The sequence below is a fragment of the Paenibacillus sp. USHLN196 genome (genome assembly GCF_037144955.1).
Taxonomy (GTDB): domain Bacteria; phylum Bacillota; class Bacilli; order Paenibacillales; family Paenibacillaceae; genus Paenibacillus; species Paenibacillus xylanexedens_C.
The window spans coordinates 57,672-173,014 of record NZ_JBBCYH010000015.1 but is presented as its reverse complement, the minus strand read 5'-3'; the positions used below and the strand labels follow the sequence as shown (position 1 = coordinate 173,014).

Annotated in this window: 94 protein-coding genes, 1 pseudogene and 2 riboswitches (1 of these 97 only partly in view); of the genes and pseudogenes, 78 read left to right on the top strand and 17 right to left on the bottom strand. The window is 47.2% G+C overall.

What is annotated here, in order from left to right; genetic code table 11:
- The 4 genes from WFI24_RS28325 to yajC form a co-directional block, all read left to right on the top strand.
- Window positions 1-1,839, top strand: the 3' portion of a protein-coding gene (locus tag WFI24_RS28325) for a SpoIID/LytB domain-containing protein (RefSeq protein ID WP_442956273.1). 264 nt of this gene lie to the left of the window's left edge; 1,839 of the gene's 2,103 nt are visible here — the last part of the coding sequence; its start codon lies beyond the left edge, outside the window; the stop codon is at window positions 1,837-1,839.
- Window positions 1,840-1,846: 7 nt separating this feature from the next.
- On the top strand, window positions 1,847-2,875 hold the full coding sequence (gene queA, locus WFI24_RS28320; protein ID WP_145324039.1) for a tRNA preQ1(34) S-adenosylmethionine ribosyltransferase-isomerase QueA: 1,029 nt from the start codon (window positions 1,847-1,849) through the stop codon (window positions 2,873-2,875).
- Between the two features lie 35 nt (window positions 2,876-2,910).
- Entirely contained in the window at window positions 2,911-4,047 is a 1,137-nt protein-coding gene (gene tgt, locus WFI24_RS28315) for a tRNA guanosine(34) transglycosylase Tgt (protein WP_336765274.1), read from the top strand.
- 67 nt (window positions 4,048-4,114) lie between these two features.
- A complete protein-coding gene (gene yajC, locus WFI24_RS28310) occupies window positions 4,115-4,429 on the top strand; it encodes a preprotein translocase subunit YajC (RefSeq protein WP_336765272.1) in 315 nt (104 codons plus the stop codon).
- 123 nt (window positions 4,430-4,552) lie between these two features.
- Here the strand turns inward: yajC and WFI24_RS28305 are convergent, their stop codons facing one another.
- Window positions 4,553-4,945 (bottom strand): TIGR04086 family membrane protein, encoded by a 393-nt coding sequence (locus WFI24_RS28305; RefSeq protein ID WP_017686772.1) that lies wholly within the window; start codon window positions 4,943-4,945, stop codon window positions 4,553-4,555.
- Between the two features lie 226 nt (window positions 4,946-5,171).
- On the opposite strand from WFI24_RS28305, the gene WFI24_RS28300 reads away from it, so the two are divergent.
- The gene (locus WFI24_RS28300; protein ID WP_442956275.1) at window positions 5,172-5,885 is read left to right on the top strand and encodes a YetF domain-containing protein; all 714 of its coding nucleotides are present in this window, start codon (window positions 5,172-5,174) and stop codon (window positions 5,883-5,885) included.
- A gap of 3 nt (window positions 5,886-5,888) precedes the next feature.
- Here WFI24_RS28300 and spoVB read toward each other — a convergent pair whose 3' ends face one another.
- Window positions 5,889-7,511 (bottom strand): stage V sporulation protein B, encoded by a 1,623-nt coding sequence (gene spoVB, locus WFI24_RS28295; RefSeq protein ID WP_336765268.1) that lies wholly within the window; start codon window positions 7,509-7,511, stop codon window positions 5,889-5,891.
- 227 nt (window positions 7,512-7,738) lie between these two features.
- Between spoVB and WFI24_RS28290 the strand changes: the two genes are divergently transcribed.
- The 6 genes from WFI24_RS28290 to WFI24_RS28265 all read left to right on the top strand — a co-directional run bounded on the left by WFI24_RS28290 (window position 7,739) and on the right by WFI24_RS28265 (window position 14,250).
- Complete coding sequence (locus WFI24_RS28290; protein ID WP_036617497.1) at window positions 7,739-7,978, top strand: post-transcriptional regulator; 240 nt, start codon at window positions 7,739-7,741, stop codon at window positions 7,976-7,978.
- Window positions 7,979-8,069: 91 nt separating this feature from the next.
- On the top strand, window positions 8,070-9,320 hold the full coding sequence (gene secD, locus WFI24_RS28285; RefSeq protein ID WP_336765266.1) for a protein translocase subunit SecD: 1,251 nt from the start codon (window positions 8,070-8,072) through the stop codon (window positions 9,318-9,320).
- Window positions 9,310-10,218, top strand: coding sequence for a protein translocase subunit SecF (gene secF / locus WFI24_RS28280; RefSeq protein ID WP_336765264.1), 909 nt, complete (start codon window positions 9,310-9,312; stop codon window positions 10,216-10,218). The genes secD and secF overlap by 11 nt, the downstream gene beginning before the upstream one ends.
- Before the next feature lie 73 nt (window positions 10,219-10,291).
- Window positions 10,292-11,251 carry a cation diffusion facilitator family transporter gene (locus tag WFI24_RS28275; RefSeq protein WP_336765262.1) on the top strand — a complete coding sequence of 320 codons (960 nt, stop codon included), beginning with the start codon at window positions 10,292-10,294 and terminating at the stop codon, window positions 11,249-11,251.
- A 40-nt stretch (window positions 11,252-11,291) separates the two neighbouring features.
- A complete protein-coding gene (gene recJ, locus WFI24_RS28270) occupies window positions 11,292-13,700 on the top strand; it encodes a single-stranded-DNA-specific exonuclease RecJ (RefSeq protein WP_336765260.1) in 2,409 nt (802 codons plus the stop codon).
- A 37-nt stretch (window positions 13,701-13,737) separates the two neighbouring features.
- Window positions 13,738-14,250 (top strand): adenine phosphoribosyltransferase, encoded by a 513-nt coding sequence (locus WFI24_RS28265; RefSeq protein ID WP_145324024.1) that lies wholly within the window; start codon window positions 13,738-13,740, stop codon window positions 14,248-14,250.
- A gap of 153 nt (window positions 14,251-14,403) precedes the next feature.
- On the opposite strand, the gene uraA is transcribed toward WFI24_RS28265, so the two are convergent.
- Complete coding sequence (gene uraA / locus WFI24_RS28260; RefSeq protein WP_336765258.1) at window positions 14,404-15,720, bottom strand: uracil permease; 1,317 nt, start codon at window positions 15,718-15,720, stop codon at window positions 14,404-14,406.
- A gap of 373 nt (window positions 15,721-16,093) precedes the next feature.
- On the opposite strand from uraA, the gene WFI24_RS28255 reads away from it, so the two are divergent.
- The 16 genes from WFI24_RS28255 to WFI24_RS28180 all read left to right on the top strand — a co-directional run bounded on the left by WFI24_RS28255 (window position 16,094) and on the right by WFI24_RS28180 (window position 34,433).
- The gene (locus WFI24_RS28255; RefSeq protein WP_336765257.1) at window positions 16,094-18,271 is read left to right on the top strand and encodes a RelA/SpoT family protein; all 2,178 of its coding nucleotides are present in this window, start codon (window positions 16,094-16,096) and stop codon (window positions 18,269-18,271) included.
- 12 nt (window positions 18,272-18,283) lie between these two features.
- On the top strand, window positions 18,284-18,745 hold the full coding sequence (gene dtd, locus WFI24_RS28250) for a D-aminoacyl-tRNA deacylase (RefSeq protein ID WP_336765255.1): 462 nt from the start codon (window positions 18,284-18,286) through the stop codon (window positions 18,743-18,745).
- Window positions 18,746-18,820: 75 nt separating this feature from the next.
- Complete coding sequence (locus WFI24_RS28245) at window positions 18,821-18,988, top strand: hypothetical protein (protein WP_336765253.1); 168 nt, start codon at window positions 18,821-18,823, stop codon at window positions 18,986-18,988.
- A gap of 231 nt (window positions 18,989-19,219) precedes the next feature.
- Window positions 19,220-19,726, top strand: coding sequence for a type 1 glutamine amidotransferase domain-containing protein (locus tag WFI24_RS28240; RefSeq protein ID WP_145324016.1), 507 nt, complete (start codon window positions 19,220-19,222; stop codon window positions 19,724-19,726).
- Between the two features lie 103 nt (window positions 19,727-19,829).
- Window positions 19,830-20,276, top strand: coding sequence for a hypothetical protein (locus tag WFI24_RS28235; protein WP_145324014.1), 447 nt, complete (start codon window positions 19,830-19,832; stop codon window positions 20,274-20,276).
- Window positions 20,277-20,750: 474 nt separating this feature from the next.
- Complete coding sequence (locus WFI24_RS28230; RefSeq protein ID WP_336765251.1) at window positions 20,751-22,019, top strand: SEC-C metal-binding domain-containing protein; 1,269 nt, start codon at window positions 20,751-20,753, stop codon at window positions 22,017-22,019.
- Between the two features lie 287 nt (window positions 22,020-22,306).
- Window positions 22,307-22,471: a hypothetical protein gene (locus WFI24_RS28225; RefSeq protein WP_336765250.1), complete on the top strand. Its 165-nt coding sequence runs from the start codon at window positions 22,307-22,309 to the stop codon at window positions 22,469-22,471.
- Between the two features lie 354 nt (window positions 22,472-22,825).
- A complete protein-coding gene (gene hisS, locus WFI24_RS28220; RefSeq protein WP_336765248.1) occupies window positions 22,826-24,079 on the top strand; it encodes a histidine--tRNA ligase in 1,254 nt (417 codons plus the stop codon).
- Window positions 24,080-24,291: 212 nt separating this feature from the next.
- Window positions 24,292-26,070, top strand: coding sequence for an aspartate--tRNA ligase (gene aspS / locus WFI24_RS28215; RefSeq protein ID WP_336765247.1), 1,779 nt, complete (start codon window positions 24,292-24,294; stop codon window positions 26,068-26,070).
- 17 nt (window positions 26,071-26,087) lie between these two features.
- Entirely contained in the window at window positions 26,088-26,846 is a 759-nt protein-coding gene (locus WFI24_RS28210) for a tRNA threonylcarbamoyladenosine dehydratase (protein WP_336765245.1), read from the top strand.
- A 248-nt stretch (window positions 26,847-27,094) separates the two neighbouring features.
- Entirely contained in the window at window positions 27,095-28,393 is a 1,299-nt protein-coding gene (locus tag WFI24_RS28205) for an NCS2 family permease (protein ID WP_336765244.1), read from the top strand.
- Between the two features lie 75 nt (window positions 28,394-28,468).
- A complete protein-coding gene (locus tag WFI24_RS28200) occupies window positions 28,469-30,268 on the top strand; it encodes an ABC transporter ATP-binding protein (protein WP_336765243.1) in 1,800 nt (599 codons plus the stop codon).
- Window positions 30,269-30,416: 148 nt separating this feature from the next.
- Complete coding sequence (locus WFI24_RS28195; RefSeq protein ID WP_336765242.1) at window positions 30,417-31,082, top strand: TetR/AcrR family transcriptional regulator; 666 nt, start codon at window positions 30,417-30,419, stop codon at window positions 31,080-31,082.
- 21 nt (window positions 31,083-31,103) lie between these two features.
- A complete protein-coding gene (locus WFI24_RS28190; protein ID WP_336765290.1) occupies window positions 31,104-31,931 on the top strand; it encodes a DUF4097 family beta strand repeat-containing protein in 828 nt (275 codons plus the stop codon).
- A gap of 20 nt (window positions 31,932-31,951) precedes the next feature.
- Window positions 31,952-32,122: a hypothetical protein gene (locus WFI24_RS28185; RefSeq protein ID WP_336765241.1), complete on the top strand. Its 171-nt coding sequence runs from the start codon at window positions 31,952-31,954 to the stop codon at window positions 32,120-32,122.
- Between the two features lie 130 nt (window positions 32,123-32,252).
- On the top strand, window positions 32,253-34,433 hold the full coding sequence (locus tag WFI24_RS28180; RefSeq protein WP_336765240.1) for a HelD family protein: 2,181 nt from the start codon (window positions 32,253-32,255) through the stop codon (window positions 34,431-34,433).
- A gap of 127 nt (window positions 34,434-34,560) precedes the next feature.
- Here WFI24_RS28180 and WFI24_RS28175 read toward each other — a convergent pair whose 3' ends face one another.
- Both WFI24_RS28175 and WFI24_RS28170 read right to left on the bottom strand, forming a co-directional pair.
- The gene (locus WFI24_RS28175) at window positions 34,561-35,421 is read right to left on the bottom strand and encodes a DMT family transporter (RefSeq protein ID WP_336765239.1); all 861 of its coding nucleotides are present in this window, start codon (window positions 35,419-35,421) and stop codon (window positions 34,561-34,563) included.
- Window positions 35,422-35,459: 38 nt separating this feature from the next.
- Entirely contained in the window at window positions 35,460-36,203 is a 744-nt protein-coding gene (locus WFI24_RS28170) for an SDR family NAD(P)-dependent oxidoreductase (protein WP_336765238.1), read from the bottom strand.
- 136 nt (window positions 36,204-36,339) lie between these two features.
- On the opposite strand from WFI24_RS28170, the gene WFI24_RS28165 reads away from it, so the two are divergent.
- Genes WFI24_RS28165 through crcB (WFI24_RS28150) form a run of 4 tightly spaced genes read left to right on the top strand, consistent with a single transcriptional unit; the run spans window position 36,340 to window position 39,368 of the window.
- Entirely contained in the window at window positions 36,340-37,227 is an 888-nt protein-coding gene (locus tag WFI24_RS28165; RefSeq protein WP_336765237.1) for a LysR family transcriptional regulator, read from the top strand.
- Between the two features lie 42 nt (window positions 37,228-37,269).
- Window positions 37,270-38,577 (top strand): replication-associated recombination protein A, encoded by a 1,308-nt coding sequence (locus tag WFI24_RS28160; protein ID WP_145323989.1) that lies wholly within the window; start codon window positions 37,270-37,272, stop codon window positions 38,575-38,577.
- Between the two features lie 33 nt (window positions 38,578-38,610).
- Entirely contained in the window at window positions 38,611-39,012 is a 402-nt protein-coding gene (gene crcB, locus WFI24_RS28155; protein WP_336765235.1) for a fluoride efflux transporter CrcB, read from the top strand.
- Window positions 39,009-39,368 (top strand): fluoride efflux transporter CrcB, encoded by a 360-nt coding sequence (gene crcB, locus WFI24_RS28150; protein WP_336765234.1) that lies wholly within the window; start codon window positions 39,009-39,011, stop codon window positions 39,366-39,368. Before crcB (WFI24_RS28155) ends, crcB (WFI24_RS28150) begins: the two co-directional genes overlap by 4 nt.
- Before the next feature lie 131 nt (window positions 39,369-39,499).
- Here crcB (WFI24_RS28150) and mnmA read toward each other — a convergent pair whose 3' ends face one another.
- Window positions 39,500-40,624, bottom strand: coding sequence for a tRNA 2-thiouridine(34) synthase MnmA (mnmA, locus tag WFI24_RS28145; RefSeq protein WP_145323983.1), 1,125 nt, complete (start codon window positions 40,622-40,624; stop codon window positions 39,500-39,502).
- Between the two features lie 321 nt (window positions 40,625-40,945).
- Between mnmA and cymR the strand changes: the two genes are divergently transcribed.
- On the top strand, window positions 40,946-41,365 hold the full coding sequence (cymR, locus tag WFI24_RS28140; RefSeq protein WP_076212458.1) for a cysteine metabolism transcriptional regulator CymR: 420 nt from the start codon (window positions 40,946-40,948) through the stop codon (window positions 41,363-41,365).
- 177 nt (window positions 41,366-41,542) lie between these two features.
- On the opposite strand, the gene WFI24_RS28135 is transcribed toward cymR, so the two are convergent.
- Window positions 41,543-41,917, bottom strand: a complete 375-nt coding sequence (locus WFI24_RS28135) for a hypothetical protein (protein WP_336765232.1) — start codon at window positions 41,915-41,917, stop codon at window positions 41,543-41,545.
- Window positions 41,918-42,049: 132 nt separating this feature from the next.
- On the opposite strand from WFI24_RS28135, the gene WFI24_RS28130 reads away from it, so the two are divergent.
- The 14 genes from WFI24_RS28130 to WFI24_RS28065 all read left to right on the top strand — a co-directional run bounded on the left by WFI24_RS28130 (window position 42,050) and on the right by WFI24_RS28065 (window position 57,946).
- Entirely contained in the window at window positions 42,050-43,201 is a 1,152-nt protein-coding gene (locus WFI24_RS28130; RefSeq protein WP_336765231.1) for a cysteine desulfurase family protein, read from the top strand.
- 164 nt (window positions 43,202-43,365) lie between these two features.
- On the top strand, window positions 43,366-43,887 hold the full coding sequence (locus tag WFI24_RS28125; protein ID WP_145323979.1) for a PRC-barrel domain-containing protein: 522 nt from the start codon (window positions 43,366-43,368) through the stop codon (window positions 43,885-43,887).
- A gap of 10 nt (window positions 43,888-43,897) precedes the next feature.
- Entirely contained in the window at window positions 43,898-44,107 is a 210-nt protein-coding gene (locus tag WFI24_RS28120) for a hypothetical protein (protein WP_017686815.1), read from the top strand.
- A 295-nt stretch (window positions 44,108-44,402) separates the two neighbouring features.
- Window positions 44,403-45,470 (top strand): AI-2E family transporter, encoded by a 1,068-nt coding sequence (locus WFI24_RS28115; protein WP_145323978.1) that lies wholly within the window; start codon window positions 44,403-44,405, stop codon window positions 45,468-45,470.
- Window positions 45,471-45,904: 434 nt separating this feature from the next.
- A complete protein-coding gene (gene alaS / locus WFI24_RS28110; RefSeq protein ID WP_336765289.1) occupies window positions 45,905-48,526 on the top strand; it encodes an alanine--tRNA ligase in 2,622 nt (873 codons plus the stop codon).
- A 129-nt stretch (window positions 48,527-48,655) separates the two neighbouring features.
- Complete coding sequence (locus tag WFI24_RS28105; protein WP_017686818.1) at window positions 48,656-48,916, top strand: IreB family regulatory phosphoprotein; 261 nt, start codon at window positions 48,656-48,658, stop codon at window positions 48,914-48,916.
- Window positions 48,917-49,040: 124 nt separating this feature from the next.
- Window positions 49,041-49,457, top strand: coding sequence for a Holliday junction resolvase RuvX (gene ruvX / locus WFI24_RS28100; protein WP_336765288.1), 417 nt, complete (start codon window positions 49,041-49,043; stop codon window positions 49,455-49,457).
- Between the two features lie 12 nt (window positions 49,458-49,469).
- A complete protein-coding gene (locus WFI24_RS28095; RefSeq protein ID WP_017686820.1) occupies window positions 49,470-49,769 on the top strand; it encodes a DUF1292 domain-containing protein in 300 nt (99 codons plus the stop codon).
- Window positions 49,770-50,084, top strand: coding sequence for a DUF1292 domain-containing protein (locus tag WFI24_RS28090; RefSeq protein ID WP_047844066.1), 315 nt, complete (start codon window positions 49,770-49,772; stop codon window positions 50,082-50,084).
- Window positions 50,085-50,159: 75 nt separating this feature from the next.
- Window positions 50,160-51,200: an endolytic transglycosylase MltG gene (gene mltG, locus WFI24_RS28085; protein ID WP_336765228.1), complete on the top strand. Its 1,041-nt coding sequence runs from the start codon at window positions 50,160-50,162 to the stop codon at window positions 51,198-51,200.
- A 14-nt stretch (window positions 51,201-51,214) separates the two neighbouring features.
- Complete coding sequence (locus WFI24_RS28080) at window positions 51,215-52,144, top strand: peptidase U32 family protein (RefSeq protein ID WP_336765227.1); 930 nt, start codon at window positions 51,215-51,217, stop codon at window positions 52,142-52,144.
- Window positions 52,145-52,161: 17 nt separating this feature from the next.
- A complete protein-coding gene (locus WFI24_RS28075; RefSeq protein ID WP_076252944.1) occupies window positions 52,162-53,490 on the top strand; it encodes a peptidase U32 family protein in 1,329 nt (442 codons plus the stop codon).
- A gap of 233 nt (window positions 53,491-53,723) precedes the next feature.
- Window positions 53,724-56,012, top strand: coding sequence for a methyl-accepting chemotaxis protein (locus tag WFI24_RS28070; RefSeq protein ID WP_442956272.1), 2,289 nt, complete (start codon window positions 53,724-53,726; stop codon window positions 56,010-56,012).
- A 194-nt stretch (window positions 56,013-56,206) separates the two neighbouring features.
- Window positions 56,207-57,946 carry a peptidoglycan D,D-transpeptidase FtsI family protein gene (locus WFI24_RS28065; protein ID WP_336765225.1) on the top strand — a complete coding sequence of 580 codons (1,740 nt, stop codon included), beginning with the start codon at window positions 56,207-56,209 and terminating at the stop codon, window positions 57,944-57,946.
- Here WFI24_RS28065 and WFI24_RS28060 read toward each other — a convergent pair.
- The gene (locus WFI24_RS28060; protein WP_336765224.1) at window positions 57,925-59,121 is read right to left on the bottom strand and encodes an AI-2E family transporter; all 1,197 of its coding nucleotides are present in this window, start codon (window positions 59,119-59,121) and stop codon (window positions 57,925-57,927) included. The two genes, WFI24_RS28065 and WFI24_RS28060, sit on opposite strands and share 22 nt — an antisense overlap.
- 174 nt (window positions 59,122-59,295) lie before the next feature.
- Here WFI24_RS28060 and WFI24_RS28055 point away from each other — a divergent pair, with 174 nt between their 5' ends.
- Entirely contained in the window at window positions 59,296-60,699 is a 1,404-nt protein-coding gene (locus WFI24_RS28055; protein ID WP_336765223.1) for a polysaccharide deacetylase family protein, read from the top strand.
- Between the two features lie 63 nt (window positions 60,700-60,762).
- Here WFI24_RS28055 and ilvD read toward each other — a convergent pair whose 3' ends face one another.
- The 3 genes and pseudogenes from ilvD to WFI24_RS28040 form a co-directional block, all read right to left on the bottom strand.
- Window positions 60,763-62,448 carry a dihydroxy-acid dehydratase gene (gene ilvD, locus WFI24_RS28050; RefSeq protein WP_074096200.1) on the bottom strand — a complete coding sequence of 562 codons (1,686 nt, stop codon included), beginning with the start codon at window positions 62,446-62,448 and terminating at the stop codon, window positions 60,763-60,765.
- Window positions 62,449-62,765: 317 nt separating this feature from the next.
- Window positions 62,766-63,008 (bottom strand): annotated as a pseudogene (locus tag WFI24_RS28045) (KGG domain-containing protein); the annotation flags it as partial.
- A gap of 122 nt (window positions 63,009-63,130) precedes the next feature.
- A complete protein-coding gene (locus tag WFI24_RS28040; protein WP_336765222.1) occupies window positions 63,131-64,171 on the bottom strand; it encodes an acyltransferase family protein in 1,041 nt (346 codons plus the stop codon).
- A 223-nt stretch (window positions 64,172-64,394) separates the two neighbouring features.
- On the opposite strand from WFI24_RS28040, the gene WFI24_RS28035 reads away from it, so the two are divergent.
- From WFI24_RS28035 to mgrA, 6 genes are all read left to right on the top strand, one after another.
- A complete protein-coding gene (locus WFI24_RS28035; RefSeq protein WP_336765221.1) occupies window positions 64,395-65,360 on the top strand; it encodes a sugar kinase in 966 nt (321 codons plus the stop codon).
- A gap of 88 nt (window positions 65,361-65,448) precedes the next feature.
- A complete protein-coding gene (locus tag WFI24_RS28030; RefSeq protein ID WP_105407210.1) occupies window positions 65,449-66,114 on the top strand; it encodes a bifunctional 2-keto-4-hydroxyglutarate aldolase/2-keto-3-deoxy-6-phosphogluconate aldolase in 666 nt (221 codons plus the stop codon).
- Between the two features lie 94 nt (window positions 66,115-66,208).
- The gene (locus tag WFI24_RS28025; protein ID WP_336765220.1) at window positions 66,209-66,973 is read left to right on the top strand and encodes an alpha/beta fold hydrolase; all 765 of its coding nucleotides are present in this window, start codon (window positions 66,209-66,211) and stop codon (window positions 66,971-66,973) included.
- Between the two features lie 63 nt (window positions 66,974-67,036).
- Complete coding sequence (locus tag WFI24_RS28020; protein WP_336765219.1) at window positions 67,037-67,804, top strand: HAD family hydrolase; 768 nt, start codon at window positions 67,037-67,039, stop codon at window positions 67,802-67,804.
- 46 nt (window positions 67,805-67,850) lie between these two features.
- Window positions 67,851-68,591, top strand: a complete 741-nt coding sequence (locus tag WFI24_RS28015) for an NAD-dependent protein deacylase (protein ID WP_336765218.1) — start codon at window positions 67,851-67,853, stop codon at window positions 68,589-68,591.
- Window positions 68,592-68,669: 78 nt separating this feature from the next.
- Window positions 68,670-69,677, top strand: a complete 1,008-nt coding sequence (mgrA, locus tag WFI24_RS28010; RefSeq protein ID WP_336765217.1) for an L-glyceraldehyde 3-phosphate reductase — start codon at window positions 68,670-68,672, stop codon at window positions 69,675-69,677.
- A gap of 85 nt (window positions 69,678-69,762) precedes the next feature.
- Here the strand turns inward: mgrA and WFI24_RS28005 are convergent, their stop codons facing one another.
- Window positions 69,763-70,737, bottom strand: coding sequence for an AraC family transcriptional regulator (locus WFI24_RS28005; protein ID WP_336765216.1), 975 nt, complete (start codon window positions 70,735-70,737; stop codon window positions 69,763-69,765).
- Window positions 70,738-70,890: 153 nt separating this feature from the next.
- On the opposite strand from WFI24_RS28005, the gene WFI24_RS28000 reads away from it, so the two are divergent.
- The 11 genes from WFI24_RS28000 (at window position 70,891) to ptsP (ending at window position 84,525) form a co-directional block, all read left to right on the top strand.
- Window positions 70,891-72,072 carry a galactokinase gene (locus WFI24_RS28000; RefSeq protein WP_336765215.1) on the top strand — a complete coding sequence of 394 codons (1,182 nt, stop codon included), beginning with the start codon at window positions 70,891-70,893 and terminating at the stop codon, window positions 72,070-72,072.
- A 1-nt stretch (window position 72,073) separates the two neighbouring features.
- Complete coding sequence (gene galE, locus WFI24_RS27995; protein ID WP_017686840.1) at window positions 72,074-73,063, top strand: UDP-glucose 4-epimerase GalE; 990 nt, start codon at window positions 72,074-72,076, stop codon at window positions 73,061-73,063.
- Between the two features lie 14 nt (window positions 73,064-73,077).
- Window positions 73,078-74,676: a UDP-glucose--hexose-1-phosphate uridylyltransferase gene (locus tag WFI24_RS27990; protein WP_336765214.1), complete on the top strand. Its 1,599-nt coding sequence runs from the start codon at window positions 73,078-73,080 to the stop codon at window positions 74,674-74,676.
- Between the two features lie 150 nt (window positions 74,677-74,826).
- Entirely contained in the window at window positions 74,827-75,414 is a 588-nt protein-coding gene (locus WFI24_RS27985; RefSeq protein WP_336765213.1) for an MSMEG_1061 family FMN-dependent PPOX-type flavoprotein, read from the top strand.
- Window positions 75,415-75,507: 93 nt separating this feature from the next.
- Window positions 75,508-76,671, top strand: coding sequence for an iron-containing alcohol dehydrogenase (locus WFI24_RS27980; RefSeq protein WP_047844049.1), 1,164 nt, complete (start codon window positions 75,508-75,510; stop codon window positions 76,669-76,671).
- A 280-nt stretch (window positions 76,672-76,951) separates the two neighbouring features.
- Entirely contained in the window at window positions 76,952-77,488 is a 537-nt protein-coding gene (locus WFI24_RS27975) for a protease (protein ID WP_336765212.1), read from the top strand.
- A 63-nt stretch (window positions 77,489-77,551) separates the two neighbouring features.
- Complete coding sequence (locus tag WFI24_RS27970) at window positions 77,552-79,108, top strand: flotillin family protein (RefSeq protein WP_336765211.1); 1,557 nt, start codon at window positions 77,552-77,554, stop codon at window positions 79,106-79,108.
- Between the two features lie 165 nt (window positions 79,109-79,273).
- Window positions 79,274-80,128, top strand: a complete 855-nt coding sequence (gene glcT, locus WFI24_RS27965) for a glucose PTS transporter transcription antiterminator GlcT (RefSeq protein ID WP_145323941.1) — start codon at window positions 79,274-79,276, stop codon at window positions 80,126-80,128.
- 287 nt (window positions 80,129-80,415) lie between these two features.
- Window positions 80,416-82,467, top strand: coding sequence for a glucose-specific PTS transporter subunit IIBC (gene ptsG / locus WFI24_RS27960; protein WP_336765210.1), 2,052 nt, complete (start codon window positions 80,416-80,418; stop codon window positions 82,465-82,467).
- A 77-nt stretch (window positions 82,468-82,544) separates the two neighbouring features.
- The gene (locus WFI24_RS27955) at window positions 82,545-82,820 is read left to right on the top strand and encodes an HPr family phosphocarrier protein (protein WP_036617010.1); all 276 of its coding nucleotides are present in this window, start codon (window positions 82,545-82,547) and stop codon (window positions 82,818-82,820) included.
- Window positions 82,813-84,525 (top strand): phosphoenolpyruvate--protein phosphotransferase, encoded by a 1,713-nt coding sequence (gene ptsP / locus WFI24_RS27950; protein WP_145323937.1) that lies wholly within the window; start codon window positions 82,813-82,815, stop codon window positions 84,523-84,525. Before WFI24_RS27955 ends, ptsP begins: the two co-directional genes overlap by 8 nt.
- A gap of 235 nt (window positions 84,526-84,760) precedes the next feature.
- On the opposite strand, the gene gcvPB is transcribed toward ptsP, so the two are convergent.
- From gcvPB to gcvT, 3 genes are all read right to left on the bottom strand, one after another.
- Entirely contained in the window at window positions 84,761-86,251 is a 1,491-nt protein-coding gene (gcvPB, locus tag WFI24_RS27945; protein ID WP_336765287.1) for an aminomethyl-transferring glycine dehydrogenase subunit GcvPB, read from the bottom strand.
- A 74-nt stretch (window positions 86,252-86,325) separates the two neighbouring features.
- The gene (gcvPA, locus tag WFI24_RS27940) at window positions 86,326-87,681 is read right to left on the bottom strand and encodes an aminomethyl-transferring glycine dehydrogenase subunit GcvPA (protein WP_336765206.1); all 1,356 of its coding nucleotides are present in this window, start codon (window positions 87,679-87,681) and stop codon (window positions 86,326-86,328) included.
- Window positions 87,678-88,814, bottom strand: coding sequence for a glycine cleavage system aminomethyltransferase GcvT (gene gcvT, locus WFI24_RS27935; protein WP_336765205.1), 1,137 nt, complete (start codon window positions 88,812-88,814; stop codon window positions 87,678-87,680). The genes gcvPA and gcvT overlap by 4 nt, the downstream gene beginning before the upstream one ends.
- A 215-nt stretch (window positions 88,815-89,029) precedes the next feature.
- A riboswitch (glycine riboswitch) is annotated at window positions 89,030-89,131 on the bottom strand.
- A 3-nt stretch (window positions 89,132-89,134) separates the two neighbouring features.
- A riboswitch (glycine riboswitch) is annotated at window positions 89,135-89,257 on the bottom strand.
- A gap of 344 nt (window positions 89,258-89,601) precedes the next feature.
- Here gcvT and gcvH point away from each other — a divergent pair.
- From gcvH to WFI24_RS27910, 5 genes are all read left to right on the top strand, one after another.
- Window positions 89,602-89,994: a glycine cleavage system protein GcvH gene (gene gcvH, locus WFI24_RS27930; RefSeq protein WP_336765203.1), complete on the top strand. Its 393-nt coding sequence runs from the start codon at window positions 89,602-89,604 to the stop codon at window positions 89,992-89,994.
- 419 nt (window positions 89,995-90,413) lie between these two features.
- Window positions 90,414-91,868, top strand: coding sequence for a PTS mannitol transporter subunit IICB (locus WFI24_RS27925; protein WP_336765202.1), 1,455 nt, complete (start codon window positions 90,414-90,416; stop codon window positions 91,866-91,868).
- A gap of 38 nt (window positions 91,869-91,906) precedes the next feature.
- Complete coding sequence (locus WFI24_RS27920; protein ID WP_336765201.1) at window positions 91,907-94,009, top strand: BglG family transcription antiterminator; 2,103 nt, start codon at window positions 91,907-91,909, stop codon at window positions 94,007-94,009.
- Entirely contained in the window at window positions 94,009-94,443 is a 435-nt protein-coding gene (locus WFI24_RS27915) for a PTS sugar transporter subunit IIA (protein WP_336765286.1), read from the top strand. Before WFI24_RS27920 ends, WFI24_RS27915 begins: the two co-directional genes overlap by 1 nt.
- Window positions 94,440-95,585, top strand: a complete 1,146-nt coding sequence (locus WFI24_RS27910; RefSeq protein ID WP_336765200.1) for a mannitol-1-phosphate 5-dehydrogenase — start codon at window positions 94,440-94,442, stop codon at window positions 95,583-95,585. The genes WFI24_RS27915 and WFI24_RS27910 overlap by 4 nt, the downstream gene beginning before the upstream one ends.
- Before the next feature lie 62 nt (window positions 95,586-95,647).
- On the opposite strand, the gene WFI24_RS27905 is transcribed toward WFI24_RS27910, so the two are convergent.
- Together WFI24_RS27905 and WFI24_RS27900 are read right to left on the bottom strand one after the other, a co-directional pair.
- On the bottom strand, window positions 95,648-95,899 hold the full coding sequence (locus WFI24_RS27905; protein ID WP_145323921.1) for a cysteine-rich CWC family protein: 252 nt from the start codon (window positions 95,897-95,899) through the stop codon (window positions 95,648-95,650).
- A gap of 148 nt (window positions 95,900-96,047) precedes the next feature.
- Window positions 96,048-98,051, bottom strand: a complete 2,004-nt coding sequence (locus WFI24_RS27900; RefSeq protein WP_336765199.1) for an endonuclease MutS2 — start codon at window positions 98,049-98,051, stop codon at window positions 96,048-96,050.
- Between the two features lie 513 nt (window positions 98,052-98,564).
- Between WFI24_RS27900 and WFI24_RS27895 the strand changes: the two genes are divergently transcribed.
- From WFI24_RS27895 to pulA, 9 genes are all read left to right on the top strand, one after another.
- Window positions 98,565-100,901: an AraC family transcriptional regulator gene (locus WFI24_RS27895; RefSeq protein WP_336765198.1), complete on the top strand. Its 2,337-nt coding sequence runs from the start codon at window positions 98,565-98,567 to the stop codon at window positions 100,899-100,901.
- A 282-nt stretch (window positions 100,902-101,183) separates the two neighbouring features.
- The gene (locus tag WFI24_RS27890) at window positions 101,184-102,137 is read left to right on the top strand and encodes an ABC transporter permease (RefSeq protein WP_145323915.1); all 954 of its coding nucleotides are present in this window, start codon (window positions 101,184-101,186) and stop codon (window positions 102,135-102,137) included.
- Between the two features lie 43 nt (window positions 102,138-102,180).
- Window positions 102,181-103,053, top strand: coding sequence for a carbohydrate ABC transporter permease (locus WFI24_RS27885; RefSeq protein ID WP_076212380.1), 873 nt, complete (start codon window positions 102,181-102,183; stop codon window positions 103,051-103,053).
- Between the two features lie 62 nt (window positions 103,054-103,115).
- The gene (locus tag WFI24_RS27880) at window positions 103,116-104,615 is read left to right on the top strand and encodes an extracellular solute-binding protein (protein ID WP_336765197.1); all 1,500 of its coding nucleotides are present in this window, start codon (window positions 103,116-103,118) and stop codon (window positions 104,613-104,615) included.
- 24 nt (window positions 104,616-104,639) lie between these two features.
- On the top strand, window positions 104,640-105,752 hold the full coding sequence (locus WFI24_RS27875) for a glycoside hydrolase family 88/105 protein (protein ID WP_336765196.1): 1,113 nt from the start codon (window positions 104,640-104,642) through the stop codon (window positions 105,750-105,752).
- A gap of 160 nt (window positions 105,753-105,912) precedes the next feature.
- A complete protein-coding gene (locus tag WFI24_RS27870; protein WP_336765195.1) occupies window positions 105,913-107,424 on the top strand; it encodes an extracellular solute-binding protein in 1,512 nt (503 codons plus the stop codon).
- Window positions 107,425-107,771: 347 nt separating this feature from the next.
- Window positions 107,772-109,031: an S-layer homology domain-containing protein gene (locus WFI24_RS27865; RefSeq protein ID WP_336765194.1), complete on the top strand. Its 1,260-nt coding sequence runs from the start codon at window positions 107,772-107,774 to the stop codon at window positions 109,029-109,031.
- 231 nt (window positions 109,032-109,262) lie between these two features.
- A complete protein-coding gene (locus WFI24_RS27860) occupies window positions 109,263-112,730 on the top strand; it encodes a DUF5704 domain-containing protein (protein ID WP_336765193.1) in 3,468 nt (1,155 codons plus the stop codon).
- 170 nt (window positions 112,731-112,900) lie between these two features.
- Window positions 112,901-114,958 carry a type I pullulanase gene (gene pulA, locus WFI24_RS27855; RefSeq protein ID WP_336765192.1) on the top strand — a complete coding sequence of 686 codons (2,058 nt, stop codon included), beginning with the start codon at window positions 112,901-112,903 and terminating at the stop codon, window positions 114,956-114,958.
- Window positions 114,959-115,343 lie beyond the last annotated feature (385 nt).

The window sequence follows — 115,343 nt, the reverse complement described above, 5'->3', positions numbered from 1 at the left end:
GGGCAGGTACGTTTCAGTGCTGATGGATTCCGAGTGAAGGTGTTGGAAACATCGGACTTTAAGGCAGCATCTGCAGCAGCAAAGTTGTTGCAGGCAACCGCGGATAAACCGTTGCTGTTCACAACTACTCTGAATGGTAATACCATCTACCAGCTCTACACGGGTAACTACGCAACAGAGGCACTGGCTGGACAAGCTGTTACACGGGTACAGAAGGTAGCAGCAGCTCAACTGGCTGGTCAAAAGCCAGCTGTAACAGGAAGTAAACGCCTGTCTGCTGGAACCTATGGTTCGATTCAGGAAGCCGAGGCAGCACAAGCCAACCTTTTAGCAACAGGAGTTAGTGCTTATCCAGTCCTTCAATTGAATGGGGGAAGTCAAGCCTATGCGGTATGGGTTGGTGAAGCTTCAACGGATGCGGAATTATCTGTGTTGAAGAACAGTGTGGAAACCAAAGCTCCGGGGGTAAGCCTTACACCTGTCAACAATAGTGCAGGGCTAATTATCCGTCAGGATGCAGGATTAAGTATGGATACACTCAAAACAGCTCCGCATTACACGATTGCAGGTAGTGAATCCAAAGCATTGGTACAAGGAAACGGCAATGGGATCAAAGTAGTGGAACGTTCCCAGCGAACGTATCGTGGAGATATGGAAATCAGCATCGTGAGTGGTGACCTGGCGTTGGTCAATGTTGTACCACTGGAGCAGTACCTTTACTCTGTCGTAGGGGCAGAGGTGTATTCTTCTTGGCCTGCTGAGGCTTTGAAAGTTCAAGCCGTAGCTGCTCGATCTTACGCGCTTCAACAGGGGGAACGCTTTAAAATTGCCAATGTCGTGGATACGACACTTAGCCAAGCCTATAACGGGATTGGTTCGGAGAATGATAAAGTAACCAGCGCAGTGGATGCAACGGCTGGAGAAGTGGTCAAGAGCGGTGGTAAAATCGTCGAAGCGGTGTTCTCCTCCAATGCGGGCGGCCAGACAGCTCATCCTTCTGAGGTATGGAACGGCGGAGCAGGTGTGTTCACTAATGTGGTTAGCTCGGGAGATACTTCTGCCCAGACAGGATTACATACATGGTACCATGTGCTGCTCAATTCAGGCGTTAGCGGGTACATCCGTGAGGATAACATCAAAGAATTAACGACCAAGACCGATGCGGGACTGGCGAAAGTGACGGTAACGGCTCAGAATACCAATGTGCGTCCCATTCCGTTAATTCAATCCACTGTGGAACCTGTAGCCAAAATGAATCCAGGCAACGAAGCTGTTGTACTGGCAAAAGTGGCTCAATCCAACGATTATGCTTGGGTGAGAGGACCTTTCACGTCTGCCCAGTTGGTTAAATCCCTTCAGGGTAAAACGACAGCGTCTGTTCCTGCTTCAATCTCAACCTTGGAAGTAACCAAGCGTGGACCTTCCGGAAGAGCACTTGAAGTCACTGCCAACGGACAGGCTATGACGGTGAAATATGCCGATACATACCGCTCTGCGCTCGGTGGATTACCGAGCACATTATTTGATATTGCAGGGACCGGAAGTTATACTGTATTAGGCGCTGACGGCAAAACAGCCAGTAAAACCGGCTCAAAGGGTGCCTCTGTACTTTCTTCCTCAGGCACAGGAACATCATCCGGTAATGCACTTGTGGTTATGAGTGGTGATGGTCAAGCGAGAGCGGTAACGCAGGGTCAGACCTTCATGTTTATCGGTCAGGGCAATGGTCACGGATTGGGTTTGTCCCAATGGGGAGCCAAAGGCATGGCAGATGAAGGGTATGATTACCAGGCAATATTGAAACACTATTATCAAAATGCGACTATTGTTAAGGAATGAAACTAAAATGAATGTGAACTTATATGATTTTGAATTACCAGAGCAATTGATTGCACAGACGCCGTTGCTTGATCGCACGGCATCCCGGTTGCTTACCTTGAACAAAGATAGTGGTGAGATTAATCATCAAACGTTTCCTGATATAATCGACTTTCTGGAGTCTGGCGATACACTGATTCTGAATGATACACGTGTTCTCCCAGCCCGTCTGTTCGGTACAAAAGAAGATACCGGAGCCAAAGCTGAAGTGTTATTGCTTAAGAATGTCGAAGGCGACACATGGGAAGCTCTGGTTAAGCCGGGTAAAAAGCTGAAAGCTGGTTCCGTTATCGTATTCGGTGATGAACTAAAGGCAACCATAGATGAAGAGGGCGAGATGGGGGCCCGTAAACTTACGTTTACGTATAATGGAATCTTCCAGGAGATTCTGGACCGTCTGGGCGAGATGCCCTTGCCACCTTATATCAAAGAGACATTGGATGACCGCGAGCGGTATCAGACTGTATATGCCAAGCATGAAGGATCGGCGGCTGCACCTACAGCGGGATTGCACTTTACGGATGAATTGTTGGATCAGATTCGTGCCAAAGGTGTTAATGTGGCCTTCATTACGCTTCACGTAGGACTGGGAACGTTCAGACCGATGTCGGTCGACGTTGTAGAAGATCATGTCATGCATGAGGAGTATTACTCCTTGTCACAAGAAACAGCAGACCTGATTAACCAGACCAAAGAGAATGGACACCGCGTTTTTGCGGTTGGCACAACGAGTTGCCGTACTTTGGAAACGGTAGGGAGCAAATTTGAAGATGGAGTACTGCAAGCAAGCAGCGGATGGACGAGTATTTTCATCTATCCAGGCTACTCCTTTAAAGTAATCGATGGGATGCTTACGAATTTTCATCTTCCGAAATCCACGTTGGTTATGTTGGTTAGTGCACTTGCAGGCAGAGAACATATTATGCAGGCATATGAGGAAGCTATCCAAGAGCAATACCGTTTCTTCAGCTTCGGCGATGCCATGTTGATATATTAATATAACGATTAACTTTTAGAGGATGATTAAAACCAATGGCAGCAATTACGTATGAACATATCAAAACTTGTAAACAATCCGGTGCACGTCTAGGGCGTGTGCATACACCTCACGGTATTATTGAGACACCAACCTTTATGCCTGTAGGTACACAGGCAACCGTCAAAACAATGAGCCCTGAAGAGTTGAAAGAAATGGATGCTCAAATTATTTTGAGTAATACCTATCATTTGTTTCTGAGACCAGGACATGAAATCATTCGTGAAGCTGGCGGATTGCACAAATTCATGAACTGGGATCGTCCAATTCTGACGGACAGCGGCGGATTCCAAGTGTTTTCTCTTAGCGAGATGCGCAAAATTACGGAAGAAGGCGTTCACTTCCGTTCCCATCTGAATGGAGACAAGAAGTTCCTTTCTCCTGAAGTGGCGATGGAAATTCAGAATGCACTTGGCTCCGATATTATGATGGCTTTCGATGAATGCCCACCGTATCCGGCTGAATATGAATATGTAAAAAAATCACTCGAGAGAACGAGCCGTTGGGCAGAACGTTGTCTCGAAAGTCATGCTCGTCCGCATGACCAAGGTCTGTTTGCCATCGTACAGGGAGGCATGCATGAAGATCTTCGCCGTCAGAGCGCCGCAGATTTGACTTCCATGGATTTCCCGGGGTATGCTATTGGTGGACTGAGTGTTGGAGAACCGAAACATTTGATGTATGGTGTATTGGATTACACATTACCTTTGTTGCCGTCCAATAAACCACGTTATTTGATGGGGGTAGGTTCGCCTGATGCGTTGATTGAGGGATCAATTCGTGGAGTGGACATGTTCGATTGTGTTCTGCCTACTCGGATTGCCCGTAACGGAACAACGATGACCAGCCAGGGACGACTGGTAGTTCGCAATGCCAAGTTTGCAACTGATTTTGGGCCACTTGACCCTGAATGTAATTGCTATACTTGTCGCAACTATTCCAGAGCTTACCTGCGTCATCTGATCAAAGCAGATGAAACATTTGGCCTGCGTTTGACGACGATCCATAATCTTCATTTCTTGCAGAATTTGATGCGTAATGTACGTAAAGCCATTATGGAAGATCGTTTGCTTGATTTCCGGGATGAATTTTTCGATCAATATGGTCTTCATGACAATGACAAAGGTTTCTAATTGAGGTTTTAAGGGAACTGGCGTAACAAGCAATATCTGTATGCATAGTCGATAAGGGGGAGTTTGAATGTTTCAGGGAATGCCTTTAACAGGAACACCAGCAGGTGGCGGAATTGTATCTTTGATCGTACCTTTGGTACTCATGGTTGCAATTTTCTACTTCTTGATGATTCGTCCACAGAACAAAAAGCAAAAGCAACGGAATTCCATGCTGAGCCAATTGAAAAAAGGCGATAAAATTGTAACGATTGGTGGCCTTCACGGTACGATCGCTGAGATTACGGATGATGTGGTTGTATTGCGTGTAAACGATGTAACTAAGCTTACGTTTGACCGTAATGCAATCAGCACGGCTGTAGCTCGTGACACGGCTGTTGAATAGTTACTGTAACATAGAATAACGAGGGTGCGTTTGTGGCGTATTCCCTAGTAGAGAACCGGTCTCCCTGGAGATCGGTTCTCTTTTTGTTTTGATAAGGGAAGGTCGATGTACTTCACCAGTGAATTAGGAACGATGCGTGTTAACGCCGAACATGCCACCGAGAGCTGAAATGAAGAAGGCACTGAGTAGTTGTAAACTATCTTTCCAATTAAACGAAGCATCCAGCGCGAGAAATCCGATCAACAGCACAAGGAGTCCATATACGATTCCGGTAATGCCTCCGTAGTACCATCCTTTTTCACCAGAGCGTTTCCCTGCGACAAAACCACCAACCAATAACGACAAGCCATGAACAACATAGGTATAGAGCGAGAGGTCCTGTTCCCGCATTCCGCTCATCCAGAGAAACAAGGAGAGAATTAATGCCCCGATAAACATCCATACAAAAGCCTGACAGAGGCCTGACAGAATCGGATTGGACACTCGAAACGAAACCAAGCGGCGGATCAATTGCATGAAGCAACCCCCTTGTACAAGTTATAAGTTAATACAGTGTATGGTCAAGCCTTTGGACTTATGAACTGAATTTCCATTAAATGAACGGATTATTTCTGCATGAGCATGTAAGGTTCAGGCCAAAATAGGGATTGCACTACAGCTAACTGTATAAACTCAGTTTCGAAGGAGGACCCCTGTTGTGAACTTCCCAGATGTCGGATCACATATCTTTCGAACCATTCTCATGTACTTCCTTGTGTATTGTGCTATACGGGTTATGGGCAAACGCGAGATCGGTAAGCTATCCATGTTTGATCTGGTCGTGTCGATTATGCTCGCTGAGATGGCTGCCTTTGTCATTGAAGATATAGATAAACCTTTGTCTCATGGCATTGTACCTATGCTGACGGTTATCATTGTGCAAATCGGAATGGCCTTTGTCGGTTTGAAGAGCCGGAGACTCCGCTTGATGATTGATGGCAAACCTACCGTATTGATCTCCAAAGGCGTTCTTCATCGGGATGAGATGCGCAAACAGCGATATAACCTGGATGATCTGTTATTACAGCTCCGAGAACAAAATGTAGATAGTATTGGTGAGGTTGATTTCGCAATATTGGAGACCACAGGGAAGCTGACCGTTTTTCCAAAAGATCAGAATGCTTCTAATGACAGTAGCTCTTCGGACTCTGACTCACAAGGGTCTTCTTCCAGTAAATCCAAAGCAGGGAAAAATAAAATCGACGGACTTCCAAATATCAAATATGAAGGTCTGCCATTGCCTCTGATTATGGACGGTAAAGTCCAGGATCAGAATCTGGAACTCATCCAGAAAACGAGATTTTGGCTAAAAAATCAGATCCAGCATAATGGAATTCTGGATTTCAAGGATGTATTTATATGCTCCATCGACCACAATGGCAAAGTGTATGTAAGTCCAAAAGATGATAAAAAATGAATATCATTTGCCTGACCGACGTTTGAACCATGAACCTATAAAAGGAGCACGGGTCAAATCATGAAAGTCAATCATTTTGGTCCAGCCCATAACGATAAAATAAACGATAAGCCCGACGAAAGGCGCGAGAAGCATTCGGACCCAAAAAGGCAATATCATGACCGTCTCTTCGTATACCAGCAGGGTCGCTGCTCCCATGATAAACATTCCGGCCCCCGTTTTGACCCAATCCATGATCTTGAAGCGGAACTGTAGCAGTTTACGTACGCTTTGGGCATGTAATAGGGTAACCACAGTAGAATTCACACAGATAGCGATAATCGCACCGAAGATGCCATACTCGGGCTGGGAAGCGAGCGTTAAAATCAAGGTGATTTTGATAACAGCACCGATAAATGTATTCAGCAGTGCTTTACCTGGACGGTCAAGGGCTTGCAACGCAGCTTGAAGAGGAGCTTGAATATAAATGAACAAAGCAAAAGGAGCCATTAGCTTCAGCATGCTTCCGATCGATGCATCATTATACAGAACAAGACACATCGGTTCGGCAAGCACATACATAAACACAGAAAACGGAGCACCTGTCACGAGTGCCAAGCGTAACGCCTGATGCATTCTTTTGTGTATCAGTGCGCGATCACCCTGAGCAGAAGCTTCGGACAGTGAAGGTACAAGTGATGTCGCAAGGGATGAGGTTAATGCGCCTGGCAGCAGTAGCAAAGGGATAATCATACCTTGTAGTGCACCATACTGTGCTGTGGCAAGTCCTTTGGATATGCCTGCCAGAGCAAGACTCTGGGCAGTAACAATGGTTTCAGCCAGGTAGGAGAGGGAGCCGACCAATCGACCTGCCGTAACGGGAACAGAAATCGCAAGTAAACGCCGAATTAATCCGGTCTGCGTAGTATCTGTATTTTTCATAACTGGGTTTCCTGCGGTTATAGGCTTGCTTGAAAGATTGGACATGTTCTGATGTTTGGCTAGCGGTAACTCTTTCTTCTGTCTGCTGTACTTCCACAATAAGACAAGCATACCGCCGAATTCTCCGACGAGTGCGCCCAGCATGGCACCAGCAGCAGCCTGGGCAATACCGTGGGGGAGGAGAAGCCAGGCAAACCAGATGACACAGATGATGCGAATGATGGTTTCAACAATGGATGAAATGGCAGTAGGCATCATGTTTTGCTTGCCTTGGAAGTAGCCTCTGTACACGGCAGATACGGCGATAATGGCAATCATGGGGCTCATACTAACGAACGTATGGTACACCCGCTCATCGGTGAGCACGTACTTGGTTACCCATGGGGCAAATATAATGCACAAAAACATGAATACTACGCCAAGCGTCAGGGTGAAGCTTAAGCTTATTTGCAGGATGCGCTGGGGGGAATAACGATTGGCACCGGTGTCAGCTTCAGCTACGAGCTTGGCTACGGCGAGCGGAATACCACCCGTAATTAATGTCACCAGTACGATAAAAAAGGGATAGCTCAATTGGTAGATGCCAACACCCTCTGCACCGATGATTCGTGGCAGCGCAATGCGCGGGATGAAACCAAGTATTCGATTAATTATGCCTGCCGCGAGCAGGATCATGGCCCCCTGGATAAATGTCTGTTTCTTCAAGACTACCCCTCTTTCCCGGTTGAAAGTACAGGTTATCATCATAAACGGGACAAAGCCGTTGTTCTTCATCCTATGCCAGTCCTTTATCTTCTCATGACAACTTGGACACGATTAACAAAAAGAACCATAACCAGCAAGAAGGAATATGATCGGGCGAAGTCGAATGATGTAATATTGATGCCGCATTAAGGCTTTGATGTACGAAGGGAGGCTCCCCGTTGGAAGAAATGAATGATGTGGAGTTGGAACAGTCAATAGAGATGCTCTGCCGTAGCAAGGCAGAGGAATTAAGGCTTGTCGGTTACGAATATGTCACCAGCAAAGATGTCTGGAATTGCGTCAGTCATAAATATGAAAAACAGGGCATTCCACCGCTTCACCAGCTGGTGAACGACATTTTGTCACTGAAAGCAACAAGCTTTATGAACTTTATGACCGTGTCTGCATACCGGGGGTCCTCTTTCTAGACGAAAGGGATCTTTTTTGTTGAAAATTGACTGCTTTTTACGGCATCGCTATAATAGGAATATTGAGAACGAAAGGGGATCTAGGAACGGCATGAAAAGAATTATCAGTTTCATTCTGGTCGTGCTTGTCACCACAGGGGTAATGGTGGGAACAAGCCCGGAGCTGCTCAAAAATATACGCTTGGGCCTTGATTTAAAGGGAGGCTACGAGATCTTATATGAAGCAGAGCCGCTCGATGAGGGACAACAAGTCACCAAAGCATCACTGGTGCAAACAGCCAAGAGTCTTGAAAGCCGCGCCAATGCGCTCGGAACAAGCGAACCGGAGGTAACCACTGAAGGAAGCAACCGGATTCGTTTGAAGTTGGCAGGGGTTACGGACGAGGCTGAAGTTAGAGCCAAAATGAAAGAACCAGCCGTTTTGACCTTCCGTAGTAAAGCTGAGAATGACAAGGAAGGCGAATACACGAAAATTGAGCTTCGCGGAAATGAATTTGTTGAGAATGCAGCCAAAGTTGTGTTCACTCAATTGAATGAGCCTATGATTGACATTCAAGTGAAAGACAAAGCCAAATTTTCCGAGATTACCAAACGTTTGATCGGACAACCTCTCGCTATTTATTTGGACGATGAGTTGCTCTCTGCTCCAACCGTTAGACAACAGTTGACAGATGGTTCCGCTCAGATTTCGGGTGCCTACACACGTGATGAGGCAAACCAGCTTCGTGACACCATTAACCTGGGTGCATTGCCACTGAAACTTACAGAGAAGTATTCACAAAGTGTTGGTGCAACACTCGGTAAGCTTTCTCTGGATCAGACTATTAAAGCGGGATTAATTGGTTCCGTTATTATTCTAGTGTTCATGATTGGGCTTTATCGTATTCCTGGTATTATTGCGAGTTTCGCCTTGATCGCACATACATGGCTAGTACTTGCGATCTTCTATATGGGAGAGTTCGTACTTACCCTTCCAGGGATTGCAGCATTTATCTTGGGTATAGGAATGGCCGTAGATGCCAATATCATCACCTACGAACGAATTAAGGAAGAGATGCGTAGCGGCAAGTCGATCTTGTCTTCGGTTAAAGCGGGTGGTAAACATTCCTTCCGTACGATCATTGATTCTAATGTCACTACCATTATTGCTGCTTCGGTTATGTTCTTCTTGGGAACAGGTGCGGTTAAAGGGTTTGCACTTGTGCTGATCTTTGACATTGTCACCAGTATTATCACGAATATTTTCTTCTCCCGCTTCCTGTTGACCCTGCTTGTACGGGGTAACGTGTTGAAGAAGCCTAAGTACTTCGGAGTGAAGGAGAGTGAAATTCGTGCGCTTTAATTGGAATTTTGATTATGTTAAAGGCAGTAAGATTGCCTATACGTTTTCCATCATCTTGACAATTGCGGGTATTATTAGTCTCTTGTCTCTGGGATTGAATTATGCGGTTGATTTCCGCGCAGGCTCCAATGTAGATATCAGTGTATCCAAGTCGATTACTGCTGAGCAGATTAATCCGATTGTCAAGGATATCGGTGTGAACGAGGGTGACGTTACGATTACTCCGGGTTCAGACAGAGTGAATGTCCGCTTTTCCAAAGAACTGGATGAGAATCAAGAAAGTAAGTTCAAGCAAGAGTTCACCAAATTGGATGCAACGGCTTCATATGAAGTAAATACCGTTGATCCGGAGATGGCCAAAGAATTGGAACGCAACGCCATTTACGCGGTACTTATTGCGAGTATCGGGATCATGATCTATGTAGCGATTCGATTTGAATGGCGCTTCGCTTTAGCCGCGGTCGTTTCCATATTCCATGATGCTTTTGTCGTCATAAGTGTATTCTCTCTCTTCCGTCTCGAAGTGAATTTGACCTTTATTACTGCTGTACTTACTATTGTCGGATTCTCCATCAATGATACGATTGTTATCTTTGACCGGATTCGTGAGAATTTGCGATTCGCCAAAAAGACATCCAAAGCTGACTTGCGTGAGGTAGTCAATCGTAGTTTGTCACAAACAATGACCCGTTCACTGAATACAACGTTTACGGTGTTTGCTGCATCACTTTGTTTGTTTATTTTTGGTGGAGAGTCCATTCGCATGTTCTCGCTTGCGATGGTCATCGGGACATTTTTCGGCGCATATTCTTCCATCTTTATTGCAGCACCATTATGGTTCACGCTCAAAGGTAAACAAGTTAACAAGCCAAAAACAGTGGCTAAAGAATCTAACTAAACATCGTAATGTGAAGCCGCGTCTGCCAGGCGCGGTTTTGCAACTTTATGTACAGAATTAAGGGGGAATATTCATGACCAGAGAACATATCCCATCTGCTCAAGCTGCCACATGGAGCGGTATTGCTGGTAATATGGGACTTGCGGTGATCAAGGCTGGGGTCGGTTATATGGCAAACAGCAAATCGTTGCTCGCAGACGGCTTGTATTCTGCTTCTGAAGCTGGTTCTGCCCTGGCTGGTCTCTTTCCCTCCAAGTCTGTACGCCATAAGAGCAAGGCACGCAGGGAACGCTTTAAAGAACACTCCCGTGTTGCCAGACCGGGAATTTCGGTATTGTTATCTGTACTGATCCTTATGGGCGGCTTGCAGCTTGCCATCTCCGCATTGGGGAGTCTGTCCGGAAGTGAACCTGAAGCCCCCGGGAAGTCGGTGCTTTTGGTGGCTGTAGCAGCTCTCGCTGTGAAGGAAGCAATTTTTCAATTTCAGTACAGATATTTCCGTAAACGAAACCAGTCTCAGGCGCTGGCATATGCACAGCAACATCGTCGTGCACTCTATTGCTCGCTCACCGTATTAATCGGTATTATCGGTTCGATGACGGGTGAAGAGACAGGTCTGAGCATGCTGCTCTACCTTGACCCCACGGCTGCGTTGATTGCTTCCTGTTTTGTGCTTCACAAGGGTTACAGAATGATTGTGGACACAGTCTATGGTTCACTCGTTCAGGAACTGGAGCAGGAAGAAGCGTTAGATTTCAAAGAGACCGTACAGCGGGTATATGGCATCATTACCATTGAGCACTTGGTTGCAAGGGAACAGGAACATGATGTTACGATTGAGCTGGTCATTAGTGTGAATCCGAGGATTTCAATACTGGAAGCACAGGAGATTGCTAATCGGGCGAAGACACTACTGCTAACCCGTTTTAGTCATGTGAAAGAAGTACAGATTCAAGCGATACCTTATGATCCAGGCTATCCTTATAAATCCAATCATGAACTGCCCGATCACGAAGCGACATTAATTCAGTAGTGAAGCGCGGGTCCAGTAGATCAGGAAAGGAGCGTTATCATTGCTTTATTCGCAATACCGGTGGAATACACCGAATATCGATTTGGAGGCGGCTGCGGGACTCTCGCAGGCGCTTTCCGTTTCACCTCTTGTTGGACGTTTGCTTGTGAGTCGAGGAGTGCACAATGAGAAGGAGGCCGAACGTTTTTTGCATCCTGATCTGAATCAGATGCATGATCCTTATCTGCTACTCGGCATGAATGAAGCTGTCCCTCGAATCAAGCTGGCTTTGGAGCGGGAAGAACATATTTTAATCTATGGGGACTATGACGCCGATGGCGTATCCAGTACATCGCTGATGATCCACCTGATGCGTCATCTTGGGGCCTCGTATGATATATATATCCCTCATCGCTCGAATGAAGGGTATGGTTTGCACAACCATGCGTTGGATTGGGCCCATCAGCAAGGCGTTTCATTGATTATTACCGTGGATACCGGAATCAGTGCTGTTGAACAGATTGCCTATGCGGCAACGCTGGGCATCGAGGTCATTGTGACAGACCACCACGAACCACCTGAAATTTTGCCCGAAGCCTTTACACTTATTAATCCGAAACTTCCAGGCTGTCCGTATCCTTTTAAAGGTTTGGCAGGAGCTGGAGTAGCCTTGAAGCTCGCTCAGGCATTAATCGGGGAAGTGCCTGGTGAATGGATGGAGATTGCCGCCATCGGTACCGTTGCCGATCTGATGCCTTTGGAAGGTGAAAATCGGGTTATCGTCAGTTATGGAATAGAATCCATGCGCGGCTCACGTCTTCCCGGTGTAAGTGCATTGCTTGAAATTAGTGGTGTAGATCAGAGCCAGGTGACTTCGATTAATATTGCCTTCGCCATGGCACCACGTATTAATGCCAGTGGACGTTTGGACCATGCGGGGCGAGCGGTGTCGCTGCTCACAACCGAGAATCTGGATGAAGCTCATACGCTAGCCGGTCAGCTTGATCTATTGAATCGGGAACGGCAACAAGTCGTAGAGGGCATATTACAAGAAGCAACGGCACAGTTGGAACAAAAGATACAGCTTCGTTCAGGATCAGTTCCAGATGTAATCGTATTGGCCGGTGAGGGCTGGAATGTCGGAGTGGTTGGTATTGTGGCTTCCAAATTACTGGACCGCTATTACAGACCTACACTTATTCTTGGGATTGATCCAGAGAGTGGTGTCTGCAAAGGCTCTGCGCGCTCCATTGAGGGCTTGGATATCTATGAGGCACTCACAGTCAACAAACACACCATGGATCATTACGGGGGACATCCGGCTGCTGCAGGGATGACCCTGCATCGGGATCAACTGGAAGAACTTGAGGCGGGCTTGAATGAGTTTGCTGCAACCGTGTTGACCGAAGAGGACTTTGTACCTCAGCGTCTTGCGGATGATGAATGCAGAATTAGTGATGTTCCGCTGAAAGTGATCCAGGAGATCGACCGATTGCAACCTTTTGGGATGAGCAATCCTTCGCCACGGTTTGTGTTGAGAAGCGTGACTGTGAAGGAAACCAGAACGATGGGACGAGAGAAGCGCCACCTGAAACTGGTGCTTGAACAAGATGGTCAGCAATTGGAAACTGTCGCATTTGGCAAGGGAGCATTAGCAGAGTTTCTTCTCCCAGGTACCGTAATTGATGTGATGGGAGAACTGTCCGTCAATGAGTGGAATGGGATGAGAAAACCTCAATTGATGCTTCAGGACATCCATGTTCCTCAGGTCCAGGTGTTTGATTTGCGCGGTAATACCGAGCCATTGAATGCGATGAAGCAATTCTTGAGCTCACTTGAGGTGCATCTGCGATACAAATCAGGTTCTATAGGTGCTATTGTTCGGAAAGAAACCGATGTTTCCGAGGGAAATTCATTGTATGAACCTTGCCTTTGGGTATATGATAGAAAGGTCGGGTTATTTCCGTGTAATGCTGCTGCGCAGCATTATGGACAGGAACAAGTCCGGACGTTATTTGTGTTTGATACGCCGGAAACCCCGGAACAACTTGATGCCATGCTGGCTTTGTTCAGTGGAGCAGAGAATATCATCCTTCTGCACGGATCAGGCAACCGCCGAGATCGCCTTCAGATGCCTTCCAGAGAACTCTTCAAGCGTATTTATATGCAGGTGTTGAAATGGAAAGCTGAACCCGTGGAGGAACAAGAGATTACTCCTGTGCTCAGTCGTCAGTGTGGTTGTTCGCCGCGCATGATAACAATGATGTTGGATGTATTTGAAGAGCTATCCTTCATTACCCGTGATAACGGCAAAATTGCGTTTGTGGATAACCCGCCTAAACGTGAACTAACCGCTTCACGTCATTATCAGGCGCTCGAAAGCATGGCCGAGACAGAACAGGTGATGCTGGATGCATCCACGCCGCAACTGACACAATGGATGATATCCCGGATGAAGGGCGTATCTTAGATGGAAGTTTGTGTATTTATTTTAGGAGGAGATTATTTTGGATTTTAAAGATTATATTCGTGTCATCCCTGACTTTCCACAACCGGGAATCAGCTTTAAGGACATTACGACATTGTTGAAAGATGGAGAAATGTACCGCAATGCGATCAATGAACTGAAAGTGATGGTTTCTGATCTCAAAATTGATGTCATTGCTGGACCTGAAGCACGTGGTTTCGTTGTGGGCGCCCCTCTGGCGTACGCTCTTGGTGTCGGCTTTGCTCCGATTCGCAAAAGTGGAAAACTGCCTGGAGAGACGATTGAAGTCGGTTATGATCTCGAGTATGGCAAGGATACACTCGCTATGCACACAGATGCGATTGAGAAAGGTCAAAATGTCCTGATCGCAGATGATTTGCTCGCAACGGGTGGGACGATTGCTACTTCCATCAATTTGATTGAACAATTGGGCGGAAAAGTTGTTGGTGCTGCCTTCCTGATCGAGCTGTCTGATCTGAACGGTCGTTCTAAATTGCCTGAAATCGATGTATTCACATTGATGAACTATTAAGCTTAAATCTCCATATGCACTGCTGTGATGAAACATGAATTGCTTTCCCCGTTTCCCGGGAAATAATATACAGCATTAATGATTATCAAAAAGCCTGTTCTTCCAACCGTAAAGGTGTGGGAGAACAGGCTTTTTGATGTGTCTGCTATTGAATTAATCAGGTGTTTTTTCAGTGATAGGCTGTTTTCTGGAGTCTTCATTCAACCAACCCAGCACTTCAAACAACTTGAACAACAAGCTCATCAGAATTCCGACAATGGTTGCCAGAGCCATTCCTTTCAGATGAACGCCGTAGAAGATAACTTCTGTACCACTCAGTCCGATGACCAGTACAAGTGTAGTGAGAATCAGATTGGTTGGTTTGGCAAAGTCGACTTTCTGTTCAACCAGAATACGCAGACCGGATGCCGCAATTACCCCGAACAGAAGCAGGGATACGCCACCCATAACGGGTACAGGAATGTTGGCTACAAGCGCCGAGAATGTTCCTGAGAAGGAGAGTACAATTGCAATAACCGCTGCGCCTCCAATAACATATGTGGAGTATACCCGAGTCAGAGCCATAACACCGATGTTCTCACCATAGGTTGTATTCGGGGTTGATCCTACAAACCCGGACAATATGGTAGATACGCCGTTACCAAGCAGGGAACGATGGAGGCCAGGGTCTTTGGATAGATCTTTGCCTACAATGCTGCTTGTTACGAGTAAATGTCCAATATGTTCTACGATAACCACAAGTGCTACAGGCAAAATGGTGAAGACAACAGACCAGTCAAATGTAGGTGTAGTCACGGTTGGTAGTGAGAGGAAATCAGCGTTTCCAATAGCCTGTTTATCAACCAGACCCATAGAATAACCAAGGATATAACCCACTACAATACCAATTAGAATATGAATGATTTTGGGGAATCCACGGAATGTTACGGCACCAATGACAGTGATCCCGAGCGTGGCCATAGAGAGTATAATAGGTTTCGCCTGAGGAACCCAGTTGGGATTAGCTACCGAATCGGAATTAATCAATCCGGCCATACCAGCTGCAACAGGTACAAGCTCCAGACCGATCAAAGCAACGATGGCACCCATAACTGCTGGTGGGAATACCACGTTAATCCAGCCTGTTCCGACATATTTCACAATGAGAGCTACTAGACAGAAAACAATACCTGTTATGATAAAGGCGCCAAGAGCCATCGAGTAACCGTTCTCTGGATGTTCTTTTAATACCATCGTGACAGGAGCAATAAAAGCAAAGCTGGAACCCAAATAGGCGGGGATTTTTCCTTTACACATCAGTATGTACAACAGGGTTCCAATTCCGTTCATCAGCAATATCATACTAGGGTCGACACCGAACAGGTTCGGTACAAGCACCGTACTGCCAAACATGGCGAACAAATGCTGAAGGCTAAGCAGTGAACCTGAGCCGAGTGGCATCTTTTGATTAACCTGAATTTCGCGTTGCAATGAATTTCATCTCCTTTTCCGAAACACAAACTTTCAATAGATTACAGAGTTTCTCTTAATTAAGCAATAACATTTTTGACGTAGCAGCGCGATAAAATTTATATTTTCATGAAATTTCCTTCTATTTCAGCAAATAACGGCAATAATACATAAGAATGAAGAAACAAATTCAATCACTTGTCGTTCGTACGGGAACCGCTTAGAAGTAATACGGATCATCAATATAAAAATTGGATAAGTACTCTTATTCGTCAGTAGTTGACGGGAAACGGGCGAAGCGTCATAATTATAGGAAATTACTTTTACGGGGAACCTGTGTTGAGTCATTGTCACGGGTTCCATTTGGTATAGAAAGGACACGGAACAGATCAGAATGGGCATAGAGCAATTACTCGAGAAGGCCGGGGCATATATCAAAGAACCCGATCTGGTGCGCATACGAGAAGCTTACGAATTTGCTGATCAGGCCCACCATGGACAGACGCGAAAATCGGGAGAACCGTATATTCTGCATCCGCTTGCGGTTGCCGACATTGTTGTGAACATGCAGATGGACACCATCTCTATAATAGCAGCGCTTCTTCATGATGTAGTAGAGGATACTACGGTTTCACTTGAAGAGATCCGCAATCATTTCGGCAATACGTGTGCCATGCTTGTTGACGGCTTGACGAAGCTGGAACGTATTCAGTTTCGCTCCAAGGAAGAACAGCAGAACGAGAACTACCGCAAAATGTTCATCGCCATGGCGCAGGACATCCGTGTCATCGTGATTAAATTGGCCGACCGTCTGCACAATATGCGGACACTCAAGTTTCAGTCGGAAGAAAGCCAGCGCCGTATCTCTTATGAGACGCTGGAGATTTTCTGTCCGATTGCGAACCGGTTGGGTATCTCTGCAATCAAATGGGAAATGGAGGACATCGCCCTCCGTTATTTGAATCCGCAGCAGTATTACCGAATTGCAAACCTGATGCACAAAAAACGTGCGGAACGTGAGCAATATATTGATACGGTTATGGATGGAATTACGAACAAGCTCGATGAGATGGGAATTCAGGCAGACCTTTCGGGCCGCCCGAAACATATCTACAGCGTGTTCAAGAAAATGACCACCAAAAACAAGCAGTTTAACGAAATTTATGATCTGCTTGCCATCCGTATTATTGTGGATAATATCAAGGATTGTTATGCTACCCTGGGAATTATACACACGCTATGGAAACCGATGCCTGGACGCTTTAAAGACTACATTGCGATGCCGAAGGCGAATATGTATCAATCGCTGCATACAACGGTAGTTGGTCCCAATGGCGAACCAACGGAAGTACAGATCCGGACATGGGATATGCACCGGACTGCTGAATTTGGTATTGCTGCCCACTGGGCCTACAAAGAAGGCGCTGCGAACGGAAATCATTTTGAAGATAAGATTACGTTCTTCCGTGAAATTCTTGAACTTCAAAACGAAGCACAGGATGCATCAGAATTCGTAGAGTCACTCAAAATGGATTTCTTCTCGGATCTGGTATTTGTATTTACGCCAAAAGGAGAAGTCATCGAATTGCCAATCGGCTCTGTTCCTTTGGATTTTGCTTATCGAATCCATACAGAGGTTGGTAATCGGACCATTGGTGCCAAAGTAAACGGTCGGATTGTTCCGCTCGATTATCATCTGAAGACAGGTGATATCATCGAAATTTTGACGTCCAAACATTCTTACGGACCGAGCCAGGACTGGATGAAAATTGCGAAATCTTCTCATGCACGAGCGAAGATCAAGCAATGGTTCAAGAAGGAACGCCGTGAAGAAAACGTTGAAAAAGGTCGGGAGAGCTGTGAGCGTGAACTGAAACGTATGGGACTTGATCCTTCTGCGTGGATGACGGATGACAAGTTGATGGAAGCTGCCAAAAAATATGCGTTTAACGATATTGATGACATGCTTGCGGCTGTTGGATTCGGTGGAATTACCGCTGCACAGATCGTGACCAAAGCAACCGAGAAATTGCGCAAAGAGCAGGAAGAGTCCAGTTTGCTGGAATTAAATTCCGAGATGCGCGAGCTTAAACCTGCCCCTGAACGCAAAAATCGTCCAACCAATGGCATACGTGTCAAAGGCATTGATAACTTGCTTGTTCGTTTTGCACGGTGCTGTAATCCTGTACCTGGGGATGATATCATCGGTTATGTTACACGGGGACGTGGCGTTTCAGTTCACCGGAGTGACTGTCCGAATATCCCATCAAGTGCAGATGGAGAAGAAGCAGCTCGTGTTATCGAGGTCGAGTGGGAAGAGAATATTGAAGCCAACTACAGTGTTGATATTGAGATTACAGGTCATGATCGCAATGGGCTGCTCAATGAGGTGCTTCAGGCTGTTTCTGAAAGTAAAACAAATATTTCTGCCGTCACGGGACGGACAGATAAAAATAAATTAGCATTGGTGCACGTGACCATTCTGATTCGTAATACGGATCATCTGCAATCCGTAGTAGAACGGATTAAACGGGTGAAAGATGTCTATTCGGTGCATCGGATTATGCAGTAAGGAGCCTGTAACATGAGGGTGCTTGTACAACGCTGTAAAGAGGCTAAGGTTACCGTGGGAGACGAGCTGACGGGCAAGATTGAATCGGGATTAATGTTGCTCGTGGGCATTACCCACGAGGACACCGAGAAGGATGCTCAGTATCTGGCTGACAAAATTAGTGGGTTACGGATTTTTGAGGATGAGCAGGAGAAAATGAACCTCAGTCTGCTTGATGTAGGCGGTGCTGTACTGTCTGTTTCCCAGTTCACCCTGTACGGCGATTGTCGTAAAGGGAAACGTCCGAGCTTTGCGGCTGCGGCCCGACCCGAAGCGGCAGAACTGTTGTATGAAACGTTTAATCAACTGTTGCGTGAGAAAGGTATTCGGGTTGAAACCGGCCGTTTCGGAGCGATGATGGATGTAACGTTTACCAACTGGGGACCAGTGACTTTGATGCTTGAAAGTCCGGTTCGTCAGGAACCGCGTGCATAATATCATGGAGTTCAGGCCATAATAAGGATAATTCGTTGATGACTACTTATTAATCAAAGGAGTATCCACCCTATTATGCGCCAATCTGCGAAAGAAACACGTACGCGTACGGAACCTTTGGTATACCCTGGAAGCCTGCATGAATCATTACACCTTGCCCGTGCGGCTGCTGAATGTGTTGCAACGATCTGGGCACTTCAGGATTCGGACAAAGGGAAGCAAAATCATCTTCCGCGATCTTGAATGTTTACACAGATATAAAAAAGTCCTGGTTCATTATCGAATCAGGGCTTTTTGTTGTGTACTAATTGTTTTCTAGCCTTAACTTTTGCAATTAGTAACAATGAATACAAATGGAGTTGTTATAAATTGCTCTGGTGAGGGTAATAACAAAATGAGGCACAACGAAGTGCCAATGTACTGCAAGACCCGTTTCCTAAAGAAAGTTCGAACACGGAAAGGAGAACATACGTTATGAGTAAAGTTGCTTTTTTATTGGCGAATGACTTTGAAGATTCGGAGATGCAAGTTCCGTATGACGAAGTGAAGAAAGCTGGTCACGAAGTGGAGATTATCGGATTAAAAGCCGGTGAGACCCTTAAAGGTAAGGGAGGAAAGGCCTCCTATACTACAGATAAGGCGATCGCTGATGTATCCTCTTCAGATTATGATGCAGTCGTGATTCCTGGTGGATCTTCTCCTGAGAATTTGCGGAGTGATGCAAACATTCTGAAGTTCGTTACCGAGATCAACAGTGCGAAGAAACCAATCGCAGCGATCTGTCACGGTCCTCAGATTCTGGCGAGTGCCGATCTGTTGAAAGGACGAACCATTACTTCCTATCCGCCACTTAAAGATGACATGGTGAACGCTGGAGCAGAGTTCAAAGATCATGAGGCTGTAGTGGATGGAAATTATATTACATCCCGAACGCCTGAAGATGAGCCTGCGTTTGTGCGTGAACTGTTAAAAGTTATTTAACTTAACCAAGTTTAACTCACATACATGGATGTATCTTACTACGTTACATCGTGAAGCTCACAGAGTTCGCGTTGCATTTTATTCCGAAAAAGGAGGGTTTGACATGACAAAACATATTCAGGCGTATTTTCGAACCGAAGACGAGGCAGAAGGTGCAAGAACATCTCTTCAGACGTTCCGTACAGAGCATTTGGAAGTAGGTCAACTCGACAGTGCCGTAGGTAGAGACACGCGTGTGATGGTACCATTGGTGCCATATAATACAGCAGGTGGTGTAGGCACCAACGGGGCAATGGGTGTGGGTGCGGCCCCAGGTGTTCCTGCCAGCGAAAATGTGATCCCAGTGGTAGCCAATGTGGACCGTGATGCAGAACGGGATTCTCGTGACAGGGTGAATGAGGATGGTGACATGCTGGATGCTGCGGACGTGTCCTCGGCCGATTATGATGATCTGCATTATGTTCTGTCTGCCAAAGTAAGGGATGAGGACTATGACGAGATTGTTCATAAGCTTCGTTCCAACCATGCCTATGTGGAAGAGTTGAATTAACGTGTAGATACTTCTTGGCCCTTGCACTGCTTGACTAGAGTCGAGCGATGTGCAAGGGCTTTTTAATCATGAGGTATATTAAAAAAACATAATTATAAAGCGCTATCATTTTTGTAATATTACTGTAATATTAGTTACACAAGCCTTTAACATAGTGGGCTTATAATAACACACATGACCCCCTTTTTTTATATATCCTTTGAGCCTGCACACCGTGTGCAGGCTATTTTTTTTGGGATGAGAATGTATATGTTTTGGGGGAAATGAAGTGAAGTTTACCCCTTTATATAAATTTTTGCTAGAATAGAGAAATGGATTTTGAATAATTTAAGCCGATTTTATTCATAAACATCAGTAGGTTCAAGAACAATTGTAAGTTATATAGAATGCCTCGTTTGAGAAATGACACCTTCATACTATAGCAACAGTGTCCTCATTCGAATGGCTGGTGACAGATTTAAGGGGGAATTAGTTTTGAGTAAGGTTGGAAGAAATGATCTATGCCCATGCGGAAGTGGGAAAAAATATAAGAAATGTTGTCTGAACAAGGAGCCCTCTGCGGTAGAATCCATACTGGGGCTGATATCGACGGAACAACCGGTCCGGGAAGCCTCCATTCAGCCTGAGAGCAAGCTGACCTTGACCAAGCTGAACAAGATGGTGGCGAGCGAACTGAAATGGGAGCATCCGACTCACGAACAGCTGGCCCTGCAGCTTATTGAGAACATGAAGGGCCAATACGAGCCGGAGCTGATTTTGGAAGCTCTGATGTTATGGAACGGCTATTCCCGTCAGACCAGCCCAACTGTGAAGAAGACAGGCTCGTTCTGTGCGGCAATTGAGTATTTGCTGTCCGAGGAATACGGATTCAATGTCTCAAAGCCTGAGCTGGCTGATAAATATGAGGTAACGACTGGCACAATCTCCCGGAAGGTTAAGGAGATGTTCAATTACATCGAAGACTACGGCATGGGCAGCGAAACGGACGAGTTATTGATACTGAACAGTCCAGCCACATCAAAGGACAAAGCACAGGCTCTGCTAGATAAGGCGAGGGAAGCCAGTTCTTCCAAACGGAGAGTACAGTTGGCGGAAACAGCGCTGGAGATGTATCCTGACAGTTCTGATGCGTATCTCATTTTGGCTGAGGAATCGGACAATGAGAATGATGCACGATCTTACCTCAAGGAAGGAATCGCTGCTGGCAAACGTGAACTGGGCGAACTGTTCTTTGAGGAGAACAAAGGGGACTTCTGGGGGCTTCATGAGACGCGTCCCTATATCCGGATATGCAAAAGCTACGCCGACTCCTGCTGGTTTGGCGGAGATGCCAAAGAAGCGGCACAAACCCTGGAGCATATTCTAGAGCTTAATAAGGAAGACAATACCGGAGCACGTTACCTGCTCGGTGCTGTATATTTGTACAGTAACCAATTGGATCAGGCAGAGCAATTGCTGGAGGAGTATGGAAGAGGTGACGCCGCAACGGCCTTTGCCTATGACAAGATCATTCTGGAGTATAAGAAAAACGGAATCACCTCCCAGCTCAACATGCTGTACCGTGCGGCTCGGGATGTGAACAAACATGTGCCTGATTACCTGCTGGGTCTGAAGAGGCTCCCGCATAATCTCCCTGATTTTGTCGGAATGGGCGATTCCAACGAAGCGATTGAATATGTCATTATGCACTCCCGTCTATGGGCAAGCGCGCCGGATTTGCTGAAGTGGATGCTGAAACAATAGAGTTATGAAGCTATGGAGGTTGGGATTCATTGGAGAAATCCAACTTCTATTAGCAGTGATTTCTGTAGACTATTCATTCCGTAAAGCGTTATGGGTAATTTTTTTGTGCTGTCTTTTCGTGTTAACCCTTGACTTTAGTACTGCGGTTCATTACAATCAGAAAATAATACGTTGACTATAGTCAATTAAAGTCGTTTCTTGAACTATATTATTGATTTGATGACGGGACCAAGTACTCCGTGCCCACATGACCAGAGAGGAATCCCCAGGCTGTAAGGATTCTCTTGATGAGCGGACGAATGACTTCCCCGAGAACAGACAGCGAACACAGCAGACTTGATCTGTTGACAGTAGCTGGCCTGCGCAGGACGTGCGTTACACGTAGAGCGGAATATCTGCTTGATCCAGGGGAGTTTGGCAATCCTGATCATCAGAAGAACCTGAACGGCTAAAGTGTCAGGGTTCCGGAATGTGGGTGGTACCACGGGTGAATGTATATTACACAATCTCTCGTCCCTTTGTTTGCTGTATACAGCGACAGGGCGAGGGATTTTTTTGTTATATAAGTTGATTTAAAAGAAATATACGAAAACGGAGAGGGCAGAAAAAACCTGTAAAAGCGAAGCATTCGCCTAAAAGCTTTCTGAAAGAAAGCTACTTCGGAAGCATATGCTATCACCGGATTTCCACATTGTAAAATTAATTTAAAAAATCTGGGGATAACAGCGATTGTATGTTCTGCCCGCGCAGTGATCACGTGTAGAATTTTTAACTTTTAGAGAAAAATCAATGCTGGAGGGATCAAGATGGCTTTTCAAAAACCGACTGGAACGCAGGACTTACTGCCTGGAGTTGTCGAGAAATGGCAGTACGTAGAAGAAAAAGCACGAGATCTGTGTCGACGGTTTAATTACCGTGAGATTCGTACACCGATCTTCGAACAGACTTCTTTATTTGTACGCGGTGTAGGAGAGACTACCGATATCGTTGAGAAAGAAATGTATACCTTTGACGACAAAGGCAATCGCAGCATGACTCTTCGTCCGGAGGGAACAGCAGGTGTTGTCCGTGCGTATGTAGAGAACAAAATCTACGGCGAACCGGATGTGAGCAAGCTCTATTACATCGGTCCGATGTTCCGGTATGAGCGTCCGCAGGCAGGTCGTCAGCGTCAGTTCCACCAGTTTGGTGTAGAAGCCATCGGTGCGCTGGACCCGGCGATTGATGCGGAAGTGATCGCACTGGGCTACCAGTTGTGCGTAGAGCTCGGCTTGAAGGATGTCAAAGTGGAGATCAACTCTGTTGGTAACTCGACTAGCCGTGCAGAATATCGCGAGACGTTACTTGGATTCCTTAGACCGATGAAAGACAGCCTGTGCAAGGACTGCCAGTCCCGCATGGAGCGCAATCCACTGCGTGTACTCGACTGCAAAGTCGATCAGGACAAATTCGTAGGGGCACCGTCCATACTGGATAGCCTGGATGAAGAGTCTTTGAATCACTTTGCCAAACTACAGGCATACCTGGATGATTTCGGTGTGGATTATGCTGTGAACAATCGTCTGGTGCGGGGCTTGGATTACTACACACTGACTGCGTTTGAATTAAAAGCCCAAGGTATTGGAGCAATCGATACGGTTGGCGGCGGCGGTCGGTACAATGGTCTGGTTGGAGATATCGGCGGACCTGATCAGCCTGGCATCGGCTTCGGTATTGGTCTGGAGCGCATTCAACTGATTCTGGAGCACCAAAACATTGAGGTTACTACGCTGGCTCCACTGGATGTGTATTTTGTTGCTCTGGGAGAGGCAGCTGATCGTGAAGTGAACCGTCTGTTGTTCAAACTTCGTCAGTCTGGACTGTCTGGGGAACGTGATTATCTGGGCCGCAAGATGAAAGCACAGATGAAATCAGCTGACCGTTTCAAATCCCGCTATACTGCCATCCTTGGTGATGACGAGCTGGAGCGTGGTGAGATTGCCCTCAAGTCGATGGATACAGGTGAACAACAAACCGTGAAGCTGGATGATCTGGTAGCGGCTATACGCGAAAGTAAATAAGCACGAAGTGATACATTAAGTCTTAAACATTCAAGTAAAGCAATTGATCCGGCAACATTACTGAGGTTCCGACGCTTTCGACTAATCGGGAGCTGATGGGCCAGAGGTAACTTGCCTTTTCGAATACATGGTCTACACGTAACCGGACTGTTGAGGGGCAGGCAACTAACTGTCCACACAGAACGGAAATTCACATAATGAGGAGTTTGGTTATGAAAAGAAGTCATCATTGCGGCGCATTAACACCCGCACACATCGGTGAAACAGTAACATTGAACGGTTGGGTTCAGACCCGCCGTGACTTGGGGGGCGTACTCTTCATCGACCTGCGTGATCGCAGCGGGATTGTACAAGTTGTCTTTAACCCGGCTTATTCCGGTGAAGCTCTGCAAATCGCAGATCGCGTACGTAGCGAGTATGTTATCGCTGTAACGGGTAAAGTTGTTAAACGTGATGCAGAAACAGTTAACAAAAACCTGCCTACAGGCGAAATTGAAGTTCAAATTACAGAAATCGAAGTGCTGAACGCGGCAAAAACACCTCCATTCTTTATTGAAGATGGTGTTGAAGTCGACGAATCCCTTCGTTTGAAATATCGTTACCTGGACCTGCGTCGTCCGGAGATGTTCGAAACACTGAAACTGCGTTCCAAAGCGTCCAAAGTGTTCCGTGACTACCTGGATGGAGAAGAATTCGTTGAAGTGGAAACACCAATTCTGACCAAGAGCTCCCCGGAAGGTGCACGTGATTATCTCGTACCGAGCCGTGTGCATGAAGGTGAATTCTTCGCCTTGCCACAATCCCCGCAAATCTACAAACAATTGCTGATGGTGGGTGGCGTTGAGCGTTATTATCAGATCGCTCGTTGTTTCCGGGATGAGGATCTGCGTGCAGACCGTCAACCAGAATTCACTCAAGTCGACATCGAGACTTCTTTCTTGCAACAGGATGATCTGCTGCCAATGATGGAAGAGCTGATGGCCAAATTGCTGCGTGAAACCAAAGGCGTTGAGCTGGAACTGCCTTTCCAACGGATTACGTATGCAGATGCAATGGGTAAATACGGTTCAGACAAACCAGATCTGCGCTTTGGTATGGAACTGGTTGAAATGAACGATATCGTAGCCAACAGTGGTGTGAAAGTATTTGCTTCTGTCATCGAAAAGGGTGGAGAAGTGAAAGTGCTGAACGCCAAAGGCTGTGGCACATGGAGCCGTAAAGAGATCGATGATCTCGGACCATTTGCTGCACGTTACGGTGCGAAAGGTCTGGCTTGGATTCAAGTGAAAGACGGCGAATTCAAAGGGCCAATCGTGAAGTTCTTCACGCCTGAAGAGATCGAAGCTGTGAAAGAACGTACTGGTGCTGAAGATGGCGACTTGTTGCTCTTCTCCGCAGACACCAAAAAAGTGGTTGCTGACGTTCTGGGCGCATTGCGTCTGAAAATCGGCCGTCAACTCGGATTGATTGATGACAGCAAATTCAAATTTGCTTGGGTTGTGGACTTCCCACTCCTCGGATATGATGAAGATGCCAAGCGTTATGTGGCAGAACACCATCCGTTCACACGTCCAAAAGACGAAGATGTACATCTGTTCGACACAGATCCGGGTGCAATCCGCGCTCAAGCCTATGACCTTGTTCTGAATGGTTATGAAGTAGGTGGCGGTTCGATGCGTATCTACAAACGTGATGTTCAAGAGAAAATGTTTGCTGCCCTTGGACTCTCACCAGAAGTAGCGAATGAGAAATTCGGTTATCTGCTGGAAGCATTCGAATATGGAACTCCACCGCATGGTGGTATTGCCTTTGGTCTGGACCGTCTTGTGATGTTGCTGGCGGGTCGCACGAATCTGCGTGAAACGATTGCCTTCCCGAAAACGGCAAGTGCAACGGATCTGCTCATGAATGCACCTTCTGAAGTAGATGATTCTCAATTGGAACAACTTCACATCCGTGTAGCCCGTAAACCGGTAGCGGAAAAGAAATAAGGAGGCATCGATTCTCAATGCTCCATCAATTTTCAAGAACAGAACTTGCGATCGGACCTGAAGGTCTGAACACATTGAAGAATAGTACAGTAGCCGTGCTCGGTATTGGCGGTGTAGGTGGTATTGCTGTAGAAGCCCTTGCCCGTAGCGGTGTAGGTCGCATCATCCTGATTGATAAAGACGTAGTGGACATCACCAACATTAACCGCCAGATTCATGCTCTGACCACGACTGTAGGGCAGAAAAAAGCGGATCTGATGGTGGAACGTGTGAAACTGATCAATCCGGAATGTGATGCGATTGCCCTGAATATGTTTTACACGGAAGAAACGTATGAGGAATTGTTCAAATATGAACTGGATTATGTGCTGGATGCATCCGACACGATTATCTACAAAATCCATCTCATTAAAGAGTGCCTGAAACGTAAAATTCCGATGATTTCCAGTATGGGTGCGGCGAATAAAATGGACCCGACGAAATTCCAGGTTGCAGATATTTCGAAAACGACCATGGACCCGATTGCCCGTGTTGTGCGTACCACACTTCGTAAAGACGGCATCAAAAAAGGCGTGAAAGTGGTTTTCTCGACTGAAAAGCCGATGAAACCGCGTGCTGATGTTACAGAGAAAATCGTTCCCGAGAATGCACCGGAAATTCGCAAGGCTAAACAGCCACCTGCGAGTAACGCATTCGTACCTCCGGTAGCCGGACTGATTATGGTCAGTGTTGCCGTTAAGGATTTGTTAGAAATTGCAGAGAACAAGCAGCAGTAACTTGCTGCCAACTGAAGAAGCGTGGATGCTGATAAGGCATCTGCGCTTTTTTGTGTATCATACTTCGCAAGAGAAGAGAAGAGCGGATGGGACGTCAATCGTCTATGATAGCTGAACTGCACCTCTAGATAAATGTCAGAGTTACGTCATGTACTTCAAAGTCAAAACCGTGTATGATATTCACTGCTGCGCGAAATGATGATACATACATAAAGAATTTGCAGCTTGAGAGAGGGGAATAGAACGAAATGAAACACGGATGGATGACCAAACGTCTTGGCATGGAGCCAGGAGACCAGTGGAAAAAGGAGGTTGTGGCGGGAGCCATTTCCTATTTTGCCGTGGTCTATATCGTTATGGTCAATGCTACAATTCTTTCCGATGCCGGAATGCCCTTGCAGGCGGCCATGGTTGGAACCCTGCTGACGTCCATTGCAGGTTGTTTGCTCATGGCATTTGGCGGGAAATCACCGATTATTGTTGTGCCTGGAATGGGGATTAATGCATTTTTCACTTATACACTTGTACACTCGATGAAATTAAGCTGGCAAGAAGCGCTGGCCGTGGTAACCGTTACAGGTATACTGTTTGCCATTGTTGCGTTTACGTCACTATACAAAATGATCAGCGAAGCGATTCCAAAAAATCTGCAGCACGGGATTACGGTGGGGATTGGATTGTTCCTCACATTCATTGGTTTGCAAAAAAGTGGAATTGTCATCGCACATCAGACTACGTTTGTCGCGATTGGGCACTTCAATGATCCGAATGTCATTACAGCCTGCGTTACGCTGGTGCTTGCCTTGATTTTATTTATACGGAATGTACAGGGTGGACTTCTCATCAGTATTCTGGTCGGGACAGGCCTTGCCTATGTACTTGGAGCAGTGAACCCGGGTGAATCCGTATCAGCGATGGATGCGCTGCGTCAATACGGTGGGTTGTTTGGCGAATTATCTTTGATGAAGCTGGCTGATGTCGCGTTTTGGATTGCGGTATTCCTGCTACTGCTGATTGTGGTGTTCGAAAATATCGGATTAATTACCGCTCAGACACAGATGATTGGTCGTCCGGAGCGGTTCAAAGGAAGTCTGCGTGCCCTATCGATTAGTACCGTGCTGGCAGGTATATTCGGAAGTAGTCCTCCAGTTGCTGCAGCCGAGACTACAGCCGGAATTGCCGCAGGCGGTCGCACAGGTTTGACTCCGCTTGTTACAGCCGTGTTATTCGGGGCTACTTTTTTCTTCATCCCGCTGCTCGGTTACATTCCGGACAGTGCAATTGCTCCCATTTTGATCATTATTGGTGGCCTGATGGTGCAAGGTGTGAAAGATATGGATTTTGGTGACTTTACAGAGGCGTTCCCGGCATTTCTGATCATGGTCATGATTCCATTTACATATAGCATCGTGGACGGTATGGCGTTTGGATTTATTGCCTATCCATTAGCGAAGCTGGCAGCAGGTCAAGGTAAACAGGTGCCTGTGGTCATGTATGGCATTTCCATCCTCTTTTTAGCCAATTTTGTGTTGCATGGCGTTTTGTAATAAGAAAAGGCAACGTCATGTAAATTCATACGTATGATCTCTGGTGAGCAGATGTGGAGAACGGGAGGAACGGGAATGGAAGAGCAGCAACAAGCAGGGCAGAATGAACCGAAGGTAGGAAAAAAGGGGTTTAAGGATTTCGTCAAGCTTATCGCTTCCACGAACCCGCCAAAACTGATCCTGATTCTGGCCCTCATCTTAACTTTAATTCAAACAACAGCCGGACTGATCGTGCCATTGATGACCAAAGGTCTGATTGATGGGCTTACCACTTCGGCATTGAACAAATCTGTGATTTTATTGTTGCTTGGGGCATTTGTGATTCAGGCGATTGCCTCGGGCATTAGCATTTATATGTTAAATTACGCTGGACAACGCGTGGTCGCAACGCTACGCACCAAGCTGTGGAACAAGGTATTGTCGCTGCGAATGCCATATTTCGATCGCAATCGCACTGGCGATACCATGAGCCGAATTACGAATGATACAAGCCAGATCATGACATTGATCGCAGACTATCTGGTTTCCTTTGTGTCCAACATCGTTGCCGTTGTGGGTGGTGTGGCGTTACTGTTCTATTTGGATTGGGTGATGTCGCTCATTATTCTGAGTCTGGTGCCACTTACGCTGTTGATTCTGTTGCCGGTGGGTAAGAAAATGTACAAGATCTCCAAGAAACAACAGGATGAGATGGCGGGTCTTACGTCAGTGCTCAGTCAGGTTATTGGCGAAATCCGATTAGTCAAAGCCTACGGTACGGAGAAACAGGAAGTGGAAGCGGGAGATTCCCGGATTCGTAAAATGTTTGCTTTTGGCTTGCAGGAGGCACGTATCCTCGCGCTGATTGGTCCCTTGTTTACATTTGTCATGACTGCCGTACTGGTCGTTATTCTGGGTGTGGGGGGAATGCGTGTAGCGTCTGGACTGCTGTCGCCTGGTGAACTGGTTGCGTTCATTTTGCTGTTGTTCCAGGTCATTATGCCAATGGGACAATTCACGACTCTATACTCCCGTTTACAGAAAGTAGTTGGTGCTACGGAGCGCATACAAGCTATTCTTGCCGATGAGGAAGAACCTCATGATAGCACCAAGGTAGCTCCAAAAGGAAATGAGACGATTGCATTCCATGATGTACACTTTTCCTATGTCACAGGAGAAGAAGTGTTGCACGGTATCAATCTGACGGTTCCCACACGCAAAGTGACTGCGATTGTAGGTCCAAGCGGTAGCGGGAAATCAACATTGTTCTCCTTGATGGAGCAGTTCTATATGCCGGATTCAGGCCACATTTCGTATGGTGGACAAGCGATAACGGATTATTCTTTGGCCTCCTGGCGCAGCAAGATCGGGTATGTCTCTCAGGAAAGTCCGCTTATGGCGGGTACGATCAAAGACAACATCACATATGGATTGAACCGTGAGGTCACGATGGATGAGATCCAGCGAGCTGCTGAGATGGCCTATTCTGCCGACTTCATCGACAAACTGCCACAGGGTTATGACACGGAAGTGGGCGAGAGAGGGATCAAGTTATCCGGGGGCCAACGTCAGCGGATTGCTATTGCTCGTGCCTTATTGCGCAGTCCGGATATTCTCATGTTGGATGAAGCGACATCCAGTCTGGATAGCACCTCGGAGTATGAAGTACAACAGGCTTTGTCCAATCTGATGGAGGGCAGAACAACGATTGTCATTGCACATCGATTGTCCACTGTGGTGGATTCCGATCAGATTGTTGTACTGGAGCATGGACACGTTACCGGAACGGGAACACATGCGGAATTAATTAGTAATCATCCGGTATACCGTGAATTAGCACAGAAGCAGTTTGTGGCACAGGAAGGCAATGCAGCTAGAGTGCAAAACGAAGAGTAATTCCCATTAATGCAGGGTCTCCGTTATACCCATGAGGTATTTCAACGGAGATCCTTTTTCTCGTTCTGTTAAATTCATAATATTTACAATAAGACCAACATACTCTATATTATAGATACCGACCGTTGGTATGTATAAGGAGGATTTTATGGCTAGAAATAAATACCCCGAGCAGACACTGGACCTGATTCTGGCAGTCTCAACTCAAATGTTTACCGAAAAAGGATATGAAAAGACGAGTATTCAGGACATTATAGATGAATTAGGTATGTCCAAAGGTGCGATATATCATCATTTCAAGTCCAAGGAGGATATTCTTAGTGCAGTGATGGAGAAGGAGCTTGGGCGGGCTGAGGATATGTTCATGGAACTCATCCAGAACACGCATGCTCCGAATGCCAGACAGAAGCTCATCAGCATTTTGGAAAATATCATTGTTGATCCTGGAATCCAGTCCAATTCGATTGATCAGGTTCTTAGCACACAGATCAAGAATCCGCAGTTTGTTCTTGGCGGGATCAGAAAAGGTGTTCTGAAGGATGCACGAATTATTGCCAGTATCATGGAACAGGGTATGAAAGATGGATCTATTTCGGTCGAATTTCCTTTGGAATGTGCAGAAATATTCATGTTGCTCGTCAACATTTGGATTAACCCCCTTCTTTTTGGCCGAGATCAGGAACAGACATTGGAGAGACTCAAGTTTCTACAGCACATGATGAAGCTCTTGGGCGCGGATATCGTAAGTGAACAGCTCATTCAACGGATTACGAATCGGCATGCCAGCACGGGAGGGTATGCGGAGGCCGAATAAAAATACACATGTTTGTTTGAAATGGAGAGGAAAAAGATGTTGAAAAGTAGCGAGCTTGCCATATGCAAGAGCATAGACATTGATCAATCCATTTGTGATATACAGCTAAATTGGTTGTCAGGAGATATCAGAGTTCTTCCGAGTGTAGATGAACTGATCCACGTCATGCAATATACGGATGCGTGGTTTTCCAAGCGAAGACTGATGCAAGTTAACATACGAGGGGATACCTTAAGCATTGTGGACGGAAGAAAAAGGGGAGGACTCATCGGGTTAAACGTAGGTCAAACAGCATTGAAGATTCATCTACCAGCTCGGGTTTTTGATACTATTTTTTTAAACTCTACGGGAGGACAACTCCAGTTGAATCCGTTTCAGGCCAATCGCTGTCGATGCAATATCACCTCAGGTCATGTAGATCTAGCAGGAAGGATGGAGGAGCTTGAACTGCACGCAGTAGCATCCGTAGTAAAAGGACAACATCTTAGTGCAGATAGACTCATTCTCCAGTCCACTTCAGCCAAGATCGATATTACGGGGGAATTCCGTCACTTGCAATATACAACTACAGGCAGAGGATTGAACCTGGATTGTCTCAAGATGCCGGAGAGCCTGCATTCCGTTTCCACAGGAGCAAAAGTAGTGGTTTCTATTCCGGATAACGAAGGTTTCGAAATTTTGCTTAAAAAAAGATCGGGAATATTAAAAAGTGATTTTGATTTGACTCCCCTTCATGGAGACAGCAACTATTTAATACACAAAATCGGAAAAAGTGAATTCAAAATAGATATTAGAGGGGGAGCTTTTCTTCTAAAAGCCAGGAAAAGTGAGACTAATCGTGTTTACTGAAAACAAAGGGGGCAGATATAATGGCTGGTTGGATCGTAGGAATTAGTTTTTCCACCATCGTACTGCTAATCGGGATTTACGGCGCATTGAACAGCAGGCGCAGACAGGCCAGAAACAAGTGGGCCTGGTGGTTTATTTTGTTCGGTTGTTGTGCGCTTGCCAGTGCCATCATTAATTATCAATTCAGATAAGCTTCATGCCTTACAAAAGTAAGCCTACAAAACGGATGTGGCTTTCAATTGCCCTATGTGATATAGTAAGTATCCTTTTGTATTGCCAGGGCGATGCAGAGCAAACATATTCTTAGGAGGTAACTGAAACATGTCAGACAGCTTTCAAAGTGCCTATCAAGAAGAAGAGTACAGGTTAGAGCGAACGATGGAGGAAGTGGACAGTCAGCTGGAACGGCTGCAGAACATTCCGGTGTATACCGGCCACGACTTCACAGAACAAGTGCTGGAAGCTGGACGCGAAGAGCGCCGCACCGCCTTGTCCAAGAGCGCGCAGCAACCCTATTTCGGACGCTTGGATTTCGAAGAACAGGGCAGTGGTGCACGGAAACCGCTGTATATTGGCAAAATCGGTGTAGACCGCGAAGAGGTGGGAGAGCATCCGCTCGTCATCGATTGGCGTGCTCCTGTCGCAAGCCTGTTTTACTCATTTACGGGAGGCGAAGCCTCCGCTACGTATGAAGCCCCAGAAGGGCTTATTGAAGGTCTCGTATATCTGAAACGAAACGTTGTCATTCGGCAGCGGATATTGGAACGTGTGGCGGATACATATAACCGTGACAGCGACCAGCCAGCGGTATCCGATGAATTTCTCGTCTATCGTCTGGGAGAGAACAAGGACAACAAACTCCGTGACATCGTATCTACCATTCAGGCGGAGCAGGATCTGATCATTCGTGCGGCGCGAAACACCGCATTGATCATTCAGGGTGTGGCCGGATCCGGGAAAACAACGGTTGCCCTGCATCGGCTTGCCTTTTTGCTGTATCAGTATAAGGAGCAGGTATCTGCGGAGAAAATGGTTATTTTTGCACCCAACCACATGTTTCTGGATTACATCTCGGATGTGCTCCCGGAACTCGGAGTAGGGGACATTCAGCAGCGGACATTCCCGGATTGGGCAATGAACCTGCTGGGACTGGAGATGCCACTCGCGGATACGTCGGAGACATTGAATACCTGGTTTGAAACACCTGATGCACGACCTGAATTGAATGATGATGTACCTGGACGTTACAAAGGATCCATCCGCTTCATGGAGCTTATTCGAGAGTGGCTGTCGGGGATGGAAGCAGATTCCGTACCGGATATGGACTTCAGTCCATGGGATGGTAAGGTGCTCAGCAAGACGGAGATCGAGAACTGGTTCGGTCAGGAATATAAGCATTATCCACTAGCCAAACGCAAAGAACGGGTCATGGCGCGGGTTCACCGCTGGATTGAGATGGAACTTAAGAAACCGATGCCAGAAGCTGTGCGCAAAGAACGCAAGAAAAAAGCATCTACTCGTGAGAAAGCTTATGCCAAGAAATGGCCGCAATATGAGCCGCTTACATTATACAAACAGCTGTTCAAAGCTGCAAAGGGTGGGTCTGTGCCTGCGTCACTCAGCGGGCTTATTCCAAAACTTGTCATGAAACAAACGGCAGCAGATCTGAAGCAGGATATCGTCCGTGAAGAGGATCTGCCTGCATTGGTATACATTCATACACTGGTTCATGATATTGAGGGTTCGGAGCGGTTCGATCATGTCGTGATCGATGAAGCGCAGGACTTTTCACCATTCCATGTGGCGTTATTGGATCAGTTCGTCAAAGGACATTCCTTCACCATACTGGGTGACTTGTCCCAAGGCATTCATGAGTACCGTGGTGTTCATGCGTGGGAAGAGATGAGTTCTCTATTTCCTGAGGAACAGAATGCATACTTTGCATTGACCCGAAGCTATCGTTCGACGATGGAAATTATCGACTATGCGAACACGATTCTGGAACGTGGCGTCAAGAGCGGGATTACGGCGATACCTGTTTTCCGGAGCGGTGATCCGGTTCGAACATTAGCTTATGGAGACGAAGGGCGAACAGCGAGTCTTGAAGAGGCTTTGAAGGTGTTAACGGTCAAAGACTACCGAACCGTCTCCATTCTGACCCGTACACTGCATGAAGCAGAGGAACTTCATCGTGAACTGCAGGCCGCAGGCTGGGATCTGAATCTGATCGATGGTGGCAAAAAGCAGTACACGGGTGGACACTCCGTTTTACCAGTCTATCTGTCCAAAGGGTTGGAGTTTGATGCCGTTATTGTGGCAGACGTAGACCAGAAGCATTATTTGCCGAATGCGGGTGATGCAAAACTGTTGTACGTTGGTTGTACACGGGCCTTGCATGAATTGTGGTTGTTCCACGAGGGTGAACTGCCGATCTATGCGGCTGCAACACATAATCCCGACGGCGAGCCGGTAACCATTCAGGGTTGGCCAGAGCTTGGTTAGATAAAGTTTGCTTATACAACAAAAGGCATGACGTTTATGGGAAAGTCTCATAAGCGCATGCCTTTTCTGCTTTTGTGCGAGAATAGCTTCATTTTTCGACGAAGAACGACGGGGAGTTCAAGTTAAGTTATGTTACGCTATTTCTCATTCTGGACGAGCGACGGTTCACCAGGAATATACCGACACCAATGAGTAAACCGCCTGCCAATGCAAACCACTGAACGTGCTCTCCCAGCAAAATCCAACTCGACAATACACCAAAGAACGGTGCCAGAAACAGATACGAACTGGTTTGGGCGGGGTCACTATTCTGCAGCAGATAAAACCAGAGTGAGAACTGGATGATGGAGCAAACAAGTGTTAACCAGAGCAGCACCATCACTGAGGTGGTATTCACCATAAAGTGAGGCTGTTCAGTCCATACGCTTAGCAGAAGCAGCGCTGCCCCTCCCGCGAGCATCTGATAAGCGGTTAAGACAAAAGTATCGTAGCCATCGCCCCAGCGTTTGATGAGCAATGTCGATACTGCAAAGGAGATCGCACCGCCAAATCCAATCCAGGTTCCAGGGCTAAAGCTCATATGCCATCCAAAGGTTAACATAATCCCCACGAAACCGAGCAGAACACCGATCCACTGACTGTAACGGTAGGTCACTCTATATAAGAGAGCACTGAGGATAATGACCAGCAACGGATTGGTAAACGTAATAATGGCCGATTCACCGGATGTAATCCAGTTCATGCTGTAATAGGCGCAGCCCATCACTCCTGCGGATTGGAACAGGCCAATGAGGATTATTTTCAACCAAGACTGCCACTTGGTAGGTAAAGGACGTTTACGCAGGAACCAGGCCATCAATCCACCAGCCAGTACATAACGTATGCCCATGAGCAGGAAAGGTGGGGCATATAACATGCCGATCTTGCCAACTGGAAAAGAAGTTCCCATGATTAACGTTGTCAAAATGATCAATAGTGTATATTTCATTGGTTTGATAATCCAGGTATCTCTATCATGACTGGAGCTCATAACGTCTGTCCGCTATCTACAGTAATCAGCTGTCCGGTCATGGATTGCTGTTCTAGCGCGGCACAGATCATGTGTGCGATGTCCTCAGGCGAGGCAATTTTCTGTAACAACAGCTCTCCACCGAGACGATGCATTCGATCCTCATTTCCAGCCCACCACCTTGTAGCAACTGCACCAGGGACGATAGCATTCACCCGAATATGTGGTGAGAGAGCGTGCGCAAGTGATAAGGTCAGACCGTGCACGGCTGCTTTGGAGACAGCGTAAGGAAGGGAGGAGCCTGAACCCGTACTGCCTGCGATGCTGCCCAGATTTACGATAGAACCACCGCCAGCCCGCTTCATATCTTCCGTCACTGCACGAGCACAATGAAACATGCCTTTCACATTTACATCAATTAGTTCATCCCAGACGTCATCTGTAACTGATTCCAGATCGTGCAGGGGGATATGATGAGTGATGCCGGCGTTATTCACAAGCGCAGTGATTGGGCCATGGGTTTCAGTTATTGTGGTGACCATCCGCCTCACATCAAGGTCATCGGCAACGTTGGCTTGAACGGCCAATGCATGACCTCCTGCATCCAAAATATGTTGAACTGTCTCGTTTGCTGCATCTCGTGAGCGGGAATAGTTAACGGCAACCAACGCTCCGCGCTCAGCCAGCATCAGACTTACAGCACGACCTATACCTGTTCCACCACCAGTGATCACAGCAACTCTATTTTTCCAGTATGTCATGCTGAACACTCCTTATCATCATCCAGTCAGCTGACTGGTTTGGGATCTACATGAATTGTAGTCCGGTTTACACATGAAGTATAATGATTGGTAATGAAGTGGATATCATTTTGAATGATGTCAGAGTGGAGGGACCATGGAGAGCGGGGATCTTAGAATATTTCAGTGTGTTGCACAGGAAGGAAACCTGACCAAAGCTGCTTCTAAACTGGGGTATGTGCAATCGAACGTAACGGCACGAATCAGGCATCTGGAAGCAGAAGTGGGTACAACATTGTTCATTCGTCATAACCGAGGCATGACGTTATCTCCAGCCGGAGAGATGCTGCTGACCTATGCGGATAAAATCATTGGTTTGCTGAATGATGCTTCCAAGGCGCTTCGGGCGACGAGTACACCATCAGGGCCGTTGCGAATAGGGTCTACACAGACTGCCGCAGCGGTACGTTTACCTGAGCTTTTTGCAAAATACTATAAACAGTATCCCGACGTGTCCTTGTCACTGGCTACTGGCAACTCGCAGATGCTTATTGATCAAGTGATTGGGTATGAATTGGAAGGAGCATTTATTGGCTGTGCCTGTGATCATCCTGATATCGAGTCTATCGATGTATTTGATGAAGAGCTATTTGTAGTTTCCTCGGGTGTGGGACCAGAAAATGAACTTACCCGTAAGCCGATCCTTGTATACAGCATGGGATGCTCCTACCGACAAACGTTAGAGGAGTGGTTGCTCTCAAGTGGGGTAAACCGTCCGGTGATTATGGAATTCGGTACATTGGAAGCAATTATCAGTGGAGTAACATCGGGGATGGGGATTTCTCTGTTACCGGAGATTGTAATTCGGCAGCAAATTGAAAATGGCAGCCTTCGCAAACATTCGCTCCCTTCCGGCATAAGCCACATGATGACTCGTTTTATTACACGCAAGGATGCGTTTGTCAGCAGTGCGCTTGGCGCATTTATGGCTATGTTACCGCGGGAGTATGATATGATAGAGAGTGGAGAACCACCAGAAGCGTAATTGTACACAAGTCAAGGCAATCCGTTAAGGAAGTGATGAGCAATGGATTTATTTTCGTTTCAACAGGATTCAAAGCCACAAGCTAGATTGCTTGCGGACCGCATGCGGCCAGAGCACCTGGATGAATATATTGGACAGGAACATATTATTGGACCGGGGAAATTACTCCGGCGCGCCATCGAGGCTGATCAGATTTCGTCGATCTTGTTATACGGCCCTCCGGGATGCGGGAAGACAACCCTGGCACATATTATTTCCCAGCAAACACAAGGACAGTTCGTTCGCCTGAATGCAGTGGAAGCTTCCGTCAAGGATGTGCGTGAAGTCATTGAACAGGCCCAAACGAACAAACAGCTGTATGGAACGAAAACCATTCTGTTCCTCGATGAGGTACATCGGTTTAACAGTTCACGTCAGGACGCGTTATTGCCAGCGGTAGAGAAGGGCACGATTATTTTTATCGGCGCGACAACAGAGAATCCCTTTCATTATGTCAATGGAGCCTTGATGAGTCGCTCCACCCTGTTCCAGCTGGAATCGTTGAACAAGGAGCATTCCCTTATTGCAATGCGCAGAGCATTGAGCGATGCGGACAAGGGTCTGGGATTCATGGAGCTGCAGGCAGACGATGAGGCGCTTGAACATATTGCTACGATGGCCAACGGGGATATTCGGCGTGCGCTTAACGCGCTTGAACTGGCTGCGTTGACCACGCCACCGGAGAAGGATGGATCCATTCATATTACGCTTGGTGTGGCAGAAGAGTCTATTCGGCGACCGATTGTGAAGGCGGATGAATCCACACAGTATGATGTGCTGTCTGCATTTCACAAGAGTATCCGGGGTTCCAGTGATGCTGCGCTGTTTTGGTTTCTATACGCGGTGGAGAAGCTCGGCATGGACCCGATGACCTTTATTCGGCGTCTGATTGCAGCGAGCAGTGAAGATATTGGACTTGCGAACCCGCAAGCCATGACTCAGGCGATTGGAGCACTTGATGCGTATCGGAATAACGGCTGGCCCGAAGCCAAGCTGAACATTGCACAAGCGATTCTGTTCGCAGTCGAAAGTCCAAAATCCAATGCGGTGTACACCGCCATTTCCAAAGCCATGAACGCCATTGATGAGGTGAAATCGGCAGAAGTTCCGCTTCACTTACGAGATACACATTACTCTGGTGCCGTAAAACTGGGACATGAGGGCTATCAATATCCACATAACTATCCAGGGCATTACGTGAAACAGGAATACTTGCCAAAGCAGCTCTCACGCAGAGTATTCTATGAGGCCACGGAGCAGGGTAACGAATCGAAGATTAGGCTGAACCAACAACGACGCAGGGAATTGTAAGATCAGATAGATCACTCGGGAGATGCACATAACATGAAAGAAATTTTATATATAGGAGCAGGTGGATTTCTCGGCACATTAACCCGATATGCCATACAGTTAGGGATACCAGCTGCTCATGTAGGCTTTCCTTGGGCGGTGCTGTTAATCAATGCGATTGGCAGCCTTTTTTTGGGTTGGTTTTTTACCATCGCTGTTCCAGGCAAAATAACCCCACAACTTCGACTTGCGATTGGCACAGGCTTTACTGGCGCATTTACGACATTCTCCACGTTTACACTGGATATTGTTCGTTTATCCGAAAGTGGAGAATGGGTCAAAGCCGCGATTTATATGGTCGTAAGTCTGTTGGCAGGGTTGTTGCTCTGTGCGCTGGGAATGAGCCTTGGACAACGTACGTTGGGATCACGAAGCCAAGAGGGTGATGCCTTATGATCCTATGGATTGGTTTTGCAGGTGTGTTGGGTGCAGTTCTGCGTTATAGTCTGGGAAAATGGGTCTCTGGCTTGCTGGGAACGGCTTTTCCGTGGGGAACATGGATTATTAATATCAGTGGTTCACTTCTGCTTGGGCTGTTATATGGGTGGCATCTATCAGCAATGGTCTCAGATGGGGTCTGGGTGATCTGGGGAACCGGATTCTGTGGTGCATACACCACATTTTCGACCTTTGGCTATGAGACGGTAGGACTTATGGGTCGACAACGATACGCCAGAGCGGCGCTCTACGTTGTAAGTTCCGTTGTAATCGGGGTGCTGGCCTCCTTGGCAGGAGTCTGGTTGACTGCATAACGAACTAATTTTATTTTTTTTGCAAAGAAAAGCAGGAAAAAAGCCATCCTTCATGGTATACATGAAAGACGGCTTTTTTAATAGGGATACACGGTATTGTGTATAATCCGCATTTTAATGGACATGCTCTATTACTGCATTGCGGGTACAGGTACTTTTTGCACTTGATCAATCGTACCTCCGCCGAGGCATACCTCTCCGTCGTAGAAAACAACGGCTTGTCCAGGTGTAATGGCTTTTTGTTGCTGATCAAATTGTACATCTACACTTCCATCTTCCTGCCAGGTCAATGTAACACCTTGATCCGGCTGACGATAGCGGAATTTGGCTGTACAACGGAATGGCACATTAGGCATGTGCTCTGCACCAGCAATCCAGTTCACACCCGTTGCGGTTAGACCTGTGGAGTACAGACTTGCGTGGGCATCACCCTGAACAACAAGCAGTTGGTTCTTCTCCAGATTCTTGTCTGCAACGAACCAGGGCTCACCATTGCCGGAACCACCAATGCCAAGACCTTGACGCTGTCCAAGTGTGTAGTACATCAGACCGTCATGGCGACCTTTGACTTCACCGGTCGCAATATCAACCATGTCTCCGCCTTTGGCAGGCAGATAGTTACTCAGGAACTCTTTGAAGTTGCGTTCGCCGATGAAGCAGACACCTGTACTGTCTTTTTTCTTGGCGGTATACAAACCAGCGGCTTCTGCAATTTTGCGTACTTCCGGTTTGGGCAGGTGACCAATCGGGAACATGGCTTTGGACAACTGGTTCTGATTGAGTGCATTAAGGAAATACGTCTGATCCTTGTTGCTGTCCACGCCGCGCAGCAGCTTGAACGTACCATCTTCTTCAATCAGACGAGCGTAGTGTCCTGTAGCTACATAATCTGCGCCGAGATCCAGAGCTTTGTTCAGGAATTCACCAAATTTGATCTCACGATTACACATGACATCCGGATTTGGCGTACGACCCGACTTATATTCATCAAGGAAATAGGTAAATACTTTATCAAAATATTCTTTCTCGAAGTTGACAGTGTAGTAAGGAATGCCGATCTGTTCACATACGCGGCGTACATCCTCTGAATCTTCTTCAGCGGTACAGTGGCCGAACTCGTCGGTGTCATCCCAGTTTTTCATGAAAATGCCGATGACATCGTACCCCTGCTCTTTCAGCAGCAGTGCGGTAACGGAAGAATCGACACCTCCGGACATGCCAACGACGACCCGTGTATTTTCAATTGTTTTGGACATCGTTATCACCATTTCTATATATAAATGTGTTTCGTTTCTTATTCTAGCATAACCGGACTCAAGATACGATACACCCGGCCAATTTTGGATAGTGTCCACCACAGACGCACATTTTGGAATATCGTCAATCTTTCTTTACCATAAAGCATGCAGATATGTTAACATTAGCTGAGGGTTATGATCGGAATACGGAGGATTAGAAGGTTAAAGTTTAGTTCTATGAATCTCTGCTGTGGATAGATCGTGAACCAGGCGGTTATGGACCACAGGATAAAATATAAAGTTTCCAATCGTTTCTGAAAATTGAAAGAGGTGACTCCTTTGAAAATATCGACAAAAGGCCGTTACGGCCTCACGATCATGATGGAGCTGGCTGCCAGAACAGGCGAAGGCCCTACATCACTTAAAAGCATTGCTGAGCGCAACCAGCTCTCTGAACATTACCTGGAGCAATTGATCGCTCCGCTGCGCAATGCAGGACTGGTTAAGAGCATTAGAGGTGCTTACGGCGGTTATATCCTTGCAGGTGATCCTGCAACCGTGACTGCAGGCGATGTAATCCGTGTACTGGAAGGGCCAATCTCTCCAGTAGATTTCACAGAGGAAGATGATCCGGCGAAACGTGATCTATGGTTGCGTATTCGTGACGGCATTGCGGAAGTGTTGGATTCCACAACACTGAAAGACCTGATTACATTCCAGGATCAGGACAAAAAAGATAGTTACATGTTTTACATTTAAGATCATTAATTCGCATCACAGAAGCCACAATAAAGCCCCCAACTTGGGGGCTTTAGACATGCCAATGGGTACTTTGTTCTTCAATTTCTACAGATCATATTAATTGAGCAGGGCTATGTATTCAGCCGCGGGATTTACAAGATGGTCAAGTGTGAACTTAACTGGATAACTTGTAACTCAGCGACTTTTTAAGGTTTCTATATCAGCTTCCATGCGTAACTGACGGCGATTCAAAATATCAATGCTGTGCTGATGGGTATTCAATTCGGTAGTTACTTTGCGTTCAGATGCAGAGTGGGAAGCGTCAAGACGTTTCGTAACGGTCAATGTTTCCATAACAGCTTGTTGAAGAAGCGGAATGTTTTTGGTTTGTTCCTCAATGGCATTAAGTCTGTCATCGACAGTGTCTAGTCTGCTCTCTACGGCACCGAGCCTCTCTTCCATAGCATCAAGCCGGTGGTCTATTTTTCCAAGATGTCCATCAATACTGTCGAATCGTTTGTCCATCTGTTGAAGCTGATTCAGAATCTGCCCGAGAATGGGATCACTCATGTCTCTCTCTCCTTTTTGAAATGGATATAGAACATTATACACGAAGTTGTGACAATAGAGCATCCGTTTCAGTTTCCAATTTTGACAGTTTGCCTTCAAATAGAAATTTAACATATAACGGGGTGAAGATAAATGAAACGAATTTATTTGGATCACGCCGCATCGACACCTATGCATCCACAAGTCGCAGAAGCGATGATGAACGTCATGACAGGGCAATATGGCAACGCATCAAGTATCCATGCCTTTGGGCGTGAAGCCAAACGGACCGTCAGCGGAGCAAGGGATGTCATTGCGGCGTCTTTGGGCTGTTTCCCGGACGAATTGGTATTTACCGGAGGTGGCACGGAGAGTGATAATTTGGCAATCTTTGGAGCAGTCTCAACAAGACAGGACAAAGGGAAACACGTCATTACGACAGCAATTGAGCACCATGCTGTTTTGCATACGTGTCAGGAATTGGAACGTCAAGGCTACGAAGTAACTTATCTATCTGTTGATCGTTATGGACGAATAAGTCTGGATGAGCTGCGAGAGGCTATTCGACCGGATACGGTGCTGATTACCATGATGTATGCCAACAACGAAGTGGGCACGATTCAGCCTATACGCGAGGTGGGTGAGCTTGCCCGTCAGCATGATATTCTGTTCCATACCGACGCGGTTCAGGCTCTGGGCAGTCAGAATATTTCCTGTAAAGAACTGCCTGTGGATCTGATCAGCTTCTCTGCCCATAAAATCAATGGACCTCAGGGCGTGGGTGCACTCTATGTACGGCGAGGGATTGTGCTGGAAGCTAGAGCTCATGGTGGACTGCAAGAGCGTCAGCGGCGCGCGGGTACAGAGAATATAGCTGGCATTGTCGGATTTGCAGAGGCCCTCAAAATTGCTTCATCACATGCGGAAGCGCATCGTCAGCATGATCTGGAATTACGGAAACTTCTGTTGGAACAGCTCGAAATTCATGTGGGGACGGAGCGCTTTCACGTGAATGGACACCCGGAGCATACGCTGCCAAACATCCTGAATATCAGCTTTCCGGAAGTGTCCACAGAGACGATGTTAATGAATCTGGATATGGAAGGGATCGCTGTTGCAAGCGGTTCGGCATGCACTTCCGGTTCGCTTGAAGTATCTCATGTACTCAAAGCGATGGATCTGCCTGAGACTTTTTTACACTCTGCGATTCGATTCAGCTGGGGATTGGGTAATACTACGGAAGAAATCATGATAACCGCCGAAAAAATTGGAACCATTCTTGGACGACTGCGTAATAGACCCTAAGGGGAACTTTACACATGGAACAGAAGGAGGGAAGAAGTTCCATTTCATCGGTTGGATAGAAGCGGTTTTGATGATCGGCGTCTGATTGCCACTCATCAACTTTGGGCATACCTAGCAATAGCGCCGCGCCTATTTAATGATAAGAAGATGAGGGGGACCCAACGATGAAGCTTCAGGAAATGATCGGACTTGCCGTTTTTGATGTTGAGGACGGGAAGCAGGTCGGTAAAATCCAGGATTTCATTGTGAATGATGATTGGCAGATTGAAGGCATTGAACTTGAGAACAAAGGCCTGTTTACCAATCATGTCAAAATCGTGCAGTGGCAAGACATCGTTGCCTACGGCGAGGATGCCGTCATGATCCGTAATCAACAGGCTGTCCGCAAGACGGGAGCCGACGACATAAAATACACGTACCTCCTCGGTCGGTCTAAATTGAAGGAGATGTCCGTGCTCACCGAAGAAGGTTTGCTGCTTGGACGTGTCTCTGATGTTTATTTTGACCAAGAGTTGGGAAATACAATAATAGGGATTGAAATTACGGACGGTTTTGTGTCCGATCTGATCGAGGGCCGTAAATGGCTGCCATGTACAAGTGATATGTCCATCGGGGAAAGTGCCATTATGGTGCCGCCGCTGAGTGAACAACGCTTGGAAAATGCCATTCATTCTGTTAATGGATAGGTGAATGAATATGAAATGTCCAAACTGTAGTTCCAAAGATATCGGGAAAATTGGTTCCCACCAGTTTTATTGCTGGGGATGCTTTATTGAATTAACGGTGAACGGTGAGAAAATGTCTGTATATCAGGTGGAAGAAGACGGTACGCTGAGTTCCCTGGATGATCTCTTTTTCGGGGACGAGCTGCCGCAAGACTTCCCTCATCTTCACGCTTCTTCTTAAAAAGCAGGATAACTTCCTCTATATGCGGTTTCTTGACAATGTCTGTCATGGAATGCTGTCATGTATTGTTGGCAGATGTATATAGATGCGGTTACATAATGGTTCGGGAGAGACATGGTTGATTATATGCTACTCCGGACCGCAAGATGCGCTTCCTTCTCTGATGAAGGAGGCGTTTTTTTGGGTTCAAGAGAAAATGTGAGGATTGCTGCTTTCCACTTCTGCGCTGTGTTAATAAATATTACCTTTCCTACATATACTGACTCTCAGAGCCAGTCCAAAAGGAGGGATGCACGTGGAGCAATTAACTAAACACAAGCTGTTCCGTTACGCGATCTGGCTGCTGCTCGGGTTGATCATTCTGTATTTTATATGGCTGCTGCGGCCTTTACTGCTTCACATATATGCTTTCCTGAAAACAGTGCTGGCCCCTTTCATCGTAGCCCTTATCATATCCTATGTACTCAATCCGATTGTCAGTATGCTGGGAGGGCGCAAGGTGCCGCGTACGATCGCGGTATTGCTCATATATGCCTTTTTCCTGACCTGTATCGGTGTCATTCTCATGAATGTCATTCCGGTATTGATTGAACAGCTGGAAGAACTCAACGAACATATGCCGGAGCTGTCCATGCGTGCCCAGAGTCTGATGAACAATATGGATCACAAATTAATGCCGCCAAGTGTCCGAACGGGCATGAACAGCTGGTTCTTTCAGATGGAGGATCGACTAACTCAGGGAATTGCCGTGCTCATGGACAATATCGGGGCGACCATTAATGTGTTATTCAATGTGTTTATCGTGCCTTTTCTGATCTTTTATATGTTAAAAGATTTTGAGGTATTTGAGCGCACCATTGTGGCGTATCTTCCGCGTTCACGTCGTAAATCAATTGTATCGGTGATGAAAGAGATCGATACTGCGCTGGGAAACTACATACGAGGACAGTTTATTGTCTGTGTCATTGTCGGTATCTTTGCCTACATTGGTTATATCGTCATTGATATGCCGTATGCCTTGCTGCTTGCGAGTATTGTGGCTGTATTTAACATTGTGCCTTATCTTGGGCCGTTCCTTGGCGCTGCCCCCGCCGTGGTCATGGCATCGACGGTATCATTTAAAATGGTGCTGCTCGTTGTCATTGTGAATACACTGTGCCAAGTGCTGGAGAGCAACGTTATTTCTCCTCAGGTGGTGGGACGTACGTTGCATCTGCATCCACTGTCGATTATATTTGCGCTGCTCGTCGGAGGCGAATTGGCAGGCATTGTAGGTCTGATTCTGGCCGTACCCGTTTTTGCCGTCCTGAAGGTCATTGTGCAGCACTTTTTCGCCTATTACATCAAACGAAGGACCGACTAAATAGTAGGGTCAAAACATCAAGGAGGCCGCGTTGACACCCGCTTGTGCTACCGATATAATGAGTGTGTATGTTTAGAACATGAAATCGATGATGAAATAAAGTACGCCGAGGTTCCTTTCCTCAGAGAATAGACTTCTTCGGATCAGGGTGAGCCTGAATCGATGGCTGGAAGAGTCTTGGAAGATGAAGCGGCGGAAAGCTAATTTCGGAGTGCAGGACAACCCTGCCGGGAGCGACCGTTATTTCGCATTAACGAGGAGATTGTTTGTTGATCCGGGCAGCAAGGGATGAACAGCAATAACCAGGGTGGTACCGCGATAACATCGTCCCTGATTATTCAGGGGCGTTTTTTGTGTTTATTTTTACAAAAGCAGTGTTGACCAACCGGAGCGAATACGCAACGGACTATTATAATTTAATGGGGGCATCCAGTATGAAAGCCAGTGAAATCCGGTCCAAATGGATAGAGTTTTTTGCAAGTAAAGGTCACAAAATCGAGCCGAGCGCATCGCTCGTGCCTCACAACGATCCTTCTCTTCTGTGGATCAATGCAGGTATGGCACCGCTCAAACCATATTTTGACGGACGTGAGAAACCGGAGAACCCGCGCCTTGCGAACTCTCAAAAATGTATCCGTACCAATGATATTGAAAATGTCGGCAAAACGCGCCGTCACCATACGTTCTTCGAAATGCTCGGCAACTTCTCCATTGGAGATTACTTCAAGGAAGAGACCGTTACATGGGCATGGGAGTTCCTGACGAGCAAAGAGTGGATCGGTTTCGATCCAGAGCGTCTGTCCGTTACGGTATATCCGGAAGATGAAGAAGCTTTCAAACTGTGGAATGAAAAAGTGGGACTGCCTGCGGAGCGTATCATCAAATTGGATGAGAACTTCTGGGATATCGGCGAAGGCCCATGTGGACCTTGTACCGAGATCTTCTATGACCGCGGCGAAGCTTATGGAAACGACATGAGTGATCCCGAGATGTACCCAGGCGGGGAAAATGAACGTTATCTGGAAGTGTGGAACCTGGTATTCTCCCAGTTCAACCATAACAAAGATGGCAGCTACACACCGCTTCCTAACAAAAATATTGATACAGGTGCTGGTTTGGAGCGCTTTGCTTCCATTCTGCAAAATGTGGATTCCAACTTCGACACAGACCTGTTCCAACCGATGATTCAGAGAACAGCCGCTCTTGCGGGTGTGAAATATAACGACAGCGTCGAGATTGATGTTGCACTGAAAGTCATTGCCGATCATATCCGTACGGTTGCTTTTGCAGTGGGTGATGGCGTTCTGCCAAGTAATGAAGGACGTGGATATGTCATCCGTCGTTTGCTCCGTCGTGCAGTTCGTTATGGAAAAGTACTTGGGCTTGACCGTCCATTCTTGTATGAACTGACAACAACCGTTGGTGAAGTCATGGGCATGTACTACCCTGAGGTAGTAGACAAACAGGAGTTCATCGCTAAAGTGATTAAAACCGAGGAAGAGCGTTTCCACGAAACACTCACGGATGGTCTGGCTATTCTGGCTGATATCAGCGGCACTGCCAAATCCGAAGGACGCACGGTTATTAGCGGACCTGAAGCTTTCAAACTGTATGATACGTACGGTTTCCCGTTTGACCTGACAGAAGATTATGCCGCAGAGCATGGTCTGACTGTGGATCGTGAAGGGTTTGACGCTTCCATGCAGAAACAACGTGAGCTTGGACGTGCTGGGCGTCAAGAGAACGAGAGCATGAAAGTTCAAGGCGGACCACTTGCCGATCTGGAGGTTAAAAGTGAGTTTGTTGGTTATACTGACCTGTTGACGGAAGCAAAAGTGGTAGCCATCGTTGCAGGTGACGCCCTTGTTGATACTGTAGGCGAAGGACAGACGTGCCAGGTTGTTCTGGACAAGACTCCGTTCTACGCAGAAAGTGGCGGTCAAGTGAGTGACCAGGGCTTGCTGCTTGGAGCTGGTGTGACAGCGAAAGTACAAGGTTTGTTCAAAGCTCCGCAGGGACAACACGTTCATTTGGTGACGGTAGAGTCCGGTGAATTGCGTGTGGGTGAAGTTATCCGTGCTGAAGTAGATGCAGCCAAACGTGGTGACATTATCAAAAACCATACAGCTACCCATTTGCTGCACAAAGCACTCAAAGATGTGCTCGGAACTCACGTAAATCAGGCGGGATCGCTCGTTGAGCCACAGCGTCTGCGGTTTGACTTCTCTCACTTCGGCAGCATTACGCCGGAAGAGTTGACAGAGATTGAGCGTCAGGTGAACGAACAGATCTGGAATCGTCTGAACGTGAACATCGAGCTGAAAGCTATTGATGAGGCGAAAGAAATGGGTGCGATGGCCCTGTTTGGCGAAAAATATGGAGATATTGTGCGTGTCGTTCAAGTTGGAGACTACAGTTTGGAACTTTGTGGCGGCTGTCACGTAAATAATACTTCAGAGATCGGAATCTTCAAACTGGTGAGCGAGAGCGGAATTGGCTCCGGCGTGCGCCGGATCGAAGCTGTAACTGGCCGTGGCGCATATCTGTATGTGGAAAGCCAGTTGGAACTGCTCAAGCAATCAGCAACGTTGCTCAAAGCGAATGTGGCTGATGTGCCTAAACGGATTGAAGGTCTGAACCAACAACTGAAAGAAGCAGCCAGAGAGACTGAATCCCTGCAAAGCAAACTCAGTGCCATGGAAGCAGGTCAACTGACCGATCAAGTGGTACAAGCAGGAAATACACAATTGCTGGCAGCACGCGTAGATGCTCCGAACATGGACGCGCTTCGCACGGTGGCAGATGAGTTGAAAATCAAATTGCCTAACGCCGTACTCGTATTGGGTGCCGCAGCCGATGGCAAAGTGAATTTTGTAGTAGCTGTACCTGCTGAACAAGTAAAACAAGGTCTGCACGCAGGCAAAATCGTCAAGGAAGTCGCGGCAGTATGCGGCGGTGGCGGTGGTGGACGTCCAGATATGGCACAAGCCGGAGGCAAGGACGCATCCAAGCTGGATGAAGCACTGAAACTGGCGGTTTCACTGGTTAGCCAGTAAAGGACAAGTAAAAAACACAATTGCCTTATCCTTTGTTTACTTGTGGCAGTCAGAATATGTTATTATATAAACAGAAATCAATTCGGCAGGACATGGTCCCCATGTTCATGCAGGAGCGAGGTGTCATCAATGGACTCCATGGATAAGACGGTTAAATTTAATGTGAAAGGTGACGAACAGGAAGCATCATCCAAAGAGATTCTTCTCACGGTTTATGATGCATTGGTCGATAAGGATTATAATCCGATCAACCAGATTGTTGGGTATCTGATTTCCGGAGACCCGGCATACATTCCTCGTCACAACAACGCACGTAGTCTGGTCCGTAAAAAGGAGCGCGATGAGCTGATTGAAGAGCTTGTACGTTCCTATCTGGCCAATCACCGGTAATGTACGCCGCTTCCGCTGTGTTGCAGCTATGCAGGCAGCGGGAAATGAACCGACAGAAGACAGCCTGAAGCTTGAGAAGGCGATAATCATCGACCTGAGCAGGCCCCAGGATGGGAGAGCATGGATGAAAATATTAGGTTTGGACTATGGGGACCGAAGAATCGGGGTTGCCGCGAGTGACGCCTTCGGTTGGACTGCCCAGGGATTGGAAGTGCTTGAACGCCGCCGTGATGAAGGCGAGTTCGCTCGGATTGCCGAACTTGTGCGTGAGCACGAGATTAGTGAGATCGTAGTCGGACTTCCCAAAAACATGAACGGCACCGTAGGACCGCGCGGTGAGATATGTATTGCTTTTGCCGAACGCCTGCGGGGCGAACTGAATTTACCTGTTCACCTTTGGGATGAACGGCTGACAACCATGGCAGCAGAACGTACGCTGATTGAAGCGGATGTCAGTCGGAAAAAACGCAAACAGGTTGTGGACAAAATGGCCGCAAGCTTGATTTTGCAAAATTATTTGGATGCCAATAGTAGAAGGTGAGGGGGATCAACAATGGCTGAAGATCAACTGGGTATGGAAGAAGAAGCTGAAATTATTTACATTGCGGATGACGAGGGTAATGAAGAGGAATTCGAAGTCATCATGAAGTTCGAAGTAGACGGTTCGGAGGCCAAGTACATGATGGTTGCTCCGGTTGAACCTGAAGATGGCGAAACGGATGTATATGCATTCCGTTATGAAGAAGAGGGCGACGATATTAAACTTTTCGTCATCCAAGATGATGCCGAGTGGGATATCGTCGAGGAGACGTTTAATACATTTCTTGCTGAAGATGAAGAGGAAGCGAACTAAATGACGGAATATAGCCGCAAAGACCTGAAATGGACAGATTCACTGCGTCTGGCATTCGGTGCTCATGTTGAGCTCGAGGAAGAGAACGGTAAATCACAACCGTATGACTTGTTGGCTGAGTTCGAAGTGAACGGTCAGCAGTACGCGGTGCTCCGCAGTTCGTTGCGACCTTATGACGAGGTTGAACTTCTGCGGGTATCACCTGGAAGTGAAGACCAGATCATGCCAGAGTTAGTTACGATCGACGATGATGATGAGTGGGAGAACATTTCGGAACTGTATGATGAATGTACACTCCCCATTGACGAAGATTAATCAGCTTCAAATTGAAGAAACCGGGAGGGCGGAGAAGTCCGCTCTTTTTGGTTGTGTAAAGGAGTTGTTTCTTTTTTGAAAGGGAAAGCAATAGTAGTCATACTGCTTATCATTGTAGTTCTTGCAGGAGGCGCGGGCGGATACGTATGGAGCATGATGCGTCCCGTGGAAGCTTCTACAGAACCGGTCGTATTCGAGATTAAGAGCGGCTCGGGAACTTCGAAAATCGCGGATCAGCTTCAAGAAGAGGGCCTCATTCGAAGCGGGTTAACGTTTAAAGGGTATTTAAAGTGGAAAAAACTAGGTTCTAATTTCATGGCGGGTACATATTCTATGAATCCTGGCGTGACATATGACGAGATTGTTAGCAAGCTGAGTAGTGGTGAAGTTGTACCGGAGGAAATGGTGAAATTTACAATTCCGGAGGGTTATACTGTTCTGCAAATGGCGGGTAAGCTTTCTTATGAGCATGTTTTAGATCGGGATGAATTCATTAAGCTGGCAAATGATCCTTCGGCCTTTGATGTAGATATCGTCAAAGATATTCCAGTGGATGAAGAACTTCGCTACGTATTGGAAGGGTATCTGTTCCCGGAGACGTATGAGCTGAAAAAAGGGAGTTCCGCGCATGATGTGATGCAACGGATGCTGGAAGAATTCCAGACCAAGATCAATTCCATTCCTGATCTGGAGAAGAAGCTCCAAGAAAAGAACCTTTCCCTACATGAGCTGCTGACGATTGCGTCACTGGTGGAGAGAGAAGTTGTAGTGGATGAAGAACGTGCTCTGGTTGCAGGTGTAATCTACAATCGGCTTAATCAGGATATGAAGCTGGAAATTGATGCTACGGTGCAATATCTGCTCGACAAGCCGAAGGAGCGATTGTTTTTCAAGGATCTGAAGGTGCAAAGTCCCTACAATACGTATCTGAACAAAGGCTTGCCACCAGGTCCAATAGCCAGTCCAAGTCTTCCGTCCATCGAGGCAGCGCTTAATCCGGAAGCTTCGGAGTATCTGTTCTATGTGACGAAAAAGGATGGTTCGTCTGGACATCTGTTTGCCAAAACGTATAAGGAACACCAGCAAAATATAGCCAAAAGTAAGGCTGCGCAATAAGCGGAGGGGATTATATGAGTAAGAAACATGAACTGCTCGTTACAGCAGCGAATGTGAAAGAGGCAGAAGTGTTGCTTCAGGCTGGAGCAGATGCTCTGGTCATTGGAGATGATCGATTCGGCATGCGTCTTCCAGGCAGCTTCAGTGTGGAAGAGACAGCAGAGGTGGTAAACATCGCTTCCAAGTACCAGGCGCGTGTGTATGTATCCATGACTAATCTGATGTCCAACGATCTGCTGAAAGAATTGCCTGAATATGTTCAGGCTTTGGGTAGAATCGGTGTTGATGGTGTGGAGTTTAATGACCCATCCGTGCTGGGTACCATGAAGGAATACGCGCCACATGTGAAGCTGCACTGGAACGCGGAGATGACTTCAACGAACTATGCGACAGCCAACTATTGGGGAACCAAGGGAGCTAGTCGTGTTGTGCTTGCCCGTGAGCTGAATATGGACGAGTTGACGGAAATGGTTCCTTTTTTGAAGGTGGAAGCTCAGGTTCAGGTGCATGGCATGACGAATATTTATCATTCCAAGCGCAGTCTGGTGCAAAGTTATATGGCCCATCAAGGACGGCCAGTCGAGGGACATCTGGGCAAAGAACGTGGATTGTTCCTGATCGAGGCTGAACGTCGGGATGAGAAATTCCCCATCTATGAGGATATTAACGGCACGCACATTATGAGCTCGGAAGACATATGTATTCTCGAAGATCTTCATCTGTTGATGGAGGCGGGCGTGCACAGTTTCAAAATTGAAGGCATGTTAAAATCGCTTGCCTACAATGAAGCGGCTGTGCGTGCATACCGGGCAGCGATTGACAGTTATGTAGCTGATGCCGATGCATATGCGTTCTCTGAAGAGTGGTTGGATGAAGTACGAAAATTACAGGACCCTGAACGTGAATTGTCGTTTGGATTTTTCTATAAAGAACAAGTGTATTAATAGATGAGGTGAACAGAATGGAAACAGTGGCGGTACAGCGGAAGTTCTCGGGTAAACGTAACCGTCTGGACAAACCGGAGCTGCTAGCTCCGGCGGGTAATCTGGAAAAACTGAAATTTGCGATCCATTACGGTGCAGATGCCGTATATATCGGTGGACAGGCCTATGGACTGCGTTCCAACGCGGATAACTTTAGCTTTGAAGAGATGCGTGAAGGTGTAGAGTTTGCCAAAAAGTATGGAGCCAAAGTGTTCGTAGCGACGAACATCTATGCACATAATGAAGATGTTGAAGGTATCGAAACGTACCTGCAAAACCTGTACAATGCGGGAATTTCCGCGATTATCGTAGCCGATCCAGCTATTATTGAAGTAGCTCTTCGTGCTGTGCCAGGCCTTGAGGTACATCTGAGTACCCAACAATCCACACTCAACTGGCAAGCGGTGAAGTTCTGGAAGGATGAAGGCCTTCCGCGTGTGGTTCTCGGACGTGAGACCAGCTTCGAAGAGATTGAAGAGATCAAGGCAAATGTGGATATCGAAATTGAAGCCTTTATTCACGGAGCGATGTGTTCATCGTACTCCGGACGTTGTGTGCTCTCCAATCACTTTACGGATCGGGACTCCAACCGGGGTGGCTGTTGCCAGTCTTGTCGCTGGAAGTATGATCTGTTCGAGGATGCGAGAGAAGATACGGTGTGGGTCAGCGAAGAGGACATGCAGATGAAGGCACCTGCGCCATTCAAACTGGGTGAGAATCAGCTTCCCCTGTTCCAGGAACAGGATAATTCATTCTCCATGGGATCTAAGGATCTGTGCATGATTGGCCATATCCCAGAGTTAATTGATGTGGGAGTGGACAGTTTCAAGATCGAAGGACGTATGAAATCGATCCACTACGTGGCAACTGTGGTTAACGTATACCGTCAAGCCATTGATGCCTATATGGCAGACCCGGAAAATTATGTTCTGAAACCTGAATGGGTTGAAGAAATGAACAAAGCGGCAAATCGTCCGCTCAATACCGGATTTTTCTATGACACACCAGACCATGAAGATCATATCTATGAACCGGAAGAAAAGGCTGTACCTTTTGACTTCGCTGGCTTGGTTATGGGGTATGATGCTGAAACAGGAATGGCGACCATTCAACAGCGTAATCACTTCAAACCAGGACAGGAAATTGAATTTTTCGGTCCGGGAGGTCACTTTTTCAAACAGGTTGTCGGTGAAATACAGGATGAAGAAGGCAATGTTCTCGATGCTGCCCGTCACCCGCTGCAACTGATTAAAATGAAGGTAGATCAACCGGTTTCGTACTTCGATATGATGAGAAAAAAGAAATAGGCTCAAATACCTACAATGTGTCAATATTGTATTATGATTTAACAAAATAGTGTTATAAAATTTACATTTGGGCCTCCGTTTATCGGCATAAGGGGGTCTTTTTTTTATAGAAAAATAGGAATAAAGTTGTAAAATATTTCTGGGAAGTGAAAGGGGAAAGAGGAAAGCTGTCGAATACTACATATTTATAGGGGAGAGAAAGAAAATCCAACAAGTAAATTACTGGCAGGTGAATGGGATTGGTTCAAAAGAAGCAGAAAGACAGTGGGGAACAAGTGACAAAAGCCGAGCAGGTTAACCCTGAGAAGGTTCAGAAAGTGAAGAAAGAAAAAGTAGCTAAAAGTGGAACGACAGGTAGTGGCAAAAGATTGTTTAAGATTGACCGCAGTAAGCTCAAGTTGGGCTGGATCAAGACCGATTGGGTGAAGAAACAATTGAAAAACCGGGATTGGAAAAACTTTGGGGGGGCTTCTTTCGAACAGATTAAGAAGGCAAATCCGGTTAAATCCGTAGGGGTTAAACTGTTCTTGATCTTCTTTGCGGGAATAATGATTTTTGTAGTGAGTTTGGGTCTATTATCCTATTCGAAAGCCAAGGGTACGATTGAGACCAATGCCTCACGAGCCAATCAGGAGACGATTGATCAGACCAAACAAAAAATGGACATCATTTTGGAGAGATTTGTGGACACATCCACACAGATTTTCTTTGATCCGGAAATGCAGTCCTTGCTACAAAAAATGTCAGATCAAAATCTGACTGCGTATGATACATTCATAAACTCAAGTTCAATCAACAAGCAACTGTCCAATGTTGCATTTACAAATAAATCTATGGAAGCGATTTATTTGGTACCTACGGACGATACAAAGTCCATTATGGGTACAGGTAGCAACAGTTCATCCATGGGCAACATTCGCCAGGAAGCATGGTACAGTGAGTTGATTAAGGCGGGCGGTTATCGCTGGCTTCCAACAGAGGTCAAGGAAGATGGCTCAACCCCAACGTTTAAAATTGCACGTTCAATGAAAAACCTGCAGGGAACGACCCAGTCGTATGTTCTGGTTATTGAACTGAAACTGGAAGTTCTGGAGGAACAATTGAAATCGCTTGATCTGGGTCCAGGAGCTGTTCTTCAACTGATTGCTCCGGATAATAAAGTGGTTGCATCCTCCATCCCGGATCATACCGGACAAGATACAGAGCTTGCATTTGTTAAAGAGCTGACTGAACCAGCGGGTAGTACGAATACGGAGTATACGGTGGATGATAAATCTACGGAAATGCTGGCTGTATACAGCACGATGGATACATCCAATTGGAAACTGGTTGGTATGATACCTACCTCTGTTTTGGTTCAGGATGCGAAAGGTATCCTGACCCTGACACTGTGGATGGCGCTGATTGATGCAGGTATTGCAGTGTTGATCGGGATCTGGATGGTGCGTATGATCGCTCGTCCACTCGGCAAATTGAAAGATCTGATGCAGGAAGGTGCGAAAGGTAATCTTAAAGTTCGTACCCCGTATAGCTCCAAAGATGAAATTGGTCAACTCTCATCGGCATTCAATCTGATGATGGAGCAGATCACGAAGCTGGTTGAACAAACCAATCGTTCTGCGCAGGAGGTATTGGATACAGCCTCCGAGCTGAGTAGCGCATCCAAGAAAACAGCCGTATCTGCTTCTGAGATCGCCGTAGCCACAGAAGAGATTGCAGGTGGTGCAGGCAGTCTGGCAACTGAAGCAGAACGTGGCAATGAATTGACGGATAATATCTCTCGTCAGATGGAGAGTGTAATCGCTGCCAATGAACAGATGGGTGATTCTGCTCGTCACGTAGAGAAGTCCAGTCAGACAGGAACACAACATCTGAATCAGTTAATGACCAAAACCCAGAAGACAGAAGAAATGATTGGTGCACTGGTGAATAAGGTTGATTCGCTGAAAGAGAGTACATCTTCTGTTCTGAAAGTGCTTGAAGTGCTGCAAAACATAACGAAACAAACCAATATTCTTTCTCTGAATGCAACCATTGAAGCAGCACGTGCTGGTGCAGCCGGACGCGGTTTCATGGTGGTGGCGGATGAGGTTCGTCAGCTGGCGGCTCAATCCAGACAATCCATTGAGATGGTTGGAGAGATTACAGACAAAATCATGACGGAAATGAATGAGACGGTTGATGCTTTGTCGGCAGCGTACCCATTATTCAAGGAACAAATGGATGCTGTTAAAGATACCAACGTCATATTTGCTTCCGTACAGGAGCAGATGGGTGCATTTGTGGAACGTCTAGGTATGGTGACGGGGTCGATTGGAGATTTGAACAAATCTCAAAGTACATTGTCCGAAGCCATGAGCAACGTCAGCGCAGTAGCTGAAGAATCTTCTGCAACATCCCAAGAAGTAGCTTCATTGAGCAGTGAACAGCAAAATATCAGTAACCAGCTGGTTAATCTGTCTGGCAAACTGGAGAACGTGTCCACTGAACTGAAAGAAACATTGTCACGCTTTACGGTGTAACAAGCCAAGGCTGAAATGAGGAGAACCTGTCCCGCACATGGGACAGGTTTTCTTTAGGTTTACCGGATAATTCCAAGCCTTATCAGCAATAATATGTCAAAACGACAAAAGGTGAGATTGGGATGCATCTCCTTGCAAAACGGCGGATTTATATAGCTTGTATTGTTCTAACCCTTATCTTTGGGTTGCTTATATTGCGATTGGGATGGGTTCAGATCGTTCAGGTGAATCAGACGATGCCTGGATTTCACCGAACGGTACGTGAAATGTCTGTGTTGCAGCGTGAACGCGGTGTGATGCTTGATTCGGGGCGGGGACAATTTACGGATTACAACGGCGAGGCATTGACCGGTAAGCTGCAATGGGGATTGATTCTTTTTCCACAAGCAGGTCCATTAGAGAAATTACGCAAGTATGGGGCATTAGAAGGCTCCGAGATGACAGAGTTGACCGGTATATTACATACGGATCTGGATCAATTGAAGAAGGAATGGAATCAGGAGAATACACCTCATTTCTGGACAGCAGGTTCACATCAGCCTGTTCATTTGTCCGAGGCTCAGATTAAGCGTTTACGTGGTCTGCATCTGCAAGGCGTGGGTATATATCCGATGATGACAAGGTACCTCCATGGGCACACGGGAATGCAGTGGCTTGGTTATGTGGCAGAACAGCCTGAACCTTCCAAAGGAAAATCTGGACATCAGGATGAGGTAAGACAGCCTTTTGCCATGAAATCAGGGGCAGCTGGCCTGGAGAGAACACTTGAACCCTTGTTAAGAGGAATTGGCCCTACGCTTGTGTCCCGTATGGTCTCGGGCGGTGGAGAGATTATTCCCGAGATCCAGCCGCGGGTCATCGCACCAGCCAATAGTCATTATCCTTTACGTGTGGAAACTACTGTGGATGGCAAGTTACAGCGTGGGTTGGAGCAGCTGACAGAAGAGTCTGGATTACAGGAAGGGGCTGTTGTTGTGCTGGATGCCGCTAACGCAGATGTTCGCGCCATGATCTCCCGTCCTTTCTATCAGCCACAACATGTGGAACCCAAGCAATCGGCCTGGGGGAATCGTGCAGTACAGGGAGCCGTACCGGGTTCCATTTTCAAAATTGTCACTGCGGCTGCTGCTATGGAGTATCATGCGGTTTCTAACGGAGAAGAATTCCATTGCGGTGGTGAGTACGGAAGATATGGACTGTCTTGCTGGAAGGAGCATGGGCATGGAGACTTGAATCTGGAGCAAGGATTCGCAGAGTCTTGTAACATCGTATTTGCAGAAACGGCACGTAGGCTTAGTATGGAGCAACTGGAGCAGACGGCAGATCGTCTGGGACTCGCGCGTCCGATTGGCTGGGAGGGTGAGCAGATGGCAGGAATGCCGGTGCTCCGGCACTTTGATCATGAAGATCACGGGCGAGTCAGAACAGAAGCAGTTTCATCGACGGATGAAGGCGCCAAAATACAGACAGCAATCGGTCAGCGCGATGTCTTGGTCACACCTTTGCAAGCCGCGAATCTGATCGTGACATTGTTGCATGATGGGAAGGTTAGTGCCCCGCGTCTTGTTGAGCGAATCCGGTATGCCGATGGTGGCACCATGCTGGAGATGCCTTTGCATGATTCGCCTTCAGCATCAGGACAGATTGCTCCCGCAACGGCACATACACTGCTGTCCTGGATGGATAAGGTAGTCCGTGAGGGCACAGGAAAATCCCTGCAGCGTGCACGATGGCATGTTGCAGGGAAATCGGGTACCGCTCAGGTACAGAAAAATGGGGAAAAACGCAACAACCAATGGTTCATTGGTTATGGACCGATAGAACACCCCAAGTATGCAGTGGCTGTGCTTGTCCAGAACGTCTCTCCTGAAAGCCATCATCAGGCTACGGCTATATTCAGGAAAGTCATGGACTATTTGGCTGAGTCTTCGTGATTCTTCCCAGGAACGGGAGGTTGTACCGTTGACTCGGCAGAATGGGCTGAGGCTGTATTAACGGGTGGGTCCATGACCAGTGGAGAAGACTCAAATTCATCTTTGGGCAGGTGAATCCACTTTTGCAGGTACCCTTGTTGTAACAGTTCTTTCAGAAGGATCAGGAGCACTGGGGATAACACAACACCAGCGAGGCCGAAGATCGAAAGGGAAATCAGCATAAACGAAAGCATCAAGTATGCCGAAGATACACCGATCGAGTTCCCCGATATTTTAGGTTCCAGTAATTGTCGTGTCAACATCGTGACTACCAGAATTACAATCAGGCCGATGGCCAGGCTACTATTGCCTATAATGAACAAGTAGACGATCCATGGAATGAATACAACAGGAACGCCAAGCAACGGTACCAGATCGAAGACCGCGCAGATTGCTGCAATCGTAAATGCGTTGGAGGTTCCCAAAATCAACAAACCTGCATAAATCAATACAAACGTAATGAGCATCATGATCATCTGTGCCTTCAGATACGAACGGATCGTCTTGAACACGTGATTTCGCATGAATTCTACAGCTAACTTTAATGTTTTTGGCGTTTTTGCACGGGCAAACTTGCGCCAGGATTCGATCTCGATACTGAGAAAGAATGCCAAAATAATCGCAATTCCGAAGTTCGTAATAAACGAAGAGAATGAACTGAGGAAGCCGACGACGAACTGTGCTCCACTGGTTACCCATTTCGAAAGGAAGCCGGTAAGTGTTGCAAAATATTCGTTCACTTTTTCCATAATCCCATCAGGGAGAGCATCTGACTTGTCTTGAATGAACAGCACCAGATTGGTGAATTCACGCTGTATCATTTCAATGTACACGGGGAAATTATCTTGAAGATTGGAAATTTGTGAAATGATAATTAAGCCTACCCCAAAAAATGCAGCGACAATCAATGCAAGAAACAACAAGACTGAGATGGCTGCTCCAAGCGTCTTGGGCAATCCTTTGCGATGTAAAAATTTGGCCAGCGGTTCAATCATCCAATACACGATGAATGATAGAAAGACTGGTGCAGCCACTTGGTATAATTGACTGAAACTGTACATGATCACATACACGGTTAATATGAGCAATGCGATGTCAAAGACAGTTCGCCCGTATTTTTTGTAAAGCGGTAGCATGGACATGGCTCCTTTGATGGCAATAATTAGATTGTATTTATTGTACACGATAGCTAACTTTTTGGGAAAACAGGATTCAAGAAAAGTCTGAATTATGATAAAATTAAAGGCGGTTTATTTTAGATAGTGCCATTGTGCACCGTAATTCAGCATGAGAAGTGGGGAGCTCGCAACATGACAACGATACTTCATAGTATTTTACTGTGGTTATTGTATCTATCATCTTTTTACGCCTTTATTCCAAGTTTGATTAGCAGGTTTTTCGGTTTTCGTGTGTTCAGACGGGGGAGAAGTGATACACAGTTTGCCTTAACCTTTGACGATGGGCCTGATCCGTACTATACACCGCGACTGCTTGATCTGCTCGGTCAGCATCGAGCGAAAGCAACATTCTTCGTCGTTGGAGAACATGCGGCGAGTCATCCGGAACTCATTCAGCGGATACATGAGGAAGGTCATCTTATTGGCATTCATAATTATATTCACAAAACGAACTGGCTCATGCGGCCTCGTACTGTTCGTAACCAGATCCAGCGAACAGGTCAGATTATCCATGAAGTAACCGGAGTGAAGACTTGTTATTATCGTCCACCTTGGGGGATTATGAATCTGTTTGATTTTTTCAGTAAGAAAGAGCGAAAGATTGTACTGTGGTCTTCCATGTTTGAGGACTGGAGAAGCCGAGTGGGTGCCCAAAGATTGACCGAACGGATGCTGAAGGAACTAAGAGGCGGAGAAGTCATGCTGCTGCATGATCGAGGAACAACCCTCGGTGCTGATGCACACGCGCCAGAGCAGATGCTTCAGGCGCTTGATGTCGTCTTGCAGGAGGCCGAACGGTTAGGTCTGCAAAGTGTACGCGTCGATACGTTGATGGGAGGTGTTACAGTGAGCGAAGCTCAGAACAAGAATCAACCACAGACACCGTTGAAGCGATGGAAACGAATCGTTGTTGCCTTGTGGCTGGGTTGGGAGAAGTTGTTCCACTGGGTATACCATCTACGGACAGCTTCGCCAGAAGATCCGATGCTGCACTTCCGATCTCGTGTATATCACGGAGCGCGAGTGGAGATGAATGACGGCCATGTCATTCAAAACGGAGATCCGGTAATTGAACTGCATTTTGACAATCAGAAATTGTTCGAATTTGGAGTGACATCACGCTCTAGTATGCATTTGGCTATTCGCATGATCCGCACCATGGAACAACAATTGCCGGATTTGGCGCGTATGGTAACACTTGACCCTGAATTACGTTCTGCCAAGGCTATATATGGTGTGAGCATGATTAACAGAGGTCCGGAAAAGTTCGGATTTACCATTCGGGAGTTGCCTCCCGGACTTTTCAGTGCGGCTTCCAAAGTATACTTGAAGCTATTATTAAGTGTAATTCATCCAACGGGGACTAAACGTCTGAAACAACGTACAGAACAATTGGTACCCAAGATGATTGCGATGCCGCTGGAGATACTGCTGGAACGTTATGGTCAGCATACGATGATGGTGGCAGCAACGGCCGAAGAGTCCAGAGAAGGTTCACTTGTCATTGAAAAAGAAATAATTCCAGAGCGGAACTAATAAAAGAAAAGGGTTGCCCTTCGCCAAATTTGGCAGAAGAGCAACCCTTTATTTATTAGTGAATTAGATACTCAGTACGCCACCGTTGCTTGCATTCGTAACCAGTTTGGAATAACGGGCCAGGTAACCGGTTTTCACTTTCGGTTCAAAGCCTTTCCAACCAGCGCGACGACGTTCAAACTCTTCGTCACTGATGTGCAATTCGATGATACGGTTGTTCAGATCCAGCTCGATGATGTCTCCTTCTTCAACAAAGGCGATTGGACCACCCTCAGCTGCTTCCGGAGAGATATGTCCGATACTGATTCCGCGGGATGCGCCAGAGAAGCGTCCATCGGTGATCAGACCGACTTTAGCACCCAACCCCATACCGACGATCTGGGAAGTAGGAGCCAACATCTCAGGCATACCTGGTCCGCCTTTTGGTCCTTCATAACGGATAACGACAACATGTCCTTCTTTTACTTTGCCGTTAGCAATGCCTTCGAGCGCTTGCTCTTGGGAGTCAAAGCAGATGGCAGGACCTTTGTGGTATCCACCAACCGAAGCATCAACTGCACCAACTTTGATGATAGCGCCTTGTGGTGCAAGGTTACCAAACAATACAGCCAGGCCGCCTTTTTCGGAATGCGGGTTATCCAGGTGGTGAATGACATTTGTATCCTGAATTTCTTTTCCTTCAACGTTCTCACGGATCGTTTTACCCGTTACCGTAATGCAGTCACCATGAATAGCACCTGGTTTCTTGAGCAATTCGTTTAGCACTGCGCTTACGCCGCCTGCATTGTGAACGTCTTCGATGTGAAGATCGGAAGCAGGTGCAAGTTTCGCCAAATGCGGAACGCGGTTAGCTACTTCATTGATGCGCTCGATTGGATACTCGATGCCCGCTTCATGAGCCAGTGCCAGCGTGTGCAGTACTGTATTCGTAGATCCGCCCATCGCCATATCCAGTGCAAACGCGTTATCGATCGCTTCTACAGTAACGATATCACGTGGTTTCAGATCCATTTTAATAAGTTCCATCAGTTGTTTAGCAGATTGTTTAACAAACTCACGACGCTCAGGAGCAACAGCCAGGATGGTTCCGTTACCTGGCATAGCCAGTCCCATCGCTTCAGCCAGACAGTTCATGGAGTTCGCTGTGAACATACCGGAGCATGATCCACAGGTTGGACAACCGAACTGTTCAAGCTCAAGCAAGCTCTTGTCATCGATTTTACCTGCTTGATAAGCGCCTACGCCTTCAAATACCGAGGTCAAGGACAGAGCTTTACCATTGCTGTCACGACCGGCTTTCATCGGTCCACCGCTGACAAACACGGTAGGGATATTACAGCGGAGTGCACCCATCATCATGCCGGGTGTAATTTTATCGCAGTTCGGGATACATACCATGCCGTCGAACCAGTGAGCAGATACAACGGTTTCCACGGAATCCGCGATAATGTCACGGCTTGGCAGCGAGTAACGCATACCAATGTGTCCCATGGCAATTCCGTCATCTACACCGATGGTGTTGAATTCGAATGGAACGCCACCGGCTTCACGAATAGCATCCTTTACAATTTTACCGAATTCCTGCAGGTGAACGTGGCCGGGCACGATATCGATGTAAGAGTTACATACGGCAATAAATGGCTTGCCGAAATCCTCTTCTTTAACGCCCGCTGCGCGGAGTAAACTCCGGTGCGGTGCACGGTCAAAACCTTTTTTGATCATATCGGAACGCATCTTCTTGGCTGACATGGTGTGTTTCCCCCCAAATATATAATATTGAGCAACATGAATGGAAAAGTAAATGGCAGTGCATCTGTCGTTTAATTTCATCCGTACTCTAAAAAAAGATCGGCAAGCCGGTGTCGAGCTCCCCGTAGTTTGTGAAATTCTTTGCTGCTTTAAACCCGTGAACACCCGGTTTTTCTATTGAGTCTATCACAACCGTCGTCATATTTCTACAATCAATAGAAAGAAGCCTCAAACCATTTTCATGGAATTAGACTTCTTGATTTGCGGAAAAGCTATGATTACGTTTTTATGTGGCGAGCGGGATTCTGTTAGTTACTTCCGCCTTTGCGTCCAATCTCACGATAGAATTCCTTATTATGGGTTTCTGAGGTTGCTTCTCCGCCTTTGCGTCCAATCTGCTTATAAAAGTCAGTGTCATGGGCATCCGAAGTCGCTTCTCCGCCCTTTTTTCCAATCATCTGATAGAAACTTCGATCATGGTTCTTGGAAGTCGCTTTGCCACCTAATCTGCCGGCTTCTTCACGACTCATCTTGCGTTCTGACGTCGGTTGACGTGCCATTACAATCACTCCTTACAACGATAAGTTGTTTTTGTAGCGCGTATCCCTAATTTACCACCTTATTTCCAGCCTGAAACAACTTCACCAGATTGGATCCGATGAGAATGGGATCCGTCAGCGTGTTAGGCCGACCGTTTGAACACCTCATGCCGATTGAGAGAAAAGCGGGATATATCCGGTTCTATTAAGGGTTTGAACGCGTGACGTACACCCGGTAGAGCCAGTGTGACTGCGAATAGTACGGCGATGAGAAGTATGACTGGAATGTACGCCGAGCTTCCCATATAACTGTAGACTCCAGACCAAATCGCGAGACGAACGAGAAACCCATGCAGCAGGAACACATAGAGTGTGCGTCGTCCAAGGTCCGTCAGTCTGGAAGTTAAGGAAGGTACCCATGCCAAGAACAGTGCTGCTGATGCGATCTCAAGCAGGTAGATACCCAGTCGGAAGATGCCGGCATACCATTCGTGATGGCCCAGTTCAGCGTACGTCATGCTGCCGAGTAACCATCCTGATGAAATATTCAAACCGCCATATCCGATCCATACCAACAGTGCAGCGGAGAGGACCGCTGCAGTTTTTCGCCCCCAACCGGATAGTAAGCGAGAACGGATGGATGCTCCATAGTCATAACCGATGATAAAAAACGGCAAGAACACAAACGTACGACTGAAGCTGAGCCAGAACCCGTCGATGGGCAAATACCCGGCAATTACACCGAGCACAATCGAACCGATCAACCGATACATCGGTTTCCATGAGATCGTAAGACGTAGCAACAATCGCCAACAGAAATGACTCGCGAGAAACCATAACAGCAAGTAAGGTGCGAAGAAGGATAGCCGCATATGGGGTGTGTGGAACACGGTAAAGTCCATCAATGCGTACAAGGACTGAAACAGTACATATTGTAAGGCAATCTGCTTCAGGACGTTCCGTCCAGGCGCGCCTTGGAGTGAGTGGGTCGCAAAATACCCGGTTACCCATACAAAGAGTGGCATGTGAAACGTATATATCCACAGGAACAGAGCTTCCGCGCCTGCAAAGCGTGTGATGAGTGGTTCAAGTGCATTACCTGCAAGGACACAGACGATAAGCATAAAGCGCAGATTGTAAAAGAAAGATTCCTGATCATCCCGGATCAGTGTCTGATTTTTCATGGTGTAGCCCCCTTGTAGACCCTTATTGCAAAGGCCGTTTGCATCTGTAATAAGGGTAATATGGATGTACATTCTCTATTGTGATTTAATTCACATTGGTAAGCGTTATCTTTTCTCAAAGCTGTGACAACAAAATGAACGCAACGGGATTGACAACGGTTGCATAGAGGATGACAATAGTAAAAGAAGATGAGGGAATGTAAATATAAGGAGGGAAGAAATCATGTCAACGAGTCCCTATCCAAGCCCGGAGATTATTACATTTGGGGAAAGTATGGGTTTGCTGACTGCCAAGGATACAAGAGGGCTGGAATATGCAGCCACACTGGACAAGTCGTTCGGGGGTGCTGAGAGCAATCTGGCTATTGGCGTATCCCGCCTGGGTCATACCAGTGGTTGGTTTGGACGCTTGGGCAATGATCCGATCGGCAGTATGATTCTGAAAGCCATTCGCGGTGAAGGTGTAGATGTATCCCGAGTACGGTTAAGTGATCACGAGCCCACCGGTTTGATGATTCGTGAGAACGCTTCCGGGAAAGCCTCGGTGCATTATTATAGGAAGCTATCCGCTGCAAGTGCGATTACACCTGATGATCTGGATCCCGATTATATTGCCGGTGCAAAGATATTGCACGTTACGGGTATTACCGCAGCGATAAGCCCGTCCGGACTTGCTACGGTGGAAGCCGCAATACATATTGCCAAACAGGCAGGTGTGAAAGTAAGCTTTGATCCGAATCTGCGTCTCAAACTATGGTCAGCAGATGAGGCGCGTCCAGTCATACTGCGTCTAGCTGAACTGGCGGACTACTTTTTACCGGGTCTGGATGAGATGAAACTTCTATATAACGAAGAAAATGATCAAAAAGTACTTGAGCGTCTATCTGCCATGAAGGCCGTGTGCATCGTGAAGGGTGGCCCTGATTTGACCTACGTATTGGCGAATGGTACCCTAACGGAAGTTCCGTACTTTAGAGCGGATCATGTTCTGGATACGGTGGGGGCAGGAGATGGATTCTGCGCGGGATTTTTATCTGGTTTACTTAAAGGATACTCCCCGCAGGAAGCAACCCGTCTCGGTAATTTGACCGGTTCCATGGTAATACAGGCTGTTGGCGATTGGGAGGCGCTTCCGACGTGGGAGCAGGTCGAGGCCAAGCTGAACAACGTTGCCCATGTTGAGCGCTAGTCGCTGCTGAAATCATATATGTCTCATCTTCGTTCTGAAATGTAAGGCTTGTATACACAACCACCACATTGACAAGGGAGAGAATAAAATGAAGAAGCTTCAGCTGTTGCAAAAGATTACGGACAATGGGGTTGTGGCGGTTCTGCGTGCAGATTCTGCTGATCAAGTCATTGCCATGGCCGAGCAAGCGATTGCGGGTGGTATTAAAGTTATCGAAATTACAATGACGGTACCCAGCGCCCTTAAAGCCATTGAAAAATTAAGCCGTGTATACCATTGGAACACACAAGATCCAGAGAAATTTGCGATCATTGGTGCGGGAACAGTGCTTGAACCGCAGACTGCGAGAGCAGCGATCATGTCGGGTGCCGAGTTTGTAGTCGGACCTTCCCTGAACCCGGATACCGTTCAGATCTGCAACCTGTATCGAATTCCGATTCTGCCTGGTGTGATGACGATTGCTGACGTTCAGCGCGCATTGGAGCTTGGTGTGGACATTGTGAAGTTGTTCCCAGGCAACCTGTATGATCCTTCGATTATCAAAACGATGAAGGGCCCTATGCCGCAGGCGAATTTTATGCCAACTGGCGGGGTATCCTTGTCTAATCTGGGGGATTGGATCAAGGGTGGGGCAGTCGCTGTAGGGATCGGCTCCGACTTGACATCGGAAGCTGTGAAGACGGGTGACCTGAGTCATGTCCGTCGCAGAGCGGAACAATATATGGATGCTTACCGCAAGGCCAAGGCTGAATAATATTTTTTCAATTCGTAGAAGGGGAGCCTGATGAACGAAGGCTCCCAATTCTGTGAGCCGCGGCACCTGCGGAAGTGAAGAAAGGTGATTAACGTTGAGAAATCGGTATAACACAGGGCGCAAGAAGAGGGGCATCGGGAAATTCCTGCTCGTACTTCTGGCGCTCATTGTCATTGGTTGTGGATTTGTTGCGTGGAAATTATTCACACCATACGGTCCACAGGAAACAGCTCAAACAGCCATGGAAACAGCCAATCAGGTGACGGTGAGCGAACAAGAGAACTGGATTGATTTTGTGCCAGACAAACCGACTGGGAAAAGTGTACTTTTCTATCCTGGTGGACTGGTAAAACCGGAAAGTTACGCACCACTTGCGCATGAGTTGGCCGCTGCTGGTCATCACACCATTATTGCCAAAATGCCGGTCAACCTGGCAGTGCTCAAGCAAAACTTGGCAGATGAGATTCTGGCCGCCTATCCGGACGAACAATTTGTTATGGGTGGACACTCTCTCGGCGGTTCGATGGCTGCACGTTATGTAGCCGCACATCCAGATGCACTTCACGGGATCTTCTTTCTGGCATCCTACCCGGATGAAAAAGGAAGCGTAAAGTCACTGGGAATCTCTGCTTTATCCATTTTGGGAACTAAAGATGAGGTTGTGAATATGACCAAGTATCAGAGTGGACGTATGTATTTGCCCGCGGAGACGGTATACTACACCATTGAAGGTGGAAACCACGCCCAGTTCGGTGATTATGGTCCTCAAAAAGGGGATGGCGAGCCAGAAGTGAGTGGAGTAGAACAGCTGAATCAGACCGTCAAGACAGTTCTGGCCTGGTTAAGTACGATTAAGTAGATTTTGATTATTCTGCTTAAGGGCTGTATGTATGTATCGCATAACTTGATGGAGGTGATATGGATGACCATGCTTCAAGTGCATGGAGCGCAGATCCCATGTAAAGCTATCCTGTTCGATAAAGATGGCACATTACTGGAATTTCTCCAGCTATGGGGGCCGTGGGCAGAGACGTTGCTGAGTCAGTTACAAGCACGTATGAATGAGCTTGGAGCTTCATTTACGGTGGAACTGGAGCATGTTCTGGGCACCATCCATAATCCAGAAGGTCATATTGTTGGCTATGATCCGCAAGGCCCGCTGGCCATTGCGACTGTTGATGAGTGCACGGGATTGCTTGCTGGGCAGCTATATGCGACAGGCATGCCATGGAATGAAGCGATCACAACGATACGCCAATTTTCAAGTGTGGCCATGCGAGAGGTTAGGCAGAGGAAACTGGCTGAACCGATGCCAGGATTGCTAGCTTTCTTGCAGAGTTGCAGGGCAGCAGACATACCACTGGCGGTCGTCACTTCTGACAGTACAGCGGCAGCAGAAACACATCTGGACTGGATGGGAATCCGTTCCCTTTTCACATCCATTGTGGGCTGTGATCGGGTGACTCAGGGCAAACCGGATGGAGAAGCAGCGCTTTTGGCTTGCCGTGAATTACATATCGATCCTGCGGAGGCCATCGTAATTGGAGACAGCAATAGAGATATGCAGATGGGGCGGCACGCTGGCGTATCCTATACGCTCGGTTACTGTCAACAGTCAGATCAAGGATCTCATCTGGTTGATGCCCATGCCATTATTCGTCATTATAATGAGCTAAGCGTGATTATATAAGTCACCCTGGCTTGGTTTTATAACGTAAACAAAAGGAGGAGAGAGGATGAACGCAACAGAACAACTGGCTGCCTGGATTCAGGAAAGCTCCCGTATTGTTTTTTTCGGAGGGGCCGGGACTTCAACGGAAAGCGGGATTCCCGACTTCCGCTCGGCTGCGGGTCTGTATCAGACGGAGCAGCATTCACCTTATCCACCGGAAGAATTGTTAAGTCGACATTTTTTTGATCAACATGCCGATATCTTTTATGATTTTTATCGAGGCAAAATGCTTCATCCAGATGCAGAACCTAATGGGTGCCATCGGCTATTAGCCCGTCTGGAGCAAGAGGGAAAACTTCAGGCAGTCATCACGCAAAATATCGATGGACTGCATCAGAAGGCAGGCAACAGCAATGTTTTTGAGCTTCACGGCTCAGTTCATCGTAATGCCTGCATGGATTGCAAGCAGTTTTATACGCTAAATGATATTATGCAATCCCAAGATACCGTACCTCGCTGTACCGCATGTGGTGGTGTGATCAAGCCGGATGTGGTGCTGTACGAAGAGGAACTGGATCAGACGACATTGTACCGCTCCATTGATGCACTGTCTTCTGCAGATCTGTTACTCGTGGGAGGCACGTCACTGACGGTATATCCAGCGGCTCAGTTAATTACGTATTTTCAGGGAAAACATACCGTTCTGCTCAACGCTACACCTACCGCTTACGACCGCAGGGCGGATTTGCTGATTACAGAGCCGATTGGTGAGGTAATGAATAATGTGGACCAGTTTCTTGGTTAAACGTATGGACTGAATAACCGCATTCTCCGGCATAGACCGGACACAAGAGGCGGAACCTGGGGAAAGAAGGGATTCATAATGGTCTACGTAGCAAGCGATACTCGCTATGAAACGATGAAATATAACCGTGTTGGGCGTTCAGGTTTGAAACTACCAGCGATTTCACTGGGGTTGTGGCATAATTTTGGCGGTATTAATAACGCTGAGAATGGCCGTAATATGATTACCCGTTCATTTGATCTGGGCATTACCCATTTTGACCTTGCCAACAATTATGGCCCACCGGCAGGTTCTGCAGAGCAGCTATTTGGACAAGTACTCGCCCAGGATCTGAAACCTTATCGCGATGAACTGGTGATCTCCACCAAAGCGGGATATTATATGTGGCCCGGGCCGTATGGCGAGTGGGGTTCACGCAAAAATCTAGTATCCAGTCTGAATCAGAGCTTGAAACGTATGGGCCTGGATTATGTGGATATTTTCTATTCTCATCGTTATGATCCCGAAACGCCTTTGGAAGAAACGATGATGGCACTGGATCATATTGTTCGTTCGGGCAAAGCGCTCTATGTAGGGATATCTAACTATCCCGCAGAGCAGACGAGAGAGGCTGCCGAAATTCTGAAAAGTCTGGGAACACCGCTGCTAATCCATCAACCGAAATATTCGCTGTTGGAGCGTTGGATTGAAGACGGGTTGCAGGATGTGCTGGATGAGTATGGAACAGGCAGTATTGCGTTCTGTCCATTGGCACAAGGTGTGCTCACGAACAAATACTTGAATGGTATCCCGGAAGACTCACGTGCCAAAGGACCGTCTGTATTCCTGAATGAGAACAACATTTCTCCAGAGACGCTCCGCAAAGTGCGTGCGCTGAACCAGATTGCAGCAGCCCGCGGTCAGAGCTTGGCCCAATTTTCACTCTCATGGGTGCTGCGTAATGGCAGGGTAACTTCTGCGCTGATTGGCGCAAGTCGTCTTTCCCAGATTGAAGAAAATGTGGCTGCGCTCAGTCAACTGGATTTCTCTACAGAGGAATTGGAACGGATTGAATCCATCCTGTCTCCGGAGCCTGATGACAAATAAATAAAGTGCAAGAGGTGCATCTTAGCCATAATGGCGGAATGCACCTTTTTTTTGTCGTACGTGGTTCCTCCGTCCGTTATGTTGCTCATCGTTTGTTTTGTTTAGCATTCTTCTGTAACCCCTGGTGTGCCGGACGGGACAGTATTTTCTCTCGATACAAGCTGGGTGCTTCACCATGAAATCGTTTGAACTGTTTGGAGAAATACAGTGCGTCAGGTAGTCCAACCGATGCAGAAACCTGTTCAATGGACAGATCTGGGCGTTCTCGTAGCAGTTGACGCGACTTGTCGATCCGCAGTTTTAGCAGATAGGTAACTGGGGAAAGTCCGGTTTCCTGTTTGAAAATACGGGATAGATAGGCACGGTTGTATCCAAGACTCGCAGACATTTGTTCTATAGAGACAGGGTAGGCATACTGGGTGGACATATATTGAATCATCTGTTTCACCGTACGCCGGATGGAGGATTCACCTGGAATTAAGGTTTGGCCCTGCGAAAGGTGATTCTGTGCTTCAGCTAGAATCATATATAACGTACCCAATGATGTGAAATGGGAGCTTTCTTTGCGCTCGGCAAAAGCATCCTGCATCACGGATAGCCAATCGGATATTCCACAGGATGGCCCGGCATGAAAAACGGACTTTTCCGGACGGAATCCGGCTTCTTCGGTATGTTGGCCAGCCTGGCTGCCTGTGAAGGCAATCCAGCGGTATTGCCATGGGTTGCGGGCATGAGACTGGTAACTTACCAGTTGCCCGGGATGAATGAGGAAACAATCCCCTGCGGATAACTCGTAGGTGTGCAGTTCGGTACGGAACGTACCCGCCCCTTTTTCTACATAATGCAGCAGATAATAATCATACAGTTTGGGCCCGAGGGCATGACCTGGAAGTGTCTGGCTCGCCCCGGCAAACAGGACATGCAGTGCTCCTTGTTCATAATAGACGGGATTGGAGGCAACCGAATAACTGAGTGCTCCGCTTTTACCTGAAGGTGATTCCTGAATTTTCGCTATAGAAGGTGCAAGGGAGTCTTTCTTGGAGTTTGAGTAATCTGCCATGGTCGTTTCCTTCTTTCTGGGATGCTCCGATCATTATACGTCTTAAGGTCACATTTATCCATATGAAACACACATGGTTGCATTACAAGAAGCATCGCTTTCTTATATAATAACATTAAGAAAACCACAACAACGAGGCGAGGTGCACCAGCAGTGAACGTAACTGAATTGAAACAAAAGTTTATTGAGAAGTACGGAGAGAGTGGAGCGGACATCCGTGTGTTTCATGCCCCGGGGCGTGTGAATCTGATCGGTGAGCACATTGACTATAACGGTGGCTACGTGCTTCCGGCAGCACTGGAATTCGGGACAACATTGATTATTCGTGAGCGTCAAGACAATCAATTGCAATTGGCTTCCACGAACATGTCCTATGAAGGGGTACTGGATACCTCCACCATCGGTAAGGAGAAAACTGGAGAATGGACTGACTATCCTGTTGGTGTCATGGTTGAACTGCAAGGCAAAGGCGTGAATGTAACGAAAGGGTACGACTTCCTGTACCATGGGGAGATTCCAAACGGGGCAGGACTTTCATCATCTGCATCTCTGGAGGTACTTACCGGATTCGCGATTCAGTCTCTGGAGGGTGTGTCGGATATTGATACGGTTCAACTGGCGCTTCTGTCCCAAAAGGCAGAGAATGAGTTCGTCGGCGTCAACTGTGGAATCATGGATCAGTTCGCTGTTGCAAACGGTGCTCAGGATCACGCGATCTTGCTGATGTGCGACACACTGGAATACGAAAAGGTTCCTTTCCGTACAGGCTCCTACAAATTGGTCATTGGTAACACGAACAAACGCCGCGGTCTGGTGGATTCAGCTTACAATGAACGTCGCTCCCAATGCGAGCAGGCACTTGCCATTTTGAAGGAACAGCTGCCTGCACTGAATTACCTGGCTCAATTGACGCCAGAGCAGTTCGTAACACTACAGGATCAGATCAAGGATGAGAAAGTAAGACAGCGTGCACAACATGTTGTGGAAGAGAACGCACGTGTGCTCGCATCGGTGGAGGCATTGCGGATCAATGATCTGGAATCCTTCGGCAAGCTGATGAATGCTTCGCATGAATCGCTTCGCGACTTGTACGAAGTAAGCTGTGATGAGCTGGACGTTATGGTTGAAGAAGCTCAGCGGATTCCAGGCACGCTTGGTGCTCGGATGACTGGCGCTGGATTTGGCGGTTGTACCGTATCACTTGTGCATGAAGATGATGTTGAGCGTTTTGTAAGTGAAGTGGGCGCTGCATATGAAGCGCGTACCCGTCTCAAAGGTGATTTTTATGTATGCGATGTAGGTGACGGTGTTAAAGAATTGAAGGAGGCGAAGTAAAATGGCAATTTTGGTGACAGGTGGAGCAGGGTATATTGGATCTCATACGGTAGCAGCATTGTTGGAACGTGGGGAAGAGGTTGTCGTACTTGATAATCTGCAGACAGGGCATCGTGAGGCGTTGCTCGGCGGTAAGTTGTATGAAGGGGATCTCCGTGACAAAGAAATTCTGGCGAAGCTGTTCGCTGAGAATTCAATTGATGCAGTCATTCACTTTGCAGCCAACTCACTCGTAGGCGAGAGTATGAAAGACCCGGTTAAATATTATGACAACAACGTGTTTGGTACACTCTGTCTGTTGGAAGCAATGAATGCAGCGAACGTACGCCGCATTGTCTTCTCCTCTACAGCAGCTACCTACGGTGAGCCTGAAAAAGTGCCAATCGAAGAGAGCGATCGAACAGAGCCAACCAACGTATACGGCGAAACGAAGCTGATGATGGAACGCATGATGTCATGGTTCGATAAAGTTCAGGATATCAAATACGTTTCCCTGCGTTACTTCAATGCAGCCGGTGCTCATGACAGTGGTAAAATTGGTGAAGATCACCAGCCAGAGAGTCACTTGATTCCACTCGTACTGCAAACAGCTTTGAAACAACGCCCGCACATCGCCGTGTTTGGTGACGACTATGCAACAGAAGATGGAACATGTATCCGTGACTACATCCACGTGAGCGACTTGGCTGATGCGCATCTGCGTGCAGTAGATTATCTTCGCAAAGGTGAGAACAGTAATGTGTTCAACCTGGGTAATGGTACAGGATTCTCGGTAAAACAAGTGATTGAAACAGCCAAAAAAGTGACTGGCCTCGATATCCCGGTTGTACAGGAGCCACGTCGTGCAGGTGACCCGGCTGTGCTGGTAGCTTCATCTGCAAAAGCGAGATCTGTCCTGGGCTGGAATCCGAAATGGACCAATCTGGAAGATGTTATTCAAAGCGCTTGGAGCTGGCACCAATCACGTCCTGACGGCTACGGAAAAAACTAGGAGGCGAATACCTTATGTCACAGACTCATATTGCAGCAGGTGCCACAGAGCGGACACCGGAGCAGCAGGAAGCACTGCATGCCATTGAACGTCTGGTTGCATTTGCCTTGCAGAAACAATTAATCGAGGAAGCGGATTGGGATTATAGCCGCAACCTGCTGCTTGAACAATTCGGATTCTCAGAGCCTTATGCCGGAGAGTTGGACACGACAGTTCCCGATGGTCCACAGGCCATGTTGGATACGTTAATTGATTATGGATTCACCATTGGACTCATTCCTGAAAATAGCGATACGTTCCGTGATTTGCTGGATGCCAAAATCATGGGTCATCTGATGGCGCGCCCATCCGAAGTGGTACGCGCATTCCGCCACACGGAGCAAACGGAAGGCATTGAAGCAGCCACCTCTCAGTTCTATGACTTGTCAATTAACTCCAACTACATCCGGATGGATCGGATCTCGAAGAACGTCTACTGGACACAGGACACGGCCTATGGAGACATGGAGATTACCATTAACCTGTCGAAGCCGGAGAAAAGTCCAAAGGAAATTGCCATGGCGAAATTGCTTCCGCCTCCGGTATATCCAAAATGCCAGCTGTGTCGTGAAAATGTAGGCTACGCTGGTCGGGTGAATCACCCGGCTCGCCAAAACCTGAGAGTCATTCCGTTGGAGCTTAACAACGAGCCTTGGTTGTTCCAATACTCGCCGTATGTGTACTACAACGAGCACTGCATCATTTTCCATCATGATCATGTGCCGATGAAACTGACGAAGGATACGCTGCGCAGACTGCTTGCCTTTGTCGGGGAGTACCCGCATTATTTTATCGGATCTAACGCGGATTTGCCGATCGTTGGTGGATCGATTCTGACACATGACCATTTCCAGGGCGGACGTCATACGTTCGCGATTCAAAATGCACAGCCTGAGGCTGTCTTCCGCCATGCGGATGCACCTGGACTTACACTGAGTCTCGTAAAATGGCCGATGTCTGTAATGCGTCTGGCTTCACACGATCCTGCAGAGTTGCTTGAAGCAGGTAATGCTGTATATGAAGCGTGGAAGCTCTACAGTGATTCTGCTGTGGATATCGAGGCATTCAGTGAAGTGGATGGGGAACAGGTACCACACAATACGGTAACACCAATCGTTCGTCGCAGTGCAGACGGTGGGTATGAGATGGATCTCGTCTTGCGTAACAACCGCACGAATGATGTGCATCCGGAAGGGATTTTCCATCCGCACCGTGAGATGCACCATTTGAAAAAAGAGAACATTGGTCTGATCGAAGTGATGGGACTTGCCATCCTGCCAGGTCGCTTGAAAGAAGAACTGGACAGTATCGCGGATATCCTCGCTGGAGATGCCAAGCTTGCTGAAGCGGCCAAAGCTTCCGAGCATGTCTTGAACAAGCATCTGGGCTGGGCGGAAGAATTGATTGGACGTTTCGGTCCTAACCTGGACAAAGAACAAGCCGTTGCCATTGTACAGCAGGAAGTCGGCTTGAAATTCGCCGAGATTCTGGAGCATGCAGGTGTCTACAAACATGATGAAGCAGGACGCCAGGCTTTCCGTCGTTTTGTGAGCAGCATGGGATACACTGAATAATAATCAACATAACCAACAAATCAAGAACACCCGCCCAATCAGGAGCGGGTGTTCTTGTCATGGGTAAGCATTGGAATGAACCTCCGAGCCAGTTATAATGTAGAGAAGTCCTAGAGTAACACAATGAATTGAGGGATTGGGGTTAATGAATTGGAAAAGAAGGCATTGAATATTCCATTGATTACAGATGCAGAGGAACTGCAAAGCATGGTGGGGGAACCCCATGAACATGTGCGTAACAAGGCAATCTCATTTGTGGATTCACATGTTCAGAATTTTCTATCCATGTCACCTTTGTTTTTCCTCTCAACATCCGATCGGGATGGAAATAGCGATGTATCGCCACGGGGCGATGGAGCAGGATTTGTGAAAGTCTATGAACCATATCGGCTCGTTTATCCCGAGCGCCCAGGCAATCGGCGGATAGACTCGTTGTTGAACATGTTGTCTAACCCTGGTATCGGTATGCTTTTTTTGATTCCGGGTCTGAATGAAGTGCTGCGTATTAATGGTAGAGCATCCATTACCAAGGATGAGGAATTCATCGCCAGTATGGGCTGGAGTGGTAAAACCATAGGTGCAGCTGTCATTGTGGATGTGGAAGAGTGCTTTATTCATTGTCCTCGGGCATTCAAACAGGCTGGGTTATGGGCCACCGAAACATGGGTGGACGCTGAGAATTTGCCTTCAACAAGCGAGATGTTTAGAGCGCATTTGGGGATTAACGGGTTGTTATAAAGTGAGTGACTATCGATTTGTTTTTCTATAAACAGGGTACTATAATTGGAGTTGCACTAAAAATTCTAAACTCCATTGGAGGCGACAATAGATATGAGATCTTTCCAATTCTATAATCCAACCCGGCTGATTTTTGGCAAAGGACAACTGGAAGCATTGAAAACAGAAGTGCCGAAATACGGTAAACGGGTTCTGCTTGTATATGGTGGCGGCAGTATCAAACGTAGCGGGCTGTATGATCAAGTGATCGGTTTGCTTAAGGAAGCTGGAGCAGAAGTGACTGAACTGGCTGGCGTGGAACCTAACCCGCGTCTATCTACGGTGCACAAAGGGGTAGACCTCTGCAAAACAAATAACATCGACCTGATCCTCGCTGTAGGTGGCGGCAGTGTACTGGATTGTTCCAAAGCGATTGCTGTAGGTGCCAAGTATGATGGTGATATGTGGGATTTTGCTCAGCGCAAAGCCGTTGCACAAGACGCTCTTCCACTTGGTACGGTATTGACTATGGCAGCAACGGGTTCGGAAATGAACTCCGGTTCGGTTATTACGAATCAGGATACTCAAGAAAAACTGGGTTGGGGCAGTGCATACTCTTTCCCTGCATTCTCTATCCTGGATCCGGTGAATACATACACTGTTCCACTGGACCAAACGGTATACGGTATGGTGGATATGATGTCTCACGTATTGGAGCATTACTTCCATCTGGACGCCAACACACCGGTTCAACTGGGCTTCTGTGAGACGATTCTGCGTACCGTAATGGAAGCAGCACCTCGTCTGGTTGAAGATCTGGAGAACTATGAGCTGCGCGAAACCATTCTGTATTGCGGAACGATGGCATTGAATGGCGTGCTGAATATGGGTCTCGCAGGAGACTGGGCAACACATAATATCGAGCATGCGGTATCCGCAGTGTATGATATCCCACATGGCGGTGGACTTGCGATCTTGTTCCCACACTGGATGAAACATAATCTGGATGTCAATGTGGATCGATTCAAACGTCTGGCGATCAATGTGTTCGAAGTGAATCCTGAAGGCAAGTCGGACAGACAGATTGCTGAAGAAGGTATCGATGCGCTCAGCAAATTCTGGACATCCATTGGTGCACCTAACCGTTTGGCAGATTACGATATCGATGACAGCCAGATCGACGTAATGGCTGACAAAGCGATGTTGTTTGGTCCATTCGGTAACTTCAAGAAACTGCAACGGGAAGATGTTGTATCCATCTACAAAGCTTCTCTTTAATTCATTTATAATCACTGACAAGTGAACGGACATTTTCTGTTGTCCAAAAACCGCAAGTCTCCTTTATGGGAGCTTGCGGTTTTTTCATGTTTTCGGCTATACACGAGAATGATGGAGAAACATGAAGCAAGAAGAACAGAATGTCATGATAATACCCAATATCGGTTCCAGAATACATTTGAGGAAAGATTTTGAAACATTTTGATGTTAGCTACGTATTTATTTACATGTGGAACGCTCAGTTAGGATGAATTTGCGGCAGAGAGAGGAGGAACAGGGGATGGAAACAATGTATTGGGGGTGTCTAATCGGAGGGGCGATATTTGCGGTTGTCAGCCTTGTGCTGGGTGACTTGATTGATGGCTTGCTGGACGGAGCTTTCGAAATGCCAGGTCTTGATTTTTTCAAACCCGTTGTGTTAGCTGGTTCCATTACAACCTTTGGTGGTGCAGGCATAATGATGACACGTTATAGTTCATTAAGTGCGATGTCCGGTCTAATACTATCCCTGCTTATAGGTATTGCTGCAGCCATGCTGGTATTCTTCGCATATGTCAAACCGATGCGTAACAGCGATGTCTCTATTGCATTTTCAATGAAAGAGTTATCAGGGAAAATTGGGGAAATTACCATTCCCGTGCCGGAAAAAGGTTTTGGCGAAGTGATGATCCGCTTTGCATCCGGTAGTACGATTCAAACAGCATCCAGCTTTGAACACCTCCCCATTGCGGCGGGAGCACGTGTTGTTGTGGTGGATGTCGTAGATGGTGTACTGCGTGTGTCGGAATGGGATGAAAATGTACTTAAAGATTTATAAAGTAGTCTAATCACTTAAGTAGTTTAAGCACTCATCATGAATGAATAAGGGGAGAGATGTGGAATGGGAGATTTAAACTTGAATTGGGATGTTTTGTTGATTCCTATAGTTGTGGTTGGTGTCATTCTGATCCTGGGTTTGGCTTTCTGGGCGAGATACAAAACGGTTGGACCGGATGAAGCGATGATCGTTACGGGGTCATTCCTGGGTAGCAAAAATATTTCCGATGATGATTCTGGCCGAAAAATTAAGATTGTTCGTGGTGGCGGTGCATTTATCCTGCCAGTGTTCCAACAATCGGAGTTTATCTCTTTGTTGTCTCACAAGCTGGATGTCTCCACCCCTGAAGTGTACACGGAGCAAGGCGTTCCGGTAATTGCGGACGGTGTCGCTATTATCAAGGTTGGGGGCGCTGTAGAAGACGTTGCAACCGCAGCTGAACAATTCATCGGTAAACCTGTAGAAGCGCTGAGAAGCGAAGCACAGGAGGTACTGGAGGGGCATTTGCGGGCCATCCTCGGTACGATGACGGTGGAAGAAGTATATCGGAACCGGGATCGTTTTGCCCAAGAGGTTCAAGGCGTAGCAGCTAGAGATTTGAAAAAAATGGGTCTGCAAATTGTCTCGTTTACCATCAAGGATGTTCGTGACAAACAGGGCTACCTGGACGCTCTCGGTAAACCGAGAATTGCGGCAGTGAAGCGTGATGCCGAGATTGCTGAAGCGGAAGCAATGCGTGATGCGCGTATTCAGAAGGCTAATGCGGAAGAACAGGGCCAAAAAGCAGAGTTGCTGCGGGATACCAATATCGCCGAGGCGGCCAAAGAGAAGGAACTGAAAGTAGCCACGTTTAAGCGGGATCAGGATACAGCAAAAGCGGAAGCCGATCAGGCATACCATATCCATGAAGCGCGTGCGAGACAGACCGTGGTAGAAGAAGAAATGAAGGTTGAACTCGTTCGTAAAGAACGTGAGATCGATCTGCAAGAAAAAGAAATCGTCGTACGTGAGAAGCAATATGATGCCGAAGTGAAGAAAAAGGCAGAAGCGGATCGTTATGCGGTGGAGCAGGCTGCCGAAGCGGATAAAGCGAAAAGAATGCGTGAAGCCGATGCAGTACAGTACTCCATCGAAACACACGCCAAAGCAACAGCTGAACAGAAGCGGCTTGAAGGTCAGGCCATGGCGGATGCGGAACTTGCCAAAGGTACAGCCGATGCAGAAGTTATTCGTTTGCGTGGTCTTGCCGAAGCAGAAGCGAAGGAAAAACTGGCTGAGGCGTTCCAGAAGTTTGGCGAAGCGGCTGTCCTCGATATTATCGTCAAAATGCTGCCTGAGCTGGCTGGCAAAATTGCCGAGCCGATTGCATCCATTGATAAACTGACTGTGGTAGATACAGGTAAAGGAGAAGGTGCAGCGCGGGTAAGTAACTATGTTACGGAACTTATGGCGACGGCTCCAGAGATGCTTAAGAGCGTATCCGGCATCGATGTAGAGCAGCTGATTAAAGGCCTTACCAAGTCCAAAACACCTGCGCCGGTTGCTATTCAACAGAGCGAGGCTGTGACAACTCCTTCTATAATCGACAAGATTGTGGAAAGAGCTGGAGTAGACGAGTAAGAAACACCTCGAATGTTGTATGTATGCTCTATTGACCTTAAGGCGAATTTTTGTTACTTTTTAAGCGAGACGTCCGGCGCGGTTTGCCCGCTCCGGATGTCTTTTCGTTCGTAACAGGGTGTGACTTATCACACCTAAGATGGTGTGAAAAATGAGGTGCAAACAATGAGCAGCCTGCATGTAGATAAAGCGCTAAACAATAATGTAATCATTGCACAGCATCCTGATCATGGGGAAGTCGTTGTCATTGGTAAGGGTATTGGTTTTAACCGAAAACCGAGTGATCACATTCCACTGATGGCTGTGGAGAAAATGTTCATTTTGAAAAACCAGCAGGAGCAAGAGCAGTATAAGCAGCTTCTTCCACAGGTGGATGAAGCCTTGATTGAGATTATTAACGAAGTCATTACGTATATCGCAGAGCGTACGGACGTTCCTCTGAATGAACATATTCATATTGCATTAACCGATCATATTTCTTTCGCGTTAAAACGCAAGGAACAGGGAATTGTCATACAAAATCCATTTCTATATGAGACCCGCGAGATTTATCCTGAAGAATATCGGATGGGAGAATACGCTGTTCGTCTGATCAAGGAGAGAATGGGAGTAGACTTGGGGATGGACGAGATTGGTTTTGTTGCCCTTCATATCTATAGCGCTATGACCAACCAAAATATATCTCAGGTACGTGAACATTCACAATTGATCACTGATCTGGTGAACCTGGTGTCCGACCAACTCGATTATTCGTTTGAAACGGAATCACTGGACTACTCCCGTTTGCTGACTCATCTTCGTTTCGCCCTTGAGCGTGTACGCCGGGGGGACAAAGTCGAAGAGCTTCATAAATTGGATTCGTTGCTCAAGTTGGAGTATCCGGAAATGTACTCGCTTGCATGGAAGCTGACCAAGGTGATGGAAAAAAGGTTGAATCTGCCAGTTTATCCTGCGGAAGTAGGGTACCTGACCATTCATCTGCAACGGCTGAATCAACGGAAGGAAGAAGAGAACAAGTGAAATCATTCCAGTGATGGAATGCGGGAATGATTTTTTTGGTGTAAAGGCTTGCAATGGATTAGAACTGGTGCTACAATGGTTTCCGTAATCAAGCAACTGAATAAACATAAGCGACGTGTTACTGACTCGATCAGGCATGAGTTAATTAGAGTGTGATTGTTCTTACCTTATACAGGGTATGCTATACCCCAAGGTTGGCACATTTCACTTTGTTAATTCATGCCTTTTTTGTGTTCCCTTGCTTGCATACAAACATACAACTTAGACGAAAGGGTGTAAACGAAGCGATGTTTAAAAAGCTTTTTGGTGTATTGCAAAGAGTGGGTAAAGCTCTCATGTTACCTGTAGCCATTCTGCCAGCGGCAGGTTTGCTGCTCGGAATCGGTAACATGCTGGTTAATCCGGATTTCTTGCAATATGTAACGGCGCTCGACACCCCGTGGGTGAATTCGATCGCAACAATTATGATGAACGCAGGTCAGATCGTATTCGATAATCTGGCATTGCTGTTCGCCGTTGGTGTAGCCGTTGGATTGGCCGGTGGCGAAGGGGTTGCGGGTCTAGCAGCCATCATCGGTTATCTGGTCATGAACGTCACCCTGGGTACCGCAGTAGGGGTTACCCCGGCAATGATCGGCGAAGTACCGGGTTATGCCAGCATCCTGGGTATCCCAACATTAAGTACAGGCGTGTTCGGAGGTATTATCATAGGTATTGCCGCCGCGCTGTGTTACAATCGATTCTTCAAAATCGAACTGCCGTCTTACCTGGGTTTCTTTGCAGGTAAACGATTTGTTCCGATTATCACTTCGGTTGTTTCCCTCTTAATCGGGTTGCTTCTGGTGATTATCTGGCCACCGATTCAAAATGGATTGAATGCTGTGTCTCACTTCATGGTAGATACAAGCCCGACATTGTCAGCATTCATCTTCGGTGTCGTGGAACGGTCATTGATTCCGTTCGGTCTTCACCACATTTTCTACTCTCCATTCTGGTTTGAGTTCGGTGAGTACGTGAACAAAGCTGGAGACGTCATTCGTGGTGACCAGCAGATCTTCTTCAATCAATTGCGTGATGGAGCAGACCTCACAGCGGGAACGTTCCAAGTTGGTAAATTCCCGTTCATGATGTTCGGTTTGCCAGCGGCCGCTCTTGCGATGTACCATGAAGCAAGACCGGAACACAAAAAGTATGTAGCAGGTATCATGGGCTCTGCAGCATTGACTTCGTTCCTGACAGGGATCACAGAACCACTTGAATTCTCGTTCCTGTTTGTAGCACCAGTCCTGTTTGCAGTACACTGTATCTTTGCAGGTTTGTCTTTCATGACCATGCAAATTCTGGGTGTCAAGATCGGTATGACCTTCTCCGGTGGGTTCATTGACTTCCTGATCTTCGGTATTATTCCGAACCGTACACCATGGTGGGACGTGATTATCGTCGGTTTGATTCTTGCGGTGATTTACTACTTCGGATTCCGATTAATCATTCGCAAATTCAATCTCAAAACACCAGGACGCGAAGAGGCAACGCCTGAAACTGCGTCTGGCGGAGGCTCCGGTTCAACGGATGATCTGCCGCATAACATTCTCGAAGCTTTTGGTGGTAAGGAGAATATCAAACATCTGGATGCTTGTATTACTCGTTTGCGGATTGAAGTCAATGAGAAATCCAATGTGAAAAAAGATCGTTTGAAACAATTGGGTGCATCTGGTGTGCTTGAAGTGGGTAATAACGTTCAAGCCATCTTCGGAACACGTTCCGATACGATTAAAACTCAAATGCAGGATATCATTGCAGGGCGAACACCAGCACCAACGCCAGTAGCTGCTAAACCGACTCCAGAAGAGGAGAAGGCTCAGGGTGAACAAGGCGAGCGTATCGTTGATGAGGATATCGTAATGCCAGTCAATGGTGAGTTGATGGACATTTCGAACGTCCCTGATCCAGTCTTTGCTGAGAAAATGACAGGTGACGGATTCGCTATTTTGCCACATGATGGCACAATAACATCTCCTGTGTATGGTAAAGTGTTTAATGTATTTCCAAGCAAACACGCCGTGGGCATCATGTCCGACGGAGGCAAGGAAGTGCTTGTTCATATAGGTGTCAATACGGTGAAGCTGAAAGGTCAAGGCTTTAACGTACTTGTGCAGGAAGGTGATCTGGTATCGGCGGGTCAGCCGATTATGGAAGTGGATCTGGAGTATGTCAAAGCAAACGCTCCATCGATTATTTCACCCGTTATTTTCACCAACCTGCCAGAAGGCTCCACAGTGACCTTGAAGAAGAGTGGAGTGCTCAAAGTTGGCGATCAGCCAATCATTGAGATAAAATAAGAAGTGTTACGACGATGGCAAGCAAGTGTAAATATATGCAATGCCTAAACCAAATTACTGAAAGTGAGATGATTGTAATGCAACAAACATTCAGAATTACAGACGAAGATGGTATCCACGCACGTCCGGCGACAGCCCTGGTTAATACAGCTAACAAATTCAAAGGTGCAGAATCCTTTGCAGAAGCTAACGGTAAAAAAGTAACTTTGAAATCCATCCTGGGTGTTCTTTCCCTCGGATTGGAACAAGGCGACACCATCAGCATCATCGTTGAAGGCGAAGGCGAAGCTGAAGCTCTTCAAGCTTTGACTGACGTTATGGTTAACGAAGGGTTGGGCGAAATTAATGCTTAATGTCTCCGGGATCGCGGCTTCGGCGGGTATTGCTATCGCCAAGGCGTTTATCTTGGAGCATCCTGATTACTCTGTAGAAAAACGCCAAATTAACGACGTTGACGCAGAGATCGCAAAACTCGACTCAGCTCTGGGTAAATCCCAGGCTGAGCTTGAGGCGATCAAAGAGCGCACTTTACAAGAGCTTGGCGAGAAAAAAGCAGAGATTTTTGCTTCGCATTTGCTCATTTTGAATGACCCGGAACTGATTGATCCGGTTAAAGCTAGAATTGCGGATGATAAGATCAATGCAGAATTTGCTTTGAACGAAACCGCATCGCAATTTATCTCCATGTTTGAGAACATGAAGAGTGCTTACCTGCAGGAACGTGCTGCAGATATGCGTGACGTTACCAAACGTGTGCTAAATCACTTGCTTGGTATCGACTTCATGAGTCCAGCTGAGATCAATGAAGAAGTGATCGTGCTTGCGGAGGATCTGACGCCTTCCGACACGGCTCAACTGAACCGTCAATTTGTAAAAGGTTTTGCAACCAACATTGGTGGTCGTACTTCTCACTCGGCGATTATGGCTCGCTCACTTGAAATTCCGGCTGTCGTTGGAACCAAGGACATCTTGGCTCAAGCGAAACAAGGCGATATGATCATTGTTGACGGTCTGGATGGTCACGTACTGGTTAACCCTACTGATGAAGTTATTGCTGAATACCGTGCCAAACAGGAACAGTATGATGCACAACGTGCAGAGTGGAGAAAACTTCGTGATGAGCCAACGGTAACGGTGGACAACGTTCATGTTGAACTTGCGGCCAACATCGGTACACCGAATGATGTAACGGGTGTTCTGGAGAACGGCGGAGAGGCTGTAGGCCTGTACCGTACCGAGTTCCTGTACATGGGCAGAGACAAGCTTCCTTCCGAAGACATTCAGTATAATGCTTACAAAGCGGTACTGGAAAAAATGGAAGGCAAACCTGTCGTTGTTCGTACACTCGACATCGGTGGAGACAAAGAGCTTCCATACCTGGATCTGCCAAAAGAAATGAATCCATTCCTCGGCTTCCGCGCAGTTCGTCTGTGTCTGGACCGTCTGGATATCTTCCGTACACAATTGCGTGCATTGCTGCGTGCAAGCGTACATGGCAACCTGCGTGTCATGTTCCCAATGATCGCAACACTCGGTGAATTCCGTGAAGCAAAAGCGGTCTTGCTCGAAGAGAAAGAGAAGCTGGTTGCTGAAGGTATTGCTGTCTCTGACAGCATTCAACTCGGAATCATGGTCGAGATTCCTTCGACTGCAGTTCTCGCGGATCAGTTTGCCAAAGAAGTGGATTTCTTCAGTATTGGAACGAACGATCTGATTCAATACACGATGGCTGCTGACCGTATGAACGAACGAGTAGCGTATCTGTACCAACCTTACAACCCAGCCATTTTGCGTTTGGTTAAAATGGTTATCGATGCAGCGCATCGTGAAGGCAAATGGGTAGGCATGTGTGGTGAGATGGCAGGAGACGAAACAGCAATTCCATTGTTGCTCGGTCTTGGATTGGATGAGTTCAGCATGAGCGCAACATCCATTCTGCCAGCTCGTAGTCAGATCACCAAGTTGTCCCGTGCGGATATGCAGGAACTGGCTGCTAAAGCTCTGGATATGCAAACGGCTGAACAAGTTGTTGAATTGGTTCAAAGCATTCAAGCGTAATTTTGCCGGGGTTTCCTCCGGATTTGAGGTTTTTCTTTTTCCGATAATGAGCTGTATTCATGCAGCGATTTTGCCGGTATCCGCGAATCATGTGGATATCGGCTTTTTTTGTTGCGTAAATGTATAGGAAATAAAGGGGGAGTACGAGGAAAAAGTCCTGTAATGTCTAGCCAAAAAATGCTCTTACTGGTGTAGTTAACATCAGCAAGAGCATGGATTAGAAACTCACTTAGTTTTAACTGCAAGCGCAGTTTAGTACAGGTTTGCGGGCCGCGGTAGTCTCATCGAGTCGAGTCACCGGTGTGCCATAAGGTGCGTTCAGTACCAATTCAGGTGTCTCTTCCGCTTCTTTGGCAATCCGTATCATCGTATCAATGAATCCATCCAACGTTTCTTTACTTTCGGTTTCTGTCGGCTCAATCATGATGCATTCTTCGACGTTAAGCGGGAAGTACACGGTTGGTGGATGATATCCAAAATCAAGCAATCGTTTGGCAACATCAAGTGTGCGTACACCATATTGCTTCAACCCCCGTCCAGACATGACAAATTCATGTTTACATACGCCAGGATATGGAATCTCGTAGTAAGGGGCGAGACGGGCCATCATATAGTTAGCATTCAGTACCGCGCATTCAGAGACACGGCGTAAGCCTTCCGGTCCATAGGTGCGAATGTAAGCATAGGCACGTACCAATATACCGAAGTTACCGTAGTAGGCTTTCACCCGGCCAATGGATTGATCGCCTTCACGATCGAATGCATACATACCGTCATCATTTTTGATCACCATCGGCTTAGGCAGGAACGGAACCAGACGGCTCTTCACGCCGACGGGTCCGGCGCCAGGTCCACCACCGCCATGAGGCGTACTCATCGTTTTGTGCAAGTTCAGATGCACCACGTCAAAGCCCATATCACCCGGACGGGTAATGCCCATAATGGCATTGGAGTTCGCGCCATCGTAGTATAGCAAACCACCAGCCTGGTGTACGATGGATGCAATCTCCTGAATGTCTTTCTCGAACAAACCAAGTGTATTCGGATTTGTCAGCATCAATGCCGCCGTATCCGAACCGACGGCTGCACGGAGTGCATCCAGATCAACCAGTCCGTCTGCCCGGGATGGAATCGTCACAGTTTCAAATCCTGCAACGGTTGCACTTGCCGGATTGGTACCATGCGAAGAATCGGGCACAATGACTTTGGTACGTTGTTCGCCACGACCTTCATGGTAGGCACGAATCATCATGAGTCCAGTCCATTCTCCATGGGCACCCGCGGCGGGTTGCAGGGTCACCGCATCCATACCTGTCAGACCTGCAAGGTCGTTCTGCAAAGTATATAACAGTTCAAGTGCACCTTGAATGCTGGATTCATGCTGGTACGGATGGATTTTGGCGAAACCGTTATAACGTGCAACATCCTCATTAATCTTTGGATTGTATTTCATCGTACAAGAGCCTAGTGGATAGAATCCGTTATCTACGCCGAAGTTGCGGCGGGACAGAGCAGTATAGTGTCGAATAACATCTACCTCGAACACTTCCGGCAGTGCCGCTGCTTCTGAACGGAGCATTTCCCGGGGAATCAACGTATCGGCAGTCTGACGAGGAACGTCACATTCTGGCAGGGAATAAGCGACACGTCCAGGGCTGCTGAGTTCAAAGATCAATGCTTGCTCCGGTGCAGGGGATAAGGTTTGTGCGTTGAATTTTTCTGTCACAAATTGAGCCGAAGTGGAGACAGAGGTACTCGTTTCAGATTGTCCTTGTGCCGGTGTTGTCGTCGTTTCCTGAGTCACAGCGATCCCTCCAATGCTCGTGCGAATTCGTCAATCTCTTCCTTACTGCGTCGTTCGGTAACAGCAATCAGCATATGTCCGGCAAGCTCCGGATAATCACGTCCGAGTTCGTAGCCACCAATGAAGCCCTCATCCAGCAGTTTCAGCTGAAGTGCATCCACGTCTGTTCCTTCAGGAAGTTTAATCACAAACTCATTGAATGTTGGTGCATTAAACGTCAGGCTAACACCAGGAATCGCAGTTAATGTATTCAGGGTGTAATGGCTCTTTTGCAGATTTAGATCCGCTACATCGATCATTCCTTGTTTCCCCATGATGGACATATAGACAGATGCGCTGAGTGCAAGCAAAGCCTGGTTGGAACAGATGTTGGATGTCGCCTTTTCGCGGCGGATATGCTGTTCACGTGCTTGCAATGTCAGTACAAAACCGCGCTTGCCGTTGCGATCCGTGGTCTGTCCTACAATTCGGCCAGGAATTCGGCGCATATGAGGCTGGGATACGGCGAAATATCCACATGTCGGGCCGCCGAGTGAAGCGGCGATACCGAGGGGCTGCGCATCGCCTACTACGATGTCGGCACCCAGCTTGCCTGGAGCTTCCAGCAGACCCAGCGATAGCGGGTTAGCACTTACGACGAGCAGGCCCTTGTGCGCATGTACGAGGTCGGCAGCCTGCTTCACATTTTCCACAGCACCGAAGAAGTTCGGACTCTGGATCATGACAGCAGCGGTATCGTCCGATATGGCGGCTTGCAGGGCATCCCAATCAGTGACGCCATCCTTATAACCAATCTCGACAATCTCCAGACTCAATCCGTGCGCATACGCCTGCAATACCTGACGGGCTTCCGGATGAACGGTACGGGATACGATGAGCTGTTTGCGACGAGTTGCCGCTGCGGCCAGGTTTCCTGCTTCGGCAAAGGCAGTTGCACCGTCATACATACTGGCATTGGCCACAGCCATACCGGTTAATTCACAAATGTAGGATTGAAATTCGAAAATGGCCTGTAGTTCACCTTGGCTGATCTCAGGCTGATAAGGTGTGTAGGCGGTGTAGAACTCGGAACGGGAAATGACATGATTAATGACGGAAGGAACATGATGATCATATATACCTGCGCCGAGGAAACTGGCGTGTGTTTCGAAATTGGCGTTGGCGCCAGCCTGTTTGGACATATGACGTGTCAGCGCATATTCATCAAGTTTGGAGGATACGGGCAGCTCGCCCTGATAACGAATCTCCTGCGGAATGTCCTGAAACAGATCCTCCAGCGTATCCACACCGATGGTTGCGAGCATGGCGCTCTGATCATGCTCAGTCATGGGAATGTAACGGTGCTTGCTCATGCTTGATCAGCTCCTTGAGTAGGTGTCTTCGACGTACGTGTCCGTTTATGAAAAGGGGTCTTCACAACCTCGGCTTTTAGTTTCTTGCCGCGGATCTCAATCTCAAGCGGGGTTCCCAGCCCAGCGTATTTGCTGTCGATGAGGGCAAGCCCCAGATTACGCTTCAATGTAGGTGATTGCGTGCCGGTTGTCACTTCACCAATCTGTACGCCTTCGGCGTAAATTGGATAGTGGGGGCGAGGAATACCACGCTCCAGCACTTCGATGCCGACCAGTTTGCGGGCGAGCCCGTCAGTTTTCTGCTGTAACAAGGCTTCGTGTCCGATAAAAGGTCCAGCGTTCAGCTTCACAAACATGCCAACGCCAGCCTCAAGCGGAGAGATGGTTGCCGACAATTCCTGTCCATACAGTGGTAACCTTGCTTCAAAGCGCAGTGTATCCCGAGCACCGAGGCCTGCTGGTACCAGTCCGTGACCTTCTCCGGCCTGCATTAGTCCATTCCAGACCGCAGCGGCTTGGTCCGCAGATACATATAGTTCAAATCCATCTTCACCGGTATAACCGGTACGGGACAACAGCAATGTTACTCCACATACTTCGGCATCCTGTACAAAACGGAACGGTTCAATCGTGGATACATCCGTATCTGTAACTTTTTCAATAATGTCTACAGCTAGTGGACCTTGCAGGGCGAGCAACGCCGTCTGCTCCGAATCGTTGGTCATGCTTACGCCAGGGATCAGGTGCTCTTGCAGCCATGCCCAATCCTTGTCGATGTTGGAGGCGTTAACCACGAGCATATAGTGCTGATCTTCCAGCTTATACACGAGCAGATCATCCACCACACCGCCATCCGGATAACACATGAGGGTGTACTGAGCTTGACCGGGAACCAGCGTGGTCACATCATTAGTTGTCATTTGTTGCAAAAATGCTTCAGCCTGCTCACCCTGTACTGTGAATTCGCCCATATGGGATACATCGAACAGTCCAGCGCGCTCGCGTACGGCTTCATGTTCTTTCTGGATTCCGCTAAATTGTACCGGAAGTTCCCAGCCTCCAAAATCAATGCACCGTACGCCTTCGTATTGCTGATACAGTGGGAAGAGTGGTGTTCTAAGCAAATCGGACATCAAATCACCTCGTCATGGGCCGTCAGCCGGCCGGATATACAATCGTGGATCAATGAACCAGGTATTTTTAAATTTTCAGCTAGATAATTTCATCACATAAGTATGGTAAGGCAGCTATGACAGCGCCGATCTGAATCCTGTTTTTCGTTTTTTGGGAAAAAGGAAAAGGACAGGCCAAAGAATCGGCATGCCAAGTAGCACGCTGTATTCTAAGGCTCTGTCCCTTGTACCTGAGAGTTACCCCGCCGCGGTTGTGCAGCAGGTTTCCCCTTGGGTGATCATAACGCCCGCACAGGGCGAATAGATGCTCTCCAGAGTTGCGTCCCGTAAAAGTCCTTTTGCCTGAGAGATTCACCCCCGCTTATCGGTGGTTTACTCCTTCGGCGTTACCTCATGTGCATCCCGAATCGGGTGTCACGGGTAATCTCTCCCTTTACATTCATCCGCGGGTATAACATAGTCCAATAAACACATTTACTCCTCTCATTAAAACGTGAATCCACTACTGATGTCAAGAACGATATCATAGATAATGATTAAAAACCGAATGTTTAATTTATATTCACTATTATTGTTCGTGTATCCAAAAAGACTACGCTTACTATTCTAATATTCACCAGTATATGAAAAAAAGAGTGTAATCCGGTTACAGGATTTAGAGGTTTTCAGCAAATAAATTGTGAGGTATCTTGACATTTGATTCAAAAATATCATACGCTATGTTCTGGGAAAAAGGTTAAGGTCAAAGAACGCATGCACTCATTAATGAAAAGCGAGGCGGATATCGATGAGCGAATTGAAAAGTGATTTCCTGTACAGTGAAGAGCACGAATGGGTGCAAACCGTAGGGGAGGATACTGTACGTATTGGCATTACCGAGTTCGCGCAGCATCAGCTGGGTGACATTGTGTTTGTGGAATTGCCTGACCTTGAATCCAATGTAAAAGCCGAAGATAGCATTGGAACGATCGAATCGGTCAAAACGGTGTCGGACTTGTTTTCTCCAGTCACTGGTTCAATCATTGCGGTGAATGATTCGTTGCAGAACTCACCTGAACTGGTAAACAGCTCTCCTTACGAGGAAGGCTGGATGATCGAGATTCGTGTTGAGGGAGATCTGTCTGCAGCATTGTCCACATTGATGAATGCAGATGCGTATCGCAAACATACGGAAGAATAGTTTTAACAAACTTGTACTTATTAACATATATTTTATAACCAAATGAAATGAGCTTCATATTGTTCGACCTGTGTGAGCCTGATAGCTTACACAGGTTTTTTGTGCTTTCCAACAATGGTTTTGAATGTGGATTGAAGCAGATTGTGGATGTAAATCACCTGATTGGACCAAGCTATAGGTTAGAAAATGATTCTGGAAATGATAAAAGTCATAGGCAAGAAAAGCCTTATGTACCAATGAGTTCAGCCATTATGCATAGATAAAAACGATTACATAACCTAATGTTGTCATCATTGTTCATGACGAAAGTACGCTTTCATTTCATTGAACAGGAGAGCATTCTCGCTTAGGATTACAGCAGGGGAGAAATGATACCCCTTTCATAAATCATAATCACTTGATCCAAGGAGGATAATACAATGAGTAATTTGGACCAATCGTCCAATTCCAAAGGTGGGCTACGGGTAGGGGTTCAGCGCTTCGGCCGATTCCTGAGTGGTATGGTCATGCCGAATATGGGCGCATTTATCGCCTGGGGATTAATTACGGCTCTGTTCATTCCAACAGGCTGGTTCCCTAACGAGACGCTTGCCCAGCTAGTAGATCCGATGATCAAATATTTGCTGCCACTGTTAATCGGTTACACCGGGGGTACGATGGTGCATGGCCAGCGTGGTGGTGTCGTGGGTGCCATTATGACCATTGGGGTCATCGTGGGTAGCGATATTCCGATGTTCCTCGGGGCCATGATCGCCGGACCTCTGGCAGCATGGATCATCAAAAAATTCGATAAATCGATCGAAGGTAAAATTAGAGCCGGATTTGAAATGCTGGTTAACAACTTCTCAGCTGGTATTATTGGCGGAATCTTGGGCATTTTTGCGCTACTGGGCATCGGGCCTGCTGTAGAAGCAATTAGCAAAGTATTGTCTGCCGGGGTGCAAGGCTTAATGAATCTGGGCTTGCTGCCGCTGGTTAACCTGATTATCGAACCGGGTAAAGTATTGTTCCTAAACAATGCAATTAACCACGGTATTCTTACGCCTATTGCAACAGATCAAGCAAGAGAATTAGGGCAATCCGTATTATACATGCTTGAATCCAACCCGGGTCCGGGACTTGGTATCTTGCTTGCTTACTGCTTCTTCGGACGCGGAATGGCCAAATCTTCTGCACCAGGTGCCGTTATCATTCATTTCTTCGGGGGAATTCATGAGATCTACTTCCCTTACATTCTGATGAGACCGATTCTGATTCTTGCCGCAATTGCGGGTGGCGTCGCAGGTACATTAACATTCATGCTTACAGGCGCAGGGCTTGTCTCAGCACCATCACCGGGTAGTATTATCGCGTATTTCCTTTTAACACCAAGAGGTGGATATCTCCCAATGCTCGCAGGGGTTCTTGTAGCAGCGGTCGTTTCCTTCCTTGTGGCAGCATTGTTGCTGAAAACGGGTAAACAAAAGGACGAAGATCTGGAGTCCGCATCCAGTCGGATGAAAGACATGAAGAGTCAAGGAACCGTGCCAAACGCTGGCATTACGGCTAATCAACGTGAAGCAGACAGAGTTGCGGATACGGCCTTTTCTACAGTGAAAACAGATGTGAAGAAGATCGTCTTCTCCTGTGATGCAGGTATGGGATCGAGTGCCATGGGCGCTTCCATTCTACGCAAGAAGATGAAGGCTGAGGGGATTGACGTTACGGTGACCAATACGGCCATCAGTGATATCCCGCCGGATGCAGATGTGGTGATCACACAACAAGTATTAACGGATCGTGCCCGCTCTGTGGCGCCGAATGCAGAACATATATCCATCGACAACTTCCTGAAAAGCCCGGAATATGATGCGCTCGTTGAACGTCTGAAGTAATTGCACGCATTCGTTTTCCCTGAGCCGGAGGCTGAGATATGAGTATTACCAAAAGACAACGTGAAATCGTGGAGTTTCTGCTGGAGCATCCACATGAAGTCACTGCCGGCGAAATCGCCGTTGAAGTAAAAGTCAGTACCCGAACGGTTCATCGCGAGCTTCAAATGATTGAACAATGGCTTGAACCTTTGGGCATGAGACTGGAAAAAAAATCAGGAACCGGTATTCGAATTGATTCCGGTTCGGATGATCTGACTGCATTGCGACAGCAACTGGAGGGTAAAGAATATGTAGAGTTTACGCCAGAAGAGCGTAAGCTCTTCATGCTTTGCATCCTGCTTGATGAGTCGGAGCCTGTGAAGTTGCTTGCTCTTGCTTCGGATCTGAAAGTGACTGTGTCCACGGTAACCACTGATCTGGACGATCTGGAGTCACGGATTCTTCAGGCCGGACTGAAGCTGGTTCGCAGGCGTGGATATGGTGTCAAAATTAACGGAAGTGAGACGTTTCATCGCACAGCCATTGCTGCACTTGCCCTCGAATTTCTGGATGAGTCTGATCTGTTCGGAAGACAGCCAGAACAAGGAGGCTCCATCGTAAACCAAAAACTGCTGGATATGATTGGACATGGTGATGTGCTAAAGGTCGAAAATGCGTTATGGCAGCCGGATATCGAATGGCTGGAGAACATCCCGGAACGGCAATACATGAAGCTGCTGATTCAATTATCCGTAGCAGTTGTACGTATTCGTAAAGGCTTTGGCATTGGCCGTATATCTCCCCGGGAGAAGAAGGGAGATGAAATTGCAGAGCAGGGTGAGATAAAGGTTTCACCTTATCTGGCTTCCCGCTTGTGCAGTGTTCTATCCACCCAGCTGGGGCTGACATTCTCCCAAGATGAGCAGGCTTATTTTCACAGACTACTAATTGAGACAGAACAACGCATTCACTCTTCACGGCTGTTGCCTATAGACGACTTGATTTTACTGGACAGGGTACATTCACTGATTGATCAGATGCAGGATAGAACTCATTATGCCTTTCATGAGGATCGTTTGCTTCGTGAGGGTCTGATTGGTCATATGCAACCTGTAATGGAGCGAATTGAAGAACAGCAGATCATTCGTAATCCGTTGCTGCAGCAGATTCGCAAGGATTATGATTCACTCTTCGAAGATGTCAAAAAATCCGTGCATCAAGCTTGGCCGAGTGTGGAAGTTCCGGATGAGGAAATTGGTTTCTTGGTCATGCATTTTGGAGCTTCCATTGAGAGGTTGCGTGCATTGAAACGGGAAATCAGGGCGATCATTGTGTGTACAAGCGGAATCGGATCATCACGTATGCTTTCCAGTCGACTGACGAAGGAGATTCCCGAGATTCGGATCATGGACAGCGTGTCCTGGTATGAAGCTACGCGAATCCCTACAGATGAATATGACCTGGTGTTATCCACTGTCGATCTGCCGATGGATGAGCATCAGTATTACAAAGTGAGCCCACTGCTCACGGCAGAAGAGAGTGAGCGGCTGCGTCATTTTATCAGAACAACAACGTTACAACGCCAGCAGCATAACAAGCCGCTTGAAACAGAGATTCAGACGACAAGTCGTTACTCGAACCCTGACGGAATGGAAGCTCTTCTGGTTGAAATCGTTCGGATTATTGGAAAGTTTCAGGTGTACCCGCTGGATAACCAGGATATCGGTTTCTATAAGACCGTGTATGCGATGTGCAACGTACTCCATGGATCTGGTGTGTTGAAGGAACCGGAGGAGATTGCGAAACGGTTGGAGGCACGTGAAGCGGTGGGGAGTCAGAAGATTCCCGGCACAAGACTTGCGCTGTTTCATACACGCAGTGAGGGTATCTACAGGCCGTCTATCAGCCTATTTCAGCTCACTGAGCCACTCCTTCGTACACCGGATGATCCGGCAGGAGTTACCCATATCCTCTTGATGCTCGGTCCCAGAGAATTATCCAAGGAAAGCCTGGAGGTTCTCAGTGAGATTAGTGCACTGTTATTGCAGGAAGAAATGATTGCATTGCTGGAGAAGGGAATCAGGGATGAACTCATTCATTACCTTTCCCAGGAACTGGTTGGATTTTACCGCAGTAAAACCGAAATTGGAGGCCAAAAATGATGAGTATGTTAACAACAGATAAAGTCATCTTGAATGCAACGGCTCAGGACAAATATGAAGCGATTCGTATGGCAGGACAGATTCTGAAGGATGCGGGACATATTACTGCTGATTACATTGAGAAGATGATTGAACGCGAAGAGATTGTCTCGACCTATGTAGGGAACGGACTTGCGATCCCGCACGGTACGAAGGAATCCAAAGCTTTCATTTTATCCACAGGTATCTCTGTCATTCAGTATCCACAAGGTGTTGATTTTGGCGAAGAAAAAGCCTATATGGTCATTGGTATCGCGGCTCAAGGCGGGGAACATATGGAGATCTTGACTAGCATTGCGGTGATCTGTGCTGAGGATGAGAATATGGAGGCCCTGCGTCTGGCGAAAACAGCCGAAGAAGTTATCGCTATTCTGGAAAGTGAAATGGAACTATGAAGGCTCTACACTTTGGCGCAGGTAACATTGGACGTGGGTTCATTGGATTGATTCTCTCCCGTGCAGGGTATGAAGTGATTTTCTCTGACGTGAATCAGACCTTGGTAACCGCTCTTCAGGAACGGGGACAGTACACGGTGGAACTGGCTAACGAGAGCAAGGATCAGGAGACCGTTACAGGCGTAAATGCAATCGATGGAACCCAGCTGGAGACGGTTGCCCAAACGGTTGTAGAAGCTGATCTGATTACAACCGCAGTGGGTGTGGGCGTGTTAAAACATATTGCACCAGGGATTGCAAAGGGACTTGAGAAAAGACTGAATTCCGGTCCTGCTCAAAACCCTCTTCACATTATTGCTTGCGAGAACGCCATTGGAGCCAGCACACAATTGAAAGAGCATGTATATGCTCTGCTTGATGAAAAAGTACGTTCCCTTGCAGATCAGTATGTTTATTTTCCAGATTCAGCCGTAGACCGGATAGTGCCTATCCAGCATCATGAAGATCCGTTGCATGTACAGGTTGAGCCTTTTTACGAGTGGGTAGTTGATCGCTCCCAGATGGCTCCTGCATTCAAACCGGTTGAGGGCATTGTATATGTCGATGATCTGGAGCCGTATATTGAACGGAAGCTGTTCACTGTAAATACAGGGCATTGTGTTGCAGCGTATATCGGTAATGTGCATGGGTATGACACGATTCAGAAGGCTATTGCCGACGAAAAGGTAAAATCCATTGTATACGGCGCTTTGCAAGAAACCGGGGCTATTCTGGTGAAACGGTTTGGATTTAATCCTGATGAGCATGAGCAGTATATTGTCAAAATACTGGGACGGTTCGTCAACCCGTATCTCACCGATGAGGTCACTCGTGTGGGTCGTTCCCCGCTGCGTAAGCTGTCTCCGAATGATCGTCTGGTTCGCCCGGCTCTTCAGGCCTATGCGGATGGAACTGAAACGACCTATCTGGCTATGGGCATGGCAGCTGCCTGCAAATTCGATGTCTCCGATGATCCGGAAGCAGTTGAATTGCAGGAGATGATCCGCCAGAAGGGGATTGCGGCTGCACTGCATCATTATACGTCCATGGATGAGCATCATCCGGTGCTTCAACAGGCTGTTGCCCAGTATAATCAAATGTAAGAGCAGTGGTAGCGAAGCTAACAGTCTAGATAATGCATAATAGAAGAAGAGCCATACAGTTGTTAACTGTGTGGCTCTTCTTTTTGTTGGAGTTTATCGGCATAGTCATCCAAACAGCGTTGACATATACACGATTTTCGGCGCTGCTCTGGCGGAATGCGGTCAAACACACCCTCGGGGAAAGTAGCCCGGTTACACCAGCATTCCGAATGAGGATGCCCTGCGGCATAGGAACAGCGATTAGCTTCCCCGCATAATGGGCAGACAAGAACATCGATATGGATGCGCTCTTGATCGTCTTGTTCTACAGACATTCGGTTCTTCCCTCCCTGTGGAATAGCTGCGAGTTGAAGACGAACACACTGATCTCAGTATAACAGAACTGTGCTGGTGATTATGGAATTCACTGTGCTTAAATGTACATATGAATTCCATTTCACTGTATCTGTTTTTTCCACTTGGCTATTCTTCAGGCGGTAATTCGATCTGTAGGCCTTCCACATGCTTGCGTCCCATTAGTTTACGCTTCTTGCGGTTTTCTTTTGTCTCAAACACGATGTCCAGATCGTAGTCGTCGCCCGGATAAAGTTCATCAGCAGATATATGCAGGGTCAGGCGTTTTTTATGGATTTTGACCTTACGCCCTCTCAGCATGACTCCGATATTTCCCCGGCTATCCTCCACATCACAGACGATGCCGGACTGATTGAGATAGGCCGCATACACCCGATCCCCTTTGCGAAAAGGTTTGGCAGGGGCAGGAGAACCTGACGCTCTGGTTGTTGTCTTTTTGTGGGAACTGGCGGAATCCTTTGATTGGTTAGACGTATTCCGCTTGGACAACTCTGCTGGGTCGCTTGCTTCTGTAACGGGACGATCAGGCTTTAGGACCGGAGTTTCCAAAGGAGGTGACGTAAACACGAATGTACGATCTCTCGAGCTACTTTGATCCGACAGAGACTTGGAACGCTCGATAATACGCTGTGGCATGCCTAGCTTCAATGCAATGGAATAGGCGTAACTTTCGCCGGCTTCACCGATACGCAATCGATAAAGCGGCTGGAGAGATAAGGTATCAAATTCCATACGGGCATTTTCAAATCCTGGGGTGGCAGCTGCAAAATGTTTGATCTCACCAAAATGCGTTGTCGCCACAACGGTTGCTCCGCGGCTGTGAAGTTCCTCCAGCATGGCGATAGAAAGTCCAACACCTTCACCGGGATCTGTGCCAGAAGCCATCTCATCAATGAGCACCAGAGTCGAAGTATTGGCCTGTTCCAGTATGCCGATCATATTGCGAATGTGTGCAGAGAATGTACTGAGTGCTTGTTCCATACTCTGTCCGTCACCAATATCGACCGCTACCTCGTTATAAACAGCCATCTCGCCACCTTCCTCCACCGGAATAAGCAAACCGGATTGCATCATCAGGGTGAGCAAACCTAGCGTTTTGAGTGCGACCGTTTTACCACCGGTATTCGGGCCGGTAATAATGAGCGACGAGTACGTTTTGCCGATGGCAAAATCAAGTGGAACCATGGAAGAACCCATGAAGGGATGACGTGCACGTTGCAGGCTGATGTGGCCCTGTCTATTGACTTGAACGGTACGTCCGTCCATGGTGGCCGCATATTTTGCTTTGGCAAACAGGAAGTCCAGCACGCCTACCGTTTCGGTATTCAGGGCGATTTCACGGCTGTACGATTCGGCCAGGGAGGTTAAATTACCGAGAACTCTCATCTCCTCTCGGGACTCCTCCGCTTGCAGAGCGGCCAATTCCATCTGCAGACTTACTAACTCAACAGGTTCAATATATACGGTTTGCCCGCTCCCGGATTCATCCAGCACACTGCCTTTCACCTGTTTGCGGAACTCTTTCTTAATGGGCAGAACCGTTCTTCCTCCGCGTTGACTGATGACATGTTCCTGCATAATGGAGCGATGTTTGCTTACCAGAGAATCAAGCTTTCGTTTCATTCGCTCCTCATTTACGGTCATTTTTTTACGAATTCGAATCAGTTCCTTGCTTGCCTGATCCTGAATGCGTCCACTATGGATGCAACGCTCGATCTCACTCAGCAAAGGTTCGATCATAATCATGGATGCTGCATAACGACTGACGGTGGGAGCGGCCCCAGATTTACCCTCCATGTATTTCATAAGTTGTGCACAGCTCCGCAGGAACTGTCCGAGATGACTGAAGTCACGTTCACTGAATAGATAACCGGTACCGAGCAGATCCATAATGGTTTCCATTCCATCCAGTGAAGGGAGGGGGATACTGGCGCCAAAACGAATCAATGCAGCCGCTTCGGCAGTTTCCTCCAGGCGAATCTGAATCAGGTGAGCGTCAACCATTGGTTTCAGTTCTCTGGCATAACGCTTGCCCAGATAAGAAAGGGCGCAGTCTGCAACGTTTTTTTGAATTTGTGGATAGCCCAAACTGTGTAATGTGTTTTCATTCATGCGTAATCTCTCCTTGGATTTTTCAAATGGAATTTCAGTTAAAGCGGTAAAACGTATTCCTGAAAACGCAAAAAGGGCGGAGAATGAACAAACGTCATTCTCCGCCCTAAACGTATGGGAAAGCAGAGTCCACTACAGGTCTATATTAAAAAATCCGCGCTGAACACAGCGCGGAAATAGACCCGGACAACTACAATCCCGGAGGCGATTTATGATATCCGCTGTTCTTAACTAAGTACAGGGATCTGGCGCATCATGAAATACACGTATGCCATAAGGGCACAAGCGCAATGAAAGGCCAAACTCCTGAATATGAAACTTGGTTAGTTAAGAACATTCACCGACATTAAAAATCTCTCCTTTGATTGAGGAATATGCAACCAATATAAACTGAAAATTGGTTTGAAGTCAACCTTTAGAATAAATGAGTGGACTTGAATAAGAATGGGTTTTAAAATAACAATAGTAAAATAATCCAATGAAAGCGATTTTATGAGAAGGAGGATGCTCTTCTTGCCTAAATATTTATTGCGTTTGCTTTGCTTTACCCTGATCCTCGGAGCCCTTCCGGTTATTGTTATTGGTTCCGTATCGTATACGATTGCTTCGCGTGACATTGAACAGAAAGTGCGTGAGAGTAATCTTCAGATATTGCATCAGACCCAAATGCGGGTAGAGCAAGTACTACGCAGTCTGCAATTGTCATCCATCCAGTATGTGAATTCGCCTTTGGTATTACAAGCGATGAAGAAACCACTGGACAGTAGCGAATTCCAGGAGATTCGTGATCTGACATCCGGCTTTAACAACTTGCAAGCGGTTACGAACATTGACCAAGCCTATCTGGTTAATCTGGACGAAGATTGGGTCGTGTCGATGCGTTCTTTTGGCAAATTGGATGATTTTAGTATACGAGACCGGATTGGTTCGTATCTCACCTATACCAATAGCCTGTTCTGGGTCACCCAGAATGCCAGTTCAGCCAAAGAAAGTGTACCCGTATCAGCTGGCATGGGTGAACTCACACCTGAACAGGCGCCTACGCTTATATCATCTGATAATGTGGTCAGCATGGTATTCAAGATTCCGATGGTACCCACCAATGTGAAACCCAAAGGTTTTCTGGTTATCGATATTGCCGATACGGAGCTAAGTACATTTCTGAGTCGCAATCCGAATTCAGGTGACCTGTACGTCTTGGACAGGGATCAGAAATATTTTTTGAATGATACAAGTCAAGGTGCGAAATATGACGCTTTAAATAAGGAGATCCATGAGATTGTCCAGACGACGGGGGAGCCAGAGGGATTCTTCAGTGCGGAGGTCGAGGGTAACCAGGTCGCGGTCAGTTATAGACAGTCTCCGCTCAATGGTTGGTTGTACGTATCTGTCGTATCTCTAGGGCAGATCACGGCCCAGTCGCAGAAAATTGCCCTGGTTACCGGCGTTGCTACACTGGTGATGTTATGTGTAACGGGACTTGTCGCCATATACGGCAGTCGGCGGATGTATTCACCGATCTCGAGATTGTTGCAGTTTACAAAGGGACTGGATGCTCCAGTGGCTCCGTCAGGACGTCGTCAGGATGAATTTATCTATATCGAGGAACAGTTGTCAACGTTGTTCAGTTCAGAGAAAACGATGCGTGAGCAGATGAAGGGGCAGCATGTGCACCTTCAGGAGTTTTTTATGACCAAACTGCTAACAGGCAAAATCTCGGAAGAAGATTTCAGATATCAGGGAGAATTGTATGAATTTCCGACGGGGTGGGCCAGTCTTGGTGTGCTTATGCTCCAGATCGATACATTGGAAGGGACCAGATATGAGGAACAGGATCGTGACCTGCTGCTGTTTGCTGTCAACAATATGGTAGGTGAGCTTCTTCCTTCGTCAGTTCGGTTCACCCCCGTTATGTTGGATGATGCTCAGGTCACCGTACTTGCTTCCGAACTGACGGATGAGGTGAAACTGAAGGAATGGATGCATACTCAAGCAGACTGGATTCGGGAACGTGTCGTGACTTATCTGAATCTGCCTGTAAGCATCGGCATCAGTCGTTCATATTCCTGCATTGGAGATACCCCAAGAGCGGTTCAGGAGAGTCGAGAGGCTCTGCAAGGCCGGGTAAGTCTGGGCAGCCGTATAATTTTGCATTACGAGGATATTCAGCCGCGTGGTCAGATGGAGGCCGCATTGTATACCCAACTGCGCATGATTGAAGATCAGCTCGCTTCTGCCCTCAAGCAAGGAGATGAGGAGAAGACGGATGCGTACTTCAAGCAATATTTGGGACTGCTTGCAGACAAGAAGCTTCATTTCAGTGAATACCCCGTCATTATGGTTCAGTTATTGTCTCGTGTATATCAGCTTGTGCAGGAGCAAGGTGGAGATGTGGCTGAAGTATTGGGTGAAAAAGCATCCATGGCACATTTGCTGAAGTTGTCCACGTTGGATGAAATGACCAATTGGTTCCGCAAGCGGCTGTTCCTGCCCGTCATCCGTTTCTGGCGAGAACAGGAAGAATCCCAATACATGAACATTGCAAGGCGCATGATTCGATTAATCGAGGAACGTTATGATCGTGAATTGTCGCTGGAGGCCTGTGCCGCAGAGCTTAATTTCCATCCTGTCTACCTAAGTCGGGTATTCAAGAAGGAAGCTGGAGTTAATTTTACTGAATATCTCGCAGAGTACCGTATGGAAAAAGCTAAAACATGGCTGCAAACGACGAATCTTAAAATATCGGAGATTGCCGAGAAATTAAACTATACCAATCCAACCGCATTTATCCGTACGTTTCGCAAAATTACAGGAACGACCCCCGGCAAATACCGGGAGCAGCAGCGATAAAACAAACCTGCTCTGCCTGCCATGGCAGGCAGGCTTTTTCATGTCCGGATGAAGGAAGTAGGCCGATTCAAACCATGGAGTTAAGACAGGAATATTGAGGTTGAAAGCAGTTCATTACGCCTTTTAATTCTGTGACAAAAATGGCCAGATCCCTTGCTGCACAAGGGAAAACAAGAGGCTAAAAGGAGACGATAGCCAGTCATTCGTTTATCCGCCACAATGAAGACATGAATTCAGGAAGTGATATTTTGTAATCGTTTCCAATGTGGGGAGGAAGACAATATGAAAGCCGAAACGGCGGCTCGAACACGGCCCGCTACCCGCAGTGACAAAAACCTGCTGTGGAGGGACATTATCAAAAACCGGTGGCTGTATATCATGTTAATACCGGGTGTGCTTTACTTTGTTATTTTCAAATACATACCCATGTATGGCATCACGATGGCTTTTCAGGATTACACCCCTTACAAGGGCATCTTGGGGAGTGAATGGGTAGGCTTCAAACATTTCCAGCGTTTCTTCGGAGAACCGCAGTTCTGGACATTATTTCGGAATACGTTTTTACTAGCCATTTATAACATCGTGTTCTTTTTCCCACTGCCGATTGTATTGGCACTCATGATGAATGAGGTTCGGCGTGAACGCTTCAAACGATTTGTACAAACGCTAGTCTATGTTCCACACTTTGTTTCATGGGTTGTTGTTGTCGGTGTGTTCTACATGTTGTTTACAACCGAGGGCGGCGCCATTAACGAATTGCTCTATAATCTGACGGGGCAAAAGGTGGCTTTCTTGCTTGAACCGGGATGGTTCCGAACCATGATCGTCGGACAATCCATCTGGAAAGAGGTTGGTTGGGGCACGATTATCTTCCTGGCGGCCCTTTCCGGTGTAGATACACAGCTCTATGAAGCTGCACGGATTGACGGTGCCAATCGCTGGCGTCAAACCTGGCATATTACGTTGCCTGCCATTCGCAGTACCATCGTCATTTTGCTCATTCTGCGTCTGGGTAATTTCCTGGATACAGGCTTTGAACAGATCTTCCTGATGCTGACTCCGACGAACCGGGATGTGGGCGAGGTATTCGATACCTACGTGTACACGAAGGGTCTTACCCAGGCACAGTACAGTTATAGTGCTGCTGTCGGGTTGTTCAAATCGGTTGTCGGGCTGGCGCTTGTCCTTGGTGCCAATACGATGGCCAAAAAATTCGGGGAGGAAGGCGTCTACTAACCCTCGGGTGCAGACGTTCTTCACCAGACAGGAGTGAACATTGATGCAACAGGATAAAACGTGGGGCAACCGGATCTTTGATATTCTCAATCATGGCTTGCTGCTGTTGATTGGAATCGTGACGGTCATCCCGTTCATTTATATTTTGGCCGTCTCGTTTACCAGTCCGCATGAAGTGGCTAAGGGAGGATTTATTCTTTTTCCCAAAGAGTTCTCGCTGGCTGCGTACCGTTACATTTTCTCTACAGATACCTTGATTCGCAGTCTGGGCGTATCGATCTATATTACGGTGATTGGTACCTTCATTAACCTGCTGTTTACGTCACTTATGGCTTATCCGCTCTCCAGAAGATATTTGCGTGGACGCCAGCCCATTTTGCTGGGTGTATTGTTCACGATGCTCTTCAGTGGCGGGATGATTCCAACCTACTTTGTCGTGAAATCCTTGCACCTGACGGATACGTTATGGTCACTGATGTTACCTACCGCTATTAGTGCATTTAACTTGATCGTACTCAAAAACTTCTTCCAGGCCATTCCCGACGAATTGGAGGATGCAGCCAAAATTGATGGATGTAACGATGTCAGCGTATTGTTCCGGATTGTATTACCGTTGTCCATGCCAGCGATGGCGACATTTTCACTCTTTTATGCGGTGGCCCACTGGAACAGTTTCTTCAGCGCTGTTATCTATATCAACGATAGTGAGAAGTGGCCTGTCCAGGTCTGGCTGCGTGAGATTGTCATTCTGGCACAGAGCCGAATCGGAGACACGAGTATTGAAGAGACCGAGATCCAGCCGCTTACCATTCGCATGGCGGTTATCGTATTCTCCACGATCCCGATTATGCTGGTATACCCATTCCTGCAAAAGCACTTTGCCAAAGGAGTGATGCTGGGTTCGGTGAAAGGTTGAGTCGGCAGATGGTTCAAAGTCAGTTCAGTATGACTGCATAAAAAAAGGGAGGTTTTCATGTTATGAAAGCAACAAAAAAGAAAGCCGTAGCTGTCTTGAGCACACTGGCACTGGTGACAGGTTTGCTGGCAGGATGCGGATCAGACGAGGGTCAGGCTGCCGAGGGCGGCGTACAAAATGTGTCCATAGCTATTGCACAGGTGGGTGATGTGCCAAGCAAAGGCAATGAAGTTCAGCAAAAGATTGAAGCGTATACCAATACCAAACTGGATATCCAGTGGATTCCGGCTTCGGCCTACAATGACAAAATTAACGTGATGATCGCTTCAAGCGATATGCCGAAAATTGTGAAGGTGCAATATAATCCCACGGTGACCAGCGCAATGCGTAATGACGTGTTCTGGGAAGTGGGACCTTTGCTGAAAGATTACAAAAATCTGTCGGCACAGAACGAGCGTTTCTTTGACAATATCAAGGTAGAGGGCAAAATCTATGGGGTTCCCGTATTCTCGGATATTGCGCGGGCTACAGTGATCTATCGTAAGGACTGGTTCGAGAAGCTGAATCTGAAGGTGCCAACGACACCGGATGAATGGTATGAAACGATCAAAACACTGGCAGCCTCCGATCCGGATGGAGATGGGCAGGATAATACGTTTGGACTGATGCTTTTCAAAAAATACAATGAGGACCAATATTCCTTCACGACTCGCCTTGGCGTAAGTTTTGGTGCACCTAACAAATGGAAGGTCGAGGATGATGGCAGCTTCACGCCGGAATTCATGACACCGGAATATATGCAGGTGCTGGATCTGCTGAAACGTTTGTATGACGAGAAACTGCTGAACCAGGACTTTGCCGTATTCGACTCTACAGAAGCGGAGAAAAAGTATGATTCCGGTGTTGTCGGTATGCGTGTTGGTGTTGCTCAGAACGGAAAAAGTCAGCAAGAGCGTCTGTCCAAAAACAATCCGGATGGTGTGGTCGACATCGCTGGTTTGCTTGGACCGAACGGAGATCGTGTTGCAGGACAGACGGGTAACTCCGGAATTCTGGCATTCCCTAAATCAACGGTAAAATCGGAAGAAGAACTCAAGGATCTGCTCTCCTTCCTCGATAAATTGATGGACCCTGAGATGGCTACCCTGTTGATGCGTGGTATGGAAGACAAACATCACACCAAAGTGGGCGAAGATCAGGTGGAGATGAGTGACTTCGATGCATTCCAGCGTGAAGTGAAGCCTTACCGTGATAACCTTCCTTATGTCGAAGGATATAACGTACCGAAATTGAAGGATACTGAACTGGGTGAAAAAGGTACGACACTTGCCAAGGAACTGGCGGAGCACGCTGTGCCAAACCCTGCGCTGACGTTATATTCTCCAACGTATGGTGACCGTGGGGCGGATCTGGATCAGATGATTGCCGATGCGCAGACCAAATACATCATGGGCAAGATCGATCAAAGTGGCTGGGAAAAGGAAATCGAGAATTGGGGCAATGCTGGTGGAAACAAGATTCGTGAGGAATATGCCGAAGATTACAAAAAACAGGCTCAATAAAGAGCCGGAAGCGGAGGCTTGATCATGAAGGAAACATTACAATTCACATCGGTGCGCATGGCACAGCAGTTCATGGAAAGTTATCGCAACCATGAGTTGTACTCCACTTGGCATTACGAGAACGGCTGCTTCCTGAAAGCACTGGAGGAGCTGTACACGCACACGGGGGAACAGAAGTATTTTGACTACATCCGTGAGCTGATGGATCATTTCGTTCAGGAAGATGGCTCCATTCGCTCCTATACGATCGAGGAATATAATCTGGATCAGATTAATCAGGGGAAGTCGCTATTCCTGTTGCTCGAGAAAACAGGGGAAGAGAAATACCGCAAAGCCGCGGAGTTGCTTATAACTCAGCTTAAGGGACAGCCACACACGAGTGAAGGCGGGTTCTGGCACAAGAAGATTTACCCCTTCCAGATGTGGCTGGATGGGTTGTACATGGCGACTCCGTACCTGACCCAGTATGGCGCAGTGACAGGCGAAGAGAAGTGGTTCGACAAGGCGGCTCTACAGCTCTTGCTGGTGGAACAGCGCACGCGTGATCCACGTAGCGGTCTCTTGTACCATGCCTGGGATGAGAGCAAAGAGCAACGCTGGAGTTCCGGAGAAACGGGATGTTCTCCACATGTGTGGAGCCGGGCAATGGGCTGGTATGTGATGGCGGTTGTGGACACATTGGATTACCTGCCGGTAGATCATCCGCAGCGCGGACAAATTGTGGGCATCTTCGAACGGGTGGCGAATGCGCTTGTACATGTGCAGGATCAACAGACGGGACTATGGCCACATCTGTTAGATCAGCCGGGACGTGAGCGGAACTATCTGGAAGCTTCCGGTACTTCAATGTTTGTCTATGCATTGGCCAAAGGTGTGCGTAAAGGATATCTGAGTGGCAAGTTCAAAGCGGTTGCGGAAAAAGGATATCAGGGCCTGCTGCAGCATCTGCTGCAAACGGATCGTGAAGGCGTACTGTCCCTGACGCAGTGTAACGGCGGAGCCGGCCTCGGAGGAAGCCCGTATCGTGATGGGTCATACGAGTATTATGTTACCGAGTCCATTCGAATCAATGATCCGAAATCGGTTGCTCCGTTCATTTTGGCAGGAGTGGAGATTGAACTTTACAAGTCCAACTAACATGTACATGAGAACGGAGAGGGCAGAAATAACTTGAGGAAGCGAAGCGTTCCCCTTTTTTAGAAGGGAATCAAAAAATCTGGGGATAACAGCGATCGGAAGGTTGTTCTGTCATCGGAGTGATCTGTGTACATAACCTTATCCAAAGGAGAGATGGTTCATGAGTCCAAAAGGTCCAATGTCCCGTTTAGGCGGAATCGTTGTAATTGGTGCAATGTCCGCTGGGCTGCTTGCAGGTTGCGGGGGAGAGAAAGCACCTGCTGCAGGGGAAGGTAAACTTCCCATTTCCATCTCTTTAATGCAGGTAGGTGATATACCCGCCAAGGAGAACGGGATTGAACAGAAGATTGAAGAATACACGAATACGGATGTCAACGTACAGTGGATTCCGCAGTCTGCTTTTGATGATAAAGTGAACGTTATGGTTGCTTCAGGCGAGATGCCTACCATTATGCGTGTGAATTATGTGCCGACAACGTTTAATGCTGCCAAAACGGGACTGTTCTGGGAACTGGGGCCGTACCTGAAGGATTATAAGAACCTGTCTGCCCAATCCGAGGCTTATTTTAACAATATCAAAATTGAAGGGAAGGTCTACGGCATTCCCAACTTCAGGGATATTGGACGGACCGCTATCGTGTATCGTAAGGACTGGTTTGATACGTTAAAGCTGGATATACCCAAAACACTGGATGATTGGTATGAAGTGATGCGCTCCATTCGCAAGGATGATCCGGACGGGAATGGCAAAGAGGATACGTATGGTGCATTGTTATTCAAAAAATATAACGAAGGTGTCTCGTCCCCTCTGACTCGGATCGCTGTAAGTATCGGTGGCGTTAATAAATGGGGAGTGGATGATGCCGGGAAATTGACCCCGGAGTTCCTGACCACTGAATATGTGGATACGATGAAGCTCTTCAAGCGTCTGTTTAGCGAGGGACTGATTAACAGTGATTTCCCAGCTCTTGATCCTTCCGATGCCGACAAAAAAATGGATTCAGGCCTGGTTGGCATGAAGCTTAACGGTGTGGCTCAGAACGGAAAGTCGTCTCAGCAGCGGCTTACACCTAACGCTCCAGATGGAGAGATTGACGTGGCTCCGTTCCAGGGAACCGATGGCATTCGAATCGCCGGGGAGCCAGGGAACTACGGAATGTTGGTCATCCCGAAGGCCTCCGTACCGGATGAGGAGCAATTGAAGCAGGTTCTCACATTCCTGGATCAGTTAATGGATGAGGAATTGAGTACGTTGCAGCTCCGTGGATTGCTTGATGTGCACTACACCAAGACTGCGGATGGCAAAACCGAACTTAAGGATTTTGACGCCTATCAGCGTGAAGTGAAGCCATATCGTGATAACCTGTTAAGTATTGAAGGGTATAACGTAGCTGAACTGGTCGATGTTCCGATCGGCATGAAAGGAACGAAAATGGCACGTGAGAATGAGCAGTACGCCATTGCCAATCCGGCACTCACCTTGTCTTCGGCAATCTATACCGAGCGTGGTCAGGAGCTGGATCAGATGATATGGGATGCGCAGACCAAGTACATTATGGGTAAAATCGATGATGCTGGTTGGGAGCAGGAAATAGCGAGTTGGAGAAAAGCCGGTGGTGATCAATTGATCACGGAACTCGAAGCATCCTACAAGGAGCTCAACGGAAAATAAAGAGCTCTTGAGTAAAAAAGTGGTTGATTAAATGGAATGATATGGTTTATTCTAGGAGTAGATTATTTTTCCAATATCATAAGAAAGACCCCAACCTTAAAGCATAAGGCTATGAATCTGCGGATTCATGGCCTTTTTTTGTGTTTTGTGCAATGCAGTGGGTCTATGGGAGGAGGGTTGCACACCTTGAAGTGATGGGGATGGACGAAAAATAATACCAATAGCCTAGTACAACATGGTAGAATATTGATTATTATGGCAAATTTAGGTTTTGGTTATGAAGAGAAGTAATCTAGGCTGACCAAGCAAAGCACCCCCATACTAAGGTACATAGGAGCGTGAGTAGATTGAAGAAGCAGATTAAAGGACACGAGAAGAAGAAAAAACGGAACGTGTGGATTGTCGGGTTGTTAACGACAGCTGTATTGGCAGGGACTTTACTACCTGTTGGACCTGGACATTTGACGTCAACAGTGGATGCTGCATCGGGAACAAGCGACACTGCCCTTAGCAAGTTCAAGGATATCAAGGGCCACTGGGCTCAAGCAACGATTGCCAAAGCTTATGAAAAAAAATTAATCTCTGGTTACCAGGACGGAACGTTTCGTCCCAATGGCAAAATCACACGTGGGGAATATGCAACCATACTTGCCCGTGCGACTGGATTAGAGAAGGTAGAGGGGCAAAATCCGTTTTCCGATCTCAAGGGACATTGGTCTGAAGCAGCGGTTAGCCAGCTTGTGGGACAAGGATTCATTAACGCTGGTGATTATGCCAAAGGGTTCAATCCGAATGCAGAACTGACGCGTTACGAGATGATGAAATGGATTGCCAATGGATTGATCAAGTCCGGGAGCAGTTTTCAGGATGCTTTTAACGATACGGAAAACACACTGCTTCCCACACCCGAAGTGAACCGGGGTACCATTCGTGCCGAGCAGATTCCGTATCTTGCTCTCGTTCGTGGGACGGGCATTGTGGGTGGATTTCAGGATGGCACATTGAAACCAGCAGATTCCACCACTCGTGCGGAAGTGTCAGCCATTTTGCTACGTTATATGGACGTGGAGGGCACGGATGCCGGGAAGTATAGTGACCTGAATGAGATGAGAGAGGTCGGCACGACAGGGACGAATTTAACGACCATTAGTAATTATAAATATAGTTCAGGTTCGGTCATGATATCTGATTTATCGAAAGGGAATATCAATTTAAGTAATAAATCGGGTGTATTAAAAATTCATCGTTTTATCGTTGTAGACGCTACTCAAAATAAGCCGAAGGGTATTTACGCGAAGCTTTTTCTTCCGGATAAGTACGCAAGTGGCTCCTATAGAACTTTTGCAGATGTGTCATTTACATCTAACTTAGAAACCTCGAATTTAATTACATTTAACCAGGGGCTTTCGGATTCGTTAATACAATTCAATCGTCTTGATTTAGACTTGGCTAAGAAACAAAGTAATGTGACAATTCCTATGGACTCAGGTGAGCTTATAAAAAAAGGATTACAGAAAAGATTTTGGACTACATCGACTTTAAGGAATCAATCTTGGTCTTATTTTTTGAAATCAGATACAGAAGGAGAATTTAAAATTCAAAAGTAGCCTTATCAGGATGGTGAGCAAGTTGTAATGAAAAAGCTTAAATATTTTTCTGCTATTATTTTAGTGAGTATATTTATTTTACAAATTTTATTATTGTTAGTATTATACCTACCTCTGAACGTTGTTCATGCTGCTACAGATGAGTATGGACCTAAATCTATGAAAAACCCTCGGAAGGTAACAATACTAGCCACTCCTACTGTAGGGAGGCCAGGGGTTTATTGGTACCAAGTGGATAGCGGACAATTTAGAGCTGACCATGCTGGAGGACCAACTTATGCGAATAATGCAGGGAGTTGCTCCAGTCCATTTCCTGCTGCTACAGAAGTTCCGGATAGTGTAGATTTCAGTAGATGGCCTGCAGAAAACTGGCCTGATTATAATTCAAGACGAGTCGAAGTCTCAAGCATCCTTAATGTCCGAATCCATGATGTTAATTATCAGGGGAGAGCAGATCAAGATTCATATACTGGTGTGGGAGACCCTACCCCACCTTTTCCTTCAACAATTGTTGCAATAAGAACGATTACTGGAGGGGACCACACACCAACCGACAAGAGTCCATTCGCAAATGGTGGGCAAACAACGGCAGGTTGTCCTAAATACAATGTCTCTTATTTCACGCCCATGGACATTATCTGGGAGGGTGATTTGGAAGAAGAAAAAGAGATAACTGTCGAAGAGGATTCTACCCTTACCATAGGACAAACCCAGCAGATGATAGCCAAGGTGAAGACCAAAAACTATGGCGAAACCACTTTTAATGAGGGCATCGATGTATCGCGAAGAGAAGCGGAGATCAAATGGTTTTCCTCTGACGAGACGATCGCGAGCATTGAACTGAAAACAGGGATGTTAAAGGCCGAAAGTCCAGGCACGGTCACTGTGCGTGCGATCTGGAACAATGGTACATATCTCATCTCAGATACAGCCACCATAACCGTTACGTCTGAGCCAGGACTCGTGGTGAATCTGCCGAACGCTTGTAAAGCCAATACAACACCACTACAGGCAGAAGCGGTTCTAACCAAACCTGATCGATCTGTTCATAAACTGACAGCTCATCCTAAATTGAGGTGGCAGAGCTCGAATCCGTCTGTGGCCACGATCGGCGCAGATGGCAAAATCACGACCAAAGGGATCGTGGGTAGCACCACCATCAAAGCTCATTTTCTTGATCCGACTCAGCAGTTGGATGAACAAGGGACTCAGGTGCTGGAAGTGAAGGACTGCACAGGTAATGGAGGAGGCGGTAATGGTGGTGATCCGGGTGGAGACCCTGCGAACGCATGCCCTGTGACCATCAGCCCGCCTAGTAGAGGTACAGTTATTGAAGCAGCGGTCATGGACCCCTCTGTTCAAGGCGTGCTGAAGGCAGACGATCGAGGAGTTGAGAAGTTTGATGTCACTCGTGGCATTCCAACTTCGGAAGATCTCTACGCTAATGTCTTAGCCAAAGGGTATCTGTTTCAGCACCGGTGGGTTAATATGACTGGAACGGTGACTTATACTGTGAAAGTGAAGAAGGTTTATCATAAAACCTGGACGATCCCGGGAAGATCCTCTAGTGGTGAGGGTGATCCAGGAACACCTCCTGAGCCGAGAGAACTTGATGTTCCTGGAGACAAGACTATGCAAGTAACAAGGACTTATAGCTATTGGCAGATCGATAACCTGGAGGTATACAAGTTAAATGAAGCCAAGGTATCTAACTATGCGCTAGGTGGTTATGGTGACACCGTGACCCTGACGCCCAATGCATATACACCACCGACTGTGCAATCGGCTATGGATCCTGCGGTTACCACGCATGTAAAACCTGCGCCATGCCGAGAGATTGATCTTGGCACCGAAGGGGTTCCGGGTGGTTCGGTTGAACCGCCTACGCCAGATGAAACATCATTGTTTCAATCCAAAGCTGAAGCGGAGGTTAGAGAGAATACCGTCAATAATGACAAAGTAACCTTCAATGGAGCGACGATTATGGATCCTGCTCCCGTGGAAAAAACAGCTCCAAGACCTGGGACGATCCCGCAGCCTGGCATGATCGGAGACGATGTTCTGTACCAGAACCGGCTTACGATTAAGAACACATTGATGAACAAAGCTAACCAGCCAACCACGGGTGAGATTACGTATGGACTGCTCCCTGGCAATATTAACGGAGGCCAGGATCAGAAGTTCCCCATTCCGGGCATCAACTCGGTGACAGTACATACTCCGGTTGTGAACTATGCCTGGGTGTCAGATGATGAGCCGCATAACCAGAAGATCACGCCTGATCCGACCAGAGCTGCACTTATTTTAGAGCGTCCATTCCTTGTGCGGATACCCACCTCAGGTCAACATCTGGATGTAGCGAGTTACCCTGGTTATGGAAACCGTGATTACGCAAAATATTTTCAGATCAAACAGGTTCGTTTTCCATTTGATGTCTATAACGGTGCCAGAAGTCAGTTTATACCGGCCATGACATGGGTGGATATTCCGGTAAATCAGTTGGACACCCCTTTTTATCTCCCTGTATGGGTAGATGAAGGGAATTACCAGATCGAGTTCCGTAATATTGCCGAAAATGCGCCTGCAAACTTCACGGAGCAACAGGATGCCAATACAAATCTGACCCATCATGTCGCAGCAGATACCGTTGCTGTGGAGGTCATCGGGCGATTGTATGATTTTCACATCACCGATATTTCAGACTACAACTGGGAGAATGTATTCCGCAAGCGGATGTGCAGCCCGGAACCAACGGGTGTGAGCTATTGGACCGGGGGAAACAGTATAGACGGAGATCCCCGAGGTAATCTGGCACCCTATGTACTGCCTATACGTCCCGGCAGTCATCCGGTACAGGGTTTCCGAAATGCAGCGGTGAAAACAGGGTACCATTTCAAGTTCGATCTCAAGACCAAGGGTAATATGTTTGGGAAACAGGATGGTATCCGAATCACCCCGACGTTCTCTTTTGTGAGTAAAGATGGCACCACCCGGCAAGAAGTGGATCTATACTACCACCGAGGACAGGAACGACTCATTCGTATCGGCTCGGCTCAAGACTTAGAAAAACGCTTTGTTGTCCTGAACTCACGATTGAGGAATGTACCCGGTACGGAATTAGGTGATACAGCACGTTATCAGTACTCTTATGAACTGTCTGAGGAGGAACGCAATCAGGGTACACTGGCGGAACATATGGTTCGTTTCGTGGATCAGACCTCTCATCATAAAACGTGGGTAGGTCGTTATAACTGGATGATTCTTCCTTCACAGATCCGTACACTCATTGGTCCAAAAACAGATATACCTTCCGGTGTTAATGTAGATCGGGCAAATGCAGCGATTCAGCGCTGGTATGGCGAATATAGCTTGCCAGCGGATGTATATGCTGTGTCCAAAGGAACCGATCTCGAATTGCTTTCCAGACAAAACCAGTTGGATGAGAAGGCAACGGTATTCCTGAGGGACGGTTACATCGTGGTAAACTTCGATATTGAAACATTGCGTAACGGCAATACAAATGCACCACATCTGCAATATATTCATGGCCCGTTGATGAACCAATGGCAGATGGAGGGTTTTGATAATAGCCCGGTAGATGGTCAGGGGAGAAGTTGGGCGATGCAAGATGGAGATGTGGTTTTCTACCACGCTGATCAATCTAGCCGCAATGATTTCCAATCCCAGGTACCGCATTAGATAGACATCGTTTTACCCTTAAAGAAGGCAGGCGTGATGTGAATCCACATGGCGTTTGTCTTCTTTTGCTTAATTCGGATTATGGTTGGTCAACAGAACGGGTATAAAGGGTAAGGAGTACTCGTTCCATCCGTATTCATTAATTTCTCAACGAGAGGGGAACAACACACATGATTGAAGAGGATAAGCAGGAACTATTCATTTCAGAAGATACATACGAAGGAAGAGATCTGGGTGTCACAGTAGAATCACATGCCTGTCACTTCAAAGTCTGGTCACCGTTAGCCGTTCAGATGGAACTACTCCTATACCCACCTTTGACAGGTGGGAGCCCGGGGGAAGAGCCCAATCAATTGAAACAGAGGGCGTTACCCATGCACAAGAAAGAACAAGGCATTTGGGCTCTGGAGTTGGAAGGGGAGTTAGATAACTACCGATACATGTACAAGCCTACTTTCGAAGATGGACAATCAACGACTGCTGTTGATCCATACGCACGAGCGGTCACCATGAACGGAGAAATGGGTGTAATCATCAGACTGGAGCAGACGCATCCGCATAGGTGGAGTAAGGATATTCGCCCTGAATTAACCAGTCCTGTAGATGCAGTTTTATACGAACTGCATGTGCGTGATTTTTCCATACACCCATCATCTGGAATCACACATAAAGGAAAATACCTGGCTTTTACCGAGACCGGGATGCGGGATGCAGAGGGCAACACGCTGGGAATCGATCATTTGGTTGAACTGGGGATCACCCATGTGCATCTGCTGCCTGTATTTGATTTTGCGACAGTGGATGAATCCAGGGTGGATGGTGATACGTCTGATGCCTCCAACTATAACTGGGGATATGATCCACTTCATTACAATGTCCCCGAAGGTTCCTATGCCTCACGTGCGGATGAACCGAAGACACGAATTCGTGAATTCAAATCGATGGTACTTGCTCTCCATAACAAGGGCATAGGTGTCATTATGGATGTGGTATATAATCATACGTTTGATACGGCGGGCAGCTCGTTTGAAAAAATTGTACCCGGGTACTACTATCGCCAGAATGCCGATGGGACGTATAGCAATGGTTCAGGTACAGGCAATGAGGTGGCTACCGAACGCGCCATGGTACGCAAGTTTATTATCGATTCGGTGCGTTACTGGGCAGAGGAGTATCATGTGGATGGTTTTCGATTTGACCTGATGGGCCTAATCGACACAACTACGATGAAGCAGCTTGCAGCGGAGTTGCACGCCGAAGTATCCCCATCCATATTGTTATATGGTGAGCCATGGGGTGCACTGGATTCACCGCTTGGGGATGATATGACCCTAAAAGGAGCACAGCGCGGAGCAGGATTTGCCGTGTTTAACGATAATTTCCGTGGGGTGATTAAGGGAGACAGTGATGGGATGGGCACGGGTTTTGCGACTGGTGCGGACGGGAAAGAAGACGAGTTGTGGACAGGCGTCCGGGGAGCGATCCATGATTTTACGGATGTCCCATCCGAAACCATTAATTATGTGACGGTACATGATAATCTCAACCTGTGGGACAAAGTCGCACGGACACAAGGACTACACGATATGCTGAATTTCCTCACCTATAACGAGGATGGAAACATTCGCGGATGCCAAAGTGTGGAAGCGGCTGTAGAGAAGGCTAAGCCTTACTTACAGATTGATCCGAATCATATCCTGGAGAACGAGACGGTTAGGCGTTGTCTGCTTGCCAATGGTATCGTTCTCACTTCCCAAGGTGTCCCTCTGATTGCAGCCGGAGATGAATTGCTTCGCAGCAAATATGGGGATGCCAACAGCCATCAGAGTGGAGACGTGGTCAATGCCATTCATTGGGGGCAAAAGCAACGGTTCAAGCCGGTGTTTGACTATTATTGTGGGCTGATCCGTCTTCGGCGAGAGCATCCAGCCTTCCGGCTTCGTACACGGGAAGAGATCGAGAAGCATATTCGTCTTCTTGAAAAAGGTAATGGTATGTTAGCCTATGAATTGGAAGGTGCGGCCGTCAGCGATTCATGGGAGCGCATTGTCGTCATCTATAATGCTGGAAAAGAAAACCGTACCGTCTCTGTTCCCACAGGCACATGGAATGTGGTCGTAGAGGAAGGGCAGGCCGGTGTTGATGCGATCCGTGTCGTACAGGACGGACAGGACGGACAGGTAACTGTGAATGCTCTAACCATGACGGTGATGTATTCGAAGTCCTGATTGTCCAAAAAATAAAACCACTCCTCCTTTCCGTTCGGAAAGGGGGATTTTGTGTCGAGTGAAAAAGTATTGTCTTTGTCGCAGGAGGACTTCGTCATGCTTGACCTTTAATAAACGTCCGCCAGTTTAGTGCGTAATTTAGTATGGTTTTCGTTCAAACCACGTTCATCCTGCAATTATTCCTATCTATTTCAAACTTTTTTTGTCGGGACAGGTACAAATGCTGTCAATCTATGGCGCTTGTTTACATATCTATATTTTGAAAGCGATTGCTAATTGAATATTCGAATCGAACCGATATGATGAGTACAGACAACCCCGGGTTGACAAACAACGTCCCGCTCCGTAACATCGGGACAACACGAAATCAATGGATATAAAGGCG

What these genes read in the sequence shown, in the direction of transcription:
- queA (WP_145324039.1), top strand. Translation starts at nt 1,847, where the DNA reads ATGAATGTGAACTTATATGATTTTGAATTACCAGAGCAATTGATTGCA.
- tgt (WP_336765274.1), top strand. Translation starts at nt 2,911, where the DNA reads ATGGCAGCAATTACGTATGAACATATCAAAACTTGTAAACAATCCGGT.
- yajC (WP_336765272.1), top strand. Translation starts at nt 4,115, where the DNA reads ATGTTTCAGGGAATGCCTTTAACAGGAACACCAGCAGGTGGCGGAATT.
- WFI24_RS28305 (WP_017686772.1), bottom strand. Translation starts at nt 4,945, where the DNA reads ATGCAATTGATCCGCCGCTTGGTTTCGTTTCGAGTGTCCAATCCGATT.
- WFI24_RS28300 (WP_442956275.1), top strand. Translation starts at nt 5,172, where the DNA reads ATGTACTTCCTTGTGTATTGTGCTATACGGGTTATGGGCAAACGCGAG.
- WFI24_RS28290 (WP_036617497.1), top strand. Translation starts at nt 7,739, where the DNA reads ATGAATGATGTGGAGTTGGAACAGTCAATAGAGATGCTCTGCCGTAGC.
- secD (WP_336765266.1), top strand. Translation starts at nt 8,070, where the DNA reads ATGAAAAGAATTATCAGTTTCATTCTGGTCGTGCTTGTCACCACAGGG.
- WFI24_RS28275 (WP_336765262.1), top strand. Translation starts at nt 10,292, where the DNA reads ATGACCAGAGAACATATCCCATCTGCTCAAGCTGCCACATGGAGCGGT.
- WFI24_RS28255 (WP_336765257.1), top strand. Translation starts at nt 16,094, where the DNA reads ATGGGCATAGAGCAATTACTCGAGAAGGCCGGGGCATATATCAAAGAA.
- dtd (WP_336765255.1), top strand. Translation starts at nt 18,284, where the DNA reads ATGAGGGTGCTTGTACAACGCTGTAAAGAGGCTAAGGTTACCGTGGGA.
- WFI24_RS28245 (WP_336765253.1), top strand. Translation starts at nt 18,821, where the DNA reads ATGCGCCAATCTGCGAAAGAAACACGTACGCGTACGGAACCTTTGGTA.
- WFI24_RS28240 (WP_145324016.1), top strand. Translation starts at nt 19,220, where the DNA reads ATGAGTAAAGTTGCTTTTTTATTGGCGAATGACTTTGAAGATTCGGAG.
- WFI24_RS28235 (WP_145324014.1), top strand. Translation starts at nt 19,830, where the DNA reads ATGACAAAACATATTCAGGCGTATTTTCGAACCGAAGACGAGGCAGAA.
- WFI24_RS28225 (WP_336765250.1), top strand. Translation starts at nt 22,307, where the DNA reads ATGAGCGGACGAATGACTTCCCCGAGAACAGACAGCGAACACAGCAGA.
- hisS (WP_336765248.1), top strand. Translation starts at nt 22,826, where the DNA reads ATGGCTTTTCAAAAACCGACTGGAACGCAGGACTTACTGCCTGGAGTT.
- aspS (WP_336765247.1), top strand. Translation starts at nt 24,292, where the DNA reads ATGAAAAGAAGTCATCATTGCGGCGCATTAACACCCGCACACATCGGT.
- WFI24_RS28210 (WP_336765245.1), top strand. Translation starts at nt 26,088, where the DNA reads ATGCTCCATCAATTTTCAAGAACAGAACTTGCGATCGGACCTGAAGGT.
- WFI24_RS28205 (WP_336765244.1), top strand. Translation starts at nt 27,095, where the DNA reads ATGAAACACGGATGGATGACCAAACGTCTTGGCATGGAGCCAGGAGAC.
- WFI24_RS28200 (WP_336765243.1), top strand. Translation starts at nt 28,469, where the DNA reads ATGGAAGAGCAGCAACAAGCAGGGCAGAATGAACCGAAGGTAGGAAAA.
- WFI24_RS28195 (WP_336765242.1), top strand. Translation starts at nt 30,417, where the DNA reads ATGGCTAGAAATAAATACCCCGAGCAGACACTGGACCTGATTCTGGCA.
- WFI24_RS28190 (WP_336765290.1), top strand. Translation starts at nt 31,104, where the DNA reads ATGGAGAGGAAAAAGATGTTGAAAAGTAGCGAGCTTGCCATATGCAAG.
- WFI24_RS28185 (WP_336765241.1), top strand. Translation starts at nt 31,952, where the DNA reads ATGGCTGGTTGGATCGTAGGAATTAGTTTTTCCACCATCGTACTGCTA.
- WFI24_RS28180 (WP_336765240.1), top strand. Translation starts at nt 32,253, where the DNA reads ATGTCAGACAGCTTTCAAAGTGCCTATCAAGAAGAAGAGTACAGGTTA.
- WFI24_RS28175 (WP_336765239.1), bottom strand. Translation starts at nt 35,421, where the DNA reads ATGAAATATACACTATTGATCATTTTGACAACGTTAATCATGGGAACT.
- WFI24_RS28170 (WP_336765238.1), bottom strand. Translation starts at nt 36,203, where the DNA reads ATGACATACTGGAAAAATAGAGTTGCTGTGATCACTGGTGGTGGAACA.
- WFI24_RS28165 (WP_336765237.1), top strand. Translation starts at nt 36,340, where the DNA reads ATGGAGAGCGGGGATCTTAGAATATTTCAGTGTGTTGCACAGGAAGGA.
- WFI24_RS28160 (WP_145323989.1), top strand. Translation starts at nt 37,270, where the DNA reads ATGGATTTATTTTCGTTTCAACAGGATTCAAAGCCACAAGCTAGATTG.
- crcB (WP_336765235.1), top strand. Translation starts at nt 38,611, where the DNA reads ATGAAAGAAATTTTATATATAGGAGCAGGTGGATTTCTCGGCACATTA.
- crcB (WP_336765234.1), top strand. Translation starts at nt 39,009, where the DNA reads ATGATCCTATGGATTGGTTTTGCAGGTGTGTTGGGTGCAGTTCTGCGT.
- mnmA (WP_145323983.1), bottom strand. Translation starts at nt 40,624, where the DNA reads ATGTCCAAAACAATTGAAAATACACGGGTCGTCGTTGGCATGTCCGGA.
- WFI24_RS28135 (WP_336765232.1), bottom strand. Translation starts at nt 41,917, where the DNA reads ATGAGTGATCCCATTCTCGGGCAGATTCTGAATCAGCTTCAACAGATG.
- WFI24_RS28130 (WP_336765231.1), top strand. Translation starts at nt 42,050, where the DNA reads ATGAAACGAATTTATTTGGATCACGCCGCATCGACACCTATGCATCCA.
- WFI24_RS28125 (WP_145323979.1), top strand. Translation starts at nt 43,366, where the DNA reads ATGAAGCTTCAGGAAATGATCGGACTTGCCGTTTTTGATGTTGAGGAC.
- WFI24_RS28120 (WP_017686815.1), top strand. Translation starts at nt 43,898, where the DNA reads ATGAAATGTCCAAACTGTAGTTCCAAAGATATCGGGAAAATTGGTTCC.
- alaS (WP_336765289.1), top strand. Translation starts at nt 45,905, where the DNA reads ATGAAAGCCAGTGAAATCCGGTCCAAATGGATAGAGTTTTTTGCAAGT.
- WFI24_RS28105 (WP_017686818.1), top strand. Translation starts at nt 48,656, where the DNA reads ATGGACTCCATGGATAAGACGGTTAAATTTAATGTGAAAGGTGACGAA.
- ruvX (WP_336765288.1), top strand. Translation starts at nt 49,041, where the DNA reads ATGAAAATATTAGGTTTGGACTATGGGGACCGAAGAATCGGGGTTGCC.
- WFI24_RS28095 (WP_017686820.1), top strand. Translation starts at nt 49,470, where the DNA reads ATGGCTGAAGATCAACTGGGTATGGAAGAAGAAGCTGAAATTATTTAC.
- WFI24_RS28090 (WP_047844066.1), top strand. Translation starts at nt 49,770, where the DNA reads ATGACGGAATATAGCCGCAAAGACCTGAAATGGACAGATTCACTGCGT.
- WFI24_RS28080 (WP_336765227.1), top strand. Translation starts at nt 51,215, where the DNA reads ATGAGTAAGAAACATGAACTGCTCGTTACAGCAGCGAATGTGAAAGAG.
- WFI24_RS28075 (WP_076252944.1), top strand. Translation starts at nt 52,162, where the DNA reads ATGGAAACAGTGGCGGTACAGCGGAAGTTCTCGGGTAAACGTAACCGT.
- WFI24_RS28070 (WP_442956272.1), top strand. Translation starts at nt 53,724, where the DNA reads ATGGGATTGGTTCAAAAGAAGCAGAAAGACAGTGGGGAACAAGTGACA.
- WFI24_RS28060 (WP_336765224.1), bottom strand. Translation starts at nt 59,121, where the DNA reads ATGCTACCGCTTTACAAAAAATACGGGCGAACTGTCTTTGACATCGCA.
- WFI24_RS28055 (WP_336765223.1), top strand. Translation starts at nt 59,296, where the DNA reads ATGACAACGATACTTCATAGTATTTTACTGTGGTTATTGTATCTATCA.
- ilvD (WP_074096200.1), bottom strand. Translation starts at nt 62,448, where the DNA reads ATGTCAGCCAAGAAGATGCGTTCCGATATGATCAAAAAAGGTTTTGAC.
- WFI24_RS28040 (WP_336765222.1), bottom strand. Translation starts at nt 64,171, where the DNA reads ATGAAAAATCAGACACTGATCCGGGATGATCAGGAATCTTTCTTTTAC.
- WFI24_RS28035 (WP_336765221.1), top strand. Translation starts at nt 64,395, where the DNA reads ATGTCAACGAGTCCCTATCCAAGCCCGGAGATTATTACATTTGGGGAA.
- WFI24_RS28030 (WP_105407210.1), top strand. Translation starts at nt 65,449, where the DNA reads ATGAAGAAGCTTCAGCTGTTGCAAAAGATTACGGACAATGGGGTTGTG.
- WFI24_RS28020 (WP_336765219.1), top strand. Translation starts at nt 67,037, where the DNA reads ATGACCATGCTTCAAGTGCATGGAGCGCAGATCCCATGTAAAGCTATC.
- WFI24_RS28015 (WP_336765218.1), top strand. Translation starts at nt 67,851, where the DNA reads ATGAACGCAACAGAACAACTGGCTGCCTGGATTCAGGAAAGCTCCCGT.
- mgrA (WP_336765217.1), top strand. Translation starts at nt 68,670, where the DNA reads ATGGTCTACGTAGCAAGCGATACTCGCTATGAAACGATGAAATATAAC.
- WFI24_RS28005 (WP_336765216.1), bottom strand. Translation starts at nt 70,737, where the DNA reads ATGGCAGATTACTCAAACTCCAAGAAAGACTCCCTTGCACCTTCTATA.
- galE (WP_017686840.1), top strand. Translation starts at nt 72,074, where the DNA reads ATGGCAATTTTGGTGACAGGTGGAGCAGGGTATATTGGATCTCATACG.
- WFI24_RS27990 (WP_336765214.1), top strand. Translation starts at nt 73,078, where the DNA reads ATGTCACAGACTCATATTGCAGCAGGTGCCACAGAGCGGACACCGGAG.
- WFI24_RS27980 (WP_047844049.1), top strand. Translation starts at nt 75,508, where the DNA reads ATGAGATCTTTCCAATTCTATAATCCAACCCGGCTGATTTTTGGCAAA.
- WFI24_RS27975 (WP_336765212.1), top strand. Translation starts at nt 76,952, where the DNA reads ATGGAAACAATGTATTGGGGGTGTCTAATCGGAGGGGCGATATTTGCG.
- WFI24_RS27970 (WP_336765211.1), top strand. Translation starts at nt 77,552, where the DNA reads ATGGGAGATTTAAACTTGAATTGGGATGTTTTGTTGATTCCTATAGTT.
- glcT (WP_145323941.1), top strand. Translation starts at nt 79,274, where the DNA reads ATGAGCAGCCTGCATGTAGATAAAGCGCTAAACAATAATGTAATCATT.
- ptsG (WP_336765210.1), top strand. Translation starts at nt 80,416, where the DNA reads ATGTTTAAAAAGCTTTTTGGTGTATTGCAAAGAGTGGGTAAAGCTCTC.
- WFI24_RS27955 (WP_036617010.1), top strand. Translation starts at nt 82,545, where the DNA reads ATGCAACAAACATTCAGAATTACAGACGAAGATGGTATCCACGCACGT.
- ptsP (WP_145323937.1), top strand. Translation starts at nt 82,813, where the DNA reads ATGCTTAATGTCTCCGGGATCGCGGCTTCGGCGGGTATTGCTATCGCC.
- gcvPA (WP_336765206.1), bottom strand. Translation starts at nt 87,681, where the DNA reads ATGAGCAAGCACCGTTACATTCCCATGACTGAGCATGATCAGAGCGCC.
- gcvT (WP_336765205.1), bottom strand. Translation starts at nt 88,814, where the DNA reads ATGTCCGATTTGCTTAGAACACCACTCTTCCCACTGTATCAGCAATAC.
- gcvH (WP_336765203.1), top strand. Translation starts at nt 89,602, where the DNA reads ATGAGCGAATTGAAAAGTGATTTCCTGTACAGTGAAGAGCACGAATGG.
- WFI24_RS27925 (WP_336765202.1), top strand. Translation starts at nt 90,414, where the DNA reads ATGAGTAATTTGGACCAATCGTCCAATTCCAAAGGTGGGCTACGGGTA.
- WFI24_RS27920 (WP_336765201.1), top strand. Translation starts at nt 91,907, where the DNA reads ATGAGTATTACCAAAAGACAACGTGAAATCGTGGAGTTTCTGCTGGAG.
- WFI24_RS27915 (WP_336765286.1), top strand. Translation starts at nt 94,009, where the DNA reads ATGAGTATGTTAACAACAGATAAAGTCATCTTGAATGCAACGGCTCAG.
- WFI24_RS27910 (WP_336765200.1), top strand. Translation starts at nt 94,440, where the DNA reads ATGAAGGCTCTACACTTTGGCGCAGGTAACATTGGACGTGGGTTCATT.
- WFI24_RS27905 (WP_145323921.1), bottom strand. Translation starts at nt 95,899, where the DNA reads ATGTCTGTAGAACAAGACGATCAAGAGCGCATCCATATCGATGTTCTT.
- WFI24_RS27900 (WP_336765199.1), bottom strand. Translation starts at nt 98,051, where the DNA reads ATGAATGAAAACACATTACACAGTTTGGGCTATCCACAAATTCAAAAA.
- WFI24_RS27890 (WP_145323915.1), top strand. Translation starts at nt 101,184, where the DNA reads ATGAAAGCCGAAACGGCGGCTCGAACACGGCCCGCTACCCGCAGTGAC.
- WFI24_RS27885 (WP_076212380.1), top strand. Translation starts at nt 102,181, where the DNA reads ATGCAACAGGATAAAACGTGGGGCAACCGGATCTTTGATATTCTCAAT.
- WFI24_RS27880 (WP_336765197.1), top strand. Translation starts at nt 103,116, where the DNA reads ATGAAAGCAACAAAAAAGAAAGCCGTAGCTGTCTTGAGCACACTGGCA.
- WFI24_RS27875 (WP_336765196.1), top strand. Translation starts at nt 104,640, where the DNA reads ATGAAGGAAACATTACAATTCACATCGGTGCGCATGGCACAGCAGTTC.
- WFI24_RS27870 (WP_336765195.1), top strand. Translation starts at nt 105,913, where the DNA reads ATGAGTCCAAAAGGTCCAATGTCCCGTTTAGGCGGAATCGTTGTAATT.
- pulA (WP_336765192.1), top strand. Translation starts at nt 112,901, where the DNA reads ATGATTGAAGAGGATAAGCAGGAACTATTCATTTCAGAAGATACATAC.